This is a genomic window from Ruegeria sp. CDSB113, assembly GCF_059611045.1.
The window spans coordinates 1-111235 of the sequence record NZ_JBXWOU010000009.1 but is presented as its reverse complement, the minus strand read 5'-3'; the positions used below and the strand labels follow the sequence as shown (position 1 = coordinate 111235).

Below are 111235 nucleotides of genomic sequence, written 5' to 3'. Positions count from 1 at the left end.
TTTTTTTGTGCCTTGTTCAATTCTGCCTTGCAAGGTGCCGTATTCGTTCGCAACCTTTTGCCCGAGGCACATAATTCAAAGCGGGCAGGGCATGATACGATCCACCCCTATGATCAATACGGCCCGTTTGACGCTGTGCGCCATGCGGCCAGAAGATTTTAACCGGTTCGCCGAGATTTGGCGCAACCCATGCATCGTGCGACATATCGGCGGCAAGCCGCGGTCGCGCGGAGAGGCGTGGGATTCATTCCTTCGAAATGCCGGGCACTGGCAAATGGCCGGTTTCGGGCAGTGGGCCGTGGTCCAGCAGTCGAATCGCCAGATGGTCGGTCAGGCGGGGTTCTTTTACGGTAACCGTTCGATTGGCGAGGATTTCGACAGTTTCCCCGAGGCCGGATGGATTCTGGTTCCCGAGGCACAGGGACAGGGATTGGGGCTGGAGGCCGCGCAGGCCGCGCATGATTGGTTTGACCGGATCATGCCCGGTCCATTAGTGGCGATGGTGAATTCGGCAAACTCAGTCTCGCAAAAACTGGCGGGTAAGCTGGGCTATACCCCGATGCGCGAATGTGCGTTCAACGGCAGCGACGTCACGCTTATGCGCCGCAATGGGCCGCCGCCGCGCCACTGACAATTTGAGACTTCCCGAATGCCGCAAACCGGCCGTAGTTTGCCGATCCTGGTAATAACGGACCGATCTTCCGCGTGTATGGTACTCTGGAATTGCAGAGCGATTGAGCGGAGGAGAATGCTCATGAGGATTTACCCCACGATGGAATTGCAGAACGGCCGGTGTGTCACACTGGACAAGGGCCGTCTGGACGACGCGATGATCTGGCATGTGAATCCGGCGGAAACGGCGCGCAGCTGGTCTGCAGCCGGTGCCATGTGGATGCACCTGACGGATTTCGATGCGATCGAAGGCCGCGACACCAACGCCGAATTGGTCGAGGAAATCATCCGCACGTCCGAGATGTCTGTGCAGCTGGCCGGCGGTATGCGGACGCGGGAACAGGTCGAATACTGGATCGACAAAGGCGCGGGACGGGTGGTGATTGGTACGCTTGCCGCCTGGGATCCGAATCTGGTCAAGGAACTGGCCAAGCTTTATCCGGACCAGATCGTTCTGGCTGTGGACGTCTGGCAAGGTCAGGTGATGACCGAAGGCTGGCGCAGTCAGAGTGCGTTTACGCCTGAGGCGTTTATTCAAGCGTTCGAGGGCACGCCTTTCGCGGCGATTCTGGTGACCGATATTGACAGCGACATCGAAGACGTCGATGCGCAGCTGGGTCTGATCTCGGGTCTTGCACAGCTGTCACGCACACCGGTTATTGCCAGCGGTGTCGTTCGGACATCGGATGACATCTCGCGTCTGGCCTATGTGCACAACATCTCGGGTGCATTGGTTGGGCGGGCTTTGTTCCGCAAGGCGATTGACTTGGCAGACGCGCTTAACGTGGCCGAGCAGGCCCACGAACCAGTCGCTGAATTCCAGTAAACCTGTCTTGCACGTCATTGCCCCGGCCTTTCAATTCCCTGAAAGGGCCGGGGCAATTTGTTTTGGTACATCCCGCACAGACCTGCCGCCCGGCGAAATGGTGCCGGGTGGGAATGTGCCGTTGCTCTTGCCCCCGGACCCCGGGCCGGGGTATGAGCGGTTCTCAAATAGGAAGCAGGCAAGAGGCATTTCATGCGCAGAGTCGTTGTAACCGGTCTGGGATTGGTCACTCCTTTGGCCAGCGGGGTCGAGAAATCTTGGTCACGGCTGCTGGATGGGGAATCCGGCGCGGGCCCGATCACGAAATTTGATGCCGAAGCAAGCGGTGTCACCACGACCTATGCCTGCGAAGTTCCGCGCGGCGATGGAACTGACGGGACATTCAATCCCAACGATTGGTTGCCGCCAAAAGAGCAACGCAAGATCGAAGACTTTATCCTGTATTCGATCGCTGCCGCTGACATGGCTTGTCAGGATGCAAACTGGCTGCCCGAGGATGAAGAGGACCGCCTGCGTACAGGTGTGCTGATCGGATCGGGTATCGGCGGGCTGGGCTCTATAGCTGAAACGGCGAACCTGATCCGCGACAAAGGTCCGCGTCGTGTATCACCCTTCTTTATTCCCGGCGCGCTGATCAACCTGGCATCCGGCCAGGTTTCTATCCGCCACGGGTTCAAGGGGCCCAACCACTCGGTCGTTACGGCTTGTTCGACAGGTGCGCATGCAATCGGCGACGCCAGCCGCATCATTCGCGCAGGCGACGCGGAAGTCATGGTTGCTGGTGGCGGCGAAGGCTGTATTTGCGAGATCGGTATCGCTGGCTTTAACGCATGCAAGGCGCTGTCGACCAAATATGCCGATGATCCGAAGAAAGCCAGCCGCCCGTATGACCTGGACCGTGACGGCTTTGTCATGGGCGAGGGCGCAGGCATCGTGGTTCTGGAAGAATACGAGCACGCCAAGGCGCGCGGTGCGAAGATCTATGCCGAAGTGCTGGGTTACGGCATGTCCGGCGACGCTTATCACATCACCGCACCGTCCGAGGATGGTGATGGCGCTGAGCGTTCCATGAAGGCCGCATTGCGCAGCGCCGGGTTGGAGCCTTCGGATCTGGACTATATCAACGCGCATGGTACATCGACCATGGCGGATACGATCGAACTGGGCGCAGTTGAGCGCCTGTTAGGTGATCACGCAAGCAAGGCCACCATGACCTCGACCAAATCGGCCACCGGTCACCTTTTGGGTGCGGCGGGCGCTATCGAGGCTATTTTCTCGATCCTGGCGATCCGGGATCAGGTGGCTCCGCCGACGATCAATCTGGATAACCCAGCCGTTGAAACTCCGATTGATCTGGCACCCAACGCCAAGCGTGAGCGTGAGATCAACGTGGCGCTGTCGAATTCGTTCGGCTTTGGCGGCACCAATGCCAGCGTGATCTTCGGAAAGGTCAGCTAAATGTTGCGGGCTCTTGCTTCGAACGCGCTGACTCTGCTGATTGTAGGCTTGTTCCTGATGGGCGGGCTGGTTGTGTGGGGGCAGTCGCAATACAAGGCCGAGGGTCCGCTGGAATCCGCCATGTGCCTGCAGGTCAGAAGCGGGTCGAATATGACCCGTGTCAGCCAAGAGCTTGAAGATGACGGAGCCATCAGCAGCGCCATGATCTTTCGCATGGCGGCGGACTACACGGATAAATCGCAGCAGCTGAAAGCCGGTAGCTTTCTGGTGCGCGAAGGCGCGTCGATGGAGCAGATCATCGACGAGATCACAAGCAGCGGTGCCAGCACCTGCGGGTCTGAGATTGAATACCGTATCGGTGTCACGCGCATCCAGACCCGGGTACGCGAGTTGGACCCGGCAACGCTGGAGTTTGTCGAGATCGCATCGTTTGATGTGACCGACGAAGAAATCCCTGCCGAATACGGTCAAAAGCGCGAAGAGGCCGATACCCGATACCGTGTGTCCGTTGCTGAAGGCGTGACCTCATGGCAGGTGGCGCAAGGCTTGCAGGCGATTGAACCGCTGACAGGTGAGATTGCCGAGATCCCGGCCGAAGGGATGTTGGCGCCTGACAGCTATGATTTGGCACCGGGCGATGACCGGACAGCTGTTCTGCAGGCGATGCAAGACAAGCAACAATTGCGCATCAATGCAGTGTGGGAGAACCGCCAAGGCGACCTTCCCATCAGCAGCCCAGAGGAAATGCTGATCCTTGCGTCGATCATCGAAAAGGAAACCGGTGTTCCCAATGAACGCGGGCAGGTCGCAAGCGTCTTCGTAAACCGGCTTGAGCAGGGCATGAAGCTGCAGACAGACCCGACGGTTATCTATGGCGTCACCAAGGGTCAAGGCACGCTGGGGCGCGGGCTGCGTCGCAGTGAGCTGCGCCGTGCAACACCTTGGAATACTTATGTGATAGACGGTTTGCCGCCGACACCCATTGCCAACCCGGGGTTGGCCAGCCTTGAGGCTGCTGTCGCACCGGAAGAGACCAACTTTGTCTTCTTTGTTGCGGATGGCACCGGGGGGCACGCGTTTGCGGAAACCTTGCAGGAGCACAATCGGAACGTCGCCAAGTGGCGAGAGATTGAGGCAGAGAGAAACAGCTCAAGCAACTAAGAAAAAAAGGCCGCGTCGAAAACGCGGCCTTTTCTTTTTGTTATGCGGCGGGACGTCCGCGTGGACGACGACGTTTCGAGGACGCGGGCTTCGATGTCGAATTTGCCCCCTGCGGTTTACGCCCCCGGAAGCCTCCGCGATTACGGGTTTTCTTGGGCTCGGAAAATTCTGGCATGGTGCCGCTGGCGACCGGAATTTCGATCTTCATAAGCTTCTGAATCTGGCGCAGCTGATCCACCTCGTCCGGTGAGCAGAATGCGATAGCTTCACCTTCGCGACCAGCACGGGCTGTGCGCCCGATGCGGTGCACATAGTTGTCGGGCACCTCGGGCAGGTCATAGTTGATCACATAGGCAACACCGGGAATGTCGATGCCACGCGCGGCCACGTCGGTCGCGACCAATACGTTGATCTCTCCGGCCCGGAACGCCTTGATCGCGCGGTCGCGCTGTCCCTGGCTTTTGTTGCCGTGGATCGAGGCCGCGTTGAAACCATCGGCCACAAGGCCTTTCATCAGTTTCTCGGCTCCGTGTTTGGTACGGGAAAACACCAAGGTCAGAGCCTCCATTTCAGCGGACAGAATTTCGCGCAGTTTCCGCGGTTTGCCGGCCCTGTCGACGAAATGCACGGACTGCGTGATCTTGTCAGCCGCTTTACCTGGAGGCGAGACCTGCACCCGCTGCGGGTTGGTCAGATAGGATTGGCTGAGTTCCTCCATCTGCTTCGGCATAGTGGCCGAAAACAGCATGGTTTGACGCGGCGTGCCCAGCTTGGGTGCGATTTTGCGCAGGGCGTGGATAAAGCCCATGTCCAACATCTGGTCGGCCTCGTCCAGTACAAGGTGTCGCACCGAGCCGAGGTCAACGGCACCGCGTTCCATCAGGTCGATCAAACGCCCGGGCGTGGCGACCAGAATGTCGGTGCCGCGCGACAGGAACGAGATCTGTCTGCCGATCGACTGGCCACCGACCACGGTGGCCACGCGCAGCTTGGTCTTGTCGGTCAGGTTGCGCAGGCTATCCGCGATCTGGTTGACCAGCTCGCGGGTGGGGGCAAGGATCAGCGCCTTGGCGGTTTTGGGCGCGGGTTTGCCGGACTGCGCCAACAAGTGGTCGATCAGCGGCAGCCCGAAGGCCAGCGTCTTACCGGTGCCGGTCTGCGCCAGGCCCATGATGTCGTGACCGTTCAGCGCCAGCGGGATGGCCTGGTTCTGAATAGGCGTCGGTTGTGAGAAATTGGCACGTTTCAGTGCATCGTTGAGGGCTGGTGCAAGACCCAGCATGTCGAAGTCGAACAAATAACTATCCTTTGTAATCCGCAAGGCGATAGCCGCACGGACAAGACGTGTCTGGCCACGCAGCGCGTGACCGGCAGGGTTTCCGCTAAACCTCGGGACGTGCAGGCGAACCCTGCGCCATCTGGCGTCGCGTCAAGAACCCTGCGTGAATGGGAACTAGGAGAAGTAGTGATGCGCTGTGGGGTCTGCTACGACCGTCAATGCTCACGCGTCAGCGCTGTCTTAAGGTGGCACATGCTAGTTTTGCTAACAATTGTCAAGGCATGAACTGCGAAGTGGGAACATGTACCGGCCGCGGCCGTCAGGGAATGGATTGTTCAAATAGAAAACCCCGAGGTACTTCTTGGCTTTTGTAACAACGGTAAATATCCGATCCTTAGGAGGGATGACTTTTTGTGTATGACCAAAAAAGGATCCCAGAAATGTGCGTGAAAATACTTGTAGCTTCCACTCTGACTGTGGTTCTAGCCGCGTCTTCAGCAATCGCTTGCTCTCGGATCGTCTATGAAACGGCAGACGGATCCTACCTCACGGGGAGGACGCTTGACTGGTTCGAAGATACTTCAACAGACATTTGGGCCTTCCCGCGGGGCATGGACCGTGACGGTGGCGCCGGAGAGAATTCGGTCGAATGGACGTCCAAATACGGCTCTGTCGTGGCAACGATCTATGACGGAGCAACTGTTGACGGCATGAATGATGGCGGGCTGGTCGGCAATGCTCTCTATCTTGCCGAAGCGGATTACGGGACGGAAAATGCCGGAGACAAACCTCTCCTTTCTGTCGGAGGGTGGTTGCAGTATTTTCTGGATAACTTTGCAACAGTTGAAGAAGCCGTTGCAGCTATTGAGCAAGAGCCATTCGTGATCGTAGCGCCGATGTTGCCTAGCGGACATGAGGCAGGAGGGCATATTGCGCTATCCGATGCGTCTGGTGACAGTGCAATATTCGAGTATCTCGATGGCGAGTTGGCTATCCACCATGGCCGCGAATTTACTGTCATGACGAACTCTCCTTCTTTTGACGAACAACTCGCTATCACCACTTATTGGGGTGAAGTTAATGGTCTTTCATTTTTGCCCGGAACCCATCGGTCTTCCGACCGGTTTGCGCGGTTGAGCTGGAATCTGAATGCCGTTCCCTCATTCGAAGACAAAAACGATGCGACGGCGGCGGTGTTCTCTCTCGTGCGATCAATTTCCGTACCATTTGGTGTGACGGACCCGGAGCGCCCAAACATCGCATCAACAACCTGGCGTACGGTCGCTGACCATGAGCTGGGTCGGTACTATTATGAGAGCGTGTTCAGCCCCACATTGTTTTGGGTGGATATCGAAAACCTTGATCTCTCCGATGGGGCTTCTACCCTGAAACTGGAACTTGGCGAAAAGCCCATCCTTGCGGGCGAGGTTTCGGCCAACTTTGAACCTTCCGAGCCATTTCTTTTTCTCGGCGAAACGTAACGTTGCAATCACGGGGCTCAACCATTGACGCCTGTCTGCCAATGGCCCGATCAGTAAAGGTCTCTTAACTATCAGCGCACGTTACCCGTTGCGCCGTTGTTGCGCAAAGCATTGACTTTGCGGACTTTCTCGCGTATAAGTTGTGTCATGCTAGAAGAGGTGGGCGACGGCCCCGGGGCGACCCGGTGGCCGTTTTTCGTTTCTCTCGTGCGGAGATCACTCACGCATGAGGTCACAGGCACACATGACTTTGATTACCCCGGAAGAGCGGATGTCCCAGACGGCTGATTTGTTGCAGTCGCTTGAGAGATCCATTCGCGATCTGCGCCAAGCAGCGGAAGAACTGCGCAAACAGATCGGTGCCGGGGAGGATGCAGATCTTGCTGGTTCAGCCAAGCAACTTGGGCAGTTAGAGGGGCTGATCCGAAGTTGTCAGAAAGTGGAGACAAGCTTTGTCGAACAACATCACAGACAAGCCGGAATTGCCCAAGGGGGGTATGCGCTCGACCTTGAGCGCGCTCGATTTGAGGTTGGGTGCAGGCTGGCTCGCCTCCGAGCCTGCTGCGGTTCGGGACAGATTTCTGAGTGAGATCGGGGAGGGGGGGCTGTGCGCCCTCCCTTTCCTGTTCGAGTTCTGGGCGCTGCCGCATCAGTTGCCGCCCGAAGGCGACTGGCGGTCCTGGGTCATCATGGGCGGGCGTGGGGCTGGTAAGACGCGGGCCGGAGCCGAATGGGTGCGACAGGTAGTCGAGGGGTCTTTGCCGCTGGATCGCGGCGAGGCGCGTCGTGTGGCGTTGGTGGGTGAGACCTTCGATCAGGTGCGCGATGTGATGATCTTTGGCGATAGCGGGATTCTGCAGTGTTCTCCGCCGGATCGGCGACCTGTCTGGAAGGCGTCGGAACGGAAACTGATCTGGCCAAACGGAGCAGAGGCGCAAGCGTTTTCAGCGCATGATCCCGAAGGGTTGCGCGGGCCTCAGTTCGATGCAGCCTGGGTGGATGAGCTGGCTAAGTGGAAGAAGGCGGGCGAGACCTGGGATATGCTGCAATTTGCGCTGCGCTTGGGGGAGCGGCCTCGGGTCTGTGTCACGACCACGCCTAGAAATGTGAAGGTATTGAAGGAATTGCTGGCATCTCCGTCCACCGTGCAGACCCATGCGCCGACCGAGGCGAACAGGGCCAATCTGGCGGATTCGTTTCTGGAAGAGGTACGCGCGCGCTATGCGGGCACGCGGCTGGGGCGGCAGGAGTTGGACGGCGTGCTGCTGTCGGATGCCGAGGGGGCGTTGTGGACCGGGTCCATGCTGGATGCGGCGCGAGTTGAAAATGTACCAGAGTTGGACCGTATAGTGGTGGCGCTGGACCCGGCGGTGACGGCTGGGTCGAATGCGGATGCCTGTGGGATCGTGGTGGTCGGCGCTCAGGTGCAGGGGCCGCCCGAGGAGTGGCGCGCCTATGTGCTGGCCGACCGGACGGTGCAGGGCGTTGGCCCGGCAGGCTGGGCACAGGCAGCGATTGACGCGATGGATGAGTTTGGGGCGGAACGGCTGGTGGCCGAGGTCAATCAGGGCGGGCAATTGGTGGAAGAGGTCGTGCGGCAGGTGGACCCTCTGGTCCCGTTCCGCGCCGTGCGGGCGTCACGCGGCAAGGTGGCGCGAGCCGAGCCTGTGGCGGCGCTGTACGAGCAGGGGCGGGTGGTGCATGCGGCCGGGTTGGACGCGCTGGAGGAGCAGATGTGCCAGATGACCGCGCGCGGGTTCGAGGGGCAGGGATCGCCCGACCGGGTTGATGCTCTGGTTTGGGCACTGCATGAGTTGCTGGTGGGGCCAGCGGGGGTGTATCGGCGGCCTAGGGTGCGGAGTTTGTGAAATAGAAATTTATTCGAGTTACCCGGAACTATAGCACAACCGTTGATGATCAGTTCAGAAATAGCTGTTAGTTCGTAGTTTAGATGCATCTCGTTCACGCTTTATCTATACACTGTAAATGTTTATCCAAAAGTTGTTCATCGTTAGGCGGTTTCGCAAGGAAGAATTCAAATGACTGATTTTTATAACTCTAGAGGCCACGCAATTTGTTTCGTGGTGGATGGGCAGTGGGTTTACCTGTGGAATGGTAAACCTGTTGGCTGGGTTGCAGATGGAAAGGTCTATTCTTACAGAGGCACGTTGCTGGGTTGGTGGCAGAACGGTTGGCTCTATGATCGGTCGAACCGCCCTTGCTTCTTTAGTTCTGATGCTACCGGAGGTCCCGCCAAGCCTGCTAGGGCTGCACGACCAGCAAAGGGTGCGCGAGGAGCAAGACCCGCTCGTGGAGCTCGCCAGGCAACTCCAGCGCGACCAGCTAGAAGCGTGACATGGTCTAGTTTTGGCGGTGAAGATTACTTCCTTCAATAGAGGTCGTGCAAAACGCGCTTGGGAATTGACATTGCTCGACCATACCCGTTGCACACCCCCCGTACGCCCCATTCCCATGTCCTAAACTTCTTTCCGTCATAACTCCTTTCAACAAGCCGGGCAGAGCGGCGGCAGAAAGGAGCACAGATGGTATTCGATTTCTTGCGTCGTGGATCGGCTGAGGCAGCGCCCGAGGCGAAGGCGAGCGCGGCGGGGCCTGTGGTGGCGTGGCAGACGGGTGGGCGCGTGGCGTGGAGCCCCAGGGATGCGGTGTCGCTGACGCGGACGGGGTTTTCGGGGAACCCTGTGGGGTTTCGCTCGGTCAAGTTGATTGCCGAGGCGGCAGCGGCGTTGCCTCTGGTGCTGCAGGATCAGGCGCAGCGCTATGATGTGCATCCGATCATATCCCTGATGCGCCGTCCGAATGCGGCGCAGGGGCGGGCGGAGTTGATGGAGGCTTTGTTCGGGCAGTTGTTGCTGTCGGGGAACGCCTATGTTGAGGCGGCGCAGGCCGAGGATGGATTGCCGGTTGAACTGCACATTCTGCGCTCGGACCGGATGAGCGTGGTGCCGGGGGCGGATGGGTGGCCCAAGGCGTATGACTATACGGCGGGCGGCAAGACGCATCGTTTCCCGGCTGATGCGATCTGTCATATCAAATCATTCCACCCCCAAGACGACCACTATGGGTTCTCGCCGATGCAAGCTGCGGCGATGGCGATTGATGTGCATAACAGCGCGTCGCGGTGGTCGAAATCTCTGTTGGACAATGCCGCGCGGCCTTCGGGGGCGCTGGTGTGGAAGGGCGGTGATGGCCATGGGGTGATGGCCGAGGATCAATTCCGCCGCCTGTCCGATGAGATTGAACAAAACTATCGCGGGGCGCGCAATGCCGGGCGTCCGATGGTTCTGGAAGGGGGGCTGGATTGGAAGCCGATGGGTTTCTCACCCTCTGACATGGAGTTTCAAAAGACCAAGGAAGCCGCCGCCCGCGAGATCGCGCTAGCCTTTGGGGTCCCGCCGATGTTGCTGGGAATTCAAGGCGACGCGACCTATTCGAACTATCAGGAGGCCAACCGGGCGTTTTACCGCCTGACCGTTCTGCCCCTGGTGACGCGGGTGGCGGCGGCGGTGTCGGAATGGCTGGTGGGCTTTACTGGCGAAGAACTGGTGTTGAAACCCGACTTGGATCAGGTGCCGGCGCTGTCGGCGGAGCGGGATGCGCAATGGGCGCGGGTCAACGGCGCCGAGTTCCTGACTGATGCCGAGAAACGCGTGATGCTGGGGCTGCCGGAGCGTGCAGATGGCTGAGGGGTATCCGCCGTTTGACTGTGCGCCGGGCCTGCGTCTGGCTGCGCATGAACGGGTGGCCGAGATCCAGCACGCGCATCTATGCAGGCGGCTGGATCAGATCGAAGAGATGATGGAGCGGCTGGAGAAACGGCTGTGGCTGACGGTCTATGGGGTCGTTGCGGTGATCCTGGCGCAGGCGTTTCAGTCGATTCTGGTGGTGTCGCCATGAATTCAGAGGCTTATGAGGAGGTGTTCATGGATTTGGAGCACAAGTTTGCGCGGTTTAGCGATGGATTGTCGGTGACCGAAGACGCGGTGATCGAGGGCTATGCCAGCCTGTTTGGGCAAGTCGATCAAGGGAGCGATGTGGTGCAGAAAGGCGCATACCGCAGGTCGTTGGCCGGGCTAAAAGCGGCTGGTCAGCGGGTCAAGATGCTGTGGCAGCACGACCCGGCGCAGCCCATCGGTGTCTGGAACGACGTGCGCGAGGATGAGCGCGGGCTTTGGGTCAAGGGACGTATGTTGGAAAGCACGCAGAAAGGCCGTGAAGCCGCGGAATTGATCCGGGCCGGGGCCATTGACGGGCTGTCGATTGGCTATCGCACCAAGCGGGCCGTGAAAAATGAAAAGGGCCATCGGGTCCTGACCGAACTGGAGCTGTGGGAGGTGTCGCTTGTGACTTTTCCGATGCTGCCCAGTGCGCGGGTGGCGGCAAAGGGGACGACCCCAGATGCCGAGGACACCCTGCGCAGTATTGCCGAGGTGTTTGATCACGCCCGGCAGGAGCTGGCGCGAACCTAGCGCGCCTCAATCCCACCCAAACAAGGAAGTTCTGATGAGCAAGACCGAGACCCCGGCCTTGACCGGAGAGAGTGTGCCCCTGGTTCAGGAGGTGAAGCAGGCGATGACTGGCTTCGTGAACGAATTCAAGGGCCTGAAGGCTGAAGTTAAAACCAAACTGCAACAGACAGAAGAGCGACTGACCATGCTGGATCGTAAATCAATCATCGCGGCGCGCCCGCATCTTGCGGCATCAATCGAAGACGGCGCGCCGCATCAGAAGGCTTTCGACGCCTATGTGCGATGCGGTGACGATGACGGCCTGCGTGGCCTTGATATGGAAGCCAAATCGCTGTCCAGCGCCGTTAACAGCGATGGCGGCTATCTGGTCGATCCGCAAACCGCCGAGATGATCAAGTCGGTGCTGAAATCCACGGCCTCGATCCGTTCGATCGCGTCGGTGGTGAATGTCGAGGCAAACTCGTTCGACGTGTTGATCGACCACACCGACGTGGGCGCGGGCTGGGCGGATGAAAGTTCGGCGGCCACCGAGACAGCGACCCCGTCGATTGATCGCATCTCGATTTCCTTGCACGAGCTGAGCGCGCTGCCCAAGGCGTCCCAGCGCCTGTTGGATGACAGTGCATTCGATGTCGAGGGATGGCTGGCCGGTCGTATTGCCGATAAGTTTGCCCGTGCTGAAGCGGCGGCGTTTATCTCGGGCGACGGCGCGGACAAACCAAACGGCATTCTGAACCACGCCAAGGTCGACAATGATGTCTGGACCTGGGGCAATCTGGGCTATGTCCAGACCGGCATTGACGGTGGTGTCGATGCGGATGCGATTGTCGATGTGGTCTATGCGCTGGGCGCGCAGTACCGCGTCAATGGCACCTTCGTGATGAATTCAAAAACCGCCGGTGTGATCCGCAAGCTGAAAGACAGCGATGGTCGCTTCCTGTGGTCTGACGGTCTGGCTGCCGGTGAGCCTGCGCGCCTGATGGGATATCCTGTGCTGATTGCCGAGGATATGCCGGATGCGGGCACCGATAGCTTTTCGATCGCATTTGGTGACTTCCAGGCCGGCTACACCATTGCCGAGCGCCCTGATCTGCGTGTCTTGCGCGATCCGTTCAGCGCCAAGCCGCACGTTCTGTTCTATGCGACCAAGCGGGTGGGCGGCGACGTGAGCGACTTTGCCGCGATCAAGCTGGTGAAATTCGGCACCGCTTAAGCGGTGACGGATCCGGGGGGCCATTGGCCCCTCGGGCGCGGGCGCGGGCCGGGGTGAGATCCCCTGCGTTGTCTAGCTGCTCCCCTCCGTCCGAGCAACGTGGGGCGGCGCGTGCCCGTCATTTTCCTGAGTGAGGCCCCCGGAGGGGTCCGAGATTGCGGAGTGAATGGATGATGTTGATCGAAGAAACCGCCATCGCGGATGCGGCGCTGCCGGTGGATCAGTTTAAAGCGCATCTGCGGCTGGGCACGGGCTTTGCCGAAGACAGCGTACAGGACGATGTGCTGAAAGGCTTTCTGCGCGCAGCCGTTGCGGCAATCGAAGCGCGCACTGGCAAGGTTTTGATCGAACGCGATTTTTCTTGGAGCCTGACCGTATGGCGAGACCAGTCGGGAGAGGTTCTGCCGGTGGCTCCGGTCACCGAGGTCAAGAGTGTGACGCTGGCAGATGCAGACGGTGCAGAGGCTGTCGTCACCCCGAATAGATACCGGTTGGAAAAAGATGCTCAGCGCCCCCGGTTACGCCCCGTGGGGCCACTGATGCCGAAGATGCCAAAGGGTGGTTCTGTCAGGATCGTCTTTGCCGCTGGGATGGCAACGGATTGGGGCGGGTTGCCCGCCGATCTGGGGCAGGCGGTGCTGCTGCTGGCCGCGCATTACTACGAATACCGCGATGAGACAGCGCTGGGTGCCGGGTGTATGCCATTTGGCGTCACCAGTCTGATCCAACGCTATCGCACAGTTCGGTTTGGCGCTGGGGTGATGCAATGAAAGCGCCGCGGTTGAACAGAACGCTAGTGCTGGAGGCGCCGGTGCGCGTGGCCGATGGGTCAGGCGGATACACCGAAACCTGGGTGCCGCTGGGCACGGTATGGGCCGAGGTGACCGCGCGCAGCGGGTCCGAGCGGCAGGTGGCTGGTGTCCCTATTTCACGGGTCGGCTATCGCATCGTGGTCCGGGGTGCGCCCACAGGTTCGACCATGCGGCCATCGCCGGATCAGCGCTTTGCAGAGGGTACACGTCGCTTTGTCATCCGCGCTGTAGCTGAGCGTGATCCGCGCGGCCAATACCTGATCTGTTTCGCGGATGAGGAGGTGGCAGCATGAGCTATGGCGTTTCAGCCGCCCTGCAGGCGGCGGTGTTCAAGCAGATTTCAGAGGATGCGCAGGTTAACGATTTGTCGGGTGGCGCGATCTATGACGCGGTGCCATCCGGAGCAGTACCACAGACTTATGTGACGCTGGGACCGGAAGAGGTTCGTGATGTCTCTGACCGATCGGGTGGGGGTGCGGTGCACCGGTTCACGGTTTCGGTCGTGTCCGAAGCCGCAGGGTTCGGGGCCGCCAAGATCCTGGCCGGTGCCGTGTGTGACGCGCTGGAGGGTGCCATGCCCAGCCTTGATCGCGGGCGTCTGGTGGGCCTGTGGTTCGAGCGCGCATCAGCCCGGCGCACCGGGACCGGTGGAGCGATCCGCCAGATCGACCTGAAATTCCGCGCCCGCGTGGAAGACGACTAACCAATCAACGGAGAGAGCATATGGGTGCCCAGAACGGCAAGGACCTGTTGGTCAAAGTGGATATGAACGGCAGCGGTCTGTTCGAAACTATCGCGGGGTTGCGCGCCACGCGCGTCAGTTTCAACGCGGAAAGCGTGGATGTCACCAGCCTGGAAAGCCAGGGAGGCTGGCGCGAACTTCTATCGGGTGCCGGGGTCAAATCGGCGTCGATATCCGGTTCAGGCGTGTTCAAGGATGCTGGGACCGATGAACGCGCGCGGCAATTGTTCTTTGATGGTGAAACACCGGATTTTCAGGTCATCATCCCCGATTTCGGCATTGTCGACGGGCCGTTTCAGGTCACAGGTGTCGAATATGCGGGCTCACACAACGGCGAGGCGACCTATGAGATGAGTTTGGCCAGCGCAGGCGCGCTGAGCTTTACGGCGCTGTAAGTCGATGGCCAATCCGTGGACGGGTGAGGTGGCTTTGACCATCGATGGAGAGCGGCGGGTGCTCAAGCTGACGCTGGGCGCTTTGGCGGAATTGGAACAAGAACTGGGTGCCGGTTCGCTGGTGGAACTCGTGCAACGGTTCGAAAGCGGAGCCTATTCCAGTGGTGACGTATTGGCTCTTATCGTGGCCGGGTTGCGCGGCGGTGGCGGCAACGTCAACCGCGCCGATCTGCTGAGCGCCGAAATCGAGGGTGGCCCGATGGCAGCTGCGCGTGCGGCAGCCGAGTTGTTGGCGCGGGCCTTCATGGTGCCGGATCAGGCATGAGCGGGTTCAACTGGCCCGCCTTGATGCGGGCCGCGCTTGTCGGTCTGCGTCTGACGCCGGATCAGTTCTGGCGACTGACGCCAGCCGAATTGCAACTGATGTTGGGGCAGGGCGCAGGGATACCGGCGATGAACCGGGCTGGCCTGGATGCATTGCTGAAGGCCTATCCGGACAAAACACAAGGAGAGCGTGATGACGGATCGTGACGGGTTTGACGACCTGCAGGAACGCGGCGATTCGCTGGGCGATTCGCTGGGCGACGCGGCATCTATGGCGGCTGCTTTTGACGGCCAGATGAAACGGATCAGCGCGGCGTTTGAGGAAACCGGCAAGGATGTCGCGACGCTGGAACGCGGCATGTCCAGCGGGTTGCGCAAAGCCTTCGATGGCGTGGTGCTGGACGGGATGAACCTGTCCGATGCGCTGGACGTTTTGAAGAACTCAATGATCCGCACAGCGTATTCGGCGGCGATCAAGCCGGTGACGGATCACTTTGGCGGGATGCTGGCCGGAACCGTTGGCGGTCTGGTGCAGGGGCTTTTGCCATTTGCGGACGGCGGCAGCTTTTCCCAAGGCCGGGTGATGCCATTCGCAAATGGTGGCGTTGTCAGCGGCCCAACCACATTTCCCATGCGCGGTGGAACCGGGTTGATGGGGGAAGCCGGCCCCGAGGCGATCATGCCCTTGGCGCGCGGGTCGGACGGTAAGCTTGGGGTGCGCACCTCGGGAGGTGGGCGTGCCGTCAATGTCGTGATGAACATCACCACCCCGGATGTGCAGGGGTTTCGTCGCAGTCAAAGCCAGATTGCGGCGCAGATGAGCCGCGCGCTGGGGCGCGGCAATCGCAACAGGTAACTTGAGGGAGCAGGCCATGAATTTCCATGAGGTTAGATTTCCCGCCAGCCTGAGCTTTGGTTCGGTGGGCGGCCCCGAGCGGCGCACGGATATCGTGACGCTGGCCAATGGGTTTGAAGAACGCAACACACCCTGGGCCCATTCAAGGCGACGCTATGATGCCGGGCTGGGGATGCGCTCGTTGGATGATATCGAAGCGCTGATTTCGTTCTTCGAGGCGCGGCAGGGGCAGATGTTCGGATTTCGTTGGAAAGATTGGTCTGACTTCAAGTCGGGCGCAGCAACGGCTGAGGTAGACAATGCCGATCAGGTCATTGCGCGCGGTGATGGCAAGGCGACCGAGTTCCAGTTGTTGAAAACCTACAACTCTGGCGGGTTCAAATACGTCCGTCCGATCCTCAAGCCAGTTCTAGGGACCGTCAAACTTGGCCTTGAGCAGGACGAAATGCGCGAAGGCGTGGATTTCGAGGTAGATCTGGCGCGGGGCCGGGTCACGTTTACGAACGCGCCACCGCAAGACGTCGAGATTACGGCAGGGTTCGAATTTGACGTGCCCGTTCGTTTTGACACCGACAAGATCCAGACCAGCGTGGCCAGCTTTCAGGCAGGCGACGTGCCCAACGTTCCGGTGGTCGAGGTGCGGGTCTGATGGGCGGTAATGCACAGGGGTTGCAGGAGCATCTGCAAAGCGGGATGACCACCACCTGTCGATGCTGGGCCATCACACGCACGGATGGGCAGGTCTATGGGTTTACCGATCATGATATGGAGTTGCGCTTTGACGGGCTGACATTCAAAGCAAGCTCTGGCCTGACCGCAGCAGCGATCGAACAGGCAACCGGGCTTTCGATCGATAACTCTGAAGCGATGGGCGCGCTGTCTGATGCGGCAATCCGGGAAGAGGACATTGAGGCCGGGCGGTTTGACGGTGCACAGGTTCGGGCTTGGTTGGTGAACTGGGCAGACCCCGAACAACGAACTCTACAGTTTCGTGGTTCGATTGGGGAAATGCGTCGTGGTGGCGGGGCCTTTCATGCTGAGCTGCGAGGGCTGACGGATCTGCTGAACCGGCCCTTGGGGCGGATTTACCAAAAACCTTGCACCGCAGTGCTAGGCGACGGCGCGTGCCGATTCAACGCGGCAGCACCTGGTTTTCAGGCAGAGGCTGAGATCGTCAGCCTGTCGGCGGGCAGTGTGCTTCAACTGAAAGGTGCGGACGCGCCGGATATGGGATGGTTCGAACGTGGCCGTCTGGATGTGATTTCCGGCAGTGCGGTGGGTCTTTGGGCGTCGGTGAAACAGGATGAGCGTATTCCGGGGGGGCGCAATGTCACCTTATGGACGGGGATCAGTGGCGGGCTGACAGTCGGTGATCGTGTCCGGCTGACCGCCGGGTGCGATAAGCGCATGGAGACCTGCCGAAGAAAATTCAACAATCTCATCAATTTTCAGGGCTTTCCGGACTTGCCGGGTGAGGACTGGGTGATGGCTGTTCCCAAGAAAGACAAACCGAACAAAGGGGGCAGCAGGCGATGACAATAGACCGGCAGGATATAGTTTCAGAGGCGCGCCGTTGGTTGGGCACGCCATACGTGCATCAGGCGTCCGTCAGGGGCGCGGGGGCGGATTGTTTGGGATTGCTACGCGGCATCTGGCGCGCGCTGTACGGAGCTGAGCCGGAGTCCGTGCCGAGCTACAGCATGGACTGGTCAGAGCCGCAGGGTGATGAACGCATGTGGGATGCCGCCCGCCGAAATTTGACATCAAAGCGGCCCTCGGAACTGGCAACAGGCGACGTATTGCTGTTCCGCATGCGCGATGGCGGCGTCGCCAAACATGTGGGTGTTGTCAGCGAAACCGACGCGGTCCCGCGGTTCATTCACGCATATTCCGGGCACGGCGTTGTGGAAAACGCCCTGAGCGACCCATGGCGTCGCCGGGTTGTCGCCTGTTTCGCATTTCCGCTGGAGGTCAAGTAAATGGCTACGATTGTACTTTCCGCAGCCGGGGCTGCCCTAGGCGGCTCGATCGGTGGCACTGTCGCGGGTCTTTCCACGGCAATCATTGGCCGGGCCGTCGGCGCGACACTGGGGCGGGTCATCGACCAGCGGTTGATGAGCCAATCTGTCATGGGTGGCGGCAGCGAAGTTGTTGAAACCGGCCGTCTGGATCGTTTCCGTCTGACCGAAACTGGTGAAGGCGCTTCGGTCACTACCGTGTTCGGTCGTATGCGTGTCGGCGGGCAGATCATCTGGGCATCGGACTTTCTGGAAACCCGCAGCGCCAGCACGACAACGCAATCCACGCGGGGCGGGAAAGGGTCGCGACGGCCAAGTTCGGCCACCACAACCACGACCACGCATACCTACGGCTATTCGATCTCGCTGGCGATTTCGGTGGGCGCTGGGCAGATCTCTGACATCTCGCGTATCTGGGCCGATGGTGAAGAGCTTGAGCGCGCCGGGCTGAATATGCGCCTGTACAAGGGTACTGACGATCAGTTGCCTGACCCGTTGATCGAGGCGGTCGAGGGCACCGGGCAGGTCCCTGCGTACCGGGGCACGGCCTATGTGGTGATCGAGGACCTTCAACTTGCCGCGTTCGGCAACCGCGTCCCGCAGTTTTCCTTTGAGGTTGTCCGACAGGAACAGCCGGGGCTGCCAGACACGCCCGGTGCCGTTTCCCGGATCGTGCGCGGCGTGGCGATGATCCCGGGTACGGGTGAATACTCACTGGCCAGCAGGCAGGTGAATTACTCCAAAGGGCAAGGGCAAAGCTGGGCCGCGAACGTGCACTCGGCTTCGGGCGTTTCCGATCTGGTCACCTCAACTCACGCGCTGAATGCTGAATTGCCCGCCTGCGATGCGGTGTCGCTTGTCGTGTCGTGGTTTGGCGACGATCTGCGGTGCGGTCAGTGCAAGGTGCAGCCAAAAGTCCTGCACAAAGAGTTTGATGGCAAGAACATGCCGTGGAGCGTATCAGGCGTATCCCGGGCAGCTGCACAGGTTGTTCAGATCGAAAATGATCGACCAGTTTATGGGGCGACACCAGCGGATGCGTCCGTGGTCGAGGCGATCCGGCACCTGAACACATCCGGCAAGCGGGTGATGTTCTATCCCTTCATCCTGATGGACCAGCTGCGCGGCAACGGTCTGCCCGATCCCTGGTCGGATGCCACCGATCAGCCGCACCTGCCGTGGCGAGGGCGGATCACGCTAAGCGAGGCACCAGGGCGCAACGGATCCCCGGACAAGACAACCGGGGCTGACGCGCAGGTTGCGCAGTTCTTTGGCCAGGCCCGCGCAGGTGACTTTGTCGTTGACGATGGCACCGTCACCTATACCGGCCCGCAGGAATGGGGTTTGTTCCGGTTTATTTTGCACTATGCGGCGCTCTGCAAAGCAGCTGGTGGTGTGGCGTCGTTTTGCATCGCATCCGAGATGCGCGGCCTGACGCAGATCAGGGGCGCGACCGGGTTTCCGGCTGTGGCGCAGATGCAAATCCTCGCGACTGAAGTGCGCAAAATCCTCGGGTCGGATACCAAAATCGGCTATGCCGCCGACTGGAGCGAGTATTTCGGCTATAAACCCGTCGATGCTGGCAGCGACCGGTACTTCCATCTGGATCCGCTTTGGGCCGATGACAATATCGACTTCGTTGGTATCGACAATTACATGCCGCTGTCCGATTGGCGGGACGGAGAGGATCACGTCGACGCCAAGGCGGGCGTAGATGCGATCTATGATCTGGATCACTTGCGCGGCAACGTTGAAGGCGGAGAAGGGTACGACTGGTACTACGCCTCGGCCGAGGAATCCAAAGCGCAGATCCGGTCTGCGATCGAAGATCAGGCGCATGATGAGGCCTGGATCTGGCGATACAAGGATATACGCAACTGGTGGTCACAACCGCATCACGAACGGATCGGAGGCGTGCGTCAAGCCAATCGGACCGCATGGGTGCCTAGGTCCAAGCCGATCTGGTTCACGGAACTGGGCTGTGCGGCCATCGACAAAGGCACCAATCAGCCGAACAAGTTTCTGGACCCGAAATCCTCGGAATCTAAGCTGCCGCGCTATTCCAACGGTCTGCGGGATGATTTCATTCAGTTGCAATATCTCAAGGCGATTTTGGGCTATTGGTCCGAGGCAAGAAACAACCCGGTTTCCAATACTTACGGCGGCCGAATGATTGATCTGTCCAATGCCTATGTCTGGGCCTGGGATGCGCGGCCATATCCAACCTTCCCGAACCTGCAAAACCAGTGGAGTGATGGCGAGAATTACGCGCGAGGGCATTGGTTGAACGGGCGGTCGGGGTCGCGCACGCTGGCATCGGTAGTGACCGAGATTTGTCATGGGGCTGGGGTGACCGACATCGACACGTCGCGCCTTTATGGTGTGGTGCGCGGCTATGCTATTGAACAGGTCTCGGACGCGCGATCCGCCTTGCAGCCGTTGATGCTGCGCTATGGTTTTGATGCGATCGAGAGGGATGGTGTATTGCGGTTTCAGATGCGCAATGGGCAACGCGCCATCGCGCTGGATCAGGAACATCTGGCGCTCAGCTCTGATATTGAGGCCGGTATCGAACATCGCCGCGAAGCCGAGGCTGAAATGACGGGTCGGGTGCGCTTGCGCTTTGTTCAATCGGATGGGGATCATGACATCGTCGCGGAAGAGGCCGTTCTGCCCGACACTCGGACCCATTCGGTGTCCGTCAACGAGATGCCCCTGTCCATGACACGTGCCGAAGGTCGCCAGACGGCGGAACGGTGGCTAAGCGAGGCGCGGGTGTCCCGCGAAACCGTGCGCTTTGCGCTGCCGCCTTCGTTGGGGCACATCGGCGCGGGAGACGTTGTTAGCCTGGATGAGGGCGGGCAGGGTGCGCGTTTCAGGATCGATCGACTGGAGCAAGCCGAGATACAATTGGCAGACGCAGTTCGGATCGAACCGGGGATATACGCGCCGTCTGACCTGCCTGATGACCTAATCTCAACCAAGCCCTTTGTCGCCCCGGTTCCGGTCCTGCCGGTGTTCATGGATCTGCCGTTGATTACCGGCTCAGAGGTGCCGCATGCGCCTTACCTGGCTGTGTCCGCCGACCCCTGGCCCGGAAGCGCTGCAGTGTATTCGGCGGTGAATGATGAGGATTATACCTTGCAAGAGGTGATCTCGGCACAGGCCGTCATCGGGTTTACTCAATCGCCTCTGCGGCGCGCCAGCGTCGGGGTTTGGGACGACGGTGCGCCGCTGCGTATCAGGCTGGTCGATGGCTTGCTGGAATCGCGCCCGCGCGACGCTTTGTTGAATGGTGGCAATCTGGCCGCAATAGGGGACGGGACGCCCGGCAACTGGGAACTGTTCCAGTTCGCCAGCGCCGAACTTGTGGGTCAGGGGACCTACGCCCTTTCAGGGCGCCTGCGCGGGCAATTGGGGACGGACAGTGTCATGCCTGACACCTGGCCTGAAGGTTCAACTTTTGTCTTGCTGGATGAAAGAGTTTTCCAAACCGGGCTGTTGCGGTCTGAAAGGCGGGTGGCGAAACATTATCGCATTGGGCCGGGAACGCGTGCCTATGACGATCCTTCTTTCCTCCACCAGGTTCACGCCTTCAACGGCAACGGACTTCGGCCATATGCTCCGGTGCATGTCAAATTGGCAAAAATCGGAGCGGGTGATGAAATTTCGTGGATACGTCGAACCCGGCTGGACGGCGATGGCTGGGATGGATTTGACGTGCCGTTGGGGGAAGAGACTGAATCCTATCTGGTGAAAATCAGGATCAACGGGTCAGCAATACGCGAACAGGTTACGTCAGAGCCGCGCTGGACATACCCATCAACGATGAAAGCCGCCGATGGCGTAACCGGCACTTACGAGGTTGATGTGGCACAGATCTCAGCCAGCTACGGGCCGGGTCCCGCCGCACGTCTTCTGGTTGGGTAAGGCACGTATGCGTCCTGTTTTGCACGGCGATGTAAGTGCCGCGGCGCGGGTGTTGCTAAACGCGCCGCCTTCCCACCGGGAACGCCTGTGCACCAGAATGATCAACGAAGCTGAACTGGCCGACATCTATGTCGGCCATACAGGCCGGCTACACCCGCTGTTTGGTAATGGCTCATTGATGACAGTGGCCCGAACCCGGCCATTGGCCAACGAGCCAAGCTTTGACGATTTGCAATATTGCCAGTGTTTTGAGATGGTTCTGCGATGCCTGGTTCAATTCCGCGTTACCCGGATGCGCAGCTGACGCACTTGCTGGCCGCTGGATCAAGGTTCAGACGACCAACCGGAATCTCTTCGCCGCAATCCTCGCAATACCCGAATTCACCATCTTTGATCCGGGTCAGGGCCACTGACAATCGGCGTGTTTCGATATCCCGATTCGCTTGCTGAGCCTTGGCCATGGCCTGATTTTGCAGGGCGTCCATCCGGCTGAGCCGCCCGACTGCCTGTTGGTCCAGTTCAACAACTGCTTGTGCCTCGGTTCCAAGCGCAGAATGTGCGGCCAATTCGTCCAATCGCGCGCGGATACGGGCTTCGAAATCCTCCAACTGGGTTTCATTCATTTTTGTTGCCCTGCAGATCACGGGTTTGCGTTTGGTGATTTTACAACTAAATGGCATTCTAGGCGCAGCAAAGGATGAAAAGCCATGTTCGAAACGCGCAGTCACGTGACCACCGTAGACCCTGTTTGGGATCGCATCACGACCGAAGCTCAGACGGCCGTCGAAATCGAGCCTTTGATGGGCGGGCTGGTGCATGCCTGTATTTTGCATCATCGCAGCCTGGAGCGGGCGCTGTCCTACCGGATTGCGGCCAAGCTGTGCTCGAACGAAATGTCGATGATGGTGCTGCGTGAGATCGTGGACGAAGCCTATGCCAACGACGCCTCGCTGATCGAGGCCGCGCGCGCGGATCTGATGGCTGTCTATGAACGCGATCCTGCTTGCCACCGTCTGTTGCAGCCAATCCTGTACTTCAAAGGGTATCAGGCCATGCAAGCCTATCGCGTGGGGCACTGGTTGTGGCGCAAAGGGCGGCATGATCTGGCATATTTCTTCCAGATGCGTTCGTCCGAGATTTTCGGGATCGATATTCACCCAGCGGCAAAGATCGGCAAGGGGATCATGATCGACCACGCGCATTCCATCGTGATCGGTGAAACGGCCGTTGTCGGGGACAACGTCTCGATGTTGCATTCGGTGACTCTTGGCGGGACCGGAAAAGAAGAAGAAAAACGGCACCCCACAATTGGCGACGGTGTCCTGATCGGCGCGGGTGCCAAGGTTCTGGGGAATATCTTAGTCGGCCATTGCAGTCGCATCGCTGCGGGTTCCGTGGTGCTGCAGGAAGTTCCTGCGTGTAAAACCGTGGCCGGGATTCCGGCGAAGATTGTCGGAGAGGCCGGGTGTGATCAGCCGTCGATCTCGATGGACCACATGCTGGGCAAAGACCAGTAACTCAAGTCAGTTCAAGCGATTGTTCTTTTCGATCAATCGCTTGCGACGCCGTTCTTCGCGCCTCATTTTCCGCTCTTTTTTCCGTTTGGCGCGCTCGGCTTCACGCTTGGCGGTTTCGACCGGGTCGGAGCTGAAGGCGGAATGTTCACCCAAATAGCTGTTGGGCTTTGCATAGACTCCAGTTGGTACAGCGATCGCAATGGCCGCGACCAGCAAGAGTTTTGTCGAATGGTCGGAGAACATGGCGCGCCTGTGTTTGAAGTTCCTCAACAAACAAGGTGGGTAACTGCGTGTGATTGCGCAACAAATGCGGTGATCACAAACGCTCACGTCACAGTTGTGAACCGGGTGGGCCGCGCTGGTGAATATCAGCGCGGCCCGTTTAATTTCAGGCCAGCATGACCATCGGGTTTTCCAGATTGTCCACGATGGCCTTGAGCAGTTCAGCCCCCAGGGCACCGTCGATGACCCGGTGATCGACCGACATGGTGACGGACATCACGGTCGCTACAGCCAGCTCTCCGTCATCTCCGACGATCGGTTTTTTGACACCTGTTCCAACCGCGAGGATGCCCGCATGCGGCGGGTTCACGATGGCATCGAAATTGTCGATGCCGAACATGCCGAGGTTCGAGACCGCGAACGTACCCCCCTGATATTCATGCGGGGCCAGCTTGCGCTCACGCGCGCGACCGGCGAGGTCCTTCATCTCGGCCGAGAGCGCGGACAGCGACTTGGTGTCGGCGTCCTGCAAGACCGGAGTGAACAGACCGCCTTCGATCGCAACCGCGACCGCTACGTCCGAGGGTTTCAATTGCAGAACCCGGTCACCGGCCCAGACAGCGTTGCAGGCGGGAACCTGTTGCAGCGCGTTGGCGACGGCCTTGATGATGAAGTCGTTGACGCTCAGCTTTACGCCACGGCCTTCCAGCTGCTTGTTCAGCTGGCTGCGGAACTTGAGCAACGCGTCCAGCTTGATATCGCGGCGCAGGTAGAAATGCGGGATCGTCTGCTTGGCTTCGGACAGGCGGGCAGCAATGGTCTTGCGCATCCCGTCGAGCTTGATCTCTTCGTAGTCGCGACCTTCGTACATCCGGGCAACAGCATCCGCGGACGGACCGGCCGGAGCTGCGGCGGCTGCCGGTGCAGCAGCGGCGGGTGCAGATGCGGCAGCCGGAGCCGGGGCAGTTGCAGTTGCGCCTTCGACATCTGCTCTAACGATCCGCCCATGTGGGCCAGAGCCAGTGATTTGCGTCAGGTCCAGACCTTTTTGGGCTGCAATGCGACGGGCCAACGGTGACGCAAAGATGCGACCGCCATCCGCCTTGGCCGGAGCAGCCGGGGCAAGGGCGGGCGCCTCGGACGCCGCTGGCGCGGCAACCTCGTTGCCCGCGGCGGCTGCGGGTGCAGCCGTGGGTGTTGCCGCTGGCGTGGCCGCGATGTCACTGGCGCTCTCGCCCTCTTCCAGCAGGACCGCGATCGCGGTGTTGACTTTGACCCCTTCGGTGCCTTCGGGGATCAGGATCTTGCCGATTGTGCCTTCGTCGACGGCCTCGAATTCCATCGTAGCTTTGTCGGTTTCAATCTCGGCCAGCAGGTCGCCGGACGAGACGGTGTCGCCTTCCTTGACCAGCCACTTGGCAAGGGTGCCTTCCTCCATGGTCGGTGACAGGGCGGGCATCAGAATTTCCGTGGGCATCTGTCTGTTGCTCCTTACCGGTAGGTCACTTGTTTGACGGCTGCGATCACCTCTTCGGTTGTGATCAGCGCCAGTTTTTCCAGGTTCGCGGCGTATGGCATCGGAACATCCTTGCCGGTGCAGTTGATGACCGGCGCGTCGAGGTAATCGAACGCCTCTTGCATCACCACGGATGAGATGTAGCCGCCAACCGAGCCTTGCGGCCAGCCTTCTTCGACGGTCACCAGACGGTTGGTCTTCATCACCGAGTTGATGATCGCGCCGGTGTCCATTGGCCGGATGGTACGCAGATCGATCACTTCGGCGCTGATGCCTTCCTCGGCCAGTTTATCAGCGGCTTCCAGCGCGTATTGCATGCCGATGCCAAAGCTGACGATGGTGACGTCCGAGCCTTCGCGCCAGATACGCGCCTTGCCCAGCGGAACGGTCAGATCATCCACCTGCGGCATGTCAAAAGAACGACCGTAAAGGATTTCGTTTTCCAGGAACACGACCGGGTTGGGATCGCGGATCGCTGATTTCAACAGACCTTTGGCGTCAGCCGCCGAATAAGGCATCACAACTTTCAGGCCGGGCACTTGCATATACCACGCAGCGTAGTCCTGGCTGTGCTGCGCACCGACGCGAGCAGCGGCACCGTTGGGGCCACGGAATACGATGGGGCAACCCATCTGGCCACCGGACATGTACAGCGTCTTGGCTGCCGAGTTGATGATCTGGTCAATCGCCTGCATGGCGAAGTTGAAGGTCATGAACTCGACAATCGGTTTCAGACCGGCCATGGCGGAGCCGACGGCAATACCGGCAAACCCGTGTTCGGTGATTGGCGTATCGATCACGCGCTTGCTGCCGAACTCGTCCAGCATGCCTTGGCTGATTTTGTAGGCGCCCTGATATTCTGCGACTTCTTCGCCCATCAGGTAAACGTCTTCGTCACCTCGCATTTCTTCGGCCATCGCGTCGCGCAGCGCTTCACGCACGGTCTGCTGGACCATTGATGCATCCGCCGGCCAGTCAGGGGACAGATCCACCTTAGGTGCCGCGGGTGCAGGTGTAGCGGAGGCGGGGGCTTCTGCTGCCACGGGGGCAGCCTCGGCCACCGCCGCGCCTGCGGGTGCAGCCGCCGGGATGGCCGAGGCGTCTTCGCCTTCTTCAATCAGCACTGCGATGGGGGTGTTGACCTTGACCCCTTCGGTGCCTTCCGCGATCAGGATCTTGCCGACGATGCCTTCATCGACGGCTTCGAACTCCATTGTCGCTTTATCCGTTTCGATCTCGGCCATGATGTCGCCGCTGGATACGGTGTCGCCTTCCTTGATCAGCCATTTGGCCAATGTGCCCTCTTCCATTGTGGGCGAAAGGGCGGGCATGAGAATTTCGGTTGCCATGTCTTAATCGTCCTCTCAGGCGTAAATGTCGTTCCAGAGCTCTTCGACGGAAGGCTCGGGGCTTTCTTTCGAGAATTCGGCGGCTTGATTGACGATCTCTTTGATCTCTTTGTCGATCGCCTTCAGATCATCCTCGGTCGCGTGTTTGCCGGTCAGCAGCAGCTCGCGCACATGTTCGATCGGGTCGCTTTGCTCACGAACCTTTTGAACTTCTTCGCGGGTTCGGTACTTGGCCGGATCAGACATCGAGTGGCCGCGGTAGCGGTAGGTCTTGATCTCAAGAATATAGGGGCCTTTGCCCGCACGGCAGTGCGCGACAGCCTTTTCCCCAGCGGCTTTGACAGCCAGTACATCCATGCCGTTGACGATCTCACCGGGGATGCCAAACGCTTCGCCGCGGTGGTAGATATCCTTGGTCGAGGTCGAGCGCGCCTGCGCCGTACCCATGGCGTATTGGTTGTTCTCGATCACGAACACTACGGGCAGGTCCCAAAGTGCGGCCATGTTGAACGTCTCATAGACTTGGCCTTGGTTCGCCGCACCGTCACCGAAATAGGTGAAGGTTACACGGCCATTGCCCTTGTACTTGTCGGCAAATGCCAGACCCGCACCCAGCGGAACCTGTGCGCCAACGATGCCGTGGCCGCCATAGAAATGCTTCTCTTTCGAGAACATGTGCATTGAGCCGCCCTTGCCTTTGGACAGACCACCAATGCGACCGGTCAGCTCGGCCATCACGCCACCCGGATCCATGCCGCAAGCCAGCATGTGACCGTGGTCGCGGTAAGAGGTAATACGCTTGTCACCTTCTTCGGTCGCAGCCTCAAGGCCGACAACAACGGCCTCTTGGCCGATATAGAGGTGGCAGAAACCGCCAATCAGACCCATGCCATAGAGCTGACCGGCCTTTTCTTCGAATCGGCGGATCAGCAGCATTTCACGGTAATATTCGGTAAGTTCTTCCGCAGAAACGTTTGGTTTCTTTGTGGTTTTTCGCGCAGCCATGTTGGCGATCGCCCCCTCTCGGCAAGATAGTTTAGCGTTAAACTATTTCATAAAGCATTTCCTGCTTTCTGGCGAGTGGAAATGTGACGCAGCGTAGGGACAACCGGGGGGCGCCTAGATACATGGACTGGCATGCAAAAATCGCAGGATTTGTCGACGAAAACCCGGCCGCCGGGTCAGCGGATGACGATCTCATCCGAGCGGATCATGCCCAGCACCGACCGCGCCTGCTGATCCAGAAGATCCAGATCCAGGTAATTGTCCGACAGGCGGCGCGTCAGGTTTTCCATTTCCGTGATTTCGGCGTCAAGTTTGGCAAGGTCGCGCGACAGTGCGTCCCGTTCCGCTGCAATCTCGACCCGTCGGAACAGGCCATAGTCGCCCTGCACGGCGGCGAAGGTGAAATAAACACCCAGCGTTAAAGCCACCATGAAGAATACAACTGAGCCCAAACCGGGCCGATGGGAACGGGACACTCTGTTTACCGCCGTATGAAATCTGCCTCAAAAACGTGCCCTTTTCGGGCATCTGCTTGCACTATGTCACAGGTGATTCGGCTTGTGAATCCCTCGATTCGCAATTTTTGATGATCAGCAGAAAAAATATGTTCGCATGATGAATTTGTCTGGCGTGAAATGCGGTTATTGCCAGGCCTCCAGCGCCTGGTTGCGCTGCAGGGTTTGTTCTTCCATGCAGGCCCAATAGAACATGGGAGCCGCGCTACCGTCGCTGTCCAGCTCGGGGTCACAGGTCGCGTCACGACGTTTCAGCCAGGCGCGTTGCTCGGTCAGCAGGGCTTGGCCATCACCACGCGTGTCCGATAAGGGTTTGATCTCTGACCAAAGGCGGTTCAACTCTTGATCTGCAACTTCCCATTTCTCTTTGGCGCAAAAATTGAGATCGAGCTGTGTGTGCCCGTTGCAGTGGGATTGCGCATATGTCGTGACGGGCAGCAGGGTGGTGGCAAGGACGGCAACAGCTTTCATGGTGCATCTCCCGGTTTGACGAAGAGAGTACCATGAATGCCGACTGCCAGACAGATAGGGGTTACTGATCCAGTGCCGCAACACCGGGCAGCGTTTTGCCTTCCATCCATTCCAGGAAGGCACCCCCTGCAGTCGAGATGTATGAAAAGTCCTTGGCTGCACCGGACGCATTCAGCGCAGCGACCGTGTCACCACCGCCTGCGACCGACACAAGCTGTCCGGACCGTGTCAGCTCAGCCGCTTTCAGGGCTGCTGCGTTGGTGGCAGCATCGAATGGTTCAATTTCGAATGCGCCCAGCGGGCCGTTCCAGATGAGCGTCTGGCTCTTGTCGAAAATCGCGGTGATTTCCGCAACGGTTTCCGGACCAGCGTCAAGGATCATGCTGTCTTCGGGGCATTGATCAGCTGGTAGAACCTGATTGGGGGCGTGGGCTTCGAACTTTTCGGCGACCACGACGTCGCGGGGCAGGACAATCTGGCAGCCGGTTGTCTCGGCCTTGGTCAGAATCTCAGCGGCGGTGTCTTTCATCGCCGTTTCAGCCAGCGATTTGCCGACGTTTACGCCTTGGGCAACGAGGAAAGTGTTCGCCATGCCACCGCCGATAATCAGGTAATCCACCTTTTCGATCAGGTTGCCCAGCAGGTCCAGCTTGGTCGACACCTTGGCACCGCCTACGACAGCAGTGACGGGACGCTTAGGGGCCCCCAAAGCTGCTTCCAGCGCGCTCAGCTCTTGCTGCATCAGACGGCCAGCACAGGCGGGCAGAAGGCGGGCCAGCGCCTCGGTCGAGCTATGCGCGCGGTGCGCGGCCGAGAAGGCATCGTTGCAGTACACATCGCCCATCTTTGCCATGCCAGCAGCCAATTCAGGGCTGTTCTTTGTTTCTGCCGCGTGAAAGCGCGTGTTTTCCAGCAGGAGCACCTCGCCAGCACCCAGGTTTGCCGCAGCGGTTTCCGCCTCGATTCCGACGCAGTCATCGCCGAACCGAACCTTGGTGCCAAAGGCTGTCTCTAATGTCGGAACAAGCTGCTTCAGCGACAGGTTCTGGCGGCGCTCTCCGCCCGGACGTCCGAAATGCGCCAGCAGGATGGGCTTGCCGCCAGCGGCCAAGATGTCCTTAACGGTCGGCACGATGCGCTCGATACGGGTGGCGTCGGTCACGACCCCGTCGACCACCGGCACGTTGATATCCACGCGCACCAACACGCGTTTGCCGTTCAGGTCCATGTCGTCCAGTGTTTTCCAGCCCATCGCGCAATCCTCGACAAATGTGAAAGTGACTTAGGCGGTTCTTTTCCTGCATTTTGCCCTCAGGTCAATGCGTCACTTGGCATTCGCGCGCCCTGCGCATAGGTATTTGCGCAAGATAAAACGACAGGAGGGCCTCATGGCCGAGATCAAGGATCCCGAAAACACAATCATCGTCGAACTCAAAGGCGGCAATGTCGTCATTGAGCTGCTGCCTGACGTGGCACCGCAGCACAGCGCCCGCATGAAAGAACTGGCGCGCAATGGCGAATATGACAACGTGGCCTTTCACCGTGTGATCGACGGGTTCATGGCGCAAACCGGCGACGTGCAACATGGCGACATGGAAGACGGGTTCAACCTGCGCATGGCGGGCACCGGCGGATCGTCTCTGCCCAACGTTCCGGCCGAGTTCTCGAAGCTGCCCCATGATCGTGGCACTTTGGGTGCGGCCCGCTCGCAGAACCCGGATTCGGCGAACTCGCAGTTCTTCATCAACTTCGGCGACAACCATTTCCTGAACGGCCAGTACACTGTTTATGGCCGTGTCATCGACGGAATGGAGCATGTGGACGCTATCGTACGAGGCGAGCCACCAGCGAGCCCTGATCGGATGATCAGTGTCAAGGTGGCGGCTGATGTATAAGCTGGCTGCCGCTTTTGCCTTGTTGGCCAGCCCTGCGCTGGCCACGGGTCTTGAGGTCGAGATCGAAGGTGAGGGGGCCAATGGCACTGTTACCATCGACCTGTTCGATGATATTGCTCCGAAACATGTTGAGCAGATCGCTGCGCTGGCCAATGAAGGCAAATACGATGGCGTGGTATTTCACCGTGTGATCGATGGCTTCATGGCGCAGACCGGCGACGTGGAACATGGCCGTTTGGGTGGCGACATGCGCCGCGCCGGCACAGGCGGTTCCGACCGTGCAGACCTTCCGGCCGAGTTTTCAGATTTTGAATTCGACCGTGGCGTGGTTGGCATGGCGCGGGCGCAAGACCCCAACAGCGCCAACTCACAGTTCTTTATCATGTTCGAACCGGGCCCGTTCTTGAACGGCCAGTACACGGTTGTTGGTCAGGTGACCGACGGCATGGACGTGGTTGACGCGATCAAACGCGGTGAGGGCCAGAACGGTGCCATTATCGGCCAGCCGGACGTGATGAAAAAAGTCACCGTCACCGAATAATCCTAGAACCCGGCGCTGGCACCAGCGCCGGGTTTTTCGTCATTGGTCGATGAAGCCTCTGATCGCTTGCGTGTATGCATCCGGGTCTTGAAACGACGCAAAGTGACTAACGTCTTTCAAAATCAGAAGATCAGCATCAGGGATCGCCTCGGCAATCGCTTGCGAGTGTTCGGTCAGGATGGCCTCGTCATGTTCGCTCTGCACGACCAGAGTGGGCACGGTCACCGATTGCAGCCCCTCAAGCCCGCCGGGCTTTTCCGTGGCCCACATGGCCGCGACACCGCCCAAAAACGCATCAAACCCGTCCGGGGTGGGGGACATAGCGACATAGTCCCCGGCCATCATTCCGACGTAAGAACCGAAGACTTCGTTGGTTTCTACTGAAGGATCGATCCCATCCAGCGTGACATTGCCCGCATGGGCGAAATGGCTGGCCAGACGGTCAGGCGCCGTGGTCGAAATCGTGTAGCCAATGTTGGCACCATCCGACCACCCAACCAGATGCACCTGTTCGACATTCAGATGATCCAGCAGCGCCAGATAGTCCTGCGCCAGCAATTCATAGCTGTAGGTGCTGCCGTCATTGGTTGACCGGCCATGCCCTCGGGTATCTGCCACAATCACGCTGTGGTCGCTGGCCAGATCAGCCACTTGTGCTGCCCAGATATCGCCATGCGCAAGACCGCCATGGATCAACAGGACGGGAGTGCCCTCTGCCGATCCATAGGTGGCGTAATACATGTCGATGCCATTCACGCTGGCGGTACCACTGGACGCGGCCTCGGGCATATCGGGCGTTTCGGGGATTGTCAGCCAGGCATCCTGTGCCAGTCCCGCTGTCGCGGTCAACGTTATCGCAGTGACCATCAGTGTTCGAAGCATGTCTACCTCCCTGGTTTCGCGTCGTCTCGTCAGGGATGATAGCTTAGGGAGAGGAAAGCGGGGGAAAAAATCCCCCGCTTGGCCTTTAGTCGTCTGTTGTCATCGTCTTCCAGATTAGGGCACCGATTGCGCCACCGATCAGGGGTGCGACCCAGAATAGCCAGAGCTGCCCAAGAGCAGGCGCGTCCGCGAACAAAGCAACCCCTGTGGACCGGGCCGGGTTGACGGATGTGTTGGTCACCGGGATCGAGATCAGGTGGATCAATGTCAATCCAAGTCCGATGGCGATGGGGCCGAACCCGGCAGGAGCGCCGCTGGAAGTGGCACCCAGGATGATGATGATGAAGAAAGCAGTCATGACGATCTCGATCACCAGAGCGGACATCAGTGAATAACCCTCGGGTGATGCCTCACCATATCCGTTCGAGGCAAACCCACCCACGCTTTCAAAGCCGGGCGCGCCGCTGACGATCAGATACAAGACAGCAGCCGCAGCAATTGCGCCGACAACCTGAGCGATCCAATAGGGGATAAGGTCCTTCGCCGGAAACCGCCCCCCGATCATCAACCCAAGGCTGACTGCTGGGTTGAAATGGCCGCCCGAGATATGCCCAACGGCATAGGCCATTGTCAGAACGGTGAGGCCGAAGGCAAAGGCAACGCCCAGCCAGCCGATGCCCACATCGGCGACCCCGGCGGCCAGAACGGCGCTGCCGCAACCGCCCAGAACCAACCAGAACGTACCGAAGAACTCGGCCATGAGTTTTGATGACATGAAAAATCCTCCTGAAAACACTAATTTAAGACTAATTCGAAAATGATGTTTTGTGAAATGTTTGGATAAGGGGAAATTTCACTGGCAGTGGTCAGGAGTGAGGCGGTGGGAGCCTATACACGCCTAACCCCAGGTAACCGGGTCCAGTCGGAACAGTTTGGCAAGTTGGTCATAGACCTCTGGTGCCTCGGATTTGAGGTCGCGGGGTTTTTCAAAGAATACCTCGACGGAAACGGCAAAGAACTCTTCATGGCCGGTCGCGCCATAGGCGTCGATTACCGTGTGCCGCCCGCTTTCGACGGCGCGGACAAGGGTGTCATAGGCAGTCAGAAAGACACGCTCCCATTCGACAAAGCTTTGTCCGTCGCTCAGGATCGGAACACCGTTGGTTCCCCCAGACAGGTCGTCGATTTGGTGGGCGAACTCATGCAGTACGACGTTCTGCCCGTCATGATCATTAAGCGCGCCAAGTTTGCTGTGGGTCCAGGAGAGAATAACCGGTCCCCGGTCCCAGCTTTCACCGGTGCGCACGATCTCTTTCTCGCTGACGACGTATCCTTCCTGTCGGCGCTGCCGAGACTTAAAAGCGTTCGGGTAGATCAGGATCGTTGTCAGGTTATCATACCAAAGATCGCTGTTCACAATGAGCAAGCAGGCCTGCGCGGCGATGGCCAGTTCCATCTCCTCGGTTACGTCCAGCCCGTCGCAACCAAAGAAACGAACCTGATCCAGAAACAGATTCACCTTGCCGTCCAGTTTGACACGCAGGTCAAGGGGCAGGCGGCGAATCAGAGGCACTTGCTGTTCGATGAGGATGCGTTGGTGGTCTGTCAGGGGCGTGGACAAAAGCTGTTGGCGCGCCCGGGACTTGGACCAGTAGCGATACAAGAGAAAACCGGCGATAAGCGCCAAGGCAGTGAAAAAGAACAACATAGAGGTCACTATAAGGACGCGCCGGGCGGTTGGAACCGGAAATCCCAATCGCCCCCGTCAAATGGAAAACGCCGCAGGTTTCCCCGCGGCGTTTGAAGCTTTGGAAGGTGGTCCGCGCTACTGCTTGACCTCGGCCGCCGGGTTGGCACCCGCCTTGCCGTTGCGGCCCGGGTTCAGAGGGTCGTCCTGACGCTGAACCGATCCTTCGAAATGCGCGCCGCTTTCGATCGCGATGGTCTTGTGGATGATGTCGCCTTCGACACGTGCGGACGAGGTCAGGCGTACCTTCAAACCACGGACACGGCCGACGATGCGGCCGTTGATCACGACGTCATCGGCAGTGACTTCGCCTTTGATGGTCGCGGTCTCACCGATTGTCAGCAGATGCGCACGGATGTCGCCTTCGACAGTGCCTTCGACCTGGATATCGCCCGAGGTCTTCAGGTTGCCAGTGATGTGCAGGTCCGAAGACAGAACCGATGCCGGTGGCTTGGGCTTGGGCGCGGTGCTGGCCTTGTTTTCTGCCGGTGCAGGGGCCGCCGGTGTCGCCGGTGCAGCGGGTTTTGCCGCCTCGGGTGCAGTGGACGAGGGCTCGTTGATTTTGCTCTTAGAAAACATTTCTCGCAGCCTTGATGTAAGTCATTGGGTTAACAGGTTTTCCGTTCACGCGAACCTCATAGTGCAGATGCGTGCCGGTTGACCGTCCGGTGCTACCCATATCAGCAATATGATCCCCGCGCGAGACCCTTTGACCAACCTTCACGCGTATCTTCGTGTTATGGGCATAAAGTGTCTCAATTCCGAACGCGTGCTTGATTTTCACCAGCCGTCCAAACCCGGACTGCCAGCCGGCATGGCTGACCACACCGTCGGCGGTGGCAAAAATGTCGGTGCCATGGGCACCGGCGAAATCGGCGCCGTTATGCATGCGGCGACCACCTGTCTTGGGGTCGCGGCGCGTCCCGTAACCGCTCGTGAATCGCACGACGGAATTGACGGGGCTTGCAAACGGCGCTTTCTCTGCTGCAATTCGATACAGGTTCAACTGATCCATCTGTTGCAACAGAGTATTTGCGCGGATCTCGTCGGGGGTCAGTTCCTCACCGCGCGTGCTAAAAGAAATAGGGGTTAGGGGCCCGCCCATGCCGCTATAGCCGCGGCGGACTTCTTCGATGATGCGGTCGGTGGGCATGCCGGCCTGGCGGAACATCTTGTCCAGTGGTTCGACCGAGATCACCATCGCCTCTTCCAACTGGCGGAAAATCTCGTCGCTGCGTTCCTGCATCAGCCGGATTTCCAGCTCAAGATCGTCACGCTGTTCCAGCGCGTCCTTGGCATTGGCGGCAATCTGGTCGCGTTCCTCGGCGGTGCGGGACAGCGCCTCGGTCATAAAGTTCATCTGCTCGGGGTTGGCGACGGCGGCCATGTAAATGTCGCCCTCGCCCGCTTCCTGCTGAAGCGTGACCAGTTCTGTACGTGCTTCTTCGCGCTGTTTCATGGTGGCGCGCAGCGTGGTCTGGATAACTTCGATCCCGGTCTCAAGTTCGCGGCGGCGGTTTTCCGACGCGAGCAGTTCCGACTGCATGGCCGAAATCTGATCGAGCGCTGCGTTGAACCGGTCCTGTGCGGCCAGGGCCTCCTGCGCACGCACGTCTCGCTCTGCGGACATGATGTTCAGGCGTTCCTGATAGGTTGCCTGATCGCGCTTGGCCTGTTCCCGGAAGTTGCCCGATCCGATGCTGTCCATCAGAAGGATCGCAGTCGCAACGGCTGTCCAACCCACGAACAGTGCAACGCCAGCAACGGCGACAACTTGCGTTTCCGAGCTTAGCCGAATGAAACGCGTATCATTGTCTGATTTAAGAAAGACACGGCGTTCGGGAAAATGCCGCTCAAACAGTGAGTGTAATTTGATTGCCAGACGTGTTCTCACGCGTCTCACCTCTCCATCCCCATGATCGGGAGCGGTCGTGAGTGATAGCCGTCCCTTGGGCGAAGTGCATAAAGCGGCATTTTGTTTTGGGCAAGTTTGTTAACTTACCGACCTTGCGTTACTGGTTTTTGCCGCCGATTCTAGGCGAGAATTTGCCGATATCGTCAACTTAAGCCCGTTATTGCGTCTGTCCCGGCAATGGCAAGTCCTCCGTCAGAGGCCAATAGAAATCCGGCGGCAGCCCAGCCTCGGCCCGTTTTTCTTCGTTAAACGGGGGCTTCAGGACGCCATGGAAATACTGGCGCACCAATTGATGAAACACATCCTTGGGGTCGGCATTTTCACGCCCGCACAGGAAATGGAACCATTTTGAACCATAAGCCACATGGCCCACTTCTTCGGCATAGATGACCTCGAGCGCGGCAACTGCCTGCTCGGCTTTGGCCTTGCGGAATATGTCGATCATGCCGGGTGTCACGTCCAACCCGCGCGCCTCAAGCACCATAGGGACAACCGCCAGCCGTCCCATCAGGTCTTCGGTGGTGTCTTCAGCGGCCCGCCACATCCCGGCATGTGCGGGTAGGGCGCCGTAGTGGCTGCCCATGCTTTCCAGACAGTCGCAGACCATCTCAAAATGCCGCGATTCTTCTTCGGCGCATTTGACCCAGTCATCGTAGAACCCGATCGGCATCGGCACGTGGCCAAATCGCGCGATGATGTCCCAATGCAGGTCGACGGCGTTCAGCTCGATATGCGCAACTGCGTGAAGCAGGGCGATACGCCCGGCCTCGGTTCCGGGCTTGCGCTTTGGAACCTCACGCGGCGATAGCAGCTCGGGCTTTTCCGGGCGGGCAGGGCTCAGCGGCGGCGTTGCGGTCCCGACCTCAATCTCAGGCGCCTCGCCCTTGCGCGATGCGAACCAGGTGGCAGCGTGGCGTTTGGACAGGGCAGTTTTTTCCCGCCCATCCGCTGTTGTCAGGACTTCGGTCGCCATCTGAGTCAGTGTTTTGGACACCGCGTGTCTCCGCTGATTGAGGTGGACGGCTCTTAAACCGGATGGCGGCCGTGGTCGAGAGGGTTACAGGGCGCGCACAGCCTCTAGCACCTCGTCCACATGGCCGGGGACTTTGACCTTGCGCCAGACGTTGGCGATCTTGCCCTCGCCGTCGATCAGGAAGGTCGAGCGCTGAATTCCCATGGATTTCTTGCCGTACAAGTTCTTTTCAACCCAGACGCCATAGTCCTCGCAGACCGAAGACCCTTCATCCGACAAAAGCGGAGTCGTCAGGCTGTGCTTGGCGACAAATTTATCGTGCTTGGCGACGCTGTCGCGCGAGATGCCGAAAACTTGAGCCCCCGCATCGGCAAAGGCCTGAAGTTGTTCCGAGAAACCGATGGATTCCTTGGTGCAGCCCGGCGTATCATCGCGGGGATAGAAAAAAAGAACGACGGCACCGCTGCGCAGGTCCGAAAGGGTCACTTCGCCGCCGCCGTCGCGGGGTAATGTGAAATCAGGGGCGATGTCTGTCACGTCGGGCATTGGAAACTCCGCTAAAGGATTTTAAGTGCTGCCCGGCATAATAGGGCGACGCGAGCGGGTTGAAAGACTTGGATAAAAAATTGGCTCAGCACGAAGACGCAAGTGGCGACCGGCCCGAGATGCCTGTCCGCCGCCGGTCACGCCGTCGTATCGCCGCGCGCTGGAGCATTGGAACCTTGTTTTTAATGTGCCTGCTGGTCGGAGCGGGCTGGTTCTTTCTGATCGGAAAACAGCTGCACGCGCCGGAATGGGTAACCAAGAAGGTAGAAGCGCGTCTTGAACGCAGCCTTGGCGGTTTGAAATTCACCTTTGGGGACGCCAGCTTTATCGTCAATGATAAGTGGCGCCCGCGAATCCGGTTAACGGATGTGACCATCAGCGATGCAGCGGGTCATCAGATCGCTCAGATATCGGATTTGCGGACACGCCTGTCGATGCGCGAATTGCTGCGCGGCAAGATCAGACCGCGGCGGATCACTATGCTGGGCGCGCAGATTGCTTTGACCCGTGGTGAGGACGGTGCGCTGTCGCTAACGGTTGGGTCGGGCAGTGCCCCGGTGCAAAAGGCTCCGACGCTGGCACAGCTGATCGAGGAATCGGATGATGTGTTCCTGTCCCCGTTTCTGTCAGGTTTGCGGGCGGTCGATCTGGAATCGCTGACGCTGGATTATCAGGATCTGCGGTTGGGGCGGGCCTGGGTGTTTGACGGCGGGCATATTGCGATCATCCGGGACGGTGACGAAATGCGACTGGCGACCGGTTTCTCGGTGTTGACCGGGCGCGATTATGCCAGCACGATCGAGGCGAACTATACCAGCGTGCTTGGTACCCCTCAGGCGAGTTTTGGGGTTTCGATCACCGATCTTCCCTCGGAAGACATTGCCACCCAAAGCGTTGCACTGGCTTGGTTGCAGGTGCTCAATGCTCCGATTTCAGGCGCGTTACGCGGCAGCGTCGATGGGCAGGCCGCGCTGGGTCCGCTTTTTGCGACGTTGAATCTGGGCGAGGGTGTCCTGCAGCCCAGACCCGAGACGCGCCCGATCGGATTCGAATCCGCGCGCGCCTATTTCACCTATGACCCCGCGCGTCATGTTCTGGAATTCAACGAGGCCTCGGTCGTGTCCGATGTGGGGGCCGTGCAGGCCGAAGGCAAAGCCTTTTTGAACGGGGTCGAAAACGGTGTTCTTGACAGCCTGACGTCACAGCTGACCCTGAACAGTATCGATATCTACCCCGGTGGTCTGTTCCCGGAATCGCTGGAAACGGCGCGGGCGGACGTGGATTTTCAACTCAAGCTGGCTCCGTTCGAGCTGCAGCTGGGGCAGTTAACTATCACCGATGCGCTGCACGAATTGCACGCAACGGGCAGGTTGATCGGCCAGCCCGACGGCTGGGATGCCGCCTTTGATGCGCAACTGGACCAGATGGGGTCAGAGAACCTGTTGCGATACTGGCCCGAAAGGCTGGCGCCGAACCCGCGGAAATGGGTGTCGGAAAACCTGTTCGAAGGTCAGTTTTCGGATGTGGAATTTTCACTGCGCTTGCATCCGGGCAGTAAGCCGGACCTCTATCTGGGCCTTGGGTTCGATGAGGCCAAGATCAGGTTTGCCAAGACCTTGCCGCTGATCCAGGACGGGCAGGGCCGGCTTAGTCTTTTGAAAGACCGCTTTACCGTCACGGCTGAAAAAGGGGTTGTCATCGCCGATCAGGGTGGCGCGGTGGATGCCTCGGGAACCTCGTTCATCATCCCGGATACAACTGCCAAGGGCGGAACACCGGCGATTGCTCGGATCGAGGCGCGCGGCAGCGTCGAGGCCGCCCTGTCGCTGCTGGACCGACCACCACTAAGCCTGATGTCTAAAGCCAACTTGCCGGTCGATCTGGCGGCTGGTGACGTAAGCTTGTCAGGCACATTGTCATTGCCGCTGAAAAAGGGGCTTAAGTTTCACGACACCGAATTCCATTACACCGGTGAAATCGACAATGTGCAAAGCGACAAGCTTGTACCTGACTATTCGGTCAGCGCTGACCTTTTGAACCTGTCCGGCAATCAGACCGAGGTGAAGATTGACGGCTACGGCTTATTCGGCCAAGTGCCGATGCAAGTCGCGTGGCGTCAGCCCATTGGTGGAGACGGGCCTCAACGCAGCGAACTGACGGGCCAGATCGAGCTGTCGCCGTTGCTGATGAACGAGCTGAAGGTGCCGCTGCCGCCGGACATGCTGACTGGAAAAGGCACGGCAGATATCACCGTTGGAATCGGCGCGGATGAACCCGTCACACTCTCTGCGACCTCGGACCTCGCCGGGGTCGGAATGGCGATTCCTGAACTTGGCTGGCGCAAAGGGACGGGGGCGACCGGAAAGATGACACTGGACGCCACGCTGGGTGAAAAGCCCAAAGTGGATGATCTGACGCTTGATGTCGCGGGGCTGCGCACTAAAGCCTCGATCTTCTTCCGGGACGGGGGTGCCTTTGACCGGATACGGTTCAGTTCGTTTGATCTGGGCAACTGGCTGGCGGTGCCGGCCGAACTGATCAACACCGGCGGACCTGTCCCCAATATTGTCGTTCAGGGCGGTGTCATGAATCTGGGCCGCGCAACCTTTGGCGCGGGCGGTGGCGGAGGAGGAGGGTCAGGCCCCGGTCCAAGGATCGATGTTCTGTTGGACCGCCTGCAGGTGACCGAAGACATTGCACTAACAGGCTTCCGGGGCGCGTTTCAAACCACAGGCGGGGTGAACGGCTCCTTTACGGCCAACGTAAACGGCGGCACGGCGGTCAGCGGCCAAGTGAGCCCGCGCGACAGCGGCAGCGCCGTGAACATAAAGTCGAAAGACGCGGGGGCCGTCCTGCGGTCAGCTGGTGTGATCACCCAGGCGCGTGGCGGCAGTTTGGATCTGCAACTGGAACCGGTCAGCGCGCCGGGGAATTATGATGTGATCCTCAAGATATTAAACACACGCATTACCGATGCACCGGCAATGGCCGCACTGTTAGACGCGATCAGCCTTGTTGGACTTTTGGACGAGATGACCGGGCAGGGGATTTTTTTCTCGACTATCGATAGCCGCATGCGGATCACGCCGACTGAAATCAAAGTTCTCAGCGGCAGTGCCGTTGGCCCGTCCATCGGCTTGTCCTTTGACGGCACGATCGACACGGTTGCGGGCATGCTGAACCTGCGTGGCGCGATCTCTCCGATCTATCTGGTGAACGCGATCGGAAGTGTTTTCACAAAAAAAGGCGAGGGGGTCATCGGGTTCAACTACAGCCTGACCGGGCCGCTTACGAAGCCAAAGGTTTCCGTAAATCCGCTGTCTGGCCTTGCGCCACTGTTCCTACGCAATTTGCTGCGCGCACCGGCCCCGACTGTATCAGATGGTCCCAACGCGCTGCCGAGAAAGCCGGATGAGCCCAAAAAGACCTTTGGCTCTCCACCACGGGACAATTGACCCGGATGGGCTGTTGCTGATTCCGATGCGGAATTGTATGGCGCGGCTATGAAACTCAGCGATTTTGACTTCCATCTGCCCGAAGACCGGATTGCCACACGTCCCGCCAGCCCGCGCTCATCCGCGCGCCTGTTGGTGGCCGAAGGTGACGCGATCTCGGATGCGCATGTTTTTGATCTACCCGACTGGTTGCAGCCGGGTGACAGATTGGTGCTAAACGACACGCGCGTCATCCCCGCGCGTCTGAACGGAAAGCGCCATCGCGACAGTGCACAAGGACCGGTGTCTGCCGCAATCGAGGCCACATTGCTGGACCCGCAGGCTGATGGCACATGGGCAGCCCTGATCAAACCGCTGAAGAAAGTGAAGCAGGGCGAAGACATTCAGTTCTCGGATCAACTGAGCGCCACGCTGGAGCGGGTTGAGGACGGGCAAGCCTATCTGCGGTTCAATCTGTCGGGCGATGATTTTGATGCTGCTCTGGAACAGGCCGGTGCAATGCCTCTACCGCCCTACATCGCCGCCAAGCGGCCTGCGGATGAGCAGGACAAGACGGATTACCAGACAATCTGGGCCCGCAATTCCGGTGCAGTTGCCGCCCCGACGGCGTCGCTGCATTTTGATGAGGCGTTGATGCGGGCGCTGGGCGCGCGCGGTGTCGCAGTCACTCATGTCACGCTGCATGTGGGCGCGGGAACGTTTCTGCCGGTCAAGGTTGAGGACGTGACGACCCACAAGATGCACGCCGAATGGGGCAGTGTCAGCGCCGTCGCCGCGCAAGAAATCCGCGAGACCAAAGCCGCAGGTGGCAGGGTCATCCCGGTGGGCACCACCGCGCTGCGTCTGATCGAAAGCGCCAGCCGATCGGGCCAGATCGAACCATGGGAAGGCGAGACCGATATCTTCATATATCCCGGCTTTCAGTTCCACGTGACCGACGCGTTGATGACCAATTTCCACCTGCCGAAATCCACCTTGTTGATGCTGGTTTCGGCCCTGATGGGGCAGGAACGCATGCGGAAGGTGTACGCGCATGCGATTGAACAGAATTACCGGTTCTTCTCTTACGGGGATGCGTCGCTTTTGATCCCGTAAGGGACGTGTTGTCGGGATCGAATCTTTTCAATGTCGTAGACAAGCATGACCAAAGCCGTTTTTGATTGCAAAACGGTGTCACAGTCTAGGTCGAAATTTTTCGGAGGCCCCAATGATTCAGGTCCTTTCCAGCGCATGGGCGCTATTGCTTGGTATGGGCCTGTTGATGGTCGGAAACGGCCTTCAGGGGACAATTCTGGGTGTCCGGGGCGAGATCGAGGGGTTTTCGACCCTTCAGATGTCATTCGTGATGTCGGCCTATTTCGTCGGTTTCCTGGGTGGATCACGCCTTGCACCCGAAATGATTCGACGTGTCGGACATGTGCGGGTCTTCGCGGCGCTGGCATCGTTCATTTCTGCCGTGATGATCATGTATCCGTTGATGACCGACCCGGTTATCTGGATTCTGGGTCGTGTCGTGATCGGGTTCTGTTTTTCCGGAGTGTACGTTACTGCGGAAAGCTGGCTCAACAATGCAGCCAGCAACGAAAATCGCGGCCAGGCACTGTCTCTTTACATGATCTTCCAGATGACAGGCATCATCAGCGCACAAGGATTGGTTCTGTTGGGCGACCCGGCCGGGTTCGACACCTTTGTAATCGCCTCCATTCTGGTTTCGGTCTCTTTTGCGCCCATTCTCTTGTCGATCTCACCGACACCTGCGTTTGACACAACCAAACCGATGACTTTGCGCGAATTGTTCGGATATTCGCCATTGGGCTGTGTTGGCATGTTTCTTCTGGGCGGCGTTTTCTCTGCACAGTTCGGGATGGCGTCGGTATACGGTGCCCGCGCGGGTCTGACGCTGGTCGAGATTTCGACTTTTATTGCCGCATTCTATATCGGTGCTCTGGTCTTGCAGTATCCATTGGGATGGATGTCCGACCGCATGGATCGCCGTTTCCTGATTATGCTTGTTGCAGGGGTCGGCAGCTGCGCGGCAGTTGTGGGCTTGGTGTTCGGTGTGACGTTTCCAATCCTGCTGGGCGCGGCCTTTGTGATCGGCGGTATGTCGAACCCGCTTTACTCATTGCTGATTGCGCACGCGAATGACTTTCTGGAACACGAAGACATGGCCGCAGCGTCAGGGGGTCTCTTGTTTATCAACGGCATGGGGGCCATTGCTGGCCCGTTGATCACCGGTTGGCTCATGGGGGATGCGGTCTTTGGTCCTCCGGGCTTTTTCCTTTTCATCGCAATCCTGCTGGTCGTTATGGCGGGCTATGCGCTCTACCGTATGACCCAGCGCGCGGCGATCCCGGTCGACGAAACAGGCACCATGTCGCCGCTCTATCCAACGGCGTCCCCGGTTGTAATGGAATTGGCGCAGGAAGTGGCCATTGAGGCCGCAGAAGCCGAGCAGGAAACGCAAGATGTTGCCTAGAACACGACTTTATGTCGCAAGTGTTGCAATAATTTACTGTTACAATTCTGTAAAACACACTTAAATGAATTTAAGTCCCTTGGGGGGGAAACACGACGGAGTTAAGGGCATGGCAAGTCCTGAAGATGTATTGAGTTTTTGGTTAGATGAGGTTGGTCCCAAGGGTTGGTATCTGCAGGATGATGCATTGGATGCAGAAATCCGCGACAGGTTCCTGAACACATGGGAGGCTGCGAGTGAAGGCAAGTTCTCTCTTTGGCTGACCTATCCCAGCGGTGCATTGGCGTACATCATCCTGATGGATCAGTTTCCACGCAACATGTTCCGAGGAAGCGCTGAGGCCTTCGCCTCAGACCGCGCAGCGTTGTCAGCAGCGAAATGTGCGGTGGACAAAGGGTGGGATATGAAGATCGACGAACCGGCCCGCCAGTTCTTTTATCTTCCATTGATGCATTCGGAAAACCTATGTGACCAGGAACGCTGTGTGCGCCTGATGTGTCAAAACATGACCGATGGCGACGACGGCAACCTGTTGCACGCAAGGGCGCATCGCGAAGTGATCCGCAAGTTCGGTCGGTTCCCATACCGCAACGACGCTCTCTCGCGCCCAATGACCGAGCACGAGGCCGCCTATGTCGACATGGGCGGATACGGCGCGACTGTGCGCGAGCTGCAGACAGCCGGCTAGGACGCCGGCACGCAGCCTCGGATTGCAATGATCCGGTCGGCAACAATGTCGGCCGAATTTTCAATTGCAGTGTTGATTAACTGGTCCGGGGCCTCGGTCAGCTCGGCTATTCTCGCCTGCGCAGCTTGCAGGCTATTCTCCAAACCATTCAACTTTTCCAAAGCCTCAGACAGTTTTCGGGCGGTCGCACTATCAGCAACTGGTCCGCTAAGCTGAAGGGATGACAGGTCGCTGCGCAATGCCGTCAGTTCACCGCGTATCCCTTGAACGTCTTCCTTCAGGGGCGCTACGATCTGGACCTTCTCGGCAAACTTGACGGTGATGTCGTCAACAGTCGAAGCCAGCTTCCATCCCAGAAACAGGCATAGTGCAATCAGGATAAGCGTTGCATTCAGCACGGCAAGCAACAGATCTTTAAGCGTTTTGGCCATGGTAAGCCTTTCGAATGACTTGGGTTTCACAAAGTCCGGACAGGCCCGGTGCGTATCTTCTAGCCATAGGTTCACGCGCGGTATAGGCTGAAAACAGCGCATACCGCGCCAGTTTACCCTGCGTCTGTTTTGTCGCGGGAGCAATATGTTGATGCATTCAGGAGATTAGTTTAATGGTAAACTAATTTCTGAATCGACCTGCGCCGAGAGGGAAACATGGCAGCACAATCTTTTGATCTGATCGTAATTGGCGCCGGTCCCGGTGGCTACGTGGCTGCTATCCGTGCGGCTCAGCTGGGCCTGAATACCGCCGTGGTCGAACGCGAGCATTTGGGCGGTATCTGTCTGAACTGGGGCTGTATCCCGACCAAGGCGCTGCTGCGAACGTCCGAAGTGTTCCATCTGATGGAGCGGGCCAAGGATTTCGGCCTGAGCGCTGACAAGATTGGCTTTGATCTGGATGCGGTCGTCAAGCGTTCGCGCGGCGTTGCGGCGCAGCTGTCGGGCGGCATTGGCCATCTGTTGAAAAAGAACAAAGTGACCGTTGTCATGGGCGCGGCAACGATCCCTGCAAAAGGCAAGGTCACCGTCAAAACCGACAAGGGTACCGAGGAACTGACCGCCAAGAACATCGTTCTGGCCACCGGTGCGCGGGCGCGGGAACTGCCCGGATTGGAAGCGGATGGCGATCTGGTCTGGACCTACAAGCACGCGCTCCAACCGCCACGGATGCCAAAAAAGCTGTTGGTGATCGGGTCTGGCGCAATCGGAATCGAATTTGCCAGCTTCTATAATACCTTGGGCGCAGACACGACCGTGGTCGAGGTTATGGACCGGGTCCTGCCGGTCGAGGACGCCGAAATTAGCGTGCTGGCCAAGAAAGCCTTTACCAAACAGGGCATGACCATCATGGAAAAGGCGATGGTCAAGCAACTGGACCGCGCCAAAGGTAAGGTCACCGCGCATATTGAGGTTAAGGGCAAGGTTGAAAAGCACGACTTTGACACCGTGATCTCGGCAGTCGGGATTGTCGGTAACGTCGAAAATCTTGGGCTCGAGGCCTTGGGCGTTAAGATTGACCGTACCCATGTCGTCACGGATGAATTCTGCCGCACTGGCGTTGATGGTCTTTATGCCATCGGTGACATCGCAGGCGCGCCCTGGTTGGCGCACAAAGCCAGCCATGAAGGTGTCATGGTCGCGGAATTGATTGCCGGTAAACACGCGCATCCAGTGAAGCCAGAAAGCATCGCCGGCTGCACCTATTGTCAGCCTCAGGTCGCATCGGTGGGGTACACCGAAGCCAAGGCGAAAGAGCTTGGCTATGACATCAAGGTCGGCAAGTTCCCGTTCATTGGCAACGGCAAAGCCATCGCGCTGGGTGAACCCGAGGGCCTGATCAAAACGATTTTCGACGCCAAGACAGGTGAACTACTGGGCGCACACATGATCGGCGCGGAAGTTACTGAGTTGATTCAAGGCTACGTAGTGGGACGGCAATTGGAGACCACCGAGGAAGACCTGATGAACACTGTCTTCCCACACCCGACTCTGTCGGAAATGATGCACGAAAGCGTGTTGGATGCCTACGGGCGCGTGATCCACATGTAAGAATAGGGGCTCTGCCCCCGCCGCCCGTGCCGGGCGTCTCCCCCGGGATATTTAAAGGCCAGATGAATGAAGGATCCTTACTTCATCTGGCTAAAAATATCCCGGAGCACGAGGCTGAGCCTCGCAAGTATCTTATTTATTCAATGCGTCCAGTATGCGCGCCCACGAACGAATGCCCTTGTGGAAACTTTTCACGTCATACTTTTCGTTCGGTGAGTGGATGGCGTCGTCGTCATTGGCATAGCCGACCAGCATCGAGTCCAATCCCAGAACCGAATCAAAATAGCCAACCACCGGGATCGAACCGCCCATGCCGGTAAAGACAGCTTCGCGGTTCCATTCATCTGATAATGCGCCGCGCGCGGCCTCGAATTCGGGGCGGTCAAGGTTCATCACCGATGCCGGAGCACCTTCGAGGTCGTTGTCCCAGACAACTTTCGCGTCGGGCGACAGGCGATCTTCGACATGTTTACGGACCTTGTCGCGCAGGGCATCGGGGTCCATGTCGCCGACTAGCCGGCAGGTGATCTTGCAATGTGCTTCGGACGGGATCACGGTTTTTGATCCCGCGCCGTTGTAGCCACCCCACAAACCGTTCACTTCCAGCGTTGGACGCGCCCATTGCTGTTCCAATGTGGAATAGCCCTTTTCACCATGCGGTTGCGAGTAACCGACAGAGTTCAGGTATTCCGCCTCATCAAAACCGCAATTTTCCCATTGGCGGAGTTGCTCTGCGGGCACTTCGTGTACACCTTCGTAAAACCCGTCAACGGCCACGCGACCGGTTTCGTCGTCGTAGAACGAGGCGACGATTTTTGACAGCTCACGCAGCGGGTTCAGGCCCGGGCCACCGTAATGACCGGAATGCAGATCGATGCGCGGACCGACGATGGTGAACTCATCCTTGAGCATGCCGCGCAGTTGCGAGGCGATGGATGGCACGCCGCGTGAAACCATTGAGGTGTCGCAAACCAGCGCAAGATCCGCTTTCAACTCGTCCTTGTTGGCTTCGAGGAACGGTACCAATGAAGGTGATCCGGATTCCTCTTCTCCTTCGAAGAAGAACGTGATGCGGCAGGGTAGGGTGCCGTGGATCGCTTTCCATGCGCGGCAGGCCTCAACAAAGGTCATCAACTGGCCTTTGTCATCCGACGAGCCGCGACCGCGGATCACCTGTCTGTTTTCGGTTTCTTCTAGTGCTGGATCAAACGGGTCGCGATTCCAAAGCTCCAGCGGATCAACAGGTTGCACGTCATAGTGGCCGTAAAACAGAACGTGCGGGCCGTCGTTGTCCTCGCCCACATGGCCAACGACCATCGGATGGCCGGGGGTTTCGCGTTTTTCGGCCGTAATGCCTATGCTTTGCAGGTCGGCGACCAGCCAGTCGGCGGCCTGATCGACCTGCTCTTTATAGGCCGGGTCGGTTGAGATCGACGGGATGCGCAGAAATTCCATCAATCGGTCGATGGACGTGGACAGATCGGTGTCGATCCTGCTCAGAACAGCGTCTAGCGACATGAGCTTCTCCTGAATGGCGTGAACTGCTGCGGAACCTAACAGCACCGGCGGCGCCGTCCAGTGCGTATCGGCAGGATTTGCAGTATGCTGTCGGAAACAGAATGTGTGGCAGGGTTATCGCCTGCGTCGTTTCCTCGCGTCTTATGGCCGTAACTTTACTTGTCGGGGGGCGTGAACAGGGATAATTGATACAGATCAATGCTGCGACTCCTGCAATGCCACTAGGCAAGGTACTCAAGGGGAAGCAAACCGCGGGGACGGCTTGATCCGTCATTCGGGGAAATAACGGGTTCGACAAACAGCACGTCTATGTCGGGCACAGAAGGAGATACTGGTGGACTATACTGCTCAGCTCGATTCAGCGATTGCCAGGCTGCATGAAGAAGGCCGCTATCGGACCTTTATTGATATCGAACGCCAGAACGGTCATTTCCCGCATGCTGTACGGACGCGTCCGGACGGCTCGCAGCAGAATATCACCGTGTGGTGTGGAAACGACTATTTGGGTATGGGCCAGAACCCGGTTGTTCTGAATGCAATGCATGATGCCGTTGATGCTGCTGGTGCAGGTTCCGGCGGAACGCGTAACATTTCGGGCACCACTGTCTACCACAAGCAACTTGAAGCTGAGTTGGCGGATTTGCACGGCAAAGAGGCGGCGTTGCTGTTCACCAGTGCATATATCGCGAATGACGCGACACTCAGCACCTTGCCAAAGCTTTTCCCCGGTCTGATCATTTATTCCGATGCGCTGAACCATGCTTCGATGATCGAAGGCGTGCGCCGCAATGGCGGTGCCAAGCGCATCTTCCGTCACAACGACGTCGCGCATCTGCGTGAACTGCTTGAAGCTGACGATCCCGCAGCCCCTAAGCTGATCGCGTTCGAGTCTGTCTATTCGATGGATGGCGATTTCGGCCCAATTGAAGAGATATGTGATCTGGCCGACGAATTTGGCGCGCTGACCTACATCGACGAGGTGCACGCGGTTGGCATGTACGGCCCGCGCGGTGGTGGCGTGACCGAACGCGATCGTTTGGCGCATCGCATCGACATCATCAACGGAACACTTGCCAAGGCCTATGGCGTGATGGGGGGCTATATCGCCGCCAGTGAAAAAATGTGTGACGCTGTGCGTTCTTACGCGCCGGGCTTCATCTTCACGACATCGCTTCCGCCGGCCGTTGCCGCCGGTGCTGCCGCTTCGGTGGCCTATCTGAAAGGTGCGTCAGAGTTGCGAGAGCAGCATCAGACACAGGCCAAGGTGCTTAAGCTGCGCCTGAAAGGGATGGGCCTGCCGTTGATCGATCATGGCAGCCACATCGTGCCTGTGATCGTCGGCAACCCGGTGCACACTAAAATCCTGAGTGACAGGCTGCTGGATGACCATGGTATTTACGTCCAGCCGATCAACTTCCCGACCGTGCCGCGCGGCACGGAGCGCCTGCGCTTTACCCCGTCTCCGATACATGGACCGGGTGAAATGAACCGATTGATCCAGGCGATGGACGAACTTTGGTCACATTGTGCGCTAAATCGCGCCGAACTTGCAGGATAACCTCACGCCAAAGTGTGCAATGCGTTTGTCGCGTGTTAAGCTTACGCTAACAAAAGAGACGCACGAATCGTTAAGTGGGCGATTCGCCGTTGGCGTGTAACACGCGCAAGGCAGAATGGGGCAGCAGGGATGATTGGGCGCAGATCACAGCGCGATTCCGAAGAAAACACGGACGTCAGGCCGAAGGGCTTTGACGACTATGAGGTACGGCTTGGCGACAGGATGCGCGGCGAACGCGCGACTATGGGCAAGTCTCTTCTGGATGTTCAGCGCGAACTGCGGATCAAAGCCAACTACATAGCTGCCATCGAAGACGCTGATCCCGATGCGTTTGATACACCCGGCTTCATCGCCGGGTATGTGCGTTCTTATGCGCGTTATCTGGGTATGAACCCGGATGATACCTTTGCCACGTTCTGCGCCGAAAGCGGGTTCGAAGTGGCCCATGGTATGTCAGCCGAGGCTTCGGTTGTTCGCAAACCATCCGGCGGGTTGCCCGCGCGGGGCCCGATGGGGCGCGATCCGTTCATCTCGCCGAATACACCTTACATCCCGGGCAGGGAATCTCTGGTCAGCCAGATTGAGCCACGCGCCATTGGGTCGTCTCTGGTCCTGCTGGCGGTGATTGGTGGCATTGGCTATGGCGGTTGGGCGGTTCTGAACAAAATCCAACAGGTTCAGGTGAGCCCGGTTGAACAGGCCCCGGTGGTTCTGTCCGATCTCGACCCGTTGGATGCAGCCCGCGCACCGGTAGAACTTGCCGAAGCAGCAGAATCCGCAACACCGACCCCCGAAGCGCTGGATCGTCTTTATCGCCCACAGGCGCTGGATGTTCCGGTTCTTGTGGCACGTGACGCGCCGATTGCCACATTGGACCCTCGCACAGTCGGAACGTTCCGCCCGCCAGAGGCACCCCGGATCGAAGTGGCCGAAGTGCACACAGTTGAACGCCTCGCATTGCCGCAGGTTGTTGAACAGGTTGATACCGCACTGAAAATCGTGGCCGTTGCGCCATCGTGGATGCGTATTCGCGCCGCCGATGGAAGCGTACTGTTTGAAGGCACATTGGGCACGGTCGAGCAGGGCAATACATTCGAAATTCCGCTGACCGAAGAACCACCGCAACTGCGTGCAGGGGCTTCGGGTTCCGTTTATTTCTCGATGAATGGTGAACATTTCGGGCCTGTTGGCGCGCCGGGCACGGTGACCAAAGGTGTTCTGCTGTCCAAGGACGCGGTTGCCGAACGCTATGAGATCGCCGATCTGGAAGCCGAACAGAATAGCGCCCTCAAACAGTTGGTGGCCGAACTTCAGGCGGAAGTACCTGAAACGCCGGCTGAGTGATCTGGCCATTGCGGTGGCCGGGTAGGCGGACTATCTAAAGACGCAACTCAGGCAGCTTTGGACCCGTCCTCATGTCCCTTAATCACGTCCGCCCGTGGCGAAACATCTATCGCCGCAAATCCCGCCAGATCATGGTTGGAAATGTTCCGGTCGGGGGCGACGCACCCATTGCTGTTCAAACGATGACGAACACCCTCACAACGGATGTTGCCGGGACCGTTGCGCAGGTTCAGGCCGCAGCAGACGCGGGTGCCGATATCGTGCGGATTTCCGTCCCTGATGAGGCGTCATCGAAAGCACTGAAAGAGATCGTGCGCGAAAGCCCGGTTCCTATCGTGGCCGACATCCACTTTCACTATCGTCGAGGCATCGAAGCTGCCGAGGCGGGGGCGGCATGCCTGCGCATCAACCCGGGCAATATCGGCGATGAAAAGCGTGTGAAAGAGGTTATCAAGGCCGCGCAGGACCATAATTGCTCGATCCGGATCGGCGTGAACGCCGGTAGTCTTGAAAAGCACCTGCTTGAAAAATATGGCGAACCATGTCCCGAGGCGATGGTCGAAAGCGGGTTGGAGCATATTCGCATCCTGCAGGACAACGACTTTCACGAGTTCAAGATCAGTGTGAAGGCCAGCGACGTCTTCTTGTCGGCCGCGGCCTATCAGGGCATTGCCGAGGCCACAGACGCGCCGATCCACCTTGGCATCACCGAGGCTGGCGGACTGGTGTCTGGCACCATCAAATCGGCCATCGGGCTGGGTAATCTGCTGTGGATGGGCATCGGCGACACGATCCGTGTCAGCCTGTCCGCTGACCCGGTCGAAGAGGTGAAGGTGGGCTTTGAGATCCTGAAATCTCTGGGCCTGCGCCATCGCGGCGTGAACATCATCTCGTGCCCGTCCTGCGCACGGCAGGGGTTTGACGTGATCAAAACGGTCGAGGCGCTGGAACAGCGGCTGGAACACATCAAAACGCCGATGAGCCTGTCGATCATCGGCTGCGTGGTAAACGGACCGGGTGAGGCGCTGATGACCGATGTCGGTTTCACCGGAGGTGGCGCCGGATCGGGCATGGTTTATCTGGCAGGTAAGGCCAGCCACAAGATGTCGAACGACCAGATGATTGATCACATCGTCGAAGAGGTCGAGAAGAAGGCCGCGGAACTGGACGCCGTGGCTGAGGCGGCGGAATAGTTGATGTCACTGACCCTCGGGTCAATTCAGACGGCGGGCATTTGTTGTGTTGCGCAGTGAATACCGCCACCAAGTTCGCCTAGAATATCGACGTTTAGTGCCACAACTTCGCGCCCCGGGTAATGTCGGGACAGGGCGTCGCGTGCGATGGTGTCGGTTTCTTTGTCACCGAACTGGGCCATGATGACCGCGCCATTGCAAACATAGTAGTTTGCATAGGATGCCACGAACTCTGGATCTTTGACCCGCCTTCTGACTGGTTCCGGAATGACCTCTACTTGTAAACCTTCCGCGACCAATCGGTCATGCGTGTCCAATGCCGCAAGGTGGAAGGGGTCCTGAAAATCAGGTTCGTCGGGAAGGTTGACCAGAACACGACCCGGTTCAGTAAAGCGTGCCAGACTGTCGATATGGTAGTCGGTGATGTCTTCGCCACAAACACCCTCGGACCAAATCATGCGGTTTGCTCCGTAGGCAGCCAAAAGCTTGGCTTCGATCTCGTTACGGGACTGGCCAGGGTTGCGGTTGTCGTTCACCCATGAGCTTTCATGCGCAATGAGCAGGCCGTGCCCGTCTTGCTCAACACCTCCACCTTCACCGTTCAGGCCGGAGGGAAGAAGCGGCAGGCCCAGTCGTTCGGCAACGCGCCCAGCGACACGAGCGTCCTGTTTGTGTGCTTGCTTCTCACCCCAGCCATTGAACTGGATTTTGCGGATCGCCATGTCACGGCCGTCTGAGATCACAAAGATCGGTCCGGAATCCCGGCACCAAAGGTCTTCAGTAGGGACGTCCCACAATTCAACTTCCGTTGAAAGTTTTTCACGCGCAGCCGAATGGTGTTCGGCAGCAGCCAGCATCGTTACCGGTTCAAATGGCGAAATTGCATTGGCAATATCGGCGATCGTTTGCTGCACAAGATCACGCAAGTGGGCATCTTCATACACATTGCGGCTTACCGGCCACTGCATGAAAGTGCGTTGGTGTTGTGTTTCTTCCGCGGGAACAAAATAGCCCAAGCCAGCTTGGGCAAAAGGTTGCTGTGTGACACTCATTAACCCAATCGCCCCGCCGGACAGCAGAACTTCCCTACGCTTCATTGTGAAAACCCTATTAGACTGTTGGGTGAAGAGCACCTCGGCCGGAGATGCTCTTTGTTTATCAGCCCTGTTCTGCGCGCACACCGTCCGCAATCTGTTTCATCTGATCCGCTGGCAGGAAGCCGCGTAGCATCTCGGTGCCCAGAACGAATGAAGGTGTTCCCGAAATCTGCATACGTTGCGCCAGCGCACGAGTCTGACCGATTTCATCCGTAACCTGCTCGCTGTCCATGGCCGCAATGATCGCATCGCTGTCCAGGCCCAGGCCATCCGAGATCCGGCGCAGGGAGACTTCGGAAGGCTCTCCACCGAATTCCATCAGAGCGTCATGGACCTGTTTGTAGGCGTCATCGCCGGCCACATGTTTGGTTGCGACCGCAAAGCGCGAAGACAGCACCGAGGCGTCGCCCAAGATCGGGAATTCCTTGATCACAAGGCGGATGTTGCCATCTTCGGCCAACAGGCTTGCGACCTCGGGCACGGCGCGGCGACAGTAGCCGCAGCGGTAGTCCATGAATTCGACCAGAGTGATGTCGCCATCCGGGTTGCCGCCAACCCAGCTATAGCCGTCGTTGAACAGCTCGTCCGCATTCGCGGCGACCAGTTCCTTGTCAGCGGAAGCTTCGGCCACAGCGTTGCGCTGTTCAAGAATGTTGATCGCTTCGATGATCACTTCGGGGTTTTCCAGAAGGTACTCGCGCACCTGCACACCGAACTGCTCGCGTTCGGCATCGCTCATGGTGCTCAGGTCCAGGGCCTGTGCGGGGCCGGTGATCAGGGAAAGCCCCAGAAGGGCGGGTGCAGCATGTCTGAGGATCATTTCCGGTTCCTTTTCTTTTTCTTCGCTCGTTCCGAGGCAATCAACACATCCTGTGCCCGTTGCCAACCAGGTGAACCTTCGGGCAATTGCCCGACGGCGCGTTTTGCGTGAATGCCTGCGTCGACCAGGCGGCCTTGCAGGGCATAGCGTTCTGCGGTCACAGCCGAGGCCATGCCGTTATTTCCGACCTTGGCATAAGCCATTCCAAGGTCCTGCATCAGTCGTGCATTGCGATAGTCCCGCGCGCGCGCCTTTTCAAGCACCTTAAGGGCGTCGGTCGTTTGCCCATCTGCCAGCAAGGCGCGCCCGTACCCCGCCAGAAGCAATGGATCATTCGGAGACATCTCAACAGCCTGCCCATAAGCTTTAATTGCATCGGTCAACTTCCTGTTTTCCAATAGAATCTGCCCTTTTAACTCATAAAAGAACGGATCATCGGGCCGGATTTCCAGCGCGCCGTCGATCGCTGCCCTTGCGCGGGCCAGATCGCGGTTCTGATGATGTGCGGCGGCTTCGCGCATCAGGCGGATGTCCTGCGCGCTTTCCTCTTTCAACCGGCGCAAGGTCCAGCCCGGCGAACGCAGGAAGGCCGATAGTTTGCCCTTGACCCGCGCGAACCAGTAATCGGCGTTGGGATTTGGTGACGCATGATCGCTGAACTCGCCCACAAACGCCTCAGCGGCGCGCAGCCGTTCGCGGCTGGTGGGGTGGGATCGCATATAGGGGTCTTGGTTGGCAGTGTTCAACAACTCCTGACCGGCAAACTTTTGGTGCAGAGCGACCATCCCGTTAGGCGAAATCCCCGCCGCGCGCAGGTAGCTGGCCGAACTGCGGTCGGCTGATGCCTCTTCTGCCCTTGTGTGCCCCAGGAAACTGCGCAAGGCCGACGCGGATGTGCCAGCGGCGATTCCCGCTGCGGCCTCGCCACCACCTGCGGCTGCGGCGATCAGGGCCAGCGCAGTGCCCAGCTGGGCTTTGCGCTGTGCGGCGCGCATGTTTTCAACCCGCCTGGCCAGATGGCCATTGGCGATATGAGCCGCCTCATGCGCGATCACGGCCTGCAGCATCTCAGGGCTTTCGACGGTCAGGATTAGCCCGTAATTTACGTATATCGCGTTGTAATCAATGACAAATGCGTTGAATGTGCTGTCATTGACGACCAGAATTTTCACCCGATTGGTGTTTAGCCCGGCGGCCCGCAGAATGGGAAAGGCCAGTTCGCGCAGGCCGTGCTCGATATCGGGGTCGCGGATCAGGCTTTGAGCGCTGGACTGAAACGCACTGCTCATCCATGTCACTGCAATCAGCAACAGGGCCGGGATTGACGCCAGCCTGGATAAGCGTTCAAAAGCCATGGCTGCAACATGGGAGATGGGCATGAGAAACTCAACCCGATCCGGGGTCGATCCCTTCATCGTGATGGACGTAATGGAGGCCGCGCGCCGCGCTGAAGAGGCCGGGCGGCACATCATCCATATGGAGGTCGGCCAGCCGGGGACGGGCGCGCCCAAGGGGGCCGTTCAGGCCTTGGCCAAAGAAATGGATCAAGGTCCGCTGGGCTATACCGTGGCTTTGGGTCTGCCCGCGCTGCGGCAACGGATCGCAAGCCTGTACGGTGAGTGGTATAACGTCGATCTCAACCCCGACCGCGTCGTGGTTACACCGGGGTCGTCCGGCGGGTTTCTGCTGGCTTTCACTGCCTTGTTTGATAGCGGCGACCGCGTCGGTATCGGCGCGCCGGGCTATCCGTCTTACCGGCAAATTCTAAAAGCGTTAGGTCTGGTCCCTGTCGATCTGCCCACCGCACCCGAAAACCGGCTGCAACCCGTTCCTTCCGATTTCGCAGGGCTCGACCTGCAGGGCCTGATGGTTGCGTCGCCTGCGAACCCCACGGGCACGATGTTGGATCACAAAGCGATGGGCGCGCTTATTGACGCCGCGCAGGGGCAGGGCGCTTCGTTCATTAGTGATGAGATTTACCATGGGCTGGAATATGAGGCCAAAGCCGTCACCGCGCTGGAACTGACGGATGAGTGTTATGTGATCAACTCGTTCTCAAAGTACTTCTCGATGACCGGCTGGCGCGTTGGCTGGATGGTGGTTCCCGAAGATCAGGTGAGGGTGGTTGAGCGGATCGCCCAGAACATGTTCATCTGTGCGCCGCACGCCAGCCAAGTCGCTGCGCTGGCGGCAATGGATTGCAATGACGAATTGCAGGCGAATCTGGATGTTTATCGCCGCAACCGGCAATTGATGCTGGACGGGCTGCCCAAGGCCGGTTTCACCAATATCGCGCCGCCAGATGGGGCGTTTTATGTCTACGCCGACGTCTCGAACCTGACAGACGACAGCCGGGCCTTTGCGGCCGAGGTGTTAGAAAAGGCCGGGGTAGCCGTCACGCCGGGGCTGGATTTCGACCCGCTGCGTGGTCATACAACGCTTCGGTTTTCATACGCGCGATCGACGGCGGACATCGAAGAGGGTCTGCAGCGATTGCACCGCTTTATGGCGGATCGCGGTGCGATCACGGAACAGGTCTGAGCCGTTCACAACGGGGCCCGGATGCGATAGGGTGCCAGACAAACGATCTCGGGAAAACTTGAGGCCATGAGCAGGATCATCTACGTCATAGCGCTGTTTTGGGCGCTGTCGACCGCCGCTGTCGCGCATGATTTCAGCGCGCTTGCGCGCGTGCTGCCGGATGACAGTCGCATTGTGGACGAAGGTCGCGCAGGGGTGAGGGTCGATCTGGGCCTCAGCCAGGGCGTGCCTTACCGGGTGTTCACATTGCAAGATCCCTATCGCATGGTACTTGATTTTCAAGAGGTTGACTGGACGGGACTTGACCGCGAAGCGCTTCTGCTGACCGATCGTATCAGCGGTGTTCAGTTCGGAGCATATGTTCCCGGTTGGTCTCGAATGGTTCTGGAGCTTGGCGCGCCTCTGGCCGTCGACCGCGCTGAGATGAAAATTGATGAAACGGCTGGCGGCGCGCAACTATCGCTGCTTCTGCAAGGAACCGATTTCGATTCATTCGCCGCCGGCGCAGGGGCACCCCGTCAACAAGGTTGGGATCTGCCCGAACCCGCAGTGACAGCGACCCAGCCGCGCCGGGGCGGGGCAGGCGCCCTGCGAGTCATGCTTGACCCCGGCCATGGCGGCATCGACCCGGGGGCCGAGGTCGATGGGTTGGATGAGAAAACCCTGATGCTGACCTTTGCGCGCGAACTTCGCGAGCATTTGTTGCGGACCGGAGGGTTCGAAGTGGTGATGACGCGGGTTGATGACCAATTCGTCTCACTGGAACGGCGCATCGCTTTGGCGCATCGGGCCGGTGCCGATGTGTTTATCTCATTGCATGCGGATATCCTGTCCGAAGGGCGGGCGCATGGGGCCGCAGTTTATACTCTCTCGGACGAAGCATCAGATGTAGCCAGTGACAAGCTCGCCGAACGTCATGACCGGGGTGACCTGATCTCGGGGATCGATCTGAGCGGTGCGGATGACCAGGTGGCCGATATCCTGCTGGATATCGCGCGGCAGGAAACCAAGCCCCGAACTGATGCGCTGGCCAGGGCGCTGGCGGACGGCATGACACAGAAGGGCGGCCCGATGAACAGCAGGCCGATCCGCACGGCGTCCTTCTCGGTTCTCAAGGCAGCGGATATTCCTTCGGTTTTGGTTGAGCTCGGATTTCTCTCCAGCCCCCGGGATCTGCAGAATATCAGGAACCCGGAATGGCGCGTTGGAATGGCGCAGGGCATTGTGGATGGTCTGAAGAAATGGCGGCAGGACGACCTGATCAAAAGATCCCTGATTGGTCAGTGACCCTGCGACATAAACCGGCTATTATTGGCCATCGTGTTTTGACCCTGCGCCGGGCCATCACTATATAGGCGTCACCGCGAGTAAAAGGCAGTAACGTGATCCGTTTCATTCTTTCGATTTTCGGGGCGATCTTCAGCCTCGTGACATTGGGTATCTTCATGGCCGCGCTGGTCGTCGGCGCGATCTTCTGGATGTATGGGCGCGACCTGCCCAGCCATGAATCGTTGGCGCAGTACAAGCCGCCCACAATCAGCCGAATCTATTCGGGCGAAGGCCAGTTGATCGACGAGTTCGCGCAGGAACGTCGCCTGTTCACACCGTCCGAAGAGATTCCCGATCTGGTGAAGCAGGCGTTTATCTCGGCTGAGGACAAGAATTTCTACACCCACCAGGGTTACGATCCGCGCGGTATCATTGCCGCTGGTGTTGAGGCGGTGAAGTCCAAGGGCGAAACCGTTCGCGGTGCATCGACCATTACACAGCAGGTGATGAAGAATTTCCTGCTGTCCGGCGACCGCCGCGCCGAGCGGAAAATCAAGGAAATCATCCTCGCCACTCGGCTTGAGGATACGCTGGACAAGGAACAGATCCTCGAACTTTACATGAACGAGATCTTTCTGGGTCAGAACTCTTATGGTGTGACCGCCGCCGCACAGACCTATTTCAACAAAACCCTGCAAGAGCTGGAGCCGCATGAGGCCGCGACATTGGCCGCGATGCCCAAGGCGCCGTCGGATTATCATCCGGTTCGGCAAAAAGAGCGTCTGCTTGCACGTCGGAACTATGTTTTGCGCGAGATGAACCAGAACGGGTATATCGATCAGGCGACCTATGAGGTCGAAGTCGAAATGCCCCTCCGCTCGGTCCAGAATGGCGATTTCGAAAGCTTCCGCACCGCGCTGCCGCCGCGTGACTATTTCACCGACGAGATACGCCGCCAGCTGAGCGACGATTTCGGCGAGGGTGAGTTCTTTACTGGCGGCTTTGCTGTCCGCGCCTCGGTCGACGAAGAAATGCAGCTTGAGGCTGCCAAGGCTCTGCGCACCGCGCTGCAAAAATACGACCGCTCGCGCGGGAAATGGCGCGGGACAGGTGAGGTTATCGCGGAAGAAAAACTGACCGATGAAACTCAGTGGCGCGAAGCGTTGGCCATCATAGAAATCCCCCGGGACGTTGTGCTTCCGACGCAGTGGTATCCGGCTGTTGTGATGAACGTCGGTGAACAGCAATTGACCGTGGGGATCGAGGACGGCCCGGCCGACGGGGTCATCCCGCGTTCCGATATCAAGTGGATGCAGGGTGATTTCGCGGCGAACTTCAAACGCGGCGACGTCGTTCTGGTCATGGCCGGGGAAGAGGGCCAGTGGTCTGCACGTCAGGTGCCTGAAGTGCAGGGTGGCTTTGTTGCGATGGACGTAAACTCGGGCCGTGTTCTGGCGATGCAGGGCGGGTTCTCGTACCAGGATTCGGTGTTCAACCGCGCCACGCAGGCGCAGCGCCAACCCGGTTCCAGCTTCAAACCGTTCGTCTACGCCGCCGCACTGGACAGTGGTTATAGCCCCGCAACTATCGTTGTGGATGCCCCGATTGAGGTGAACACGCCCCAAGGTCTGTGGCGACCCAAGAACTCGTCGAATAAATTCTACGGCCCAACGCCGCTGCGCACGGGGATCGAACAGTCACGGAACCTGATGACCATTCGTCTGGCGCAGGAGGTGACCATGCCTGTTGTCGCTGGCTACGCGGAACGGTTTGGTGTCTATGACCGTATGGGCGCGTTTCTGGCAAACTCGCTGGGGTCGGAAGAAACGACACTGTACAAAATGGTCGCCGCCTACGCGATGTTCGCCAACGGCGGTGAGCGGGTGGAGCCCACTCTGGTTGACCGTATCCAGGATCGGTTCGGCAAGACGATCTATCGTCACGACGACCGTCAGTGCTTGGATTGTAACTCGGCCTGGCTTGAGCCAGACGAGTCGCCCACTATTGAGACGAACCGCTCTCAGGTCATGGATGCGATCACCGCATATCAGCTGACGTCGATGATGAAAGGTGTGGTGGATCGTGGGACCGCGTCCAGTGTCGTCAATCTGCCGGTGCCGACTGCGGGTAAAACGGGTACGACGAACGAATCCAAGGATGCGTGGTTCATCGGTTTCACCTCGAACATCGTTGCTGGTTGCTACATCGGTTATGACCGCCCGCGTCCGATGGGGCGGGGGGCCTATGGGGGCACGTTGTGCGGACCAGTGTTTCAAAGCTTCATGGAGAAAGCGGTCGAGAAATACGGTGGCGGGCCGTTTGATGTGCCCGAGGGTGGCCACTTCATCAAGATCGATCGCTTCAGTGGCGCGCGCCTGCCTGCCGATGCTTCCGGTGACTATGTCGTGGCCGAATATTTCCGCGATGGCGTCGACGGCTTTATCGACCGTGTCTATGACGGTGGCTTTGCGATGGGCTCTGACCTGCCTCTGTTCGAAGAGGCCAACTCGGGCCGTCAGGTTACCACGTCGACTGGCAACACAATCACTGTTGGCCCCAACGCCAGCCAGGGTGATCTGCAGGGCGGCGGTCTTTACTGATCCGCTGCCTGCAGCAGCAGGTTCAACAGGTCTTCTTCCGGGTCATGTGTGACGGTGCCATCTGCGCGCCAGAAGATCGACAGAGCACATTTCGCGGCAGCCCATTGGGCAAGCCGTCTTTCGTTAACCCGCATGGCGGTCGCGTATAGCGCCAGGCCAGTTTCAATCTGTTCAGGTCGCCGAACCCACTCTGGCATGCCTTTTGGGTGGCGTAGGGCATTGGCCAGCTCAAAAGCGGGATCGCCGATGTACCCCTTGGCGTCAAATACCTGAGGCCCGGAGGGTGTTGCGATCACGTTGTCATGATGCAGATCCCCGTGCAGCGGAACAACCGTATCCTGCGTGTCCAGAAGGTGACGGCCAATGCTGATCGCCTGCATCATGTCGTGCCGTAACCGGGTCGGGCAATCGTCTGAGAATTGGCAGTCGAAAACTGGCGCGAAGACTTCCTGAAGTGGTTTCAGCCCGGTCGCGTTGATGGTTGGGCTTTGGTGCAGTCGGCCCGCTGCTGTCGCCAGGCCGCGTACCGCATCATCCGGGCGGCCTGACCGTGCGATGTCCCCAAGCGATGGCCCTTCAAGCCATTCCGTCAAAACGGCGTTACGGGCCTCGGCCAGTATGTGCACAGCACCCCGGTCACGCCACAGGTGCATCAGTTGCGGACCAGCTGTTTCATTGCCACGGTTTGGGCGGCGATAGATCTTGAGGGCGGCAGGCGTGTTGTCCAAACTTCGGACCTTCCACACATGTGCATGCCCGGTATTTGCGACGGGCTGTGCGTCTTCCAATTCCCATCTGGTCAGAAACTCGTTCAGCGCGTTTTGCATTCCCGTGTCGCCCGTCTTGTGGTGGCCCGCGCCTCTTGCTATCACGCAAGCCTGATTGAGCAAGTTGGGACAAGACCATGCGCGCCGAAACCCAGAACACCGTGGCGGAAATCGAAAAGTCGCTAGAGCTGCTGGCGCAGCGCATGGACTATGAGACCGCCCCTCATCGTCTTGAGGAATTCAATGCGCGCGTCGAGGATCCCAACTTGTGGGATAACCCTGAGAATGCGCAGAAACTGATGCGCGAGCGTCAGATGTTGGTCGATGCCATTGAGACCTATGAGTCGATCAAAACCGATCTGAGCGACAATATCGAGCTGATCGAACTTGGTGAGATGGAAGAGGACGAAGAGGTCGTCAACGACGCCGAGGAAGCCATCAAGAAATTGGGGGCGAAGGCCGCCAAGAAAGAGCTTGAGGCGTTGCTGGATGGTGAGGCCGATGGCAATGACACCTTCCTTGAAATCAACTCGGGTGCCGGTGGTACGGAAAGCTGCGACTGGGCCTCGATGCTGGCGAGGATGTATGTCCGCTGGGCTGAGAAGAAGGGGTACACCGTCGAGCTGCAATCCGAGACCTCGGGTGAAGAGGCGGGCATCAAATCGGCTGCGTACAAGATTTCCGGCCATAACGCCTATGGATGGCTGAAATCCGAAAGCGGCGTGCATCGTCTGGTGCGCATTTCGCCATTTGACTCGGCAGCCAAGCGGCACACTTCGTTCAGCTCGGTCTGGGTCTATCCGGTGGTCGACGACAATATCGAGATTGAGGTGAACCCGTCCGAAATTCGCATCGACACATATCGGTCTTCGGGTGCGGGCGGTCAGCACGTGAACACCACGGATTCGGCGGTTCGAATTACGCACATTCCAACCGGGATCGTCGTGACCAGTTCTGAGAAGTCGCAACACCAGAACCGCGATATTGCCATGAAGGCCCTGAAATCGCGCCTGTATCAGCAGGAATTGGACCGTCGCAACGCGGACATCAACGCGGCACATGAGGCCAAAGGTGATGCGGGCTGGGGCAACCAGATACGGTCTTATGTTTTGCAGCCTTATCAGATGGTCAAGGATCTGCGCACCAACCATGAGACGTCTGACACCAAAGGTGTACTGGATGGCGATCTGGATGGGTTCATGGCTGCCACCCTTGCGATGGATGTGGCGGGCAAGAGCCGCTCCGAGGCGCAAGGCGACGGCTAAGACGTCGCAAGGGGGCGCTGCCCCCGTCTCCGCAGGCGGAGACTCCCCCGGGATGTTTTTGGTCTGATGTAGCTGATCCGTGCACTGCGGTGTGCGTGGTAAAAGATATATGTAAAACACGGGTTTAAATGGGGTTGCGGCCTCGCTAGGCTGATCGCGACTTGGTAACACTGAATGCGATGGGTCCCGGATGGATTTAAGTCAGACAACCGCAACTGCCTTGTTGGCGGCGCTTTCGGCCCGGCGTCTCTTAGCCGCTGATCTGATGCGTGAAACCTTGGATCGCATTGCCGCGGTCAACCCGCCTCTGAATGCGATTGTTGCGCTGCGCGATGAAGAGGCGCTGATGGCCGAGGCGCGTGCGCTGGATGCGGGACCAGTGACAGGCCCGTTGCATGGGCTGCCGATCGCGGTCAAAGATCTGGTGAATGTCGCCGGAGTGGTGTCGTCGCAGGGATCACCGCTGTATCGCGATCATGTACCCGAACAGGACGATCTGATAGCCGCACGAATGCGGGCGGCCGGCGCAATCCTGATCGGTAAAACAAATACGCCAGAGTTTGGCTTGGGCTCGCACACGTTTAATCCCGTTTACGGTGCTACACGTAACCCGTATGACCACTCTAAGACATGCGGTGGATCATCGGGCGGGGCGGCCGTTGCGCTGGCCACCGGGATGGTTGCGCTGGCGGATGGCTCTGACATGATGGGCAGCCTGCGCAATCCAGCGGCCTGGAACAATGTCTATGGGTTTCGCCCAAGTTGGGGGCGTGTGCCCCCGGAACCGGTGGGCGACGTATTCCTTCACCAGTTGTCCTCGCTAGGTCCAATGGCACGAGCCCCGGAAGATCTGGGTGTGTTGTTGGACGTGATTTCAGGGCCTGACCCGCGGCATCCTGCAACCCCGCACAATGCTGCAGTGTCCCCAGTTCAGGCGGCCGATCTGGCCGGTATGCGGATTGGCTGGCTGGGCGACTGGGGTGGGGCGTTCCCGTTTGAGGATGGTATTTTGGACCTGTGCCAGGATGCGCTGTCCGTTTTCGTGCAGCAGGGGGCGCAGGTTGAAGCTGTTGCGCCGCCCTTTGATGCGGAACGCATATTCGAAAGCTGGTCGACCTTACGATCCTGGAGCGTGGCGGCCAGTCTGGCCCCGCAGTCTGAACAGCGGGCGCAGTTGAAGGACACGGCGCAATGGGAGCTTGACCAGGGGCAGGCCCTGACGGCGATGCAGGTGCATCAGGCGAGCGTTGTACGGTCGGATTGGTTCCGGCGCGCGGCTGCACTGTTCGAAGGGTTTGATGCGTTGATCCTGCCGTCTACTCAGGTCTGGCCGTTTGAACTTGAGCTTCCGTATCCCACCGAGATTGCTGGTAAAAGCATGGATACCTATCACCGCTGGATGCAGGTCATGATTCCAGTCAGCCTGATTGGATTGCCGTGTCTGTCGGTGCCGGTGGGGTTTGGGGCAGGCGGGTTGCCGATGGGCATGCAGGTCTTTGGCCCGCGCGGCGCGGATGCGGATATATTGTCAATCGGGGCCGCGTATCACGACGCGACCGGGTGGCCACAAAACCGACCGGCTTGAGGAGAGCGCCGGAAACAGGAGGAAAAACAGAGCATGGAAAAACCCTTTGGGGTTCCGGATATGGGACCTGTGGATACCAGAATGCTGCGCGAGGCGTTGCGCCGTGCCTGGGCTGATTTTCGTCGAGCACCTGTTTTTGGACTGTTGTTCGGTGGGTTCTATGTGTTGGCTGGCCTGGCCATGGCGTGGGTCACGGTGCAGACGCAGACGTCATTCTGGCTGGTGCTGGCCACCATTGGCTTCCCATTGCTCGGCCCTTTTGCGGCAGTAGGGTTGTATGAGGTGTCACACCGGCTAGAACAGGGTGAACCTTTGGATTTCAACGAGGTTTTCGGCGTTGTCCTGCAGCAAAGCCGCCGTCAATTGCCATCCATCTGCGCGATTATCGTGGTGATTTTCCTGTTCTGGTTTTTCCTGGGTCATATGATCTTTGCGTTGTTCATGGGGCTGTCGACTATGACCAACGTCTCCAGTTCGCTAGAGGTCTTTATGACGCCCAATGGCCTGACTATGCTGGCCGTCGGCAGCGTCGTGGGGGCCATTTTCGCGCTTATTCTATACATGATCACCGTCCTTTCGATTCCGATGTTGCTGGACCGGGAACTGGACTTCGTGACTGCGATGATCGCCAGTTTCAGCTATGTCCGGTCGAACCCGAAGATCATGCTGGGGTGGGGTGTGTTCGTGGCTGTCGTGACGTTTGTGGCCATGATCCCGTGGTTTTTGGGGTTGTTGATCGTCTTGCCTTTGCTGGGGCATGCCAGTTGGCACCTGTATCGTCTGATCACTCTGGCAGGGGCCGGGATAGACGCCTGAAGAGCCTATGCAGCGCTTTGCTTGAGCCGCTTGGCAGCGCGCGCCGCTGGCAGGGCGGCCTTTGCATGAGTGCCCAGATAATTCAGCGAAATCCGGCGCATTGTGGTCGCCTGAGCGTTGGTCTTGGACAGGCAAATTGCAATGCCACGCCATCGCTCGGAGTTTTCTTCAGCGCCGCGCGTTACAAGGTAGATACGGCTGTTTTGGGCCGCGCGGCTGGACATAAGGATAAAAATCTGCCGCCCGGCGCAGGCCGCGATGCCCTGTACTTCACGTCTGGTGGTGTCGGCCGGTATCCCCTCATTTTCGGGCTCATAGCTGCGCACCAGCGTACATTGCGGCAATCGGCGCGTGTGGATCAGCCGGTGTCTGGTCATGGGAGATCCGTCCAGTCCCGTTTCCGTCGCATAATAAAAGCCCGCCGGCAGCAGGTTTTCGGTTAGCGTTGAGGGGCCGGACCCCAGGAATTCAGTCAGGGCCGAAGCAGCCGGATGTTCCGGAGGTGTTTCAATTTCCTCCAGAGGCCGCAACAGGATACGGGCGTCGACCTCGAAAAACCGGCACATGCGATCCAGAACATCGGGGCGGGGAAAGCTTTCACCCGCCAGATATCTGTTGAATTGGGTCCTGTTGATGCCCAGCTGGCGGCACAGCTCGGACACGGACGAATATTGCCGCGACAATTGTCGCAGATTGTCGCCGAACATCTGGCGCAATTCATCAGGACTGCGGATACTCATGGTCATTTCTGTCCCAGGTTCCAGAGTGTCATTTCAAAAAGCGCGATGCACCCGACCTTTTTGGCCGTGCATGCATTCACAATCGTACTGGTGACCCCAGCTGGTGCATCCCAACACCACGCTACGCCCCCGAAATTAACGTTGGGGCAGGCAAACGCAATAGGCTTTACGTCAATTTGTATGATCTTTTTGGGTGGTCATGCTCATAGGCAACATACAGCGGTATTGTTTGAACATGTCCTGGGACTGCGCCTCGCCCCGGTACCCAAAGGGGGGGCGAGGCGAAAAAGTCAGTCGCCGCGCAGCAGGGCGGCCACGCCGGTGCGTGCAATCTCGATAAGGCCCAGCGGGCGCATCAGGTCGGCAAAGGCGTCGATTTTGTCCGGGGCACCGGTGAGTTCGAATATGAACGAATTCAACGTGCTGTCGACGACGCTGGCGCGAAAGATATCGGCCAGGCGCAGCGCCTCGACCCGCTTGTCGCCCGCGCCGACAACCTTGATGATCGCCAATTCTCGCTCGACCGAGGGGCCTTCGACAGTCAGGTCGTGAACCTCGTGAACCGGAACGATACGGCCCAATTGGGCTTTGATCTGTTCGATCACCTGAGGGGTGCCGGTGGTGACGATGGTGATGCGGCTTAGGTGGCCAGTGTGATCCACCTCGGCGACGGTCAGGCTTTCGATATTGTAACCCCGGCCCGAAAACAGTCCGATGACGCGGGCCAGAACACCCGGTTCGTTTTCAACCAGAACCGCAATCGTATGGCGTTCCTGCACGTCCGAAAACGTGGGGCGTAGGTTATAGGCGGAATGGCGCGTTGCACCTTTTTTGATATGTAGGGCAGACATTTATGTCCCTTTCATAATCCTGTGATGGTCGGGTGCCAGTGCACCCGACAAAATCCGTCGAATTGTGTCAGACCAGAACCGAGCCTTTGGAATCGATCACGCCCTGTGTCTCGGCCTCGCCCAACAGCATTTCGTTGTGCGCCTTGCCCGACGGGATCATTGGGAAGCAGTTCTCATGCTTTTCGACCAGACAGTCAAAGATCACCGGACCGTCATAGTTGATCATCTCCATGATCGCGTCATCCAGATCGGCCGGATCGGAACACAGGATACCCTTGGCCCCGAAGGCCTCGGCGAGTTTGACGAAATCGGGCAGGGCCTCGGACCAGGAATGCGAGTACCGCTCGCCATGCAGCAGTTCCTGCCACTGACGCACCATGCCAAGGCGTTCATTGTTCAGAATGAACTGTTTCACCGGCAGGCGATACTGCGCCGCGGTGCCCATTTCCTGCATGTTCATCAGCCACGAGGCCTCGCCCGCGACGTTTATGACCAGCGCGTCAGGGTGCGCCATCTGCACACCGATGGAGGCTGGGAAGCCATAGCCCATCGTGCCCAATCCGCCCGACGTCATCCAGCGGTTCGGATCTTCGAAGCCCAGATACTGCGCGGCCCACATCTGGTGCTGACCGACCTCGGTGGTGATGTAACGGTCGTGCTTTTTGGTCAGCTCTTCCAGCCGTTCAAGCGCGTATTGCGGTTTGATCGTCTTTTCGCTGTTGGTGTAGGCCAGACAGTTCACTTTGCGCCATTCGGTGATCTGATCCTGCCACTTGGCAACCGACGCCTCATCTGTCTTGCGGCCACGCGCTTTCCAGACCTTCAGGATGTCCTCCAGCACATGTGCAACATCACCAACAATCGGGATGTCCACGCGGATCACCTTGTTGATCGAGGACGGATCGATGTCGATATGGGCCTTTTTCGAGTTGGGCGAGAACGCGTCGATCCGCCCAGTGATCCGGTCATCGAATCGCGCACCGATGTTGATCATCAGGTCGCAGTCATGCATGGCCAAATTGGCCTCATACAGACCATGCATGCCCAGCATGCCCAGCCAGTTTTTGCCCGACGCCGGGTAGGCGCCCAGACCCATCAAGGTTGAGGTGATCGGGAAGCCGGTCGCGTCAACCAGTTCGCGCAGCAACTGGCTGGCGGCTGTGCCGGAATTGATGACGCCGCCGCCGGTGTAAAAGACGGGCTTCTTGGCGGTCTCAATTGCGGCAACCAGTTCGGTGATCTCCTCCAGATCGCCCTTCACTATCGGTTGGTAGTGCGACGTGGAAGGCTTTGGGGCGCTATAGTCACCGGTTGCGAACTGAACGTCCTTGGGGATATCGACCAGAACCGGACCAGGGCGACCCGAGGTGGCGACATGGAATGCCTCGTGCATCGTGTCGGACAGCGAGTCCGTGTCCTTGACCAGCCAGTTATGCTTGGTGCAGGGGCGGGTGATGCCAACGGTATCAGCCTCTTGGAACGCGTCCGAGCCGATCATGAACGTCGGGACCTGTCCGGTCAGAACCACAATCGGGATCGAATCCAGCAGCGCATCCGTCAGGCCGGTCACGGCATTTGTCGCGCCGGGGCCAGAGGTCACAAGGGCAACGCCGGGCTTGCCGGTCGAGCGGGCATAGCCTTCGGCCGCGTGCACCGCGCCTTGCTCATGCCGCACCAGAATGTGACGAATATCGTTTTGCAGAAAAATCTCATCATAAATCGGTAGCACAGCACCGCCGGGGTATCCGAATACCGTGTCCACGCCCTGATCCTTGAGGGCTTGAACTACCATCTTTGCGCCGGTCATCTCACGTGTCATCTGCTTTGCTCCGTTCGCGACATGTGTCTTGCGTTTAGCATAAAAAAAGCCCCCGAGATTTTCGGAGGCGCATGGGTTCGATTATGGTTTACCGTTACCGGCCCATGCGCGTGGTTCCTACGATTACGACTAGCGTTCTCATCGCCAAAGGCTCCTTCTTTGCGTGCAGGGACATTATGAGCCGGGGCAAGGGGCGTCAACAGGCTTTTGCACCAATTTTCTAACTCTGAGGGTGAAATTTGCGACATTTTATTGCGCAGATTGACGCATGCAGGGAATATTCAGGAAAAATACCCCCTTTGACCTCCAAATTTCTGCCTTGAGGGTAGTCAAAAAGCGGCATTGCGATGTCCGAAACAAGCATGAGGAGCAGTTTTGACTGCGGCACGCTGAGAGTGACCGAACAAAGAAGGGAGGCCGAGGATGATCCATGATCTGGTTGATCTGGGGCGGTATCCGATCGATTGCCCGGACTCGCGCGCATATGAACGACTGATCGGTGATCTGCGTCGCGAGTTGGATCAGGACGGCTGTGCCGTTTTGCCCGGTTTTATCCACCCCGAAGGTTTGGCGCAGCTATTGAAAGAGGCGGATGCTGTGGCCGACCAGGCCCATCGCTCTTTCAACCGCACCAACGCTTATTTCTCAAAGGACGATCCCCGGTTGGACCTGAATCACCCAATACGCAGATTCTATGACCGGTCGAACGCCTTCGTTCCCGCGGATAACTTTCCCAAATCAGGTCCACTGCGCCGAATCTATGAATTCGAGGGCTTTTTGCCATTCATACGCGATGGGCTGGATGAGCCGGAGGATCGGTTCTTTCGCTATGACGATCCGCTGGCGGATGTGATCGTCAACGTGGTCGAAGAAGGGCAGGGCTTTCCCTGGCATTTCGATACCAACAACTACACCGTGACACTGGCCATCCAGAATGGCGAGACGGGTGGCGCCTTTGAATATGTGCCGAACCTGCGCAGTACCGAGGACGAGAATTTTTCATCGGTGGCTTCGGTGCTGGACGGAAACCGGGCGCTGGTCAGGACGTTGGAGCTGCAGCCCGGAGACCTGCAGATCTTCAAGGGCAGATACGCATTGCACCGGGTCGCCCCGGTACAAGGAACGCGCAGCCGATATGTCGGTATCTTTTCCTTTGTCGAAGCCGAAGGCATGTGTGGTGGGGTTGAACGTACCCAACAGTTGTATGGGCGGGTTCTGCCGCATCATCACCAGCGTGTGGGATTGCGCAAGGATCAGTTGTTGGATTGACCGGTCACAGGTTATAATCGAGAGCAGGGGCTACTGTCGGAGGGGCACATGCCGGAATTGCTACAGCTCACGCCATTTGTTCTGTGTTCGTCACTGCAAAAGCAGATTGATTTTTATTGCGATCGGTTGGGATTTTCCTGCGGTTTCAGGCAGGACAATTACGCCTTTCTATCGCATGGCAAGGTCGCCATTCGCTTGCTTGAATGCCCGCCGCGCGATGATGGTCGTGCCTTGGGGGATGATCAGTCCTTTTACATCGATGTGGCCGGGATTGATGATCTGTATGAAACCCTCAAGGCAGGGTTGGCTGATTTACCAGAGGGGCGCGTGCGTCCACCGTTCGATCAGCCGTATCAGCAACGCGAGTTTCACGTTCTGGATGAGGACGGAACACTGGTGTTTTTTGGCGAAGGTTTGCGAGCAAAATCTTGAGTTAAAAAGCTCCCGCTCGTCGTCGATGCGCCTTCGGCGCACGTCCTCCGGTTGGGCCAGGCAGCGCATTCCGCGCTGCGGGATCAGAAGCCGGGGCTTGTGCCTTGCAGTACTCCATGTTCAAGCGCATAGCGGGTCAGGCCGGCGGTGGATGAAATCCCAAGTTTGCGCCGGATGTTCTTGCGGTGCGTTTCAACGGTTCGAACCGAGATATCCAGCGCTGCGGCGACTTCCTTGTTGGATTTACCCTGCGCCAGTTCCAACAGAATTGTCTGTTCGCGCCCGGTCAGCGCCTCGCGGGCGCTATCGCCTTTGGGCTGAAGCGATCCGCTGGCCCCGGTGCACAGGTACTGCTCACCACGCATCACGGCGTCGATGGCCTGTTTGATCTCATCCGTCGGCACGTCCTTGAGCACGTATCCGCTGGCGCCGTGGCTGAGCGCGGTCGATATGTATTCGGGGCTGTCATGCATGGACAGGATCAGAATGCGTGTCCGGGGTAGGCGTTCCAGAATGATCTCGGTCGCGCTGAGGCCGCCTAAGCCGGGCATGTTCAGATCCATCAGGATCACGTCGGGTGCAAGATCGGTCGCCTGATCCACGGCCTCTTGTCCGCTGCCCAAGGTCCCGACCACCTCGATCTCATCATAGCTTTCAAGGATCGACTGAATCCCTTCGGCGACCATGGGGTGGTCGTCAACGATAAGAACCCGGATTGTCTGATCGCTCATGTACCAGCCTTTCGGTTAGGCGTTGCGTCCTCTTGCGGCGGCAGCATGTGGCTGAGAGGCAGGCTGACCTCGATCACTGTGCCGCTACGTGGGGCGCGTGATGACAGAATGCGCAGCGATCCGTCAAGCTGTTCGATGCGTTCCTGCATGTTGCGCAGGCCGATACCGGGGTTGGCGGGATCAGGTGTGGTGCGTAACCCACGGCCATTGTCGGTGATCCGCATTGTCGCGCCTTTCTTGTGGCCGCGCAGGTCGATTGTAACACGGGTTGCCCCTGAATGACGCTCGATATTGGTCAGCGCCTCTTGGGCGATGCGATACAGAGCGATCTTGCTGTCCTGGTCCAGCCGGTTACGGAACACCACGGTCGAGAATTCGGTTTCGATCCCGGTGCGTTCGCAGAAATCGTCGGTCAGCGCCTTGAGGGCAGGGCCAAGGCCCAGGTCGTCCAGCACGCCGGGCCGCAGGTCGCGGCTGATGCGGCGGACTTCGGTAATGGCGGAGCCTAGATTGTCGATGCCCTTTTCCAGAGGTGCCTGCGCCCCGGCATCGTCACCGCGAGACAGGCGACGGCGGGCATTGTCCAGCGCATAGCGGACACCGACGAGGATCTGGCTGATACCGTCATGCAATTCGCGCGCCACGCGCCCACGCTCTTCCTCTTGCGCATCAAAAACCCGCTGCGTCAGTTCCTTGAGTTTAGCATCTGCCAAGCGGCGCTCGCGGACGTTCAGCAACATGCCCGAGGTGAAGACAACCAACACCGCGGCAAGAACAATTGCGCCTATATACGAGAAAGTCCGTTGCACTCGGGCCTCGACCTCGGCCCGCGCGTTGGCGACTGTCGCGACGATGTCGTCGATGAAAACTCCTGTGCCGACAGCCCACCGCCAATCCTGCAGGCCGACCACATAGGCGATCATTTGCGCTTCTTCCCCGGTCGAGGGTTTCTGCCACATGAAACTGTGCCAGCCTGCACCCTGACGGGCGAGGCTGATGAATTCGTCCACAATTGGGGTTCCATCACTGTCTGTCAGACCCACCCAGTTTTGGTTGATGAATTCGGTCTGGCGCGGGCTGACGAGATTGTTGCCGTCATAGTCATAGACGAAAAAGAACCCGTCCTTGCCGTAGATCATCGCTGACAGGATTTGTGTCACAAGGTTCTGTGCCACCTTATCTTCAGTCGATGCGCGCCCATAGATATAGGCAAACCCGTTTCGAGCCTGCGTGACATAGTTCTTAAGTTCTTCTTTCTTGGCTTCAATCAGTCGCCGCTCAAGCGCTTCAATTTCACGTTCGGCGGTGGCCCGGGATTCATGAACCACGAAGAACGCAATCGCCGCCACTGCGACGACCAGAGGGATCGCCGCCACAAGCGACAATTTCTGGCCATAGGTCAGTGAAATCAGATTACGGAATCCCCTCATAGGCGAATCGATACGCAAGCAGGCGGCAAATTGCAAAATTTTTGGCGAATTGGCGCATATCAGAGGGTCAGCGCGCAGAATTATTTTGCATTTGTCACGGTTTGCACCCGGGAAAACATCAAAAACGCGATCCCCTACGTAGTACTAGGTATTCACATTCACATCTTGGTCATTAGGCTGACGCGCACTGAAAACGACTACGCCCGGCAATTGCCCGGGTTTTGAATATGTAGGGGAGGAACACTCATATGGATCGTCGTTCATTTCTAAAAACATCTGCTCTGGGCGGCTCGGCAGCTGCAGCCACCACGCTGGCGGCACCGGCATATGCGCAGGGCAAGCGCACGCTGACCATGGTAACCTCGTGGGGTCGCGGCCTGGCGGGTGTTTTTGACAGCGCACAGCGCTGCGCCGACAGCATCACCGCAATGTCGGACGGTAACCTGACCGTTGACATCAAAGCTGCCGGTGAACTGGTTGGCGCATTCGAAGTCTTTGACGCGGTATCGTCGGGTCAGGCCGACATGTATCACGCGGCGGACTATTACTTTGTTGGTCAGCACCCGGGCTATGCCTTCTTCACCGCTGTTCCGTTCGGCATGACCGCTCAGGAAATGGTGAACTGGTACTATCAGGACGGCGGCATGGAGCTGCATGACGAGCTGGGCCAGATCTTTGGTCTGAAGTCGTTCCTGGCAGGTAACACCGGCGCGCAGGCGGGTGGCTGGTACTCGAAAGAGATCAACGGTCCAGAAGACTTCCAGGGTCTGAAGTTCCGTATGCCCGGTCTGGGTGGTCAAGCTCTGGGTAAACTGGGCGCGTCCGTGCAGAACATTCCGGGTTCGGAAGTGTATCAGGCGCTGTCGTCCGGCGCGATCGACGGTACAGAGTGGATCGGTCCGTGGGCTGACGAAAAGGCCGGTTTCCAGGAAATCACCAAGGTTTACTACACCGCCGGTTTCCACGAGCCGAACGCAGGCCTGTCGCTGGCAACCAACCGCGACGTGTTCGATAGCCTGACACCTGCTCAGCAGAAGATCATCGAGATTGCCGCAGGCGAAGCACACCAGTGGAATCTGGCGCAATTCCTGGCCAACAACGGTGCGGCCCTGCAGCGTCTGCAGTCGGGCGGCGTCAAGGTCATGGAATTCCCCGACAGCGTCTGGGATGCGTTCGGCCAAGCCAGCCAGGAAGTTCTGGACGAAAACATGGGCGACGAGCTGTTCAAGAAGATCCACGACAGCGCCATGGCGTCATCCGCATCGTCGGCTGGCTGGCAGGGCCTGTCGTCGGGTGTTTACACAACACAGCGTAACCGCGTTCGCGGCTAAACGTTTTCCAAACGAACAATTGGTTTCCCCGCAATCGCGGGGAAACCTTTTCCTGTTGCGTATGCGCGGACCCATCAAACCGCTATAATCAGCAGTGCAACTGATACGACCTGGGGACAACATGCAGGACGAAAACGGTATCTCGTTCTTCGGCGCCCTGTGGAACGGACTAGTGTGGTTCGTTCAAAACATTGCCGAAGCCTTCTATAATTTCGGATACGCCATCTCGCATCCGCAACTCTGGCTGAACTGGTCGGACAAAGAAGCGATCATGCGCTTTGTCTATTACGGTGGATCAGTCGAATTCTTCTTTGTGGTTTTCACCATCTTCCTGGTTCTGACAGCCATCGGGCTGTACTACCGGAATTTCATGTGGGGCATGGTGCGGGGCCTGGAAGGGTTCGCCAACACCACCGGGCGTTTCTTTGCCTGGGCCGGTTTGTTGATGGTCATTCAGCAGATCGTCATCGTGTTCATGCAACGCGTGTTTACTCGCCCGGATATGTCCTTTGGCCTGGGTATCCCGTTTCAGATGGATATCAGCTGGTTCGCGGAAGAGCTGAAACTATATAACGCGATGGTCGTCTGCCTGTGCTGCACATACACATTCGTGCAAGGCGGTCACGTGCGAGTTGACCTTATCTATGCCGGTATCAGCCACCGCGCCAAACGCGTGGTCGACATGTTAGGTGCGGTTTTCTTCATGATGCCAATGGCAGTGCTGACCTGGATGTATGGCTGGTACTTCATGTGGCGGCACCTGATCGTGCCGAAACCGTCGGCCAGTGACACGCTGGATCGTCTGGTGACGAAATCCCGCGCGCTGCGCTGGAACATTGAAACCATCGGGTTCAGCCCAAATGGGTTCAACGGATACTTCCTATTCAAGATCTTGCTGGTGGCCTTTGCCGCGATGGTATTCCTGCACGCGATCGCATTCCTGTACCGCTCGTATCTGGAATACGTGGAAGGGCCGGACAGCGTTGGAAAATATCTCGACAGGGACAGCCTTGGCGAGGGTGAAGAAGCCTACGAAGGCGCACATTAGGGACGGAGACCCAGACTATGTTATTCGGACTTGATGGCGTCGAGATAGGCCTCATTATCGTATTCTTCTGCCTCTTTGGGGGCATCCTTTCCGGGTTCCCGGTGGCCTTTGCCATCGGCGGGGCCGGTATCATCTCATTCGGGATCATCGCCGCGCTGGACAGTGCCGGTCTGCTGATCCACCAGGCCATCGACACCGGCTCAACAGCCTACCGTGATCTGGTGAATTCGGGGGTCAAACCGGATGCCGTATCCATATTCCGATACCCGGAATTACCAAGGGTAGGCGAGGCGGTCTTCCCCGCAGGTTGGGAAACCGCGCTGGATCGCAATGTTTCGTTCATCGTGAACCGCATGAACGAACGCGTTCTGGCGGGGCAGTCTATTGAGACCCTGCTGGCCGTGTTGATGTTCGTTCTGATGGGCATCACGCTGGAACGCTCCAAGATCGCAAACGATCTGCTGACCACAATGGCGCGCGTCTTTGGGCCGTTGCCGGGTGGTCTGGCCGTGTCGATCGTGGTTGTGGGTGCATTCCTGGCGGCCTCGACCGGTATTGTTGGCGCGACCGTTGTGACGATGGGCCTGCTGGCGCTGCCGACCATGTTGCGCAACAACTACTCGCCTGAACTGGCGACGGGTGTGATTGCGGCATCGGGCACGTTGGGGCAGATCATTCCGCCGTCCATCGTAATCGTTCTGTTGGGCACGCTGGCCGGTGATCTTTATTCAACTGCGCAGGAAACGCGCGCTCAGGACGCTGGTTGTACCGATGCGCTGACCTATCTGGGGGAACCGGCTGTGGTATCGGTCGGTACGCTGTTCCAGGCCGCTTTGTTACCCGGGATCATGCTGGCGTTGCTCTACGCGATTTATGCATTTTGCTATGCACTGCTGAACCCTGATAAGGCACCAGCGGTGCCGATGTCCGGCGGTAGTGGTGAGCCGATCACGCGCAGTGAAGGCCTGACTTGGTTGCTTGGCGCACCTGTTGCCCTGATCGTTGGCGCAGTCCTGCTGGGCAGCTCAGGGGTCATTGGTAGCCAGAATATCAACGTCTCGGCGTTCTCGGACATAGGTGCGGGCGCGTCGCTGCGCACCAATGTGTCCGAGCAGTGCAAGGTGTCGATGATCGAACTGCACGGACAATCCGCTTGGGATCAAGCCGTATCCGAGCAGGAAACGATTGACGCCGCAGGCGGTGTCGCCAATGCCGAACGACTGAGCGAAGAGGCGCTGGTCGAGGCGCGCGAGGCCAAGATCGCCGCTGCGGCGCCGATTGGTACTGGTGTTGCGGTGATTGTGGTTCTGCTGGGTCTGACACTGGTCATGGGCCGCGGCATTGCGCCGTCCAAACCGACGCAGCCGTTGATTTTGGGCGCTATCGGTCTGCTGTTGATGTTGCTGGTTGATGTTCTGTTGATTGCACCAACAACGTCTTCGGGATTGACCTTCGTCCTTCTGGCTTTGCCCTTTGCCTTAGCAATGTACGGCTGCAAGGAGGCGGCAGCCCGGTGTGCCACGAATGATCTGATCCGGGTGGTCTTTCCGCCATTGGTTCTGATTATCGCGGTGCTAGGATCAATTCTGGGTGGTGTGACCAACCCAACACCAGCGGCAGCACTTGGGGCGGGCGGAGCGATCATGCTGGCAGCCTATCGCAAGCTGCAGGATCAGGAACGTTCCGGCAAGGTGATCATCTGGGCCACTTTTGCCGTGATCATTGCGCTGCTGATGGGCGTGAACTTTGATCTGCGCATCAATCAGAGCAACGTGAACTTTGAGACCTGGGTCGCCTTCATAATTGCTTACGGTGCTTATCTGTATGCTCTGTTCGGTCTGTTGTTTGGGTGCTGGGTTTTGTTCACCAGCGGTGTTCTGACGCCCGTGGTGCGCGAAACGGCCAAGGTGACTTCGATGGTGTTTACCATCCTGATCGGATCGCAACTGCTAAATTTGGTGGTGATCTCGTTCGGGGGTGAGCACTATATTCAGCAGTTCCTGCGCAGCTTTGACAACGAGTTCACGGTCTTCCTGATCGTGATGCTGGTGCTGTTCATTCTGGGCTTCGTGCTGGATTTCCTCGAGATCATCTACATCGTGATCCCCATCGTGGGACCGGTGATTTATGGTGGTTCGTTCGATCCGAAATGGGTGACGATCATGGTGGCGGTGAACCTTCAGACGTCGTTCCTGACGCCGCCGTTTGGGTTTGCGCTGTTCTACCTCAGGGGTGTTGCACCCAAAGAGGTCACAACAGGCCACATTTATCGTGGGATCATCCCGTTCGTGATCATTCAGGTGGTCGGGATTGCGATCCTGTGGTTCTTCCCGTCGATCGTGACCATCGTTCCGGATCTGATCCCGAATTGATCTCAAGATCTGAAGACAAATTGACAAGGAGGGCCGTATGGCCCTCCTTGCGCCTGTGTACCTAAAGCAAAGTGCTTTCAGAAAAGGAATTTCGTTTGTCCAAACCCGATTTTCAGGAGCGGTTGAGGCGCCTCGAAGAAAAACAGCATAAATCAGCGCCTCATGTTGAGCGTCCACCGGCAAGTGATAAGCGCGAAAAACTACAACGCGCACTTGAAGCAACCGACGCAGCAGGAATTTCCCGGGCGGAATCCTTTCCACCTTTTCATAAGTTCCTATTCAAGCTTGGGTTTACACCGAAACCGTTTTTTTACATGAGCTTTCTTTGGCTGATGATCATAGGTGGCGGCGTCGTTTTTCTGATATTTGGCGGTGTGCTGTACAGTGAAATTGGGGCGACAATAAAACGAGGGCCCGTAGCCGGCCTGTACAGGGTAGGTTGGCAAGGCGTCTACTTGATAACTGTGATTACAGCGATCGGGTTCTCTGTTTACCATAAAGTTCGTGCGAAAAAGGCAGGCTTGCCACGCTGGCGTGATCTGTAATTGCTCATTTGAACTGGATCAGGTCCCAGCGATTGCCGAACGGGTCGCGCCAGACGGCGACGGTGCCATAGGGCTCATTGCGTGGGTCTTCTTCGAAATGGACGCCTGCAGTGACCATTGCGTTGTGGTCACGTTGGAAATCATCCGTTTGAAGGAAAAAGCCGACGCGCCCACCGGCTTGGTTTCCAACGGCAGCGGTCTGGCTTGGGCCATCTGCCTTGGCCAGCAGCAGGGACGCGTCGCCCGGACCTGGCGGGGCAACCCGAACCCAACGCTTGCCACCGCCGAGATCAACATCCTGCAGCAGGGTGAAACTGAGTGTTTGGGTATAGAAGGCGATCGCGTCGTCGTAGTCCGGCACCACTAGGGTGACGGCGAAAAGACTTTGGGTCATGGGATATCAGCCTTTGGTGGGGTGGCGGTCGGGCAATTGGATGCTGGCAACCTGTTCCGCGATTGGCGCGGTGGACAAAGGGTGGCGGCTGGAATCCGTCAGTTCAGATGGGTTGTTTACGCTTATCCATTCGCCTTGGTAATAGGCCTCAAGCCCTGAGAAGCGCGCTTTGTAGCCCATCTTGGGGCTGCCCGGCACCCAGTATCCAAGGTAGACATATGGCAATCCGGCTTCGCGCGCGATGTCGATGTGATCGAGGATCATATACGTGCCCAGCGAGTTTTGCGGTTGCTGCGGAGTATAAAACGAGTAGACCATGCTGAGGCCGTCATCCAGGACATCCGTCAGGCTGACGCCGATCAGATCTCCGGTACTTGGGTCGCCATATTCCACGACCCGGCTGCGGATCGGAGTTTCTTCGATCATCGCGGCGAATTCGAAAACGTCCATATCTGCCATTCCACCATCCGCGTGGCGGGTATCCAAGTAGCGGCGGAAGAGTTCGTATTGCTCATCCGTGGCCCAGGGTGAGTTCGCCCTGCGTTGCAGGTACGCGTTGCGTTTGGCCGCGCGTTTCTGACTTTTGCTTGGGCGGAATGCCGTAACGTCGATCCTGGCCGACAGACAGGCCGCGCAATCAGAGCAGGACGGGCGGTACAACACGTTTTGCGATCGGCGAAACCCTTGTTGGGACAATGAGTTATTCAGCTGATCCGCACCTTCCCCCTGAAGGGCGGTGAACAATTTACGCTCCATCCTGCCCTCAAGGTAAGGGCAAGGCTGTGGGGCCGTCACATAGAATTGTGGCGCGATTGGCAGCGTGTGTCGCATGAACGTTCCGTGTTTCCTTGGACCGGATGATAACAACCGATCCTAAAACCGCCAAGTGATTCACGTCGTTGAATTTTTTACGCGCGCTGGTTGATCATGACAGTTCCAAGGAACGCATCAGTAAGTCCCTGGCCACGTGCGCTGGTCAGCATCATGATGACCGAGATGATCTGAATGACCGGAAACGCCATACTGACAAAATAACCGGCCGTGTGGGCCACCGCTTTGCCCAAATCCATCCGGGATCCGAATGAATCGCGCAGTTCGATCCCCATAAAGCGCATTCCCAGTGTGGCCGAGCCATTGGCGATGGTAATCACGCGGTAGACGAAACTGACGACGGCATAGATCAAGGCCAGAACGAAAAAGCCCAGACCGAAAGTCAGCAGGATGGCCACCGTACACAACAGCGAGATAAAGGCGATGTCGAACAGCCAGGCGATAAAACGCTTGGTCGCGACAGACTGGTAAAATTCTGGCTGTCGGTCTGGGTCGGGCAGGTGGGTCATATTTTAATTTCCGGCTGAGAATTTAGGACACCCTGTCCCGAATGTCGGGACAGGGCAAGGTCGGCTTAGGCGCGTTCGCCGTTTTCAGCCTCATCGTTGTTTTCATTGGCGCGTTCGTCCATGAACTGGTCAAACTCGGCCTTGTCTTTGGCGTCGCGCAGGCGGCGCAGGAAGGATTCAAATTCCTGTTGTTCGCGCTCGAGCCGGGCCAGGGTGTCGGACTTGTAGGCGTCAAACGCGCTATTGCCGGATGGCTTCATCGCACTCATGTGGCTGTGCCAGGATTTGCGACGGCTGCAGGATTTGCTGAACATGCGTTTGCTCCAGATCATATAGGCAAGAAGCGCCAGGCCAACGGGCCAGAAAAAGATGAAACCAAGGACCATGGCGGCGATCCAGGCCCCTTTGCCCTTGTCATCCATCCAGGCTTCGGCACGAGAGAGCCACCCCGGATTTTGTGGGACGGCGTGGTCGGACAATGCGGTCATTTGGGTTCTCCGGGTTTGATGTAAATTGCGTTCACATTGTCTAGATGGGGACTGAATTGGGGGTTGCAAGGGGTCGATGTAAAAATGATTTACATTTTGGATTTTGCGACGGTTGACCTTGTTGCGGAACGGGCGCACTTTCCGCCTATGCAACATGTTGAAAATACGACACCTCCGACGCTGGATGAAATTCTGAACCTGGAAAAGCAGGTTTGGACGGCTCTTGCGGAAGGCAATGCGGCCGCAGACCGGGCCTTGCTAAGCCCGGATTTCCTTGGGGTTTATCCGACGGGGTTTGCGAACCGGGATGATCATGTGGGACAGTTTGCCGACGCGCCGACGATGGCGCGCTATGAGCTAAGCGACACCCGGTTGCGCGTTTTGACGTCCGACATTGTTCTGCTGTCATACCGGGCCGACTATCAGCGACCCGAGGGCGAGGATTGGGATGCGATGCTAATCTCGTCGCTTTGGGAACGGCGGCATGACGTCTGGGTCAACAGTTTCAGCCAGGATACACCGCTGGAGGGCAAATGACCGGGCCTCTTTCCATTCAGCGCCTGCCAAGAGCATTCGATCAGTCGCTTGGCGATGATGCGCGCGCGGCGGTCAGCGGTATTACATCCGAACAGGGCGAGTTGATCGCAGGAGCAGCGGGGTCCAGCCCCTATCTGAAAAACTTGATCGATCACGAAAACGATTGGTTGGCCTCAGCGCTACAACACCCCGATGACGCGCTGGCCGACGTTTTGCAGGCTGCGCAAATGCTACTGCCGGATCAGTTGAAACCGGGGTTGCGACTGGCCAAGCGACGGATGGCGTTGCTGACCGCTCTGGCCGATCTGGCGGGCGCGTGGCCGTTGGAAAAGGTGACCGCGGCGCTTACGGATTTTGGCGCGTTGGCGGCGGATGTGGCGGCCAAGGCCGAGATCGCCAATCTGATACGGCGCGGCAAGCTACCGGGCATGGGGCCGGACGACGTTGAAACCGCCGCGGGGATGATTATCCTGGCGATGGGCAAGATGGGCGCGTACGAGTTGAACTACAGCTCGGACATCGACCTGATCGTTCTGTTCGATGAGACCCGGTTTGATCCTGATGACTTCTACGAAGCGCGGCAAGGCATGGTGCGGGCGACACGCAATTTCTGCGCCACGCTCAGCGACAAGACGGCGGATGGGTATGTATTCCGCACTGATCTGCGCCTGCGCCCGGACCCAGCGGTAACGCCGGTCTGCATGGCGGCTGAGGCGGCCGAGCGGTACTATGAAAGCCTGGGCCGCACGTGGGAGCGCGCGGCTTATATCAAGGCACGCCCATGCGCAGGCGATATTGCGGCCGGACAACGGTTTTTGGATACGCTGCGCCCGTTTGTCTGGCGGCGACATCTGGACTTCGCCGCGATTCAGGACGCTCACGACATGCGCCTGCGCATACGTGAAAATAAGGGAACCGGCGGTGCTCTGACCATTCCGGGTCATGACATGAAACTGGGGCAGGGCGGCATTCGCGAGATCGAGTTCTTTACCCAGACCCGCCAGTTGATTGCCGGTGGGCGTGACCCTGACCTGCGCGTGCGCGGCACGGTGCCCGGATTGGCGGCGCTTGCCGAAAAAGGCTGGGTCCCGCAGGACGTGGCAGATAAGCTGACCGACCACTACCGCGCCCATCGTGAGGTCGAACACCGTATCCAGATGGTCCATGACGCTCAGACCCACAAGGTGCCGCAATCGCCGGACGGGATAGAACGCGTCGCTTGCCTGATGGGAGTAGACGTCGACGAACTGACCCGTGACCTGACCCACAGGCTGACCGAAGTGCACGACCTGACCGAAGGGTTTTTTGCGCCCGGTTCCTCGACGCGCGCGCCAGTTGGCGAGGTGGATTTTGACCAGAACGTTCTGGCCCGCTGGACGACATATCCCGCACTGCGATCGCAACGCGGCGCGCGGATTTTCGAACGTCTCAAGCCCGAGCTGCTATCGCGTTTGGCAAAAACGGCGCAACCGGACGAGGCGCTGCGGGCGCTGGATGGTTTTCTGTCAGGCTTGCCCGCTGGCGTTCAACTGTTTTCACTGTTCGAGGCCAACCCCCAACTGATCGACCTGCTGATTGATATTGTCGGGACATCCCACGCGCTGGCGGCGCATCTGTCGCGCAATGCATCGGTGTTTGACGCTGTGATCGGCGGGAGTTTCTTTAGCGACTGGCCGGGGCAGGCCACGCTGCAGGCGGATCTGGATCATGCCCTTTCGGAGGAAGCGGATTACGAAAGCCAGCTCGATCTGGCCCGCCGCTGGTGCAAGGAATGGCACTTCCGCGTTGGCGTTCATCACCTGCGCGGACTGATCGATGGTGAACAGGCGGGGCAGCAATACGCTCAGCTTGCCAGCGCTGTGATCGCTGCGATCCTGCCGCGTGTGTCCGAACAGTTTGCCCGTAAACACGGTCCGGCCCCGGGGCGCGGTGCGACCGTGCTGGGCATGGGGTCACTTGGGGCGGGGCGGATCAACTCGCAGTCCGATCTGGATATGATCGTGATCTATGACCCGCTGGATCAGGATATGTCCGAGGGGCCACGCCCACTGGCCACTCGCACTTATTACGCACGGTTTACGCAGGCGCTGATCACGGCCCTATCAGCGCCGATGTCGCAAGGGCGGCTGTATGAGGTTGATATGCGCCTGCGCCCGTCGGGCAATCAGGGGCCGGTGGCGACAAGTTGGGCCAGCTTTACCAACTATCAGCAGAACGAGGCCTGGGTTTGGGAACACCTCGCCCTGACGCGGGCCCGCGTGATCGCCGGAAACGAAGGTCTGGCCGAAGACATCGAGGCGTTCCGCACAGGCTTGCTGTCGCAACCGCGTGACCAGCACAAGGCCTTGCGCGAAGTGGCCGAGATGCGCGCCCGCTTGGCCGCTGCCAAATCACCAGCGGGGATCTGGGACGCCAAAAACGGCCCCGGCCGGATGATGGATATCGAGCTGATGGCCGAAACCGGGGCGCTGTTGTCAGGCGTCGTACAGCGCGATGTGCATTCTGGTTTGGACGGCGCCGTCGCTGCTGGTTTGCTGGACGTCGCTCAGGCGCAAACCTTGAAGGACTGCTACGACCTATGCTGGTCCGTGCAATGTGCGGCGCGTTTGTTGTCCGGCAAGGTCATCGAAGCTGACAAGGTCGGCGAAGGCGGATCTGCTTTCCTGTGCCGTGCGACTGGATTTGAACAGGTTGAACAGCTGCAAAGCGCGCTGCAAGACAACTACAGCACGGCCGCCGGGATCATAGGCGGCGTGATCAGGGACGAAGATGATGGCGCAGAGTAAAGATCCAAATGATCACAAGGGGTTGATCCGCGAGGCGTATCGGATCGAAGGCATCACATTGCCTGAATGCCGCAGCATCTTTCTGGACTGGGCGCTCAGCCTGCCGGCTGAACGGGACCAATCCCAGGCGCTGATCGACCTGCATGCCGCCTATTCCCAGCAGGATGCCGATCACCCGATGACGCAGGTGCTGGCTGAGGGGTTGCAATCAGCCAAAACCCCCAAGCGGCGGGGCGGTTGGCGGTCTCGCGACCGCTAGGGCTTTTCCCCCGGGACGTTCGCGACTATGAGGGCGTCATGACCCAAACTGCCGATCACCCCCGTATCCGCCTGAAACCCAAAGCCAACGCACGTGGCCTGCGCCACGGTTTTCCTTGGGTATACGCCAATGACATCGTGACGGACCGTCGAACACGCAAGATTCCGGCAGGGGCACTGGCGGTGCTTGAGGATGACAAACGCGCGCCCATTGCACTGGTTGCGGTGAATCCTGACTCCAAAATCATGTGCCGCGTTCTGGACCGCGATCTGGACGTGCAACTGGACGCCGCGTGGTTCGAAACCCGCCTGCGCCGCGCGCTTGAGATGCGCGAACGCCTGTTCGACGCACCCTATTATCGCCTGATCCACGCCGAAGCGGACGGCTTTCCCGGCGTCATTATCGACCGGTTCGGCGATGCCTGTGTGATCCAGCCCAATGCCGCGTGGGCCGAGGCGCATCTGGAAACTCTGACCGAGGCTCTGGTCGCTGTCACCGGCGCGACAACCGTGCTCAAAAACGCCTCGGGCCGGACCCGAGGGCTGGAAGGCCTGGATGATGTAAACCTCACCCTGCGTGGCACCGCCCCCGATGCGCCGCTGCCGGTGCCGATGAACGGCGCCACGTATATGGCCGACCTGACAGGCGGCCAAAAAACCGGGCTGTTCTACGACCAACGGCCCAACCATGCCTTCGCCAAGCGACTGGTGCAGCCCGGCGCGCGGGTATTGGACGTCTTCAGCCACGTGGGTGGCTTCGGACTGGCCATGCTGGCCGGTGGCGCGGGGCAGGCGCTGTCCGTAGATGGATCTGCAGCGGCGCTGGATCTCGCGACCAAAGGGGCCGAGGCCTCTGGTTTTGCTGACACGTTCCAAACCCGCCAAGGCGACGCCTTCGAGGTCCTGACCCAGTTAGGCGAAGAAGGTGCGCAATTCGACGTCGTCATCTGCGATCCGCCCGCCTTTGCCCCTTCGAGACAAGCGCTGGACGCGGGCCTGCGCGCCTATGAACGTGTGTCCCGCTTGGCAGCAGCTTTGGTCAAACCCGGCGGCTATCTGGGCCTGTGCTCGTGTTCACACGCGGCTGATCTGGGTCGGTTCCGCGACGCGTCGTCTCGTGGGATTGGTCGGGCAGGGCGACAGGCGCAACTGATTCATACAGGCTTTGCCGGGCCCGACCATCCACAACTGCCGCAACTGGCTGAAAGCGGCTATCTCAAAGCTGTGTTCTACCGGCTGTGAAAGCAGTTCTGGATACCTGCGTCATCTACCCTACGGTGATGCGAGAGATGCTGCTCGGCGCTGCCAAACTAGGTCATTTCACCCCCGTTTGGTCGGCGCGCATCCTTGAGGAATGGGCCCGCGCGGCCCGTAAGCTGGGCCCAACAGGCGAGGCTCAGGCCCGCGCCGAAATCGCAATGGCGCAAGCCAATTGGCCCAAGGCCCAGTTTCCCACGGCAGCCAATGTCGAACAACGACTCTGGCTGCCGGACAGCGCGGATATCCATGTTCTGGCGACGGCTGTTGCATCCTCGGCGGACGTGATCGTTACTGTCAACGCCAAGGACTTTCCCCGAAATATCCTGTCCGAAGAAGGACTGGATCGCCGCGATCCGGACAGTCTGCTGCACGGCTTCTGGCAATCCAATCCCGACGGCATAAGCGACACAGCCAACCGTGTCCTGGCCGAGGCCAACCGCCTGTCGGGCGACCAATGGACTCTGCGCCCGCTGATGAAAAAAGCCCGTCTCCCACGTCTGGGCAAAGCGCTCGCCGCGTAACCGGGATCCAGTTTCATCTGGCTAAAAATATCTCAGAGAGCACGATAGGCTGGCCTCTCGCCGCCGTTAGATCAGCCACGGTTCCAACGCTGCTCTAATGCCTCCAGAGCAGCGATCCGTTCGTCTGTTTTTGGATGGCTCATCAACCAGGCGGGCACAACGCCAGCACGCTGCTGCGTCAGGTCTTCCAGCTTGTGAAACAACGACTTCTGCGGCCCGATTCCGATCCCGGCTTTGGTCAGCAAAGCGGCGGCATACTCATCAGCTTCATACTCATCACTGCGCGACAGGCGCGACGCCAGCAGGTGTGTTAGCATATTGGCAATCCACGCGCCGATAAACGGGATAAAGCGGTTCAGCAGCATCATCAAAGCGGCCCGCAGCGCATTCTGCCCGGAAAAGTCGATCATCCGGCGGCGCGCATGCCCCAGCGCCACGTGACCCAATTCATGCGCGATGACGCTTGCCATTTCCTCGGCGGATACCTCGCCACTGCGAAATTTGCGGTAGAATCCACGCGTGATGAAAATCCGACCGTCGGGTGCCGCCAGACCGTTCACGGGGTCAATCTCGTAGATGTAGACCGGCACCCGGTCGATCTCTAACGCTGCAGCCAGCCGGTCGGTCATGCGTTTCAGGGCAGGGTCGGCCAGTTCAGTCGACTTTGCATCCAAATCCTTATGGGTGCGCCAGACGGAAATTCGGTACATCACAATGGCGTAGGCGATCGCCAGCAGGATCGGGGTAAGACGTAGCATGGTACAAATATGGTTTCGGGCAGGGGATTAGGCAACTGGCCCAGTGTCATAAACTCCGCGTTAAATAACAAGATTGTTGTCCATTGCTTCCAACGGCCCACTGCGCAAAAGAAAATCGCCGCCGGTAACCCGCTTGAGGGCAATCAAACTGAGGTGAACAGGTGAAATACCGCGGCTGCCTGACTTGTCGCAGGGCAGGTTGCGCCATAACTTTGAAATTATGTGGTCATTTGCCGATATCCGCCCGGCCTATAGCAGGGCTGAACGTGTCAGTGATGGCGTTGTTCATGTCCTTGGCGTCACTGCGGCTATCGTTGCCGTTCCGGCGCTGATCGCGTTGACCGCGCTATACCGAACCGAGCCTGCTGCTGTTCTTGGGGTCTCGGTCTACGGCTTCACGCTCATCCTGATGCTGTCGTTTTCGGCTTTGTACAACATGGTGCAATCTGATCGATGGAGTGAGCTGCTACGCCGCCTCGATCACTCGGGGATTTATGTCAAGATTGCTGGTACTTACACACCATTCATCTTGCTTTCCGGTGCCCCAATGACTGGGCTCATGATCGGTCTTTGGTCATCTGCGACCCTTGGATCAATCCTGAAAATGATCGACCCGCACCGGTTCCGTTGGTTTGGTTTGGCGCTGTATGTGTTGATGGGATGGGCGTCCGTTTGGGCGGGTCAATCACTACTCGCCGACTTGTCGCAACCAGTTGTGGCGCTGATGATCACCGGAGGCATCGTCTATACCGCGGGCATCGCCTTTTATCTTCTGGATTGGTTGCCGTTCCACAACACGATCTGGCATGTCTTCGTTCTGACAGGCAGCGTGTTGTTTTTCCTTGCGGTTTCGTTCCGCATTGCCTGGGCGCCGGTCCTGCAGATCTGACGGTCAGCGGGTTAGTTCCCGAATCCCCTGTTCCAAACCGGCCAGCGTCATCGGCACCATGCGGTCCTCGAAAACCTCGCGGATCATGCCAATGGAATGGGTGTATTCCCAGTACTTTTCCGGCACCGGATTGATCCACAGATTTGATGTCCACTGCTCGCGCGCACGTTGTAGCCAGACCTGACCGGCTTCTTTGTTCCAATGTTCGTTCGCGCCGCCGGGATAGGCGATCTCATAAGGGCTCATCGAGGCGTCGCCGACGAAGATGCACTTGTAGTCTGAACCATAGGTGCGCAGTACTTCGTGGGTCGGGGTCTGTTGATCCCATCGGCGGTGATTGTCACGCCAGACGCCTTCATACAGGCAGTTGTGAAAGTAGTAATATTCCAGATGTTTGAACTCGGTTCTTGCAGCGGAAAATAGCTCTTCGACAACTTTGATATGTGGATCCATCGAGCCGCCCACATCCAGGAACAACAGCACTTTGACTGCGTTGTGACGCTCGGGGCGGGTTTTGACGTCGAGATAGCCATGTTCGGCGGTGGCGCGGATGGTGCCGTCAAGATCCAGTTCCTCAGCCGCACCTTCGCGGGCCCAACGGCGCAGGCGTTTCAGCGCGACCTTGATATTGCGGGTGCCCAGTTCAACCGTGTCGTCCAGGTTCTTGAATTCGCGCTTGTCCCACACTTTTACGGCGCGCTGATGACGGCTTTCCTTCTGGCCGATGCGCACGCCCTCAGGGTTATATCCATAGGCACCGAATGGCGAGGTCCCTGCGGTGCCGATCCATTTGTTGCCACCCTGGTGGCGGCCTTCCTGATCCTTGAGACGCTCACGCAACGTCTCCATCAGTTTTTCAAAGCCGCCCATAGCCTCAATCTCGGCTTTTTCTTCGTCCGACAGGTGTTTCTCGGCCATTTTGGCCAGCCATTCGGCGGGGATATCGACAGCTTCGAGTACCTGATCAAAGCTGATCTCTTCCAGACCTTTGAAGCTGGCGGCAAAAGCTTGATCGAACTTGTCGATATTGCGCTCGTCCTTCACCATCGACACGCGAGCGAGGTAATAGAACGCCTCGACATCATAGGTCGCCAGACCCTTTTTCATGCCTTCCAGAAAAGTCAGATACTCGCGCAGTGATACGGGAATGCCAGCTTTGCGGAGGTTTTCGAAAAAGGGCAGAAACATGTGTTAACCCACCAAACGAACCAGGATCAGGGAAAGCACCAGACCTACAATGGCAAATGCGATGCCGTAACCGGCCGCATATTGGGCAATATCCGCGCCGCTGCCATTGCGTTTGCGAGCCTTCATCGCGCCAAGGATCGCCCCCAATAACGCCATTCCCAAAACTACGACCATGCGTTATCCGCCTCTGTTGTTGGTGGACGGACCTTCGGCAACTTCCTGCATCAGCGACCGGACCACGACTTTCGAGCCAAAGCCGTATCGCGCCCATGCCAGACTGTCCAGTCTGACGGTACGTGCCTGTTTCGGACGTCCGGCCTGATTGAGCGCTTCGGATTTCAACAGTAACAGAGTTGCCAATTGAGAGGCGTTTTCGGCCCGCGACATGACAGCAATAGCCTTGTCCAATTCGGGCAGGATCTCTGGTCCTTTTCCCTGCGAAAGCGCGAAGGCTGCGGTTTGCGTGGTCACATAAGCCTGATGGATTTCTGTTCCCGGTGCTGAGCGCAGAAATTGCATGGCAATTTCGTAGTGTCGGATCGCTTCTTGCGGATTGTCGAATTGCGCCATTCGGCCAAGAATATAATGCGGATATGCCCGCCGATGGTCGGTCCAGCCCTGTTCCTGCCCGATCTGAACCGCTCTTTCCGCGGCTTTCACCCGGTTGCGTGTGCTTGGCCTTGATCCAAGCGACTTTTGGACGGCGTTGATCCACTCGCGCGGGGTGTCCGAAACAGGTTGCGCGGGCAAGGTGTCGCCGCGCGGGTTCAGCCGGCTAAGGACGCCGGGCAGGACGACCTGGACTTGTTCGCGTGTCATGCCGCTGCGCAATTGGGGCGAATAAGCCGTGCGCAGGATCAGCATGTCAAAACCGGTCAGAATGGTGTGGATGTTGTCGTCGTTGAACACCGAATCCGGCAGGTGATACAGGTCATTCAGCGGCCCCAGAGCCTGTGCCAGTTCCTCGTGCAGGCAGTCGCGCTTTTCCTGCGGGCTCACGTCATAGGGAATGAAAATGCCCAGCCGTTCGCGGCTGCGCAGCGCGGTCCAACTGCTTTTCCGTTTGCGTCGGTCCTGTCGGTATTCCTCAAAGCTTGAGGCGTTGGGAACCACGAAACAGGCGGCTTGGGGCAGGATGCGCTGGATCTGCTCCTGGCTGACGGCCTCGATTGTTATGTTGGCCTGGCCATCAGTCGTCTGGCGAATGTCGATCCCGGCCTCGCGTTGCAGGCGCGTCAACAACCGGGTCAGATCGCGCTGCATTGACGGTGTGGGTGATCCAGTAAGCCGAACGGTGACGGGGCCCTCGAACCGGGTGAATACGGGCAAGGTGGCGCCGCCTTCGAGCGCGAAGTGCAGGGAAAGGAAATCGGACGCAATATTAGCGTTCGACCTAGCGGGTGGTCTTGGTCGGGTTGACGTGAACGCTTTGGCGGGCGGCAGGTTTGCCTCGATCGCCTTAACGCGTGTTGGCGGTTCAGGGGTGGTGACCGCGGTGCATCCGGCAACGGCAAAGCCAAACAGGACCGCAGCGACCCTGATCATGGACGCTGATACCGGATAAAGGGCGTTTGCTTGCCAATCCGATCATAGAGCTTGCGCGCTGTGTGATTGAACTCTTGCGTCAGCCAATAGACAGAAGGCGCGCCTCGCCGGTCGGCCTCATCATACACTGCTTGTATCAACGCGCGGCCAACACCGGTTCCGCGCGCCTCAGGCCGGGCGAACAGGTCTTGCAGATAGCAAACGCTTTCCTCTTTCCACGCATGGCGGTGAAATAGGTAGTGGGTCAGGCCAACAAGATGACTATCCGCTTCGGCCACGAAACAGGAAAAATCATTGGGATCATCCCCAAGCAGCCGTGCGAAGGTGCGGTCATATGTCTGCTCTGGCACGGTCGTTTCATAAAACGCCAGATAGTCGCGCCACATTCCGGCCCATTCGGCGCGGTCCTCGGGCTGCAACGCTCGGATATTGAGGGCGTCAGACAAGCAATGGCTCCTATGTCGTCAGGTCGGAATGCCCGACAACGCCGGACGGCCTTTTAACCAATGCTGACACCCGGCCCCCCGCATGGCAAGCGGGGATCACCAAGTGTTCAATATTCTCAGCGTTTGCTGCGCGCCATGAAGGCGAGGCGTTCAAATAGGTGAACATCCTGTTCGTTTTTCAGCAGCGCGCCGTGCAACTTGGGCAACGCATTGGCCCCGTCGCGTTTGAGGTCCTCGGCGGTCAGGTCTTCGGCCAGCAACAGCTTGAGCCAGTCCAACACTTCCGAGGTCGACGGTTTTTTCTTCAACCCCTGCGTTTCACGGATTTCGTAAAACTGGGTCAGCGCTGTGGTCAGCAATGCATCCTTGATGCCCGGGTGGTGCACGTCGACGATACGGCGCATGGTCGCCTCATCCGGGAAGCGAATGTAGTGGAAGAAACAGCGCCGCAGGAACGCGTCGGGCAGTTCCTTTTCGTTGTTCGAGGTGATGATCACGATGGGGCGGTTTTTGGCTTTGATGGTGTCCCCGGTTTCGTAGACGTGGAACTCCATCTTATCGAGCTCTTGCAGCAGATCATTGGGAAATTCGATATCGGCCTTGTCGATCTCATCGATCAGCAGCACGACCTTTTCATCGGTCTCAAAGGCCTGCCACAGTTTGCCCTTGCGAATATAGTTCGATACGTCATGCACGCGCTCGTCGCCCAACTGGCTGTCGCGCAGGCGGCTGACCGCGTCATATTCGTACAGGCCTTGCTGCGCGCGGGTGGTGGATTTCACGTTCCACTCAATCATCTTCAGCCCCAGCGCGCCTGCTACCTGTCTGGCCAGTTCAGTCTTGCCGGTTCCGGGTTCACCCTTGACCAGCAGGGGACGTTCCAGCGTAACGGCGGCATTCACCGCAATTGTCAGGTCATCGGTGGCAACATATTCGGCTGTACCTTGGAAACGTGCGGTCATGGGCCCCTCATTCAATATCGCGCGGCATGTGTCTTTGGGGTTATAGCGGGGTGAAAAATTTGACAAGACTGGTCGCTACGTCGCGCGGGGCGAAATTGATGTGCGACTCCAATGCCTTTGGTTGATTCGGGCGCTAACATAGGGCGCGACTATTTTGAGAGCGCCCCAAAAAAGCCTGCCAATTTTCACAGAAAAACAAGGATTTGTTGTTTTAAGTCTCATATTTAGACGACCTGAAACAGCACGCAGCCGGGCTAAGTTTCCATAGTGACATTCCCCCCGCTGTCGGATAAACGCTCCGCAGAAGGGGATTGCCGCATGTCAGGTGAAGCAAAGGTGACCGGCGTTGCAGGCCACACCGAGGGAGCAAAAATGAAGCAGGAAGTATTTCTGCCAGAGGATTATCGTCCAGCCGAAGACGAACCATTCATGAACGACAAGCAGTTAGAGTATTTTCGTCGTAAGCTGCTGGATTGGAAAACCGAACTTTTGGCAGGCAGCCGCGATACGATCGAAGGGCTGCAGGACAACACTCGCAACATTCCGGACGTCGCAGACCGCGCAAGCGAGGAAACTGACCGTGCGCTGGAACTGCGGACACGTGATCGCCAGCGCAAGCTGGTGGCCAAGATTGACTCGGCCCTGCGCCGGATCGACGAAGGCGAATACGGATATTGCGAGAAGACGGGCGACCCGATTTCGCTGAAGCGTCTGGATGCGCGCCCGATTGCGACCATGACGCTTGAGGCGCAGGAACGCCACGAGCGCCGCGAAAAGGTCCACCGCGACGATTGATCGCTGGAAAAATCAGAATTCTCAAACGCCGGGGTCTTTTGCTCCGGCGTTTTTGCTTTAAGCCAGTGATATGAATATCAACGGTCTGAAATTTGGCATCATCGGCGGTGGTATCGGTGGGATCGCCGCCGCTCTGGCGTTGCGGCAACGCAGCGCTCAGGTCGTGGTTTTTGAGCAGGCAGCTGAATTGACCGAGGTCGGCGCCGGCTTGCAGATCAGCGCCAACGGAATGGTTGTGCTGCGTGCCCTAAACGTTGTCGGTGAAACACCCGAGGCGGGCCAGCGGTCCCACGGGACGGTGCTGCGCGATTATCGGGCAGGGCGGTCTGTCAGTGAGATACCGGCACCAGCCGCTGGACCTACCTATTACTACCATCGTGCTGACCTGCTGGGATTGTTGCACAAAGCAGCGCTTCGGGACGGTGTCGAGTTTCGACTGGGCGCACGAGTTGCGCAGGTGTGCAAACATCCCTCCGAAGCCGAGATTGTTCTGGAAGATGGTACAAACCTGCGCGTTGATTGTGCGATTGCCGCCGACGGTGGGCGAAGCACGATCCGGGCAGACCTGAACGGGCCCGAAGTACCGAAATTCACCCATCAGGTGGCCTGGCGGGCGACGATTCCTTGGGCGCGTCGCGATCCCAAACCGCGCGCCGTTCTGACGATGGGGCCGGGCCGGCATGTTGTCACGTATCCTCTGCGCGATCACACTTTGATGAACGTTGTCGCGATCGAGGAACGATCCGATTGGCAGGAAGAAGGCTGGCGCCGACGCGGCGACCCCGAGGAACTGCGCGCTCGATTTTCCGACTTTGGCGGCGTGGTCGGGGAAATTCTGGGGCAGGTACAGGAACCCCACATCTGGGCGTTGTTTCTGCGACCCGTCGCAGAACGCTGGCAGAACGGGCGCATTGCATTGTTAGGGGATGCGGCTCACCCGACACTCCCATTTATGGCGCAGGGTGCCTGTCTTGCGCTTGAAGATGCGTGGGTCCTGGCCCGATCTTTTGATGACCAATCCGGGATAGAGCAGGCGCTGTCCACTTATGAAACCCGCCGTCACCGAAGGGCGCAGCGGGTGGTTTCTGCGGCCGGTGCCAACGCCCGAAATTTCCACCTGCGTGGCCCGATGCGGCTGGCCGCACAGGCTGCTCTGATGGCGGTCGGGCCACGGTTGTCCCGGAAATACGACTGGATTTACAGCTACGACGCGACGGCCTGAGGTTTCACAGGTCCAAGTCGACCCAGACCGGGACATGGTCCGAGGGCTTTTCATGCCCGCGTATCTCGGCATCAATCCTGCAATCGCGCAACAGATCGGCGGCCTGCGGCGTAAGCAGGAAATGGTCGATACGGATCCCGTCATTGCGGTTCCAGGCACCGGCTTGGTAGTCCCAGAACGAATAATGCTCAGGACCTTGGGTGACGGCGCGGAACGCTTCCGTGAACCCCAGATTCAGGATTTTGCGAAACGCGGCGCGGCTCTCCGGCCGGAACAAAGCGTCCTCGCGCCACGCATCTGGACGTTTGGCGTCTTCGGCCTGCGGGATGATGTTGTAATCGCCTGCCATCAGCGCGGGCTCTTCGCTCGCCAGCAAATCGCGCGCGCGGTCATATAGCCGCTCCATCCAGGACATCTTGTATTCGTATTTCGGACCCGGCACCGGGTTACCGTTCGGCAGGTACAGACCGCAGATCCGAAGGGCTTTTTTGCCAATGACGGTCGCCTCAATCCAACGGGCCTGTTCGTCCTCGTCGTCACCAGGAAGGCCCCGAGTCACATCTTCAAGTGTCAGCTTGGACAGGATCGCCACGCCGTTGAAGCTCTTTTGCCCGTGGGTTTCGACGTTGTAACCGCGCTCTTCAAACAGCTCGCGGGGAAAATTCTCGTCGATCGACTTGATCTCTTGCAGCAAAACGACGTCCGGCTGCGCGTCATCCAGCCAACGGGGCAGGGCTTCGGCTCGCGCTTTGATGCCGTTGATGTTGAACGTGGCGATTTTCATGCGCGATCCTCCGGCTGGCTGCCGGTTGATCTATCCCTCAACCGCGCGGGCAGGGCAAGGTCACATTGAAAATGAAGTGCCGCAGCCGCAGGAAGAGGTAGCGTTGGGGTTCTCGATCACAAACCGCGCGCCGATCAGTTCCTGCGTGAAATCGATCACCGCGTTTTCCAGAAACGGCAACGAAATCGCGTCGACGATCACTTTCTGGCCTTTGCCTTCCAGCACAAGGTCGTCTTCTTTCGGTTCGTCCAGCGCGATTTCGTATTGAAATCCGGAACATCCGCCGCCTTCCACTGCGACGCGCAGGGCTTGTCCCTGATCGGCTGCGCCGATCTCGGCGAGACGTTCAAAGGCGCGTTCTGTAACTGTGGGGGGCAGATTCATGCCAAACTCCAAAGGTTTATTTCCTTTACGCCTTACAATATAGAAAGTGCAAGGACAGGCGACAAGGACAAGGCCTTTGAACATAGCGGGTTTTGCCTCGAACCCAGGCCGCGCCAGGGGGCGGCTTGTGCCAGAGGAGGAAAGCAGTTTCCGGTCATGCTTTCAACGCGACAGGGACCGGATCATTCACGCCAGCGCGTTTCGGCGGCTTAAGCACAAGACACAAGTGTTTGTAGAGCACGAGGGCGACAGCTATCGCACGCGCCTGACCCATTCTATCGAAGTTGCACAGGTCGCGCGAACAATCGCCGGAGCTTTGGGCTTGAACGGCGAACTGACCGAGGCCGTGGCGTTGGCGCATGATCTGGGACACACACCGTTCGGACATACGGGCGAAGATGCCCTACACGCGCTCATGGAGCCTTACGGCGGATTTGACCACAACGCACAGGCCATTCGTATCGTCACGAAGCTGGAACGCCACTATGCCGAGTTTGACGGATGCAACCTGACATGGGAGTGCCTAGAGGGGATCGCCAAGCATAACGGGCCGGTCACCGGTGATTTGCCGTGGGCACTGGCCGAGTGCAACGCGAGTTTCGATCTGGAGCTGTACACTCATGCCAGTGCCGAAGCACAAGTTGCCGCCCTTTCGGATGACATAGCCTATAACAACCATGACCTGTTGGACGGGTTGAGGGCGGGTCTGTTCACGGATGATGAAATCGGGCAATTGCCTATCGTCGGTGACTGCTATGCCGAGGTGGATCGGAGATATCCGGGTTTGGATTCTTATCGGCGCCGGCATGAGGCGCTGCGCCGTGTTTTCGGCGTCATGGTATCCGATGTGATTGTCACGTCGCGTGGGCTGATCACGAGTTCGGGCGCGGAGACCGTCGAGGAAATTCGCAATCTTGGTTATCCGGTGATCCAGTTCTCGGGTGGCTTGTGGGCGCAACTCAGGGAAATCCGAGCCTTTTTGTTCAAGCAGATGTACCGCGCGCCCAGCGTCATGGACGTGCGCGCCGAGGTTAGCAAAGTCGTGGAAGATCTGTTCCCAATCTACATGAACGATCCGAAACAGATGCCCGCGCGCTGGCATGAGGATATAGAGGCGGCCAGCGATGAAACAGCGCTGGCGCGGATTGTCTCTGACTACATTGCAGGAATGACCGACCGATTTGCCCTGCAGGATCACGCAAGGCTGGCTGGTACCTGATCACTCTATCCCGATATAGGCCAGCGCCCAGACCTGCTGGCCCGACTGTTCGGCGGCCAGGTCGGGGTCATCGGTCGGGGGGAAGACGATCATAGTCGGGCCATAGCCGCCAACGCCCATCGGTGAGCCGTCGGCATGGGTCGCGACGATGGGTTGATGGGCGGTGATGCTGTCCCAAGGAATTTCAGACTGATAGCCATCCATGGCCATTGGCTTGGCGGTTTTTCCTTCGGCCCCGGCCATGATCAACAGGTCCGACAGGCGTGGCCCGGAAAAGGCGATGTCGCTCTTATTGTCTTCCGGGCCGTAAAGAATAGTGATTTCAACCTGCTCCAGTCCGTCCAACATGGCCGCATCAAAGCCGGCGGCTCCGTCGTGCTGAACCTCCAAGTATCCCAGCAGACCGCCATCGTTTTCACCGCGGGCTGGCAGGTTGGTTTCCGTGACCGCTCCGCCAAGGGTCAAAAGTACATGGCCTTGCGGTTCAGGCATGTCGGCCCAAAGCGGCAGGGCAGAGGTCAGAACGAAGGCGATTGGCAGGGCAAGGCGCATAGGGGTTTCTCCGGCTTGAATTTCCACCGACGTTAGCTGAGTCTACCGCTAATCCAAGCCCAAACTGATCGCTTCCATTGACCTTGCCGCTTTGCGTGATAAACCGCCGGGCAAGCAAAAGGACATCCGAAATGAACCTGTTTTCCGAGATCCGCGGCCTCGTGCTGGACGCGCTGGCACAGATGCAGTCCGAAGGCGTATTGCCCGAGGGGCTGAGTTTTGACAACGTAGCGGTCGAACCGCCGCGTGATGCAGCGCATGGCGATATGGCAACCAACGCCGCGATGGTGCTGGCGAAACCGGCCAAGATGAAGCCGCGCGACATCGCTGACGTGTTGGCCGGAAAGCTGGCTGCTGATGATCGGATCACCAGCGCCGAGGTGGCCGGGCCGGGGTTCTTGAACCTGCGGCTTGCGCCGTCTGTGTGGCAGAGCGTTCTGGCCGCTGTGCTGGAAAAGGGCACGGATTATGGCCGTTCCAACATGGGGCATGGCCAGAAGGTCAACGTCGAGTATGTCTCGGCCAACCCCACAGGCCCGCTGCATGTGGGCCATACGCGTGGTGCCGTGTTCGGTGACGCGCTGGCAAGCTTGCTGGCGTATTCGGGCCATGACGTGACACGTGAATACTACATCAACGACGGGGGCGCGCAGGTAGATGTACTGGCGCGGTCCGCGTATGAGCGCTATCGCGAGGCCAACGGGCTGAGCCCCGAGATCGCCGAGGGGCTGTACCCTGGTGACTATCTGATCCCGATCGGCGAGGCGCTGAAAGAGAAATACGGCGACAGCCTGATCGACAAGCCGGAAAGCGAGTGGCTGGAAGAGCTGCGCGAGTTTTCGACCGATGCAATGATGGATCTGATCCGCGCCGACCTGAAGGCGTTGGGTGTTGAGATGGATGTGTTCTATTCCGAAAAATCGCTTTATGGCACCGGAAAGATCGAGGCTGCGCTTAAGTCCCTGACCGATAAGGGCTTGATCTACGAAGGCGTGCTGGAACCACCCAAAGGTAAAAAGCCCGAGGATTGGGAGCCGCGCGAGCAGACTCTGTTCAAGTCGACCGAGCATGGTGATGATGTGGACCGTCCGGTCAAGAAATCGGATGGCAGCTGGACCTATTTCGCCCCGGATATCGCCTATCACTATGACAAGGTGACCCGTGGCTTTGACGCGCTGATCGACGTGTTTGGCGCGGATCACGGTGGTTATGTCAAGCGGATGAAAGCGGCTGTTTCAGCTCTGTCTGATGGCAAGGTGCCGCTTGATATCAAGCTGACGCAGTTAGTGAAGCTGTGGAAGAATGGCGAACCGTTCAAGATGTCCAAGCGGGCAGGGAACTTTGTCACTCTGCGCGATGTGGTAGATCAGGTTGGCCCGGACGTGACCCGGTTCGTAATGCTGACCCGCAAGAACGACGCGCCGTTGGACTTTGATTTCGACAAGGTGTTGGAACAAAGCCGCGAGAATCCTGTGTTCTACGTGCAATACGCTCATGCCCGTGTCATGAGCGTACTGCGCCGTGCCGCCGAGGCGGAAATCGCTACGGATGACGCGACTCTCAAGGGGGCTGATCTGGGCAAGATCGACCATGCCTCAGAGCTGACGGTCGCCAAAAAACTGGCCGAATGGCCGCGTCTGATCGAAATTGCCGCACGCACCAATGAACCGCATCGGGTTGCCTTTTACCTGTATGAGCTGGCGGGTGACTTCCACGCGCTATGGAATAAGGGCAACGATGAAACGCAACTGCGATTCATTCAGGATGGCGATGTTGCCACAAGCCAATCAAAAATCGCATTGGCCCGGGCCGTTTCTGTTGTGATTTCAGCGGGCTTGGGTATTCTTGGCGTCACTCCGGCGCAGGAGATGCGGTAACTAACACCGCCCGACGCGCCGGTACGAGGTAGGCAAGAAATGACCCGCGCGCCACTTTTTAAGGCGCAATCGGGCGGTGAGGCGGACATGGCAAGTTACGATTACTCGGGGCAGATGCGCCCCGAGGAGATGCATTACACGAATCAGCCACATCCTGAGGATGGGTATGAGTATCCCGACGACTCCTATGGCTATGAACAGGCTCCGCGAGGGGCAGGGCTGGGCCGTATCGTCAACGTCATGGGCGCAGCAGCGTCGTTGGCACTGGTCGCCGGAATCGGCGTCTGGGGCTTCAAACTGGTGATGCGCGACGTTAGTGGCGTGCCTGTTGTTCGCGCCATCGAAGGACCGATGCGCATTCAGCCGGAAAACCCCGGCGGCACCCCGGCCGATCACCAGGGTCTGGCCGTCAATGCCGTGGCAGCCGTTGGAACGGCAGCGCCGCCAGCAGATCGCCTGATCCTTGCGCCGCGCCCGGTTTCGCTGACAGACGAAGACACGCCTGTTGAACCGCTGAAGCCGACGCAAGCCGTGCATGTCGTCGAAGAAGAGATCTCGGATCAAGAGGCCGCGCAGCTGCGCCAGAATACAGTCGATGCCCTGGTTGCAGAATTGGCCGGTGGAGCGGCGAAAGCGGATGACCCGGCAGAGCAGGGCGTGCAACTCGCCTCGTTGGCACTGCCCGAGGAAGAGCCCGCCATTGATCCTGCTGATCTGGCCGCGCAATTGCCGGATCCGGAACTGGCGGCACTGCCCGGTGTCCGCCGGTCCCTGCGTCCGTCCACGCGGCCAGCCCGAGCGACGCCAAGCGGGATTTCATCCAACAGCAGTACCGAAGCTGCGATCAACGCCGCTGTCAAAGCCGCCGTTGGCGTGGACGTGGATCCGAATACCCTTTCCAAAGGCACGCGCATGGCCCAACTGGGTGCGTATGAAAGCTCGGATGTGGCCCGAGCGGAATGGGATCGCATGAATGGCCGCTTTGGCGAGTATATGGATGGAAAACAACGTGTTATCCAGAAGACTTCAAGCGGTGGGCGGACATTCTATCGTCTGCGTGTTCTTGGGTTTGATGACCTGAGCGACTCGCGTCAGTTCTGTGCTGCTCTGGTCGCACAAGGTGCAGACTGTATCCCGGTTGCCGTTCGGTGACATTCGGCGCTGCGATCACCGATGCCGAAGGGCTGCGCCTGACGTCAGAGGAAAAGAGACTATTCCAGCAGATGAACCCATTCGGGTTCATTTTGTTTGCGCGAAACATTGATACAGCCGAACAAGTCCGTGCCCTGTGCGATGACTTTCGTGATGCCGTTGGGCGCAATTGCCCTATCACCATCGATCAGGAAGGTGGCCGTGTACAGCGTCTGCGCGCACCATTGGCACGCGAATGGATGCCGCCCCTGGATCATGCGGGCCGCGCTGGGGATCAGGCGGAACGCGCCATGTACCTGCGGTATCGACTGATCGCAAAAGAGCTATTCGAGCTTGGCATTGACAGCAACTGCGCTCCGATGGTCGATTTGGCGCGCGACGATACCCATGCGTTTTTGAAGAACCGCTGTTATAGCTCTGATCCCAAACGGGTTTCAGCTCTTGGGCGCGCGGTTGCCAAAGGCCATCTGGATGGGGGTGTTTTGCCGGTGCTCAAGCACATGCCGGGGCATGGATTGGCAACGCTGGACAGCCACCATGACCTGCCGCATGTGGACCTGACACAGGACCAGCTTGTGCAAGCGGATTTCGAACCGTTTCGGGCGTTGAACGACCTGCCGATGGGGATGACTGCGCATCTGGTTTATGATCGGATTGATCCGCAACCGGCCACGATTTCCTCTGCGATGATCGGGCTGATCCGCGACAATATCGGTTTTGACGGTCTGATCATGACTGACGATATCTCGATGAAAGCGCTGAGTGGCGCGCCCGAAGACATTGCGCGTCAGTCACTGGCCGCGGGGTGCGACGTGGTTCTGCACTGTAACGGAACGTTCGACGCGCGCGCCAAGGTGCTGGAAGCCGCCGGAGAAATGACCACGCAAGCGCAAAAGCGCGCGGAAAGGGCGTTGTCGATGCGACAGAAGCCTGTGGAACTTGACATCCAAGCGGCCGAAGCGGAACTATCTGCCCTAATGGGCGGGCAGGTATATGAACGATAATCTCTTTAGCGAAGACCCGGCCTCGGTCGCGGATCGTCTTGCGGCAGAGGCGTTGATTGTTGATGTCGACGGGTTCGAAGGCCCGTTGGATGTATTGTTGACCCTGTCGCGAACCCAAAAGGTCGACCTGCGGAAAATCTCGGTACTGGCGCTGGCGCAACAGTATCTGTCTTTTGTGGAAAAGGCGCGCGCGCTGCGGATTGAACTTGCGGCAGACTATCTGGTCATGGCCGCCTGGCTGGCCTTCCTCAAATCCCGGCTTTTGTTGCCACCGGATCCGGATGACGAAGGCCCCTCGGGCGAGGAACTGGCCGCTCACCTGGCGTTCCAGTTGGAACGCCTGCAGGCCATGCGCGACTCTGCCGCGCGTCTCATGGCCCGTGATCAACTGGGGCGCGATTTCTTCAAACGCGGGCAGGGTGAGGATATCACCCGTATCCGCACCGTGACTTACTCTGCCACGCTGTTGGATCTGATGCAGGGTTACGCCCGTATCCGAACTCGTGACGAGTTCCGCCCCTTTGTTATGGACCGCGATTCAGTGTTCACAATGGAACAGGCGCTAGAGCGGATGCGCCCGCTGATCGGGTTTGCCGGGGCTTGGACGGATATGGAATCCTATCTGCCCGAGGGCTGGGACGCTGACCCGGTGCGTCGCCGCTCGGCCACTGCAGCGACCTTTGCGGCCTCGCTTGAGCTGGTGAAAGAAGGACATATGGAGATGAAGCAAACCGAGACGTTTGCTCCGATCCATTTGCGCAAAAGGACTGACACACGTGACTGACGAACCGCAAGACGAAGGCACCGGCACCCTGTTCGAAGCGCCACCATTGGCGGAGCAGGAGCGCATGGTTGAGGCTGTGCTGTTCGCCAGTTCCGAGCCAGTGACGATCGCCGACCTTGAGGCGCGGATGCCCCATGGCAGCGACGCGGCGCAAGCGGTTGAAATTTTGCAGAAACGGTACGAAGGCCGCGGTATCCGTATCGTCCGCGTGGGCGAATCCTGGGCCATTCGCACCGCCCCTGATCTGGGCTTTCTGATGCAAAAGGAAACGGTTGAAACCCGAAAGCTGAGCCGCGCAGCGATCGAAACGCTAGCCATCGTCGCCTATCATCAGCCCTGTACGCGGGCTGAAATCGAAGAGATCCGGGGTGTCTCGGTCTCGCGCGGCACAATCGACCAACTGTTGGAAATGGAGTGGATTCGTCTGGGCCGTCGCCGGATGACGCCAGGCCGTCCGGTCACCTTTGTTGTGACGCCACAGTTTCTGGATCATTTCGGGTTGGAAAATGCCCGGGATCTGCCGGGACTCAAGGAATTGCGGGCTGCTGGGTTGCTGGAAAACCGACCGCCTCCGGGCACGATTCCCTTGGGCGAGGGGCGTGATGACAGTGAAGATGAGGACCAGACCGAGCTGTTCGAGGAAGAGTGATAACTTGGCCCTTTTGTTGCCGTTGGAATCACCTATGTTGTGGCCAAGCTGAGGAGTTGAGCAATGAATATGAATCGCATCATCGACATGATCATCCGCCAGATCATGCGGCGGGTCGTCAACAAAGGCATCGACAAAGGTTTTGATGTGGCGGGCCGGATGGGGAAGCCGAAACAAAGATCGGCTGTGCCTCATGACACTGGCGCAAATGACGATAGCAACCGTCAAGCCTAGCAGATAAGCCCGGCGCAGCGCGTGGCCCACATGTGCGCCGGTTCAAGTAGTGTTAGCCAACAGCCTTGAAGTGTTTGGACAGTTTCAGCCCCTGTCCCTGATAGTTTGACGCGATGCCTGCTCCGTAAAGCTGTGTCGGCATGTCGGCCATCTTCTCATAGACCAGCCTCCCGACGACCTGCCCATGTTCCAGAACAAACGGTGCCTCGTGGCAGCGTACTTCCAGTACTCCACGAGATCCCGCTCCGCCCGCCGCGGCGTGACCGAAGCCGGGGTCAAAAAATCCGGCATAGTGCACCCGGAATTCACCCACCATTGCAAGGTAGGGGGCCATTTCAGCCGCATACATGGGGGGAATATGGACCGCCTCGCGGCTGACCAGGATATAGAATGCACCGGGGTCAAGGATGATGCGGCCTTCTGTGGTGCGCACCTCTTCCCAGTATTCTTGCGGGTCATATTCGCCAATCCGGTCCAGATCGATCACACCGGTATGCGGTTTGGCCCGATAGCCAACCAGATCAGTGTCGGGCAATTGCAGGTCGACCGAGAATCCCAGCCCGTCCTGAATGACTGCCGGTCCGTCGACCAGTGGCGAGTCGTTGTGCAACGCGGTCAGTTCCGCATCGCTGAGCACTGCCTGACCCTGACGAAAACGAATCTGGTTCAGCCGCATGCCCGGTCTCACCAGAACCGAGAATGAGCGTGGACAGATCTCGGCAAAAAGCGGCCCGGTATAACCTGCTGGTACCCGGTCAAACTCGGTGCCACCATCGGTGATCGTGCGGGTCAGAAGATCCAATCGTCCGGTCGAGCTTTTGGCATTTGCCACCGCGCTGGTACCGGCGGGCAGGGCTAGTGATTCCATCAGCGGCACCAGATAGACGCAGCCTTTTTCCAGAACGGCTCCGCCGGTGATGTCGATGCGGTGCATCTCAAACTCGGCCAGACGATCCGCGACCGTGCGTCCTTCGCCGGACAGAAACGAGGCGCGGACCCGGTAAGCAACTGTACTTAAACGTAAATCAAGGCTGGCGGGTTGAATTTGCGCCGGGATAACCTCGGGGCTGGCGGTGATCTCACCGCGGCCGATCATCGCCTCGATCTGTTGGTTTGGGCATACACCTGTCATTCCGATCCCCTCTGTTGCCAGAGCGGGATCTGGCCAGTCTGCCATAAACGTCGGTGTGATTTGGTCGGGCTAGCAGGACTCGAACCTGCGACCTTCCGTCCCCCAGACGGACGCGCTACCAGGCTGCGCCATAGCCCGACGTTGAGGTGTTCATAAAGACTTTCCCGGCGGGGGCAAGAGGAAATCATCGCCTTTTTTCTTATCCTGCCGACCGGTTCTCAATTCGGTTGATGACAGCACGCAAGTCCTTGGCGATGGGTGCGATCCGACGCAGAAGATCGTCGTCAAAATCGGTCCGTTCCCACGCTTGTGTGGCGATGCCGCCCATCAGGGGGGCTTCATCCAGATACTCGGGTGCAGGCTGTGGTGGCTCTGCTTGTGGTTGCTGCGGGGCAGGCGTGGGCGTCTCGGCCTGAGGAGCTTGTTCCGCTGGCGCGGTCGCCTCGGCCACCGGTGCTGGATCGCCTAGGTCCAGATCAATCTGATCGCTGGGCGTGGCAGATTTGGCGGAGAAGGGCACGACAACGGTGTCGTCTTCCGGGGCGCTTTCAGGCGCAGCGGGCTCATCCAGGCTGGGCGACAGCGAGGAAACATAGGCCACGCCTTGTTCACGCAGGATGCGCTGAACACCTTTGATGGTGATCCCGTCCTCGTGCAGCAGCTTTTTGATACCGCCCAAAAGGCGCATATCGTTTGGCCGGTAATACCTGCGGCCACCCGCGCGTTTGACGGGTTTGACCTGGCTGAAACGGCTTTCCCAGAAGCGCAGGACATGAGCTTGAACGCCCAACCAGTCCGCAACTTCACTTATTGTGCGAAAGGCGTCGGGGGACTTGCTCATGACCGTTTCGCCCCGAACTTACTTGCGATTCCCTGCGGCGACGCGATCCTTCATCAGGTGCGACGGGCGGAATGTCAGGACACGTCGAGGCTGAATTGGCACCTCTTCGCCGGTTTTGGGATTACGGCCGATGCGGGCGGTTTTGTCCCGAACACTGAACGTACCAAACGATGAAATCTTGACCTGTTCACCTTGGACCAGTGCGTCCGACATGTGGTTCAAGACGCTTTCGACAAGCTGCGCACTTTCATTTCGTGAAAGGCCAACCTCGCGGAAAACAGCCTCGCTCAGATCCATTCGCGTCAGTGTTTTTTCGCCCATACCATTTCCCCTGTTGATATCAGAGAATATGGTGATGGCAAATTCGCTGTCAATATCAATGAATTGCACGAGGCTGTGTAAGCCGTTTTGCGCCGGTTACCAGCGCAGAACCACTGCGCCCCATGCCAGGCCACCGCCGATAGCCTCGGTCACGATCAGATCGCCGGTCTTGATCTGGCCCCGTTGTTTGCCCACTGACAGCGCTAGGGGAATCGATGCGGCGGACGTGTTGCCGTGATCCTGAACCGTCACGACGACGTTTTCCATCGGCAGGCCCATTTTCTTGGCAGTGCCCTGAATGATGCGGATGTTGGCTTGGTGCGGCACGATCCAATCGACGTCCGCGTTGGTCAGACCGGCACGCCCCAGGGCGGTTTCAGCGGTCTTCGCCAGCTTTTCGACTGCGTGGCGGAACACCTGATTGCCCTGCATTCTTAGATGCCCGGTCGATTGAGTCGACACACCGCCGTCGACATAGAGCAAATCCTTGTAGCGCCCGTCAGAATTCAGGTCGGTCGACAGAATGCCGCGATCCTGCGCGGTTCCTTCGCTGTCCTGCAGCTCAAGAATCAACGCGCCGGCGCCGTCGCCAAACAGCACACAAGTGGAGCGATCAGTCCAATCCATGATGCGCGAAAACGTCTCGGCGCCGATGACCAGCACACGTTTGGCCTGACCGGACACGATCAAAGCGTTGGCGTTGCTGAGGGCAAAGACAAAGCCTGCACAGACGGCTTGCACGTCAAACGCAAATCCGTGGGTCATGCCCAGGCGCGCTTGGACCATCGTCGCGGCAGAGGGGAAAGTCAGGTCAGCCGTTGATGTCGCCAGGATGATGGCGTCGATATCCTCGGCCTTCAGGCCAGCATCAGCCAGGGCGGCCAAGGCAGCGTTGGTCGCCAGATCGGACGTGGTTTCACCATCAGCGGCAAAGTGGCGGCGTTCGATTCCCGAGCGAGCTTTGATCCACTCGTCCGACGTATCTAGCGTCTTTTCAAATTCGGAATTCGGAACGATGCGCTCTGGCAAATAGTGTCCGACACCTACAACAACTGAACGGCCTGCCATTTGGGGGTACTGCCTTTATTGTTATTCGCCCGCCTTTGGCGGTACGTGCGCGGCATCTTGTGCAAGCTGGGCTGTCGATGCAACCCGTGCCGCCAATTTTTCGGCGAAACCGGACTCGGCCAGGGTAAAGGCCAGTTTGATCGCTGCCGAAACTCCGGTGGCATCTGCGCCACCATGTGATTTGACCACGGTTCCGTTGAGGCCAAGGAAGACACCGCCATTCACGCGGCGGGGGTCGATACGTTTCTTCAACCGTTGCAGCGAGGTGATAGCCAGAACCGATGCGAGCCGGGACAGGGGGGAATATTTGAAGGCCTCGCGCAGCAGGTCACCAATCAGGCTGGCCGTGCCTTCGCCAGTTTTGATCGCGACGTTTCCGGTAAAGCCATCGGTAACAATGACATCGGCCTTGTCACCGGGAATGTCGCTGCCTTCCACGAAGCCTACGAAGTCAAAATTCGCCTGCTCTGCGAATTCCGAGATCATCGCGTGGGCTTCTTTCAGTTCGGCCCGACCTTTGTGTTCTTCGGTGCCGACATTCAGCAAACCGATCCGGGGCCGATCCAACGCCATGCCGTTGCGGGCATAAGACGCCCCCATCAGCGCATATTGCAGCAGATCCTTGGCGTCGGCCCGAACATCTGCGCCGACATCTAGCATCACGTTAAAGCCCTGGGGGTTGCGCGACGGCCACAGAATCGCAATGGCCGGACGGTTCACACCCGGCAATTTGCGCAAACGCATCATCGACAGCGCCATCAGTGCGCCGGTATTGCCACAGGAAACAGCCCCGTGGGCTTCGCCTTTGCGCACTGTTTCCAGCGTCGACCACATCGATGTCTGCTTGCCGCTGCGGACGACCTGACTGGGCTTGTCCTCCATCGTGACCACGTCGGGGCAATCACGAAAAACGACGCGTCCCTGCAGGACACGCCGTTTGGCGACAAGTTTGCGCAACTTTTGCTCGGGCCCGTGCAGAACGAAGGCGATATCGGGGTTCTTGTTTGCCGATTTGGCAATGCCCGCAACAACAGTCGCGGGCCCCGAATCTCCGCCCATAGCGTCAACCGAGATGGTAATCCGTCCGGCTTGCGTGGGCTGTTCCGTCATGCCTTGGCCTACGAGTTATGAGGCTTAGGCCGCGTCTTCGTCCAGGTCGATTTCGTCGGCCTGAGCGACGACTTCACGGTCATCATAGTGGCCGCAGGACGCGCAGACGTGGTGCGGGCGCTTCAGTTCGCCACAGTTTGCGCATTCGTTCGGGTTTGCAGCAACCAGAGCGTCATGTGCGCGGCGATTGTTGCGGCGCGACTTGGAAACTTTGTTCTGTTGGACAGCCATGGTCTCAACCTTTGTCTATTAAGGGTCAGCAGATTCGCTGCTGGCCGGGTTTCATTCTTCGTTTTTCTAGTGGTTTGACGCGCGTTTAGGGGACGGGCCCCGCAATGTCCAACCCAAATTCCGTTGAGCGCGCGAAAATACTGCGATTCTCGGCATGTTCAAGCGATTTTTCTGGAGGCCTGCTATGACAGGAAATCAGACCTATGTCACTCGTCTTTTTTCAAAGCATCGCGCAAATTCGCCAGTCCGGCAAACGGCTTTGCGTCTTCGTCCGTCATCGCCTGTTTGCCCGGCTCAGTATAGCCGGCCTGTTCCAATTCTGCGCCGTCCTTCCGTGGGTATTGGGGCAGGGCAAGCGACAGCGCCTCAACCATCACCGATGCGGGGTCGATTTCCGCGCCCAGTGCTTCGGTCTCATCACCTTCGGGGATTTCGAATTCAGGCTCGTCGGGGTTTTGCCAGTCTTTCAGATAGTGCCGTGACACAGGGATATCGATGCGCGTGGTTACGGGTTCAAGTGTCACGACACAGGGTTGAATCACCGTCGCCCCCAGTTTTCCGGCAAGAATCCAATCGCGTTTGCCCTGTGCCCTTACGTCACCCACAAAGCTGAGCTTGCGCAGGCCCAGCAATCCCAGTTCGGTTTTGATCGCGTCCAGCCCCTTGCTATCGGGGCGCAGATCAAACGGTGTGGGCGCGTTTTGGGGCAGGTCGGCCACCCGCAGAGATGTATTAGTCGTCATTCGTGACCCTTTCGTGTGTTGAACCGGGGCTGCGGTTTATGTAATCGGATAGGGTCCGCAAGGTCCCAAGGCAAGAGGATGTAAATGTTGAAGGTTGTGAACAGGTTGAAACCGGCGTCCAAAAGGCTTGTCTTTGCGGCCTGTTTGGTTGCGGCTGGCGCTTGCACGCCAATCTTCAAGAATCACGGATACGTCCCGCCAGCTGACCAACTGGCTGAGATCAAAGTGGGCGTCGATACCCGCGACAGCGTTGTTGAAACCATCGGAGCGCCCAGCTCTGCCGGGCTGGTGAAGGATTCGGGTTTTTACTATGTCCGCTCTCGCGTGCGCCATTATGGTCCGAAGCGCCCCGAAGTGGTGTCGCGCGAACTGGTTGCGATCAGCTTTGATCAGCGTGGCGTTGTGCGGAATATCGAACGTTTTGGCCTTGAGGATGGGTATGTGGTGGTACTGGACCGCCGCGTGACCGAATCCAGCGTTCAGAACCGTGGCTTCCTGCGCCAGCTGTTGGGCAATATCGGCAACTTCAACCCTGCGAACATTCCGGGCGCGAATTAAGTCTGCGCCGCCTCTTGCGACGGTCACAGGACAGTCACATGTTCTGTGTTAGAACCGCTGCAACATGAAGCAGGTCAGCAACCGCGGAGGATGCGACCATGGCATTATTGCTGGGCAAGGGCAGATACCGGGCTCGTTTGGCGCAGTCCCCACAGGATGTGGAGGCGGCGCAGGAACTGCGTACGCTGGCATTTGGGACGGATCATACTGACCGGGATGAATTTGATACGGTCTGCGCGCATATCCTTGTTGAAGACTCGCGCTCCGATGGACGACTGGTGTGTTGTTTCAGAATGCTGACAATGGAGCACGGGGCCGAGGTTGACCGCAGTTATTCTGCCCAGTTCTATGACCTGTCTGCCCTCAAAGGGTTTGACGGTCGCATGGTCGAAATGGGCCGTTTCTGCATTCACCCGGAATGGACAGACCCGGATATCCTGCGGGTCGCCTGGGGTGCGATGACCAATTACGTAGACCAGAACAACGTCAAGATGTTGTTCGGCTGTTCATCCTTTGCAGGAACCGAAACGGTCGAGTATCTGGACGCCTTTGCCATGTTGAAGCAACGGCACCTGGCGCCAAAACGTTGGTTGCCGCGGGTCAAGGCCCCCGATGTATTCAAGTTTGCCTCTCGCCTGCGGCGTCGGCCCGATGTGAAAAAGGCTATGTTGCGGATGCCTCCATTGTTGCGCACCTATCTGATGATGGGCGGCTGGGTCAGTGATCATGCGGTGGTGGATCGGCATATGAATACGCTGCATGTATTCACCGGACTTGAGATCGGAGCGATTCCTCCGGCCCGTAAACGGTTGCTGCGCGCAGTGGTCCGGTAGTTTGAGTATTTTCGAAAAGGTGAAGCAGGGGCGTTGACGCTTTGTGTCCACCGGTTTAGCTGGCGGCATGGCGAGAATTCCTTTGTTGCAGATGTCCGGCATATCCCTGACTTTCGGGGGCGATCCGGTGTTTTCGGGGCTGGACCTGGTGGTTCAGCCGGGCGACCGCGTCGCGTTGGTTGGGCGAAACGGGTCGGGAAAGTCGACCCTGATGAAAGTCATGGCCGGTCTGGTCGAGCCTGATCAGGGTGATATCGTGGTGCCGCCCGGAAAATCTGTTGGCTACATGGAGCAGGACCCCGGCATGGAAGGGTTTGCGACACTGGGCGATTATGCGTCCAGCGAGTTGGAGCCGGGTGAGCTGTACAAGGTCGAACGCGCGGGCGAGGGGCTGAAATTCAATCCTTCCCGCCCGATTGAAACCGCTTCAGGTGGCGAGCGTCGCAGGGCCGCATTGGCCAAGCTGATGGCCGAAGCGCCAGACCTGATGCTGCTGGACGAGCCGACGAACCATCTGGATATCGAAGCAATTGCCTGGCTGGAGCGCGAACTGGGATCGACCCGCGCAGCCTTTGTTCTGATTTCACATGACCGTGCGTTTTTGCGCGCTTTGACCCGCGCGACGTTGTGGATCGACCGGGGCATGGTACGGCGGCAGGAGCAAGGGTTTGAGGCTTTTGAAACCTGGCGCGACAAGATTTGGGAAGAAGAGGATCAACAGCGCCACAAGCTGAATCGTCTGATCAAATCTGAAGCCAAATGGGCGGTCGAAGGTATCAGTGCACGGCGCAAGCGAAATCAGGGTCGGGTGCGGGCTTTGCAGGCCTTGCGCGCTGAAAAGGCCGCGCAGATCAAGCGTCAGGGATCAGCGGCAATGTCGCTGGAAGGCGGGCCAAAGTCTGGGCGAAAAGTGATTGAAGCCAAGGGGTTGTCCAAGTCTTTTGGCGCGCAGCAGATCGTTCGGAACTTTGATCTGTTGGCACAACGTGGAGATCGCGTTGCCTTTGTCGGACCGAACGGTGTGGGAAAGACAACCCTGCTCAAAATGTTGCTGGGTCAGGAACAGCCCGACGAAGGAACAGTGACGCTGGGCACCAATCTTGAGATCGCGGTTATCGACCAGGCTCGCGCGCAGCTGGATCCCGAAATGACCCTGTGGGATAGCCTGACAGGCGATCCCGAAATGCGGGTTTCCGGCAAAGCGGATCAGGTGATGGTCGGTGGCCAGCCAAAGCACGTGGTCGGATACCTCAAGGAATTTCTGTTTGATGATGCGCAGGCAAGAGCGGCCGTTAAGTCATTGTCAGGTGGCGAAAAAGCGCGTTTGCTGTTGGCGAAACTGATGGCCAAGTCCTCGAACCTTTTAGTGCTGGACGAACCGACCAACGATCTGGACGTTGAAACGCTGGACCTGTTGCAGGAACTGCTGGACGACTATGACGGCACCGTCCTGCTGGTCAGCCACGACCGGGATTTTCTGGACCGGGTTGCCACCACGACGATTGCGATGGAGGGCAATGGCCGCGCCACTGTCTATGCAGGCGGTTGGTCGGATTACATTGCGCAACGAGGTGATGTTGCCGAAAAGAAAGCTGAAAAAGCAAAGGCTTCGAAGTCAAAGCAAAAGCAAGAAGCGCAGCCGAAATCCGGGCTATCTTTCGCGGAGAAGCATCGGCTTGAGAAGTTGCCTGCCGAGATTGCCCGCCTGGAGGCCGAGATTGGCAAGCTGGAAGAGCTTATGTCAGATCCTGAACTGTTCACCCGTGAACCAGTCAAGTTCCAGAAGGCGACCGAGGCGCTGGTCGAACGGCAAGAGAAACTGGCCGCCGCCGAAGAAGAGTGGCTGGTGCTTGAGGAAAAGGCCGAAGGCGCCTAGCGGCGCGTCAACGGTTGGGCAGGGTTGCCGACAACCGTTTCTCCGGCCGCGACGTCTTTGGTTACAACGCTGCCTGCGCCGATAATTGCGTTGTCGCCGATGGTGACGCCGGGCATCACGATGGCACCTCCGCCAACCCAGACGTTTCGGCCAATGGTCACCGGTATCCCGATTTCCAAACCTTGTCCGCGTTCTGCCGGGTTTTTGGCGTGCTGAGCACAGTAGATCTGGGCATGCGGGCCGAACATCGTGTCATCGCCGATCCGAACCTGTGCGGTGTCCAGAACGACGCAGCCAGCGTTGAAATAGACCCGCGCGCCAAGGTGGATGTTAAGCCCGTAGGCGCAATGAAACGGAGCCTCGAGTGAGCAATCCTGCCCGACGCGTGCGAACAACGCCTGCAACTCGGGCGCCATGGCACCCCGGGCATCTGGCGGGCAGGTGTTGTGTGCGTGGACTGCGTGCCGGGCACGGGTGCGCAGCGCCTCAAGTTCCGGGTCCAGGCAGTTATACCACTGCCCGGACTGCATCTTTTCCCGCTCTGTCATGGGACAGGCTTAACGCATACGAAGGGCTCCGTCGATGCGGATGACTTCTCCGTTCAAGTAGCCCATCTCGACGATGAAACCGGCCAACCGCCCGTATTCTTTCGGATCACCCAGACGTGCAGGGTTTGGGACATCTGTCGCCAGTTGTTGTTGAACCTCTTCGGGCAGACCGGCCAGCATCGGTGTCATGAAAATCCCCGGAGCGATGGTCATCACGCGAATGCCGGTTGAGGCCAGATCGCGCGCCATTGGCAGCGTCATTCCCACGACACCGCCTTTCGAGGCTGCATAGGCCGCCTGTCCTTTTTGTCCGTCGAAGGCTGCGATTGAGGCCGTGTTGATGATCACCCCGCGCGCGCCGTCCGGTTCGGGTTCGTTCTTAGCCATTTCAGCTGCGGCCAGGCGCGAGACATTGAACGTACCCACCAGATTGATGTCGATTGTGCGCTGAAACGCGTCCAAAGGGTGGGGACCATCCTTGCCGACTGTCTTGATCCCATAGGCGATCCCGGCGCAGTTCACAGTGGCCGTGATGCGACCCATCTTGCCCTTCGCGTGCTCGATTGCCGCCGCGACTGAGGTTTCGTCTGTCACATCCGTTTCTGCAAAATGCCCGCCGATCTCTGCGGCCACTTTTGGGCCGCGCACAGCGTCGCGGTCCAGGAGCGTCACCTGCGCGCCCTGTTCTGCGAAATAGCGGGCGGTGGCCTCACCCAGACCTGACGCGCCGCCAGTTATGATTGCCGCGGATGTCGATAGTTGCATCACGGATACCTCTCCAAAATTTTGACACTTTTCTGCCACTTTTGATGTGGCGGTCGTAATAGATGTTGTATATTTGGCCTATCGGACCGTCACAACTGGTGTCGTGCTCGAATTTAATGAGTGGTGGTGAGCCAAAGTTAACGCATCTTCAGCGGGTATTTATCCGCACTTCATTTGCGGCTCCCACTTTGTAACCGAAGACCCTGACGCACTTGGGTGTTAAGGCGCAAGGAGCTAAATGATGCGAATTAAACTGAAATCTAGCGTTTCGGCTATGGTGGCCTCTCCGTTTGTTGGGGCGCTTTTGGTGACCACAGCGCAAGCTGCATCTGGGGTTTGCGACGCACGCACAGCACGGATCGCAGCAAATGCAGGAGACTACCAAACACTGTGTGATTGCACTCAGGTGACCCCGAGTTTCCTGAACCGGTTGCAGAAGCACTCCGATTTCGATTCGATACTGGCTGCAACTGGTCAACAGTGCCCCGGTTTGGCCGCATTGTTGACGGATTTTTCAACTGGGACGATCGCGGCGGCGACCTCGAATGGCGAAGATCGTGATTCCAGCCAGTCATCTGGGAGCGGTTCCAATTCCAGCGGGGAGAATGGTTCGGGCGGCGAATCTTCTGGAGGAGGTAGCTCCTCTGGCGGCGGGTCTGGTGGCGGAGCGCCAGGCGGTCCCGGCGGAGCACCAGGTGGCCCAGGTGGTGGAGACGGCGGCAGTGGCGGTGGAGACGGCGGCGGCAGTGGCGGTGGAGACGGCGGCGGCAGCGGCGGTGGAGACGGCGGCGGCAGCGGCGGTGGAGACGGCGGCGGCAGCGGCGG

At 58.6% G+C, this 111235-nt stretch carries 114 protein-coding genes and 1 tRNA gene; 65 read left to right on the top strand and 50 right to left on the bottom strand.

What is annotated here, in order from left to right:
• Positions 1-91 precede the first annotated feature (91 nt).
• The 4 genes from AC2FIS_RS15925 to mltG all read left to right on the top strand — a co-directional run bounded on the left by AC2FIS_RS15925 (position 92) and on the right by mltG (position 4117).
• A complete protein-coding gene (locus AC2FIS_RS15925; protein WP_113789512.1) occupies positions 92-631 on the top strand; it encodes a GNAT family N-acetyltransferase in 540 nt (179 codons plus the stop codon).
• Positions 632-754: 123 nt separating this feature from the next.
• Complete coding sequence (locus AC2FIS_RS15920; protein WP_496774308.1) at positions 755-1498, top strand: 1-(5-phosphoribosyl)-5-[(5-phosphoribosylamino)methylideneamino]imidazole-4-carboxamide isomerase; 744 nt, start codon at positions 755-757, stop codon at positions 1496-1498.
• Positions 1499-1690: 192 nt separating this feature from the next.
• Entirely contained in the window at positions 1691-2956 is a 1266-nt protein-coding gene (gene fabF / locus AC2FIS_RS15915) for a beta-ketoacyl-ACP synthase II (protein WP_496722526.1), read from the top strand.
• A complete protein-coding gene (gene mltG / locus AC2FIS_RS15910; RefSeq protein WP_058277508.1) occupies positions 2957-4117 on the top strand; it encodes an endolytic transglycosylase MltG in 1161 nt (386 codons plus the stop codon).
• 40 nt (positions 4118-4157) lie between these two features.
• On the opposite strand, the gene AC2FIS_RS15905 is transcribed toward mltG, so the two are convergent.
• A complete protein-coding gene (locus AC2FIS_RS15905) occupies positions 4158-5414 on the bottom strand; it encodes a DEAD/DEAH box helicase (RefSeq protein ID WP_496774305.1) in 1257 nt (418 codons plus the stop codon).
• Positions 5415-5836: 422 nt separating this feature from the next.
• Here AC2FIS_RS15905 and AC2FIS_RS15900 point away from each other — a divergent pair, with 422 nt between their 5' ends.
• From AC2FIS_RS15900 to AC2FIS_RS15810, 19 genes are all read left to right on the top strand, one after another.
• Positions 5837-6877 carry a linear amide C-N hydrolase gene (locus AC2FIS_RS15900; protein ID WP_496774410.1) on the top strand — a complete coding sequence of 347 codons (1041 nt, stop codon included), beginning with the start codon at positions 5837-5839 and terminating at the stop codon, positions 6875-6877.
• A 497-nt stretch (positions 6878-7374) separates the two neighbouring features.
• The gene (locus AC2FIS_RS15895) at positions 7375-8745 is read left to right on the top strand and encodes a DNA-packaging protein (RefSeq protein WP_496774408.1); all 1371 of its coding nucleotides are present in this window, start codon (positions 7375-7377) and stop codon (positions 8743-8745) included.
• 171 nt (positions 8746-8916) lie between these two features.
• Positions 8917-9273 (top strand): 4-fold beta flower protein, encoded by a 357-nt coding sequence (locus AC2FIS_RS15890; RefSeq protein WP_496774303.1) that lies wholly within the window; start codon positions 8917-8919, stop codon positions 9271-9273.
• A 147-nt stretch (positions 9274-9420) separates the two neighbouring features.
• On the top strand, positions 9421-10584 hold the full coding sequence (locus tag AC2FIS_RS15885) for a phage portal protein (RefSeq protein WP_282151499.1): 1164 nt from the start codon (positions 9421-9423) through the stop codon (positions 10582-10584).
• Positions 10577-10795 carry a GTA head formation protein, RCAP_rcc01685 family gene (locus AC2FIS_RS15880; protein ID WP_108860356.1) on the top strand — a complete coding sequence of 73 codons (219 nt, stop codon included), beginning with the start codon at positions 10577-10579 and terminating at the stop codon, positions 10793-10795. The genes AC2FIS_RS15885 and AC2FIS_RS15880 overlap by 8 nt, the downstream gene beginning before the upstream one ends.
• Before the next feature lie 26 nt (positions 10796-10821).
• Positions 10822-11367 (top strand): HK97 family phage prohead protease, encoded by a 546-nt coding sequence (locus AC2FIS_RS15875; protein WP_496774301.1) that lies wholly within the window; start codon positions 10822-10824, stop codon positions 11365-11367.
• Positions 11368-11401: 34 nt separating this feature from the next.
• Complete coding sequence (locus AC2FIS_RS15870) at positions 11402-12580, top strand: phage major capsid protein (protein ID WP_496774300.1); 1179 nt, start codon at positions 11402-11404, stop codon at positions 12578-12580.
• A 170-nt stretch (positions 12581-12750) separates the two neighbouring features.
• Entirely contained in the window at positions 12751-13350 is a 600-nt protein-coding gene (locus AC2FIS_RS15865; protein ID WP_496774298.1) for a head-tail connector protein, read from the top strand.
• On the top strand, positions 13347-13685 hold the full coding sequence (locus AC2FIS_RS15860) for a phage head closure protein (RefSeq protein WP_496774297.1): 339 nt from the start codon (positions 13347-13349) through the stop codon (positions 13683-13685). Before AC2FIS_RS15865 ends, AC2FIS_RS15860 begins: the two co-directional genes overlap by 4 nt.
• A complete protein-coding gene (locus AC2FIS_RS15855; RefSeq protein WP_496774296.1) occupies positions 13682-14095 on the top strand; it encodes a DUF3168 domain-containing protein in 414 nt (137 codons plus the stop codon). The genes AC2FIS_RS15860 and AC2FIS_RS15855 overlap by 4 nt, the downstream gene beginning before the upstream one ends.
• A 20-nt stretch (positions 14096-14115) precedes the next feature.
• The gene (locus AC2FIS_RS15850; RefSeq protein WP_282120461.1) at positions 14116-14529 is read left to right on the top strand and encodes a phage major tail protein, TP901-1 family; all 414 of its coding nucleotides are present in this window, start codon (positions 14116-14118) and stop codon (positions 14527-14529) included.
• A gap of 4 nt (positions 14530-14533) precedes the next feature.
• Entirely contained in the window at positions 14534-14854 is a 321-nt protein-coding gene (locus AC2FIS_RS15845; protein ID WP_496774295.1) for a gene transfer agent family protein, read from the top strand.
• Complete coding sequence (locus tag AC2FIS_RS15840) at positions 14851-15060, top strand: rcc01693 family protein (protein WP_282151492.1); 210 nt, start codon at positions 14851-14853, stop codon at positions 15058-15060. The genes AC2FIS_RS15845 and AC2FIS_RS15840 overlap by 4 nt, the downstream gene beginning before the upstream one ends.
• Positions 15047-15709: an RcGTA-type gene transfer agent tail tape measure protein gene (locus AC2FIS_RS15835; RefSeq protein WP_496774293.1), complete on the top strand. Its 663-nt coding sequence runs from the start codon at positions 15047-15049 to the stop codon at positions 15707-15709. Before AC2FIS_RS15840 ends, AC2FIS_RS15835 begins: the two co-directional genes overlap by 14 nt.
• Positions 15710-15725: 16 nt before the next feature.
• Entirely contained in the window at positions 15726-16358 is a 633-nt protein-coding gene (locus AC2FIS_RS15830; protein ID WP_496774291.1) for a phage distal tail protein, Rcc01695 family, read from the top strand.
• Positions 16358-17245, top strand: a complete 888-nt coding sequence (locus AC2FIS_RS15825; RefSeq protein WP_496774289.1) for a phage/gene transfer agent baseplate hub protein — start codon at positions 16358-16360, stop codon at positions 17243-17245. The genes AC2FIS_RS15830 and AC2FIS_RS15825 overlap by 1 nt, the downstream gene beginning before the upstream one ends.
• The gene (locus AC2FIS_RS15820; protein WP_496774287.1) at positions 17242-17688 is read left to right on the top strand and encodes an NlpC/P60 family protein; all 447 of its coding nucleotides are present in this window, start codon (positions 17242-17244) and stop codon (positions 17686-17688) included. The genes AC2FIS_RS15825 and AC2FIS_RS15820 overlap by 4 nt, the downstream gene beginning before the upstream one ends.
• Positions 17689-21657: a baseplate multidomain protein megatron gene (locus AC2FIS_RS15815; RefSeq protein WP_496774285.1), complete on the top strand. Its 3969-nt coding sequence runs from the start codon at positions 17689-17691 to the stop codon at positions 21655-21657.
• On the top strand, positions 21596-21961 hold the full coding sequence (locus AC2FIS_RS15810; RefSeq protein WP_496774283.1) for a DUF7742 family protein: 366 nt from the start codon (positions 21596-21598) through the stop codon (positions 21959-21961). Before AC2FIS_RS15815 ends, AC2FIS_RS15810 begins: the two co-directional genes overlap by 62 nt.
• On the opposite strand, the gene AC2FIS_RS15805 is transcribed toward AC2FIS_RS15810, so the two are convergent.
• Positions 21942-22280, bottom strand: coding sequence for a TraR/DksA family transcriptional regulator (locus AC2FIS_RS15805; RefSeq protein WP_108860362.1), 339 nt, complete (start codon positions 22278-22280; stop codon positions 21942-21944). The genes AC2FIS_RS15810 and AC2FIS_RS15805 overlap by 20 nt on opposite strands.
• Positions 22281-22364: 84 nt before the next feature.
• On the opposite strand from AC2FIS_RS15805, the gene cysE reads away from it, so the two are divergent.
• A complete protein-coding gene (gene cysE, locus AC2FIS_RS15800; protein ID WP_108860363.1) occupies positions 22365-23174 on the top strand; it encodes a serine O-acetyltransferase in 810 nt (269 codons plus the stop codon).
• Positions 23175-23180: 6 nt separating this feature from the next.
• On the opposite strand, the gene AC2FIS_RS15795 is transcribed toward cysE, so the two are convergent.
• The 7 genes from AC2FIS_RS15795 to AC2FIS_RS15765 form a co-directional block, all read right to left on the bottom strand.
• Positions 23181-23417, bottom strand: coding sequence for a hypothetical protein (locus AC2FIS_RS15795; protein ID WP_496774281.1), 237 nt, complete (start codon positions 23415-23417; stop codon positions 23181-23183).
• A gap of 145 nt (positions 23418-23562) precedes the next feature.
• On the bottom strand, positions 23563-24873 hold the full coding sequence (locus AC2FIS_RS15790; RefSeq protein WP_496774279.1) for a pyruvate dehydrogenase complex dihydrolipoamide acetyltransferase: 1311 nt from the start codon (positions 24871-24873) through the stop codon (positions 23563-23565).
• Positions 24874-24887: 14 nt separating this feature from the next.
• Positions 24888-26261, bottom strand: a complete 1374-nt coding sequence (locus AC2FIS_RS15785) for a pyruvate dehydrogenase complex E1 component subunit beta (protein ID WP_496774277.1) — start codon at positions 26259-26261, stop codon at positions 24888-24890.
• A 15-nt stretch (positions 26262-26276) separates the two neighbouring features.
• Positions 26277-27266 carry a pyruvate dehydrogenase (acetyl-transferring) E1 component subunit alpha gene (gene pdhA, locus AC2FIS_RS15780; RefSeq protein WP_496774275.1) on the bottom strand — a complete coding sequence of 330 codons (990 nt, stop codon included), beginning with the start codon at positions 27264-27266 and terminating at the stop codon, positions 26277-26279.
• A gap of 176 nt (positions 27267-27442) precedes the next feature.
• Positions 27443-27742, bottom strand: a complete 300-nt coding sequence (locus AC2FIS_RS15775; RefSeq protein WP_496774273.1) for an FtsB family cell division protein — start codon at positions 27740-27742, stop codon at positions 27443-27445.
• A gap of 165 nt (positions 27743-27907) precedes the next feature.
• Positions 27908-28252, bottom strand: a complete 345-nt coding sequence (locus AC2FIS_RS15770) for a lysozyme inhibitor LprI family protein (protein ID WP_496774270.1) — start codon at positions 28250-28252, stop codon at positions 27908-27910.
• A gap of 61 nt (positions 28253-28313) precedes the next feature.
• Positions 28314-29504: a phosphoglycerate kinase gene (locus tag AC2FIS_RS15765; protein WP_496754399.1), complete on the bottom strand. Its 1191-nt coding sequence runs from the start codon at positions 29502-29504 to the stop codon at positions 28314-28316.
• Positions 29505-29640: 136 nt separating this feature from the next.
• Between AC2FIS_RS15765 and AC2FIS_RS15760 the strand changes: the two genes are divergently transcribed.
• Together AC2FIS_RS15760 and AC2FIS_RS15755 are read left to right on the top strand one after the other, a co-directional pair.
• Positions 29641-30147 carry a peptidylprolyl isomerase gene (locus tag AC2FIS_RS15760; RefSeq protein WP_108860369.1) on the top strand — a complete coding sequence of 169 codons (507 nt, stop codon included), beginning with the start codon at positions 29641-29643 and terminating at the stop codon, positions 30145-30147.
• On the top strand, positions 30140-30688 hold the full coding sequence (locus AC2FIS_RS15755; protein ID WP_109311395.1) for a peptidylprolyl isomerase: 549 nt from the start codon (positions 30140-30142) through the stop codon (positions 30686-30688). Before AC2FIS_RS15760 ends, AC2FIS_RS15755 begins: the two co-directional genes overlap by 8 nt.
• A gap of 39 nt (positions 30689-30727) precedes the next feature.
• Here AC2FIS_RS15755 and AC2FIS_RS15750 read toward each other — a convergent pair whose 3' ends face one another.
• The 7 genes from AC2FIS_RS15750 to AC2FIS_RS15720 all read right to left on the bottom strand — a co-directional run bounded on the left by AC2FIS_RS15750 (position 30728) and on the right by AC2FIS_RS15720 (position 36751).
• Positions 30728-31570 carry an alpha/beta fold hydrolase gene (locus tag AC2FIS_RS15750; RefSeq protein ID WP_496774268.1) on the bottom strand — a complete coding sequence of 281 codons (843 nt, stop codon included), beginning with the start codon at positions 31568-31570 and terminating at the stop codon, positions 30728-30730.
• A gap of 85 nt (positions 31571-31655) precedes the next feature.
• Positions 31656-32345: an aquaporin Z gene (gene aqpZ, locus AC2FIS_RS15745; RefSeq protein WP_282151478.1), complete on the bottom strand. Its 690-nt coding sequence runs from the start codon at positions 32343-32345 to the stop codon at positions 31656-31658.
• 123 nt (positions 32346-32468) lie between these two features.
• Positions 32469-33278, bottom strand: a complete 810-nt coding sequence (locus AC2FIS_RS15740; protein WP_496774265.1) for a M90 family metallopeptidase — start codon at positions 33276-33278, stop codon at positions 32469-32471.
• Positions 33279-33395: 117 nt separating this feature from the next.
• Positions 33396-33896, bottom strand: a complete 501-nt coding sequence (locus tag AC2FIS_RS15735) for a bactofilin family protein (RefSeq protein WP_113789478.1) — start codon at positions 33894-33896, stop codon at positions 33396-33398.
• Positions 33886-35211, bottom strand: coding sequence for a DUF5930 domain-containing protein (locus AC2FIS_RS15730; RefSeq protein ID WP_496774263.1), 1326 nt, complete (start codon positions 35209-35211; stop codon positions 33886-33888). Before AC2FIS_RS15730 ends, AC2FIS_RS15735 begins: the two co-directional genes overlap by 11 nt.
• A 178-nt stretch (positions 35212-35389) precedes the next feature.
• Complete coding sequence (locus AC2FIS_RS15725; RefSeq protein ID WP_496774405.1) at positions 35390-36205, bottom strand: ferritin-like domain-containing protein; 816 nt, start codon at positions 36203-36205, stop codon at positions 35390-35392.
• 84 nt (positions 36206-36289) lie between these two features.
• Complete coding sequence (locus tag AC2FIS_RS15720; protein WP_496774261.1) at positions 36290-36751, bottom strand: peroxiredoxin; 462 nt, start codon at positions 36749-36751, stop codon at positions 36290-36292.
• A gap of 68 nt (positions 36752-36819) precedes the next feature.
• Here AC2FIS_RS15720 and AC2FIS_RS15715 point away from each other — a divergent pair, with 68 nt between their 5' ends.
• The 4 genes from AC2FIS_RS15715 to AC2FIS_RS15700 all read left to right on the top strand — a co-directional run bounded on the left by AC2FIS_RS15715 (position 36820) and on the right by AC2FIS_RS15700 (position 43373).
• A complete protein-coding gene (locus tag AC2FIS_RS15715; RefSeq protein WP_496774259.1) occupies positions 36820-40206 on the top strand; it encodes a YhdP family protein in 3387 nt (1128 codons plus the stop codon).
• A 48-nt stretch (positions 40207-40254) separates the two neighbouring features.
• The gene (gene queA, locus AC2FIS_RS15710) at positions 40255-41301 is read left to right on the top strand and encodes a tRNA preQ1(34) S-adenosylmethionine ribosyltransferase-isomerase QueA (RefSeq protein WP_496774257.1); all 1047 of its coding nucleotides are present in this window, start codon (positions 40255-40257) and stop codon (positions 41299-41301) included.
• A gap of 112 nt (positions 41302-41413) precedes the next feature.
• Entirely contained in the window at positions 41414-42685 is a 1272-nt protein-coding gene (locus AC2FIS_RS15705) for an MFS transporter (RefSeq protein ID WP_058273985.1), read from the top strand.
• Between the two features lie 109 nt (positions 42686-42794).
• Positions 42795-43373 carry a DUF924 family protein gene (locus tag AC2FIS_RS15700; protein WP_496774255.1) on the top strand — a complete coding sequence of 193 codons (579 nt, stop codon included), beginning with the start codon at positions 42795-42797 and terminating at the stop codon, positions 43371-43373.
• Here the strand turns inward: AC2FIS_RS15700 and AC2FIS_RS15695 are convergent.
• Positions 43370-43804: a hypothetical protein gene (locus tag AC2FIS_RS15695; protein ID WP_496774254.1), complete on the bottom strand. Its 435-nt coding sequence runs from the start codon at positions 43802-43804 to the stop codon at positions 43370-43372. The genes AC2FIS_RS15700 and AC2FIS_RS15695 overlap by 4 nt on opposite strands.
• Before the next feature lie 216 nt (positions 43805-44020).
• Between AC2FIS_RS15695 and lpdA the strand changes: the two genes are divergently transcribed.
• On the top strand, positions 44021-45415 hold the full coding sequence (lpdA, locus tag AC2FIS_RS15690) for a dihydrolipoyl dehydrogenase (RefSeq protein WP_496774252.1): 1395 nt from the start codon (positions 44021-44023) through the stop codon (positions 45413-45415).
• 132 nt (positions 45416-45547) lie between these two features.
• On the opposite strand, the gene AC2FIS_RS15685 is transcribed toward lpdA, so the two are convergent.
• On the bottom strand, positions 45548-46933 hold the full coding sequence (locus AC2FIS_RS15685; protein WP_496774251.1) for a dipeptidase: 1386 nt from the start codon (positions 46931-46933) through the stop codon (positions 45548-45550).
• A 334-nt stretch (positions 46934-47267) separates the two neighbouring features.
• Between AC2FIS_RS15685 and hemA the strand changes: the two genes are divergently transcribed.
• The 3 genes from hemA to ispG all read left to right on the top strand — a co-directional run bounded on the left by hemA (position 47268) and on the right by ispG (position 51028).
• On the top strand, positions 47268-48491 hold the full coding sequence (gene hemA, locus AC2FIS_RS15680; RefSeq protein WP_496774249.1) for a 5-aminolevulinate synthase: 1224 nt from the start codon (positions 47268-47270) through the stop codon (positions 48489-48491).
• A 129-nt stretch (positions 48492-48620) separates the two neighbouring features.
• Entirely contained in the window at positions 48621-49835 is a 1215-nt protein-coding gene (locus AC2FIS_RS15675) for a helix-turn-helix domain-containing protein (protein WP_496774247.1), read from the top strand.
• 71 nt (positions 49836-49906) lie between these two features.
• Positions 49907-51028 carry a flavodoxin-dependent (E)-4-hydroxy-3-methylbut-2-enyl-diphosphate synthase gene (gene ispG, locus AC2FIS_RS15670; protein WP_496774245.1) on the top strand — a complete coding sequence of 374 codons (1122 nt, stop codon included), beginning with the start codon at positions 49907-49909 and terminating at the stop codon, positions 51026-51028.
• Between the two features lie 26 nt (positions 51029-51054).
• Here ispG and AC2FIS_RS15665 read toward each other — a convergent pair whose 3' ends face one another.
• From AC2FIS_RS15665 to AC2FIS_RS15655, 3 genes are all read right to left on the bottom strand, one after another.
• A complete protein-coding gene (locus AC2FIS_RS15665) occupies positions 51055-52125 on the bottom strand; it encodes an agmatine deiminase family protein (protein ID WP_496774244.1) in 1071 nt (356 codons plus the stop codon).
• Positions 52126-52186: 61 nt separating this feature from the next.
• The gene (locus tag AC2FIS_RS15660) at positions 52187-52945 is read right to left on the bottom strand and encodes a DsbA family protein (RefSeq protein WP_496774242.1); all 759 of its coding nucleotides are present in this window, start codon (positions 52943-52945) and stop codon (positions 52187-52189) included.
• Positions 52942-54324, bottom strand: a complete 1383-nt coding sequence (locus AC2FIS_RS15655; protein ID WP_496722584.1) for a M48 family metalloprotease — start codon at positions 54322-54324, stop codon at positions 52942-52944. The genes AC2FIS_RS15660 and AC2FIS_RS15655 overlap by 4 nt, the downstream gene beginning before the upstream one ends.
• On the opposite strand from AC2FIS_RS15655, the gene AC2FIS_RS15650 reads away from it, so the two are divergent.
• From AC2FIS_RS15650 to AC2FIS_RS15640, 3 genes are all read left to right on the top strand, one after another.
• Entirely contained in the window at positions 54323-55486 is a 1164-nt protein-coding gene (locus AC2FIS_RS15650) for a pyridoxal phosphate-dependent aminotransferase (RefSeq protein WP_496774241.1), read from the top strand. The two genes, AC2FIS_RS15655 and AC2FIS_RS15650, sit on opposite strands and share 2 nt — an antisense overlap.
• 66 nt (positions 55487-55552) lie before the next feature.
• Positions 55553-56773 (top strand): N-acetylmuramoyl-L-alanine amidase, encoded by a 1221-nt coding sequence (locus AC2FIS_RS15645; protein ID WP_496774240.1) that lies wholly within the window; start codon positions 55553-55555, stop codon positions 56771-56773.
• Positions 56774-56868: 95 nt separating this feature from the next.
• The gene (locus AC2FIS_RS15640) at positions 56869-59355 is read left to right on the top strand and encodes a penicillin-binding protein 1A (protein ID WP_496774239.1); all 2487 of its coding nucleotides are present in this window, start codon (positions 56869-56871) and stop codon (positions 59353-59355) included.
• Here AC2FIS_RS15640 and AC2FIS_RS15635 read toward each other — a convergent pair.
• Entirely contained in the window at positions 59349-60182 is an 834-nt protein-coding gene (locus tag AC2FIS_RS15635) for an aminoglycoside phosphotransferase family protein (RefSeq protein WP_496774238.1), read from the bottom strand. The genes AC2FIS_RS15640 and AC2FIS_RS15635 overlap by 7 nt on opposite strands.
• Before the next feature lie 77 nt (positions 60183-60259).
• Here AC2FIS_RS15635 and prfB point away from each other — a divergent pair, with 77 nt between their 5' ends.
• From prfB to AC2FIS_RS15620, 3 genes are all read left to right on the top strand, one after another.
• Positions 60260-61387 carry a peptide chain release factor 2 gene (gene prfB / locus AC2FIS_RS15630; RefSeq protein WP_496767012.1) on the top strand — a complete coding sequence of 376 codons (1128 nt, stop codon included), beginning with the start codon at positions 60260-60262 and terminating at the stop codon, positions 61385-61387.
• A 190-nt stretch (positions 61388-61577) separates the two neighbouring features.
• Positions 61578-62972, top strand: a complete 1395-nt coding sequence (locus AC2FIS_RS15625; RefSeq protein ID WP_496774237.1) for an amidase — start codon at positions 61578-61580, stop codon at positions 62970-62972.
• A gap of 33 nt (positions 62973-63005) precedes the next feature.
• Positions 63006-63788, top strand: a complete 783-nt coding sequence (locus tag AC2FIS_RS15620; RefSeq protein ID WP_496722593.1) for a DUF2189 domain-containing protein — start codon at positions 63006-63008, stop codon at positions 63786-63788.
• Positions 63789-63793: 5 nt separating this feature from the next.
• Here AC2FIS_RS15620 and AC2FIS_RS15615 read toward each other — a convergent pair whose 3' ends face one another.
• From AC2FIS_RS15615 to AC2FIS_RS15605, 3 genes are all read right to left on the bottom strand, one after another.
• Positions 63794-64528 (bottom strand): helix-turn-helix domain-containing protein, encoded by a 735-nt coding sequence (locus tag AC2FIS_RS15615; RefSeq protein WP_282151456.1) that lies wholly within the window; start codon positions 64526-64528, stop codon positions 63794-63796.
• Between the two features lie 290 nt (positions 64529-64818).
• Positions 64819-65379 (bottom strand): acetolactate synthase small subunit, encoded by a 561-nt coding sequence (gene ilvN, locus AC2FIS_RS15610; protein ID WP_282151455.1) that lies wholly within the window; start codon positions 65377-65379, stop codon positions 64819-64821.
• A gap of 67 nt (positions 65380-65446) precedes the next feature.
• Complete coding sequence (locus AC2FIS_RS15605; protein ID WP_058274261.1) at positions 65447-67198, bottom strand: acetolactate synthase 3 large subunit; 1752 nt, start codon at positions 67196-67198, stop codon at positions 65447-65449.
• Positions 67199-67621: 423 nt separating this feature from the next.
• On the opposite strand from AC2FIS_RS15605, the gene AC2FIS_RS15600 reads away from it, so the two are divergent.
• Positions 67622-68467 (top strand): HalD/BesD family halogenase, encoded by an 846-nt coding sequence (locus AC2FIS_RS15600; RefSeq protein WP_496774234.1) that lies wholly within the window; start codon positions 67622-67624, stop codon positions 68465-68467.
• Between the two features lie 48 nt (positions 68468-68515).
• The gene (locus AC2FIS_RS15595) at positions 68516-68899 is read left to right on the top strand and encodes a bleomycin resistance protein (RefSeq protein WP_496774232.1); all 384 of its coding nucleotides are present in this window, start codon (positions 68516-68518) and stop codon (positions 68897-68899) included.
• A gap of 83 nt (positions 68900-68982) precedes the next feature.
• Here the strand turns inward: AC2FIS_RS15595 and AC2FIS_RS15590 are convergent, their stop codons facing one another.
• Together AC2FIS_RS15590 and AC2FIS_RS15585 are read right to left on the bottom strand one after the other, a co-directional pair.
• Positions 68983-69630, bottom strand: a complete 648-nt coding sequence (locus AC2FIS_RS15590) for a response regulator transcription factor (RefSeq protein WP_058277545.1) — start codon at positions 69628-69630, stop codon at positions 68983-68985.
• Positions 69627-71060, bottom strand: coding sequence for a cache domain-containing protein (locus tag AC2FIS_RS15585; protein ID WP_496774231.1), 1434 nt, complete (start codon positions 71058-71060; stop codon positions 69627-69629). Before AC2FIS_RS15585 ends, AC2FIS_RS15590 begins: the two co-directional genes overlap by 4 nt.
• Positions 71061-71308: 248 nt before the next feature.
• On the opposite strand from AC2FIS_RS15585, the gene AC2FIS_RS15580 reads away from it, so the two are divergent.
• The 4 genes from AC2FIS_RS15580 to AC2FIS_RS15565 all read left to right on the top strand — a co-directional run bounded on the left by AC2FIS_RS15580 (position 71309) and on the right by AC2FIS_RS15565 (position 76356).
• Complete coding sequence (locus tag AC2FIS_RS15580) at positions 71309-72391, top strand: TRAP transporter substrate-binding protein (protein WP_113789450.1); 1083 nt, start codon at positions 71309-71311, stop codon at positions 72389-72391.
• Positions 72392-72512: 121 nt separating this feature from the next.
• Positions 72513-73439, top strand: coding sequence for a TRAP transporter small permease subunit (locus AC2FIS_RS15575; RefSeq protein ID WP_496774230.1), 927 nt, complete (start codon positions 72513-72515; stop codon positions 73437-73439).
• A 17-nt stretch (positions 73440-73456) separates the two neighbouring features.
• On the top strand, positions 73457-75811 hold the full coding sequence (locus AC2FIS_RS15570; protein WP_496774228.1) for a TRAP transporter large permease subunit: 2355 nt from the start codon (positions 73457-73459) through the stop codon (positions 75809-75811).
• Between the two features lie 95 nt (positions 75812-75906).
• On the top strand, positions 75907-76356 hold the full coding sequence (locus AC2FIS_RS15565; protein WP_496774227.1) for a DUF6404 family protein: 450 nt from the start codon (positions 75907-75909) through the stop codon (positions 76354-76356).
• 4 nt (positions 76357-76360) lie between these two features.
• Here AC2FIS_RS15565 and AC2FIS_RS15560 read toward each other — a convergent pair whose 3' ends face one another.
• The 4 genes from AC2FIS_RS15560 to AC2FIS_RS15545 form a co-directional block, all read right to left on the bottom strand.
• Positions 76361-76750 (bottom strand): VOC family protein, encoded by a 390-nt coding sequence (locus AC2FIS_RS15560; protein WP_496774225.1) that lies wholly within the window; start codon positions 76748-76750, stop codon positions 76361-76363.
• A gap of 6 nt (positions 76751-76756) precedes the next feature.
• Positions 76757-77581 (bottom strand): arginyltransferase, encoded by an 825-nt coding sequence (locus tag AC2FIS_RS15555; RefSeq protein ID WP_109311356.1) that lies wholly within the window; start codon positions 77579-77581, stop codon positions 76757-76759.
• 77 nt (positions 77582-77658) lie between these two features.
• Positions 77659-78090 carry an RDD family protein gene (locus AC2FIS_RS15550; RefSeq protein WP_058274521.1) on the bottom strand — a complete coding sequence of 144 codons (432 nt, stop codon included), beginning with the start codon at positions 78088-78090 and terminating at the stop codon, positions 77659-77661.
• A 65-nt stretch (positions 78091-78155) separates the two neighbouring features.
• Positions 78156-78578, bottom strand: a complete 423-nt coding sequence (locus AC2FIS_RS15545) for a DUF2852 domain-containing protein (RefSeq protein ID WP_496735786.1) — start codon at positions 78576-78578, stop codon at positions 78156-78158.
• A 147-nt stretch (positions 78579-78725) separates the two neighbouring features.
• On the opposite strand from AC2FIS_RS15545, the gene AC2FIS_RS15540 reads away from it, so the two are divergent.
• The 5 genes from AC2FIS_RS15540 to AC2FIS_RS15520 are packed head-to-tail and all read left to right on the top strand — an operon-like array spanning position 78726 to position 83940.
• The gene (locus tag AC2FIS_RS15540) at positions 78726-79115 is read left to right on the top strand and encodes a DUF4440 domain-containing protein (RefSeq protein ID WP_496774224.1); all 390 of its coding nucleotides are present in this window, start codon (positions 78726-78728) and stop codon (positions 79113-79115) included.
• A complete protein-coding gene (locus AC2FIS_RS15535; protein WP_496774222.1) occupies positions 79112-81901 on the top strand; it encodes a [protein-PII] uridylyltransferase family protein in 2790 nt (929 codons plus the stop codon). The genes AC2FIS_RS15540 and AC2FIS_RS15535 overlap by 4 nt, the downstream gene beginning before the upstream one ends.
• Positions 81888-82160: a hypothetical protein gene (locus AC2FIS_RS15530; RefSeq protein WP_108859046.1), complete on the top strand. Its 273-nt coding sequence runs from the start codon at positions 81888-81890 to the stop codon at positions 82158-82160. The genes AC2FIS_RS15535 and AC2FIS_RS15530 overlap by 14 nt, the downstream gene beginning before the upstream one ends.
• 38 nt (positions 82161-82198) lie before the next feature.
• Positions 82199-83401 carry an RSP_2647 family RNA methyltransferase gene (locus AC2FIS_RS15525; RefSeq protein ID WP_496774221.1) on the top strand — a complete coding sequence of 401 codons (1203 nt, stop codon included), beginning with the start codon at positions 82199-82201 and terminating at the stop codon, positions 83399-83401.
• On the top strand, positions 83398-83940 hold the full coding sequence (locus AC2FIS_RS15520; RefSeq protein ID WP_496774220.1) for an RSP_2648 family PIN domain-containing protein: 543 nt from the start codon (positions 83398-83400) through the stop codon (positions 83938-83940). Before AC2FIS_RS15525 ends, AC2FIS_RS15520 begins: the two co-directional genes overlap by 4 nt.
• A 71-nt stretch (positions 83941-84011) precedes the next feature.
• On the opposite strand, the gene AC2FIS_RS15515 is transcribed toward AC2FIS_RS15520, so the two are convergent.
• Positions 84012-84698: a M48 family metallopeptidase gene (locus tag AC2FIS_RS15515; RefSeq protein ID WP_282120510.1), complete on the bottom strand. Its 687-nt coding sequence runs from the start codon at positions 84696-84698 to the stop codon at positions 84012-84014.
• A 220-nt stretch (positions 84699-84918) separates the two neighbouring features.
• On the opposite strand from AC2FIS_RS15515, the gene trhA reads away from it, so the two are divergent.
• On the top strand, positions 84919-85587 hold the full coding sequence (gene trhA / locus AC2FIS_RS15510; RefSeq protein WP_282120511.1) for a PAQR family membrane homeostasis protein TrhA: 669 nt from the start codon (positions 84919-84921) through the stop codon (positions 85585-85587).
• Between the two features lie 3 nt (positions 85588-85590).
• Here the strand turns inward: trhA and AC2FIS_RS15505 are convergent, their stop codons facing one another.
• The 5 genes from AC2FIS_RS15505 to AC2FIS_RS15485 form a co-directional block, all read right to left on the bottom strand.
• Positions 85591-86775, bottom strand: a complete 1185-nt coding sequence (locus AC2FIS_RS15505; RefSeq protein ID WP_496774219.1) for a vWA domain-containing protein — start codon at positions 86773-86775, stop codon at positions 85591-85593.
• A gap of 3 nt (positions 86776-86778) precedes the next feature.
• Positions 86779-86949, bottom strand: a complete 171-nt coding sequence (locus tag AC2FIS_RS15500; RefSeq protein ID WP_186437468.1) for a hypothetical protein — start codon at positions 86947-86949, stop codon at positions 86779-86781.
• A gap of 3 nt (positions 86950-86952) precedes the next feature.
• Positions 86953-88320 carry a DUF2927 domain-containing protein gene (locus AC2FIS_RS15495; protein WP_496774217.1) on the bottom strand — a complete coding sequence of 456 codons (1368 nt, stop codon included), beginning with the start codon at positions 88318-88320 and terminating at the stop codon, positions 86953-86955.
• On the bottom strand, positions 88317-88766 hold the full coding sequence (locus AC2FIS_RS15490; protein WP_496774216.1) for a GNAT family N-acetyltransferase: 450 nt from the start codon (positions 88764-88766) through the stop codon (positions 88317-88319). Before AC2FIS_RS15490 ends, AC2FIS_RS15495 begins: the two co-directional genes overlap by 4 nt.
• Before the next feature lie 116 nt (positions 88767-88882).
• Positions 88883-89728 carry an AAA family ATPase gene (locus tag AC2FIS_RS15485; RefSeq protein WP_109311345.1) on the bottom strand — a complete coding sequence of 282 codons (846 nt, stop codon included), beginning with the start codon at positions 89726-89728 and terminating at the stop codon, positions 88883-88885.
• Between the two features lie 372 nt (positions 89729-90100).
• Between AC2FIS_RS15485 and dksA the strand changes: the two genes are divergently transcribed.
• Together dksA and AC2FIS_RS15475 are read left to right on the top strand one after the other, a co-directional pair.
• Positions 90101-90523 (top strand): RNA polymerase-binding protein DksA, encoded by a 423-nt coding sequence (dksA, locus tag AC2FIS_RS15480; RefSeq protein WP_058274529.1) that lies wholly within the window; start codon positions 90101-90103, stop codon positions 90521-90523.
• Positions 90524-90593: 70 nt separating this feature from the next.
• Positions 90594-91745 carry an FAD-dependent monooxygenase gene (locus AC2FIS_RS15475; RefSeq protein WP_496774215.1) on the top strand — a complete coding sequence of 384 codons (1152 nt, stop codon included), beginning with the start codon at positions 90594-90596 and terminating at the stop codon, positions 91743-91745.
• A 4-nt stretch (positions 91746-91749) separates the two neighbouring features.
• Here AC2FIS_RS15475 and xth read toward each other — a convergent pair whose 3' ends face one another.
• Both xth and AC2FIS_RS15465 read right to left on the bottom strand, forming a co-directional pair.
• Entirely contained in the window at positions 91750-92529 is a 780-nt protein-coding gene (xth, locus tag AC2FIS_RS15470; protein WP_496774214.1) for an exodeoxyribonuclease III, read from the bottom strand.
• A gap of 60 nt (positions 92530-92589) precedes the next feature.
• The gene (locus AC2FIS_RS15465; protein WP_058277565.1) at positions 92590-92913 is read right to left on the bottom strand and encodes a HesB/IscA family protein; all 324 of its coding nucleotides are present in this window, start codon (positions 92911-92913) and stop codon (positions 92590-92592) included.
• A gap of 76 nt (positions 92914-92989) precedes the next feature.
• Here AC2FIS_RS15465 and AC2FIS_RS15460 point away from each other — a divergent pair, with 76 nt between their 5' ends.
• On the top strand, positions 92990-94132 hold the full coding sequence (locus AC2FIS_RS15460; RefSeq protein WP_282169397.1) for a deoxyguanosinetriphosphate triphosphohydrolase: 1143 nt from the start codon (positions 92990-92992) through the stop codon (positions 94130-94132).
• Here the strand turns inward: AC2FIS_RS15460 and AC2FIS_RS15455 are convergent, their stop codons facing one another.
• Complete coding sequence (locus tag AC2FIS_RS15455) at positions 94133-94684, bottom strand: putative pterin-binding protein (RefSeq protein WP_496774213.1); 552 nt, start codon at positions 94682-94684, stop codon at positions 94133-94135.
• Positions 94685-94815: 131 nt separating this feature from the next.
• Between AC2FIS_RS15455 and argS the strand changes: the two genes are divergently transcribed.
• The 6 genes from argS (at position 94816) to AC2FIS_RS15425 (ending at position 100384) form a co-directional block, all read left to right on the top strand.
• On the top strand, positions 94816-96561 hold the full coding sequence (argS, locus tag AC2FIS_RS15450) for an arginine--tRNA ligase (protein WP_496774211.1): 1746 nt from the start codon (positions 94816-94818) through the stop codon (positions 96559-96561).
• Positions 96562-96600: 39 nt separating this feature from the next.
• Positions 96601-97713 carry an SPOR domain-containing protein gene (locus tag AC2FIS_RS15445; protein WP_496774210.1) on the top strand — a complete coding sequence of 371 codons (1113 nt, stop codon included), beginning with the start codon at positions 96601-96603 and terminating at the stop codon, positions 97711-97713.
• Positions 97710-98717, top strand: coding sequence for a beta-N-acetylhexosaminidase (nagZ, locus tag AC2FIS_RS15440; protein ID WP_496774208.1), 1008 nt, complete (start codon positions 97710-97712; stop codon positions 98715-98717). The genes AC2FIS_RS15445 and nagZ overlap by 4 nt, the downstream gene beginning before the upstream one ends.
• Positions 98707-99501 (top strand): segregation and condensation protein A, encoded by a 795-nt coding sequence (locus tag AC2FIS_RS15435; protein WP_058274503.1) that lies wholly within the window; start codon positions 98707-98709, stop codon positions 99499-99501. The genes nagZ and AC2FIS_RS15435 overlap by 11 nt, the downstream gene beginning before the upstream one ends.
• Entirely contained in the window at positions 99494-100150 is a 657-nt protein-coding gene (gene scpB / locus AC2FIS_RS15430; RefSeq protein WP_496774207.1) for an SMC-Scp complex subunit ScpB, read from the top strand. The genes AC2FIS_RS15435 and scpB overlap by 8 nt, the downstream gene beginning before the upstream one ends.
• A 63-nt stretch (positions 100151-100213) precedes the next feature.
• A complete protein-coding gene (locus AC2FIS_RS15425) occupies positions 100214-100384 on the top strand; it encodes a hypothetical protein (protein WP_496735757.1) in 171 nt (56 codons plus the stop codon).
• Positions 100385-100436: 52 nt separating this feature from the next.
• Here the strand turns inward: AC2FIS_RS15425 and AC2FIS_RS15420 are convergent, their stop codons facing one another.
• From AC2FIS_RS15420 to AC2FIS_RS15385, 8 genes are all read right to left on the bottom strand, one after another.
• Positions 100437-101516: a 2'-deoxycytidine 5'-triphosphate deaminase gene (locus tag AC2FIS_RS15420; RefSeq protein WP_496774206.1), complete on the bottom strand. Its 1080-nt coding sequence runs from the start codon at positions 101514-101516 to the stop codon at positions 100437-100439.
• Between the two features lie 61 nt (positions 101517-101577).
• Positions 101578-101654, bottom strand: a tRNA-Pro gene (locus AC2FIS_RS15415).
• Between the two features lie 61 nt (positions 101655-101715).
• Entirely contained in the window at positions 101716-102357 is a 642-nt protein-coding gene (locus AC2FIS_RS15410) for a MerR family transcriptional regulator (protein WP_496774205.1), read from the bottom strand.
• A gap of 18 nt (positions 102358-102375) precedes the next feature.
• Positions 102376-102678, bottom strand: a complete 303-nt coding sequence (gene ihfA, locus AC2FIS_RS15405) for an integration host factor subunit alpha (RefSeq protein ID WP_058274526.1) — start codon at positions 102676-102678, stop codon at positions 102376-102378.
• A gap of 96 nt (positions 102679-102774) precedes the next feature.
• The gene (locus tag AC2FIS_RS15400) at positions 102775-103746 is read right to left on the bottom strand and encodes a beta-ketoacyl-ACP synthase III (RefSeq protein WP_472723933.1); all 972 of its coding nucleotides are present in this window, start codon (positions 103744-103746) and stop codon (positions 102775-102777) included.
• Between the two features lie 21 nt (positions 103747-103767).
• Positions 103768-104856 carry a phosphate acyltransferase PlsX gene (gene plsX, locus AC2FIS_RS15395; protein WP_496774203.1) on the bottom strand — a complete coding sequence of 363 codons (1089 nt, stop codon included), beginning with the start codon at positions 104854-104856 and terminating at the stop codon, positions 103768-103770.
• 24 nt (positions 104857-104880) lie between these two features.
• A complete protein-coding gene (gene rpmF, locus AC2FIS_RS15390; protein WP_037316137.1) occupies positions 104881-105087 on the bottom strand; it encodes a 50S ribosomal protein L32 in 207 nt (68 codons plus the stop codon).
• 206 nt (positions 105088-105293) lie between these two features.
• Positions 105294-105830, bottom strand: coding sequence for a YceD family protein (locus AC2FIS_RS15385; protein ID WP_496774202.1), 537 nt, complete (start codon positions 105828-105830; stop codon positions 105294-105296).
• A gap of 84 nt (positions 105831-105914) precedes the next feature.
• Between AC2FIS_RS15385 and AC2FIS_RS15380 the strand changes: the two genes are divergently transcribed.
• From AC2FIS_RS15380 to AC2FIS_RS15370, 3 genes are all read left to right on the top strand, one after another.
• A complete protein-coding gene (locus AC2FIS_RS15380) occupies positions 105915-106388 on the top strand; it encodes an outer membrane protein assembly factor BamE (protein WP_058274497.1) in 474 nt (157 codons plus the stop codon).
• Between the two features lie 98 nt (positions 106389-106486).
• Positions 106487-107221 (top strand): GNAT family N-acetyltransferase, encoded by a 735-nt coding sequence (locus tag AC2FIS_RS15375; protein ID WP_496722648.1) that lies wholly within the window; start codon positions 106487-106489, stop codon positions 107219-107221.
• 67 nt (positions 107222-107288) lie between these two features.
• Positions 107289-109097, top strand: coding sequence for an ABC-F family ATP-binding cassette domain-containing protein (locus AC2FIS_RS15370; protein WP_496774201.1), 1809 nt, complete (start codon positions 107289-107291; stop codon positions 109095-109097).
• Here AC2FIS_RS15370 and AC2FIS_RS15365 read toward each other — a convergent pair.
• Complete coding sequence (locus tag AC2FIS_RS15365) at positions 109094-109645, bottom strand: sugar O-acetyltransferase (protein ID WP_496774200.1); 552 nt, start codon at positions 109643-109645, stop codon at positions 109094-109096. The two genes, AC2FIS_RS15370 and AC2FIS_RS15365, sit on opposite strands and share 4 nt — an antisense overlap.
• Positions 109646-109654: 9 nt before the next feature.
• Positions 109655-110410 carry a 3-hydroxyacyl-CoA dehydrogenase gene (locus tag AC2FIS_RS15360; protein WP_496774199.1) on the bottom strand — a complete coding sequence of 252 codons (756 nt, stop codon included), beginning with the start codon at positions 110408-110410 and terminating at the stop codon, positions 109655-109657.
• Positions 110411-110651: 241 nt separating this feature from the next.
• On the opposite strand from AC2FIS_RS15360, the gene AC2FIS_RS15355 reads away from it, so the two are divergent.
• A partial coding sequence (locus AC2FIS_RS15355) for a hypothetical protein (protein WP_496774198.1) occupies positions 110652-111235 on the top strand: 584 nt, incomplete at its 3' end.

Excerpts from the sequence above, each read along its gene's own strand:
- AC2FIS_RS15605 (WP_058274261.1), bottom strand. The coding sequence starts at position 67,198 with ATGACACGTGAGATGACCGGCGCAAAGATGGTAGTTCAAGCCCTCAAG.
- aqpZ (WP_282151478.1), bottom strand. The coding sequence starts at position 32,345 with ATGTCATCAAAACTCATGGCCGAGTTCTTCGGTACGTTCTGGTTGGTT.
- AC2FIS_RS15445 (WP_496774210.1), top strand. The coding sequence starts at position 96,601 with ATGACCCGCGCGCCACTTTTTAAGGCGCAATCGGGCGGTGAGGCGGAC.
- AC2FIS_RS15655 (WP_496722584.1), bottom strand. The coding sequence starts at position 54,324 with ATGCCCATCTCCCATGTTGCAGCCATGGCTTTTGAACGCTTATCCAGG.
- lpdA (WP_496774252.1), top strand. The coding sequence starts at position 44,021 with ATGGCAGCACAATCTTTTGATCTGATCGTAATTGGCGCCGGTCCCGGT.
- AC2FIS_RS15820 (WP_496774287.1), top strand. The coding sequence starts at position 17,242 with ATGACAATAGACCGGCAGGATATAGTTTCAGAGGCGCGCCGTTGGTTG.
- ispG (WP_496774245.1), top strand. The coding sequence starts at position 49,907 with ATGTCCCTTAATCACGTCCGCCCGTGGCGAAACATCTATCGCCGCAAA.
- fabF (WP_496722526.1), top strand. The coding sequence starts at position 1,691 with ATGCGCAGAGTCGTTGTAACCGGTCTGGGATTGGTCACTCCTTTGGCC.
- queA (WP_496774257.1), top strand. The coding sequence starts at position 40,255 with ATGAAACTCAGCGATTTTGACTTCCATCTGCCCGAAGACCGGATTGCC.
- AC2FIS_RS15550 (WP_058274521.1), bottom strand. The coding sequence starts at position 78,090 with ATGACCCACCTGCCCGACCCAGACCGACAGCCAGAATTTTACCAGTCT.
- AC2FIS_RS15870 (WP_496774300.1), top strand. The coding sequence starts at position 11,402 with ATGAGCAAGACCGAGACCCCGGCCTTGACCGGAGAGAGTGTGCCCCTG.
- mltG (WP_058277508.1), top strand. The coding sequence starts at position 2,957 with ATGTTGCGGGCTCTTGCTTCGAACGCGCTGACTCTGCTGATTGTAGGC.
- AC2FIS_RS15805 (WP_108860362.1), bottom strand. The coding sequence starts at position 22,280 with ATGAATGAAACCCAGTTGGAGGATTTCGAAGCCCGTATCCGCGCGCGA.
- AC2FIS_RS15580 (WP_113789450.1), top strand. The coding sequence starts at position 71,309 with ATGGATCGTCGTTCATTTCTAAAAACATCTGCTCTGGGCGGCTCGGCA.
- pdhA (WP_496774275.1), bottom strand. The coding sequence starts at position 27,266 with ATGGCTGCGCGAAAAACCACAAAGAAACCAAACGTTTCTGCGGAAGAA.
- trhA (WP_282120511.1), top strand. The coding sequence starts at position 84,919 with ATGTGGTCATTTGCCGATATCCGCCCGGCCTATAGCAGGGCTGAACGT.
- AC2FIS_RS15660 (WP_496774242.1), bottom strand. The coding sequence starts at position 52,945 with ATGATCCTCAGACATGCTGCACCCGCCCTTCTGGGGCTTTCCCTGATC.
- AC2FIS_RS15720 (WP_496774261.1), bottom strand. The coding sequence starts at position 36,751 with ATGCCCGACGTGACAGACATCGCCCCTGATTTCACATTACCCCGCGAC.
- ilvN (WP_282151455.1), bottom strand. The coding sequence starts at position 65,379 with ATGTCTGCCCTACATATCAAAAAAGGTGCAACGCGCCATTCCGCCTAT.
- AC2FIS_RS15845 (WP_496774295.1), top strand. The coding sequence starts at position 14,534 with ATGGCCAATCCGTGGACGGGTGAGGTGGCTTTGACCATCGATGGAGAG.
- AC2FIS_RS15735 (WP_113789478.1), bottom strand. The coding sequence starts at position 33,896 with ATGTTTTCTAAGAGCAAAATCAACGAGCCCTCGTCCACTGCACCCGAG.
- AC2FIS_RS15400 (WP_472723933.1), bottom strand. The coding sequence starts at position 103,746 with ATGGCAGGCCGTTCAGTTGTTGTAGGTGTCGGACACTATTTGCCAGAG.
- AC2FIS_RS15795 (WP_496774281.1), bottom strand. The coding sequence starts at position 23,417 with ATGTTCTCCGACCATTCGACAAAACTCTTGCTGGTCGCGGCCATTGCG.
- AC2FIS_RS15920 (WP_496774308.1), top strand. The coding sequence starts at position 755 with ATGAGGATTTACCCCACGATGGAATTGCAGAACGGCCGGTGTGTCACA.
- AC2FIS_RS15860 (WP_496774297.1), top strand. The coding sequence starts at position 13,347 with ATGAAAGCGCCGCGGTTGAACAGAACGCTAGTGCTGGAGGCGCCGGTG.
- prfB (WP_496767012.1), top strand. The coding sequence starts at position 60,260 with ATGCGCGCCGAAACCCAGAACACCGTGGCGGAAATCGAAAAGTCGCTA.
- AC2FIS_RS15420 (WP_496774206.1), bottom strand. The coding sequence starts at position 101,516 with ATGACAGGTGTATGCCCAAACCAACAGATCGAGGCGATGATCGGCCGC.
- AC2FIS_RS15545 (WP_496735786.1), bottom strand. The coding sequence starts at position 78,578 with ATGACCGCATTGTCCGACCACGCCGTCCCACAAAATCCGGGGTGGCTC.
- AC2FIS_RS15890 (WP_496774303.1), top strand. The coding sequence starts at position 8,917 with ATGACTGATTTTTATAACTCTAGAGGCCACGCAATTTGTTTCGTGGTG.
- AC2FIS_RS15760 (WP_108860369.1), top strand. The coding sequence starts at position 29,641 with ATGGCCGAGATCAAGGATCCCGAAAACACAATCATCGTCGAACTCAAA.
- AC2FIS_RS15590 (WP_058277545.1), bottom strand. The coding sequence starts at position 69,630 with ATGAGCGATCAGACAATCCGGGTTCTTATCGTTGACGACCACCCCATG.
- AC2FIS_RS15575 (WP_496774230.1), top strand. The coding sequence starts at position 72,513 with ATGCAGGACGAAAACGGTATCTCGTTCTTCGGCGCCCTGTGGAACGGA.
- AC2FIS_RS15685 (WP_496774251.1), bottom strand. The coding sequence starts at position 46,933 with ATGTCGCTAGACGCTGTTCTGAGCAGGATCGACACCGATCTGTCCACG.
- AC2FIS_RS15620 (WP_496722593.1), top strand. The coding sequence starts at position 63,006 with ATGGAAAAACCCTTTGGGGTTCCGGATATGGGACCTGTGGATACCAGA.
- dksA (WP_058274529.1), top strand. The coding sequence starts at position 90,101 with ATGAAGCAGGAAGTATTTCTGCCAGAGGATTATCGTCCAGCCGAAGAC.
- AC2FIS_RS15385 (WP_496774202.1), bottom strand. The coding sequence starts at position 105,830 with ATGACGACTAATACATCTCTGCGGGTGGCCGACCTGCCCCAAAACGCG.
- AC2FIS_RS15875 (WP_496774301.1), top strand. The coding sequence starts at position 10,822 with ATGGATTTGGAGCACAAGTTTGCGCGGTTTAGCGATGGATTGTCGGTG.
- AC2FIS_RS15555 (WP_109311356.1), bottom strand. The coding sequence starts at position 77,581 with ATGCGACACACGCTGCCAATCGCGCCACAATTCTATGTGACGGCCCCA.
- AC2FIS_RS15855 (WP_496774296.1), top strand. The coding sequence starts at position 13,682 with ATGAGCTATGGCGTTTCAGCCGCCCTGCAGGCGGCGGTGTTCAAGCAG.
- AC2FIS_RS15900 (WP_496774410.1), top strand. The coding sequence starts at position 5,837 with ATGTGCGTGAAAATACTTGTAGCTTCCACTCTGACTGTGGTTCTAGCC.
- AC2FIS_RS15785 (WP_496774277.1), bottom strand. The coding sequence starts at position 26,261 with ATGGCAACCGAAATTCTCATGCCCGCCCTTTCGCCCACAATGGAAGAG.
- AC2FIS_RS15865 (WP_496774298.1), top strand. The coding sequence starts at position 12,751 with ATGATGTTGATCGAAGAAACCGCCATCGCGGATGCGGCGCTGCCGGTG.
- AC2FIS_RS15585 (WP_496774231.1), bottom strand. The coding sequence starts at position 71,060 with ATGAGGGGATTCCGTAATCTGATTTCACTGACCTATGGCCAGAAATTG.
- AC2FIS_RS15885 (WP_282151499.1), top strand. The coding sequence starts at position 9,421 with ATGGTATTCGATTTCTTGCGTCGTGGATCGGCTGAGGCAGCGCCCGAG.
- AC2FIS_RS15380 (WP_058274497.1), top strand. The coding sequence starts at position 105,915 with ATGTTGAAGGTTGTGAACAGGTTGAAACCGGCGTCCAAAAGGCTTGTC.
- AC2FIS_RS15615 (WP_282151456.1), bottom strand. The coding sequence starts at position 64,528 with ATGAGTATCCGCAGTCCTGATGAATTGCGCCAGATGTTCGGCGACAAT.
- AC2FIS_RS15835 (WP_496774293.1), top strand. The coding sequence starts at position 15,047 with ATGACGGATCGTGACGGGTTTGACGACCTGCAGGAACGCGGCGATTCG.
- AC2FIS_RS15425 (WP_496735757.1), top strand. The coding sequence starts at position 100,214 with ATGAATATGAATCGCATCATCGACATGATCATCCGCCAGATCATGCGG.
- AC2FIS_RS15455 (WP_496774213.1), bottom strand. The coding sequence starts at position 94,684 with ATGCGCCTTGCCCTGCCAATCGCCTTCGTTCTGACCTCTGCCCTGCCG.
- AC2FIS_RS15360 (WP_496774199.1), bottom strand. The coding sequence starts at position 110,410 with ATGCAACTATCGACATCCGCGGCAATCATAACTGGCGGCGCGTCAGGT.
- AC2FIS_RS15645 (WP_496774240.1), top strand. The coding sequence starts at position 55,553 with ATGAGCAGGATCATCTACGTCATAGCGCTGTTTTGGGCGCTGTCGACC.
- AC2FIS_RS15770 (WP_496774270.1), bottom strand. The coding sequence starts at position 28,252 with ATGAAAGCTGTTGCCGTCCTTGCCACCACCCTGCTGCCCGTCACGACA.
- AC2FIS_RS15830 (WP_496774291.1), top strand. The coding sequence starts at position 15,726 with ATGAATTTCCATGAGGTTAGATTTCCCGCCAGCCTGAGCTTTGGTTCG.
- AC2FIS_RS15515 (WP_282120510.1), bottom strand. The coding sequence starts at position 84,698 with ATGCTACGTCTTACCCCGATCCTGCTGGCGATCGCCTACGCCATTGTG.
- AC2FIS_RS15525 (WP_496774221.1), top strand. The coding sequence starts at position 82,199 with ATGACCCAAACTGCCGATCACCCCCGTATCCGCCTGAAACCCAAAGCC.
- AC2FIS_RS15635 (WP_496774238.1), bottom strand. The coding sequence starts at position 60,182 with ATGCAAAACGCGCTGAACGAGTTTCTGACCAGATGGGAATTGGAAGAC.
- argS (WP_496774211.1), top strand. The coding sequence starts at position 94,816 with ATGAACCTGTTTTCCGAGATCCGCGGCCTCGTGCTGGACGCGCTGGCA.
- AC2FIS_RS15500 (WP_186437468.1), bottom strand. The coding sequence starts at position 86,949 with ATGGTCGTAGTTTTGGGAATGGCGTTATTGGGGGCGATCCTTGGCGCG.
- AC2FIS_RS15370 (WP_496774201.1), top strand. The coding sequence starts at position 107,289 with ATGGCGAGAATTCCTTTGTTGCAGATGTCCGGCATATCCCTGACTTTC.
- AC2FIS_RS15850 (WP_282120461.1), top strand. The coding sequence starts at position 14,116 with ATGGGTGCCCAGAACGGCAAGGACCTGTTGGTCAAAGTGGATATGAAC.
- ihfA (WP_058274526.1), bottom strand. The coding sequence starts at position 102,678 with ATGGGCGAAAAAACACTGACGCGAATGGATCTGAGCGAGGCTGTTTTC.
- AC2FIS_RS15840 (WP_282151492.1), top strand. The coding sequence starts at position 14,851 with ATGAGCGGGTTCAACTGGCCCGCCTTGATGCGGGCCGCGCTTGTCGGT.
- AC2FIS_RS15595 (WP_496774232.1), top strand. The coding sequence starts at position 68,516 with ATGCCGGAATTGCTACAGCTCACGCCATTTGTTCTGTGTTCGTCACTG.
- AC2FIS_RS15755 (WP_109311395.1), top strand. The coding sequence starts at position 30,140 with ATGTATAAGCTGGCTGCCGCTTTTGCCTTGTTGGCCAGCCCTGCGCTG.
- AC2FIS_RS15695 (WP_496774254.1), bottom strand. The coding sequence starts at position 43,804 with ATGGCCAAAACGCTTAAAGATCTGTTGCTTGCCGTGCTGAATGCAACG.
- AC2FIS_RS15600 (WP_496774234.1), top strand. The coding sequence starts at position 67,622 with ATGATCCATGATCTGGTTGATCTGGGGCGGTATCCGATCGATTGCCCG.
- rpmF (WP_037316137.1), bottom strand. The coding sequence starts at position 105,087 with ATGGCTGTCCAACAGAACAAAGTTTCCAAGTCGCGCCGCAACAATCGC.
- AC2FIS_RS15790 (WP_496774279.1), bottom strand. The coding sequence starts at position 24,873 with ATGCCCACGGAAATTCTGATGCCCGCCCTGTCACCGACCATGGAGGAA.
- plsX (WP_496774203.1), bottom strand. The coding sequence starts at position 104,856 with ATGACGGAACAGCCCACGCAAGCCGGACGGATTACCATCTCGGTTGAC.
- AC2FIS_RS15810 (WP_496774283.1), top strand. The coding sequence starts at position 21,596 with ATGTGGCACAGATCTCAGCCAGCTACGGGCCGGGTCCCGCCGCACGTC.
- AC2FIS_RS15725 (WP_496774405.1), bottom strand. The coding sequence starts at position 36,205 with ATGGCGACCGAAGTCCTGACAACAGCGGATGGGCGGGAAAAAACTGCC.
- AC2FIS_RS15625 (WP_496774237.1), top strand. The coding sequence starts at position 61,578 with ATGGATTTAAGTCAGACAACCGCAACTGCCTTGTTGGCGGCGCTTTCG.
- AC2FIS_RS15365 (WP_496774200.1), bottom strand. The coding sequence starts at position 109,645 with ATGACAGAGCGGGAAAAGATGCAGTCCGGGCAGTGGTATAACTGCCTG.
- AC2FIS_RS15815 (WP_496774285.1), top strand. The coding sequence starts at position 17,689 with ATGGCTACGATTGTACTTTCCGCAGCCGGGGCTGCCCTAGGCGGCTCG.
- AC2FIS_RS15650 (WP_496774241.1), top strand. The coding sequence starts at position 54,323 with ATGAGAAACTCAACCCGATCCGGGGTCGATCCCTTCATCGTGATGGAC.
- AC2FIS_RS15475 (WP_496774215.1), top strand. The coding sequence starts at position 90,594 with ATGAATATCAACGGTCTGAAATTTGGCATCATCGGCGGTGGTATCGGT.
- AC2FIS_RS15750 (WP_496774268.1), bottom strand. The coding sequence starts at position 31,570 with ATGCTTCGAACACTGATGGTCACTGCGATAACGTTGACCGCGACAGCG.
- AC2FIS_RS15740 (WP_496774265.1), bottom strand. The coding sequence starts at position 33,278 with ATGTTGTTCTTTTTCACTGCCTTGGCGCTTATCGCCGGTTTTCTCTTG.
- AC2FIS_RS15465 (WP_058277565.1), bottom strand. The coding sequence starts at position 92,913 with ATGAATCTGCCCCCCACAGTTACAGAACGCGCCTTTGAACGTCTCGCC.
- AC2FIS_RS15505 (WP_496774219.1), bottom strand. The coding sequence starts at position 86,775 with ATGTTTCTGCCCTTTTTCGAAAACCTCCGCAAAGCTGGCATTCCCGTA.
- AC2FIS_RS15675 (WP_496774247.1), top strand. The coding sequence starts at position 48,621 with ATGATTGGGCGCAGATCACAGCGCGATTCCGAAGAAAACACGGACGTC.
- AC2FIS_RS15895 (WP_496774408.1), top strand. The coding sequence starts at position 7,375 with ATGCGCTCGACCTTGAGCGCGCTCGATTTGAGGTTGGGTGCAGGCTGG.
- AC2FIS_RS15535 (WP_496774222.1), top strand. The coding sequence starts at position 79,112 with ATGACCGGGCCTCTTTCCATTCAGCGCCTGCCAAGAGCATTCGATCAG.
- AC2FIS_RS15700 (WP_496774255.1), top strand. The coding sequence starts at position 42,795 with ATGGCAAGTCCTGAAGATGTATTGAGTTTTTGGTTAGATGAGGTTGGT.
- AC2FIS_RS15485 (WP_109311345.1), bottom strand. The coding sequence starts at position 89,728 with ATGACCGCACGTTTCCAAGGTACAGCCGAATATGTTGCCACCGATGAC.
- AC2FIS_RS15530 (WP_108859046.1), top strand. The coding sequence starts at position 81,888 with ATGGCGCAGAGTAAAGATCCAAATGATCACAAGGGGTTGATCCGCGAG.
- AC2FIS_RS15375 (WP_496722648.1), top strand. The coding sequence starts at position 106,487 with ATGGCATTATTGCTGGGCAAGGGCAGATACCGGGCTCGTTTGGCGCAG.
- AC2FIS_RS15495 (WP_496774217.1), bottom strand. The coding sequence starts at position 88,320 with ATGATCAGGGTCGCTGCGGTCCTGTTTGGCTTTGCCGTTGCCGGATGC.
- AC2FIS_RS15925 (WP_113789512.1), top strand. The coding sequence starts at position 92 with ATGATACGATCCACCCCTATGATCAATACGGCCCGTTTGACGCTGTGC.
- AC2FIS_RS15665 (WP_496774244.1), bottom strand. The coding sequence starts at position 52,125 with ATGAAGCGTAGGGAAGTTCTGCTGTCCGGCGGGGCGATTGGGTTAATG.
- AC2FIS_RS15560 (WP_496774225.1), bottom strand. The coding sequence starts at position 76,750 with ATGACCCAAAGTCTTTTCGCCGTCACCCTAGTGGTGCCGGACTACGAC.
- xth (WP_496774214.1), bottom strand. The coding sequence starts at position 92,529 with ATGAAAATCGCCACGTTCAACATCAACGGCATCAAAGCGCGAGCCGAA.
- AC2FIS_RS15880 (WP_108860356.1), top strand. The coding sequence starts at position 10,577 with ATGGCTGAGGGGTATCCGCCGTTTGACTGTGCGCCGGGCCTGCGTCTG.
- cysE (WP_108860363.1), top strand. The coding sequence starts at position 22,365 with ATGTTCGAAACGCGCAGTCACGTGACCACCGTAGACCCTGTTTGGGAT.
- AC2FIS_RS15410 (WP_496774205.1), bottom strand. The coding sequence starts at position 102,357 with ATGAGCAAGTCCCCCGACGCCTTTCGCACAATAAGTGAAGTTGCGGAC.
- AC2FIS_RS15765 (WP_496754399.1), bottom strand. The coding sequence starts at position 29,504 with ATGGGCTGGAAAACACTGGACGACATGGACCTGAACGGCAAACGCGTG.
- AC2FIS_RS15540 (WP_496774224.1), top strand. The coding sequence starts at position 78,726 with ATGCAACATGTTGAAAATACGACACCTCCGACGCTGGATGAAATTCTG.
- AC2FIS_RS15435 (WP_058274503.1), top strand. The coding sequence starts at position 98,707 with ATGAACGATAATCTCTTTAGCGAAGACCCGGCCTCGGTCGCGGATCGT.
- AC2FIS_RS15570 (WP_496774228.1), top strand. The coding sequence starts at position 73,457 with ATGTTATTCGGACTTGATGGCGTCGAGATAGGCCTCATTATCGTATTC.
- AC2FIS_RS15705 (WP_058273985.1), top strand. The coding sequence starts at position 41,414 with ATGATTCAGGTCCTTTCCAGCGCATGGGCGCTATTGCTTGGTATGGGC.
- AC2FIS_RS15825 (WP_496774289.1), top strand. The coding sequence starts at position 16,358 with ATGGGCGGTAATGCACAGGGGTTGCAGGAGCATCTGCAAAGCGGGATG.